The sequence below is a fragment of the Janthinobacterium sp. 35 genome (assembly GCF_002754575.1).
GTDB lineage: Bacteria > Pseudomonadota > Gammaproteobacteria > Burkholderiales > Burkholderiaceae_D > Janthinobacterium > Janthinobacterium tructae.
Map to the genome: position 1 here is coordinate 3,271,476 of NZ_PEFN01000001.1, position 112,932 is coordinate 3,384,407.

Sequence of the window (112,932 nt, forward strand, 5' to 3'; positions counted from 1 at the left end):
ATGGCGATCTGCTTGCCCGCCGCTGGCGTAATCAGCGCGCAATCGTCGCCGATGCCCAGGGTGGCGCGGCCGGGGCGCTGGCGCACAAAATAGTGTTTGATCAGGTCGAATTCGGAAAGCGCGTCGTGTGGGGCCATGGCGTAGTCTGTGCGTTGAGTGATGGTGTGGCCCGGCTATTATAGGCTGGCCTACAATACGGGTCTTTTCCACTGCCGAGCAACCTGCCATGCCCATTCTCGATATTCACGACCTGCTGCAATCCTGGCTCGACCATGGCTGGTTGCGCGACCCGCAAGCCGTCGGCCTGGCCTCCTTCGAGGCACAGGAACTGGTGGCGTGGGGCTTCGACGCCATCAGCGATGGCGGCCAGCTGTGCCTGTACGAGGACGAGCGCCTGTTCCGCAGGGGCAAGCGGCAGGTGCAGGCGTCGTTCAAGGCGTATCTGCAGCGCGGCCAGCTGGGCGCGAATGGCCTGGACCTCGGTTATCAGGTGCACCTGGCCGGTTTCCTGCGCGCGGCGCGGCAGCCCTTGCCGGCGTTTCGCGTGCTGCTGGAACAGGGTGGCCGCAGCGGCGCCCTGCTGTTCGACAGTGGCCTGGTGCTGCAGTTTGCCGCCAACTTGCGCGGCAAGCCCCGTCATTACTATCTGACCCTGGTCGAGGGCCACGTGGCCGACGCCCAGCTTGCGGACCGCGACAGCGATATCGACTTGCACGCGGCCAGCGTGGGCCATGTCCAGGCCCTGTACGACAGCCGCGACCCTGCCGAACTGCAGCGCCTGGCCCGGCGCGGCAATGCGGCGCTGCGCGAACTGGCGCAGCTGCTCGCTCCTTAAACTTTCTTCGCCTGCGCCATGCCCTGCAGCAGCTTGGCCAGCAACTGGTCGAGCTGGCGCTGCTCGTCCGCGCTCAGGGGCGAGAGCATGGCGCGTTCGTTCTCCACGTGCAGCAGCACCAGCTGGTCAATCAGTGCCAATCCCTTCGGCGTCAGGGCCACCAGCACGCCGCGCCGGTCCGTCGGGTGCTTCTGGCGTGCGATCAGGCCGGCCGCTTCCAGCCGGTCGATGCGGTTGGTCATGCCGCCCGAGGACAGCATGGCCGCTTCGTACAAGGCCGTCGGCGTCAGGCTGTAGGGCGCCCCCGAGCGGCGCAAGGTCGCCAGCACGTCGAATTCGCCCGGTTGCAAGCCATGTTCGGCAAACAGCGGGTTGAGCCAGTCGCGCGCCATCAGCTGCGCCACCGTGCCCAGCTGGCCCACCAGTTGCATGGCATGCGTATCCATCTGCGGTAATTCGCGCTGCCATTGTGCTGCGGCAAATTGCGCGCGCGTGTGTTCTTGCGGGGTAGTTGTCATGGGGTGTCCATTTATCTCGATATCAAGATAGATTTCTATCTTTATGTTAAGATACTTTTCATCGAGTCATAATTGATGACGCATTAAACCATGTGCCTCCCAGCGAGGCAAGGACTATCCCATGCCATCCGCACGACCTGCCGCCTCCCCTTCTTCTTCCGCTTCCTCGGCCCTGCTGGTGGCCGCCATCATCCTGCTGGGCTTGAACTTGCGGCCCATCCTGGCCGCCATCGGCCCCTTGCTCGACAGCATCCAGGCCAGCACGGGCATCAGCAATGCCGACGCGGGCTTGCTGACCACCGTGCCCGTGTTCGCCATGGGCGTGTGCGCGCTGGCGGGTGCGCAGCTGCAGCGCCGCTTGGGCGTGGCGCGTGGCATCGGTATCGGCATCGCCATCATCGCTGCCGCCTGCGCGCTGCGCTGGCCCTTGCATGACAGCGGCGGCCTGATCGCCACGGCGGCCCTGGGCGGCCTGGGCATCGCACTGGTGCAAGCCTTGCTGCCAGCCTTCATCAAGCGCCATTTCCCCGCGCGGGCGGGCCAGTTGATGGGCTTTTATACGACCGGCATCATGGGTGGCGCGGCCATTGCCGCCGCGTCCGCTTCACCGCTGGCGCAAAGCTGGGGCTGGAACGCGCTGCTGGCCTTGTGGGCGCTGCCCGCCGTGGCCGCCGCGCTGCTGTGGCGCCGCGCTGCCGCTACGCGCGTGGACGTGGCCAGCGGGGCGGGCGCCAGCCTGCCCGTGGGCAGTGGCCGCGCCTGGCTGTTGATGGTGTTTTTCGGTATCGGCACGGGCGCCTACACGCTGGTGCTGGCCTGGCTGCCGCCGTTTTACACGGAACTGGGCTGGAGCGCGGCCGACAGCGGCTTGCTGCTCGGTGCCCTGACCCTGGTGGAAGTGCTGGCGGGACTGGTCATTTCCAGCATCATCCACCGCTTTCCCGACCGCCGCATCCTGCTGCTGTCCGTCTTGTTGTCCGTGCTGGGCGGCCTGGCTTGCCTGATCGTGGCGCCGGCGCAACTGGCGCTGCCCGCCGTGATCCTGCTTGGCTGCGGCATCGGCGCGCTGTTCCCCCTGTCGCTGATCGTCAGCATGGACCACGTGACGGACCCGGCCGGCGCCGGCGCCCTGCTGGGCTTTGTGCAGGGCGGCGGCTACATCATCGCCAGCAGCATGCCCTTCATTGCCGGCCTGATCCGCCAGCATTCGTCCAGCCTGGCCCAGGCGTGGATGGTGATGGCGGGCGGCGTGGTGTTGCTGCTGCTGATCGCCGTGCGCTTCGCGCCCGGTGCGCGGCTGGCGTCGCCGGCAGGAAAAATCGCGTAGGCTATCGGTTTTTCCCCGCGAGAAAGATGTACCACCATGGCTGATGATATGGCTGCGCCACCTTCCCTGTTGCCCGCCAACCGCCGCATCGTGCTGTCCGGCGAGGATGCGCTGCGCATCCTGCGCGAGATCGAATTCCTGCTGCAGTCGCTGCATCACATCGGCCGCCATTATTATCCCGACGGCGACGATGACGGCGCCGATGCCTTGCGGCGCGCACAGTATTGCGCGGAGACGACGCGCTTCATCGACGAGGAGCAAGCGACGACGCGCCTGGCGCTGATGCGCAGCATCCTGTCCGCAGCGTTCGACACCACCCTGGGCGCGGATGAGATGGACGATCTTGAGCGCGCCGTCGAGGCCTTGCCGCTGTGGCGTGCCCCTGGTCGTCTATCATAAAAACTAATTGAAATCTAAAATTTGATAGTTTTTCCTGCTCAGCACGTTTGTGCCGCCGGACGGCCTTACAATGCTAGGTTATGCGTTTTCGTGATATCAGACTGTGGCTAGCGGAAAATACCTAGCTAATTGAAAGAATCGGTCTGATAAAATCCGGAACACCCGATCGACCAAACAGGAAGGCTGCACAGCATGGATTCGTCATCTGATAAAAAAGAAGAATTGCGTCAACAATTGCGCTTGGCCGCACTCGAATATCACGAGTGCCCGCGCCCCGGCAAAATCAGCGTGACGCCCACCAAACAACTGACCAACCAGCGCGACCTGGCGCTGGCCTACTCGCCAGGCGTAGCAGCTCCGTGCGAAGAAATCGTCATCGATCCGGCGAATGCCTATAAATATACGGCGCGCGGCAACCTGGTGGCCGTCATTACCAACGGCACGGCCGTGCTGGGACTGGGCAATATCGGCCCGCTGGCCGCCAAGCCGGTGATGGAAGGCAAGGGCGTGCTGTTCAAGAAATTCGCCGGCATCGACGTCTTCGACATCGAAATCAACGAGATGGACCCGGACAAGCTGGTCGACATCATCGCTTCGCTGGAACCGACCTTCGGCGGCGTGAACCTGGAAGACATCAAGGCGCCCGAGTGCTTCTACATCGAGCGCCAGTTGCGCAGCCGCATGAAGATTCCTGTCTTCCATGACGACCAGCACGGCACCGCCATCATCGTCGGCGCGGCCATCCTGAACGGCCTGAAAGCCGTCGGCAAGAAAATCGAAGAGTGCAAGCTGGTCGTGTCGGGCGCGGGCGCCGCGGCGCTGGCCTGCCTGGACCTGATCGTCGACCTGGGCTTCCCGCTGAAAAATATCTACGTCACCGACCTGGCCGGCGTGGTCTACAAGGGCCGCACGGAACTGATGGACCCGGACAAGGAACGCTTCGCGCAAGACACGCCGCTGCGCACCCTGGCCGAGATCATCCCGGATGCCGACATTTTCCTCGGCGTGTCCGCCGGCGGCGTGCTGAAGCAAGACATGGTGCGCAAGATGGCGCCGAACCCGCTGATCCTGGCGCTGGCCAATCCGAATCCGGAAATCCTGCCGGAAGAAGTCAAGGCCGTGCGCAGCGACGCCATCATCGCCACGGGCCGTTCGGACTATCCGAACCAGGTCAACAACGTGCTGTGCTTCCCGTACATCTTCCGCGGCGCCCTCGATTGCGGCGCGACGACGATCACGCGCGAAATGGAAATTGCCGTGGTGCACGCGATCGCCGACCTGGCGCATGCCGAGCAGTCCGACATCGTCGCCACCACCTACGGCATCAGCAACCTGTCGTTCGGTCCTGAATACCTGATCCCGATGCCGTTCGACCCGCGCCTCCTGATCAAGATCGCGCCAGCGGTGGCCAAGGCAGCCGAGGAATCGGGCGTCGCCACGCGTCCGATCAAGGACTTGCAAGCGTACGCGGACAGCCTGCAGCAATTTGTCTACCGCAGCGGCACTTTCATGAAGCCGCTGTTCCTGATGGCCAAATCGACGCCGGCCGAACTCAAACGCATCGTCTACGCCGAAGGCGAAGAAGAGCGCGTGCTGCGCGCCGTGCAAGTGGTGGTCGATGAAAAACTGGCGCGTCCTATCCTGGTGGGTCGTCCACCCGTGCTCGAAGCGCGCATCCAGAAGTTTGGCCTGCGTCTCAAGCAAGGCGTCGATTTCGACGTCATCAACCCTGACTTCGACGAGCGCTATCGCGATTACTGGAACACGTATTACGCGATGACCAGCCGCAAGGGTGTCACCGAGGAATACGCGAAGCTGGAAATGCGCCGCCGCCATACCCTGATCGGTTCGATGATGATCCACAAGGGCGACGCCGACGGCATGATCTGCGGCACCTTCGGCACCACCCAGCTGCACCTGAAATACATCGACCAGGTGCTGGGCAAGCGCGCCGGCAGCAATGTCTACGCGGCCATGAACGTCTTGATCATGCCGGAGCGCCAGCTGGTGATGGTCGATACGCACGTCAACGAAAACCCGGACGCCGGGCAATTGGCCGAGATCACCATCATGGCTGCCGAAGAGATGACCCGCTTCGGCCTGTCGCCGCGCGCGGCCCTGTTGTCGCATTCGAACTTCGGTTCCAGCGACAGCGCCTCGGCGCAAAAGATGCGCGCCGCGCTGGCCATCATCAAGGAACGTGCGCCGGACCTGGAAATCGACGGCGAAATGCACGGCGATACGGCCCTCGACAGCAAGCTGCGTGAAAAAATCATGCCAAACTCGGCACTGAAGCACGATGCCAACCTGCTGGTCATGCCGAATATCGAATCGGCCAACATCGCCTACAACCTGGTGAAAACGGCCGCCGGCAACGGCATCGCCGTCGGCCCGATCCTGCTCGGCTGCGCCAAACCCGTGCACATTTTGACGCCATCGGCCACCGTGCGCCGCATCGTCAACATGACGGCCTTGTGCGTCGTGGATGCGGTGGCGCAACGTAAAGTCTAAGCGCTAGCTGTTCTTCGGTAAAAGCCGCGCCATCCGTCAGGGTGGCGCGGCTTTTTGACGTCAGTGCGCCATCAACACGGGCAAGGTCATCTGGCGCAGCACGGTTTCCGTGACGCCTCCCAATAAAATTTCGCGGAAGCGCGCGTGGCCGTAGCCGCCCATCACCAGCAGGTTCGCATGCACTTCGGCGGCCATGGCCAGCAGCGCCGTGCCGATGTCGCCCGTGGCGATGGCGGGACGCACTTCCACGGGCACGCCATGGCGGCTCAGGTAGGCGGCGATGTCGGCGCCCGGATGGCGGGCCGGCTGTGCATGGCCAGCCGGCGGGTGCAGCAGGGCCAGCACCACCAGGCGCGCCGCGCGCAAGAGCGGCAGGGCGTGGCCGATGGCGCGCGTCGCTTCCATGCTGCCATCCCAGGCCACCACCACGGTGTTGTTGACCTCCGCAAACTGGCCGCTGCGCGGCACGATCAGCACGGGGCGGGCCGCGTTGAGCATCACATACGGCACCAGGTCGCTCATGGCGCCGGGCAGCGCTTCGCTGTCGTCGTGCTGGCTGAGCACCGTCAGGTCGCTGTAGCGGGCGCTGACGGCCATGCCGCCATCCTCATCGTCTTCGATCAGGCGCCGTTCGAGCGAGACGGCGCCGGCCTGGCGCGCCAGCGTTTCGAACTGGTCGAGTGCCTGTTCCGCCTGGCCGTGCAGTGCTGAAATCTGCGCCGCGACGGCGCCGCCGCGCATGCCGCGGTTGTTTTCCAGGGTAAAGCGCGACAGGCCCGTCATCGCCGCGCCGATCAGGTGCGCCTGGTGCGCGTGCGCCAGCCGCGCCGCAATGGCGATGCGCTGCGGCGCATGGCGCGACAGGTCGGCGTGGACGAGGATGGATTTGTAAGCCATGGTGTCACTCGGTAGTCAGGATGGCAACAAGGCTAGAACGGCAACACGGGCAAGTCCAGCATTGCCGTGCCGGACGGCGGTTTTCTTATGCTGGACTTGATGTGGGTCAAAAAAACACGGGCCATGGCCTTCCGCAAGGTCACGGCCAGGAAATTGCGAGCTGTTTGATGTGCATCAAAATGCCGATCCCCCTGCTGGCGATAATGGCATCGAACTCCTTGCCCTTCCAGTGGTCTGCATCGGCGCCGGCGCCATCTGTCCGGCACTTCTTTGTGTGACGCAACAACGCTGGCCGTGGCGGGAGTTCACTTAATTGTAGGGCTGCAAGTCCAGCCAGACGGCATACGACAGGCGCTTGCCGTTCCACAGGCCGCCGCCACGGATGACGGCGTCGCACGAGGTCAGCTGGCCGACCAGGTCCATGCGGCCCAGGTTGCGGCGCAGGCGCAGGGCGTCGTTGTGCGACAGGTAGCCGACCAGTTGGCCATCGATGAAGACGGCGATGGCCTTGTCCTGGAACGGATTGGCGTCGTCGCAGACGAGCAGGGCCAGGCATTTTTCTTCCGCGTTGCCGGGACCGTGTTCGCCGGCCAGTGTGGCGATGGCGCTCTGGTACATCGCTTCGTTTTCCACTTCCGCCGCAAAGCGCCCCTCGTCGTTCCAGTGGTGCGCGGGGGCGCCTGCGGGAATTGCCGGCACGTACTGGCGTACCGAAACGAGCGGCTTGTGCAGCGGTTTGACGGGCGTGCGGCCGCTGAAGACGTAGTACAGCAGGGCGATGACGATCACGATGGCAAGCAGGTAAAGCATGGTATCTCTCTGATTTCTAAGGGGGGAGCCGGGAACGCGGGCGCGCCGCGCGGCGTTGCCGCTACTATAGCAAGTTCGCCGCCGGCTTCCCGGTAAATCTGGCCATCAGATGGCGGCGCCGGCGCAGTGCGCGCGGATCGCCCAGCACGATGGGGGCGGCGCCCGTCAAGCCCGAGTAATACTGGCCGTGCCGACGCAGCACCGTGGCATAGTCGCGCAACGCGTGGCCGTGCGCCAGCATGCGCGTGTCGCAATCGACTTCGATGGCAAAGCGCAGCCGGTGCAGCTGCCACCACAGGGGCAGGTTCCAGGGCATGAGCACGATCAAGGCGTAGGCCAGGGCCAGCAATTGCGGGTCGCGCGCGGCCAGCCGGCATTGCGCGTGCGCCAGCAGCAGCGCCTGCTGCCGGGGTGGAATCAGTTGCAGCCAGACGGGCATTACGATGCGCGGCCGCAGCAGCCCCGCCACGCAAGGGCCTATGCCGCCACTCAAGTACACGGGCGTGCCCAGTAACGATGTTTTCTGCCAGCGGCGCTGGTGCGACAGCAGCCAGACGCTGCGCAGTACCAATAGCATCAGCATGCCGCTGGATAAGACAAACCAGCCCAGTTTCAGCTGCGATTGTGTCGCAGGCATGGCTGCCAGCACGCCGGGTAGCCATGCCAGGGGCAAGATGGCGGACGCGGCGATGGCCGCCAGCCACAGCCAGCGCGTCGTGCGCCTGCGGCGCTGCAGCAGGCGCTCGGCGCGCCAGGCGGCGGCGCTCAACAGCAGCGCCAGCGCCATGCTGGCAGCCAGCCAGGCCGGCACTAGCGTACCAGCGCCATGCCGACGGAGACGGGCGCCGTATGCTTGAAACCGAATTGCGCATACAGCTCTTGCGCCTGGCCATCGGCGATCAGGCTGACATACGCGCTTTGCGGGACGTCCGTCTCGATGAATTGCATGATCTCGCCCATGATGCGCTTGCCCAGGCCCTTGCCCTGGTGCGCGGGCAGCACGGCGATATCGGTCACCTGGAAGAAGCAGCCGCCATCGCCGATGATGCGGCCCATGCCCACCACTTCGTCGCCCAGCAGCACTTGCACGGCAAACAGGGAGTTCGGTAAACCCTTGGCCGCCGCCGCCGTGCTTTTTGCGCTCATGCCGGCGGCCACGCGCAGCAGCTGGTAGGTGGCGATGGCGGGGATGGCCCGGCGGATGGTGTAGGGCGATGCTGCGGTCAAGGCGCTCTCCTGTGCAATATGGGTGGGATGACCATTATAGGCGGCACGCTTTATTCGCCGCGCACCATGTTGTTTGCACCGCTTTTGCGCTATGGTGGCGTCATTCATTTATTTGTTGAAAGCACGCCATGTCCGCAGGATTTACCGCCACCGAGTTGTCCGTCATTCATGAAGACGACGCCCTGATCACCACCCTGGCCGCACCGGCCGGCAAAGGCGAGCCCGTCTACCTGATGCTGCAGCGTGCAGACGAGTATGACGAGCAGGACGTCGCCATGGGCATGGACGAACCCTATATTGAATACTGCGGCCAGGAATTTGCCTGGTATGGCCACATGCACGCCGTGATCTTGCATCCGAACCGCCTGTCCGTGCAGATGGATGCCGAGGCGGCCATGCAGATGGATGACGACGGCCAGATCGACGTGCGTTTCAACCTGACGCCCGAGCGCTACGCCCAGCTGCAGCAGGCGCTGCGCACCACGTTCGAGGGCTGCGACTACTATCGCGAGGAACGTTGATCTGCGCGGACGACGCCGGCCATGGCGTCGTCTATGCTCCTTAGCTGCTTTTGACTGGGAGGGAAGACGATGACGGTGCTGATACTCGGTTTGCTGCTGTTCCTGGGCTTGCACTCGGTGCGCATCGTCGCCGACGGCTGGCGCAGCGCCCAGCTGGCGCGCCTCGGCGAAAAGCGCTGGAAGGGGCTGTATTCGCTTGTGGCGTTTGCCGGGCTGGGCCTGATCATCTGGGGCTACGCCCTGGCGCGCCAGCAGCCGCAGGTGCTGTGGGCGCCACCCATGGGCTTGCGCCACGCCAGCGGCCTGCTGATGCTGTTCTCGCTGATTTTACTGGCGGCGGCCAATGTGCCGCGCAACCGCATCAAAACCTGGGTGCACCACCCCATGCTGCTGGGCACGCAACTCTGGGCCGTGGCGCATCTGCTGGCCAACGGCGGCGTGGCCGACGTGCTGCTGTTCGGCGGCTTCCTCGCCTGGTCGTCAGTGGATCTGTATGTCGCCGTGCGGCGCGACCGCGCGGCCGGCGTGGCGTACGAGGGCGGCACCATGCCAGGCACCTTGATTGCCATCGGCGCCGGGGGCGCGCTGTGGCTGCTGCTGGCGTTCTGGCTGCATGGCGTGCTGTTTGGCGTGCGGCCGTTTGGCTAGTCGGATGCGGCAGCTTCCTTGCTGCTGTGCCCGCTCCCTCGTTCCCGGCCAATCACGGCAAGCAGATAGCCAAATGATCATCTTGCATGGTTTTCAACTGGGACATTTTGTCTCGATGTATGGAAATTGTTTTGAAGTAGTATGCTTCAGAACGTACTGCAGCATCCTTGCATGGCAGACGCTGACGTTGTCTCCTCTCTCATCCGTATTCGGCCCATCACTGCGCCCGATGCCATTGTTATTTCATAGGTGGCTATAATGAAAGAGTCAAACAGGATGTCTGGGGGATGGTTTGAACAGAAGCTGCTGAAGCAGCGTTTTGAGGTAGTGCTCCTCACGATAGATAGTGTCAAGTAATAGACTGGAAATACGCAAAATGATCGATTGGACCCCCATAGTCTTAGTTACCTTCAAGGCTCTCGTGCTCGGCACGGGCATGTTCTTCGCCATCAAGTGGCATTACGATCAAGGGAAGAAGGATCAGGATAAGGCGAAGCAGAACCGCGCGGTGCTGCGCGCCAGCGGCAAGGTGGTCGCAGTCTTCATGCTATCGCTCCTGGCCTTGGGGATCGTCACCTTCTTCGTTGTCAGGGTGGCCGGACTGGAAATGAGCTACTGATGATGGCAAGGAATCGTCGGCCGCTATTCAGTGATGCGGCCGTACTTCCCCGCTGCGGCTAGGGCAGCAGCGGCAGGCGGTTCATGGCGGCCTCGCTGCAGCGCTATCGGGAATAATCGCTGGTGTTCGGAATGATCAGACAAGAAAAAAGCCACTAAATCCTTGATTACATTGGATTTAATGGCTTTATCGGTACTTCTTTGATGTGTTCTGTGGTGCCGGGAGCCGGAATCGAACCGGCACGCTGTTTCCAGCGCGGGATTTTGAGTCCCGTGCGTCTACCTATTCCGCCATCCCGGCAACGCGAGACGCATTATCACTGATTTGTCACAATCTGGCAAGTTTTATGCTTTACGTGTGTTTTACACCAGCATTGAGCATCCTTGAAGGCGCCGATTCCAGCGTGCGGACAACAACGCGGTGCCGGAAACGCCGACGGCCCGGGGATGAGCCGGGCCGTCGGTGTGGTGCAGCTTGCCTTACGCTACATCAAGCTCAGTTGTGAACCGAGTTCAGCTGGCGCGCGATGATGTCGTGGTTGAGCCAGATGACGGGGGCCTGCGGCTCCGACATGGCGTGGAACATCAGCGGGCCCGTGCCTTCCAGTACCAGCGAGCTCAGGTGGTCGGTGATCAGTTCCTTGCGGTCCTTGTGCAGCTTGGTGATGTCGTCCGAGGTGCCGATCATGACGTCGGCCAGTTCTGGCGTGTTGTCCATCGGCCAGGCGGCGAAGTTGCGGAACTGCACGCTGGTGGCGTCGCCGTTGTAGGTGGCGATACGGTCGAGCAAGTCTTGCAGCGAGACGCCGTCTTCCAGCAAGCCCTGGCAGATTTTCCATTGCTCTTCGGCCCAGGCTGCGCCGCCTTCTTTTTTCAGTGCGACGAGCAGGGGGAACAAGGACAGTTCCACGCCGACAAAAATGTCGGACGAATTCGTGCGGATTTCCGGGCAGTTGAAGACGGTCGCTTTGATGCCTTTTTCCCACGCGGCCTTGGCCACGTTTTCCAGGCGCATCTTGGCCAGGCCTTGCGTGTAGTTGCTATACGTTTGCCACTGGTATTTGCCGTCGATCAAGATCTCGGTACCGTGGTAGCCGTAGGCGCTGTAGCGCACCTGGCCGCCTGTTTGCTCGATGCGCGCGCGGATGGCGGCGCTGCCGTCGATCAGGTGTTGCAGGGTGTTGGCCGTGACTTCGTCGAAGTTCATCAGGATCAATTTACCCAGGTCGCTGTCGAGCAGGGCGCGCGAGGACATGAAGCGCTCGCCGCGGCCTTTGTAGATGCGGTTGGCAATCGCCAGGAAGACTTTGACTTTCGGAATGCCGCCCGCCATGGTGTGGGCGAAATACACATTGCTGCCGTCAGGAATCAGGCTGTCCAGTTCCGCCATGGCTTTCGCCACGGAAGCGCTGAAGCGGGCGATGCCGGCTTCGCGGCAGCGTTCGATCTGCGCCCAGTCCAGCTTGTCTTCTTGCCAGCTTTTCAGGGTCATGTCGGCCAGCAGGGCCGTCGGCGTCGGTTCGCCGGCTGGCGCATCGAGGTCGAAACCGGCCATCAGCGGCACATTGATGATGCGGCCGCCCAGGTTGGCTTCCGCTTCGGCCAGCTCTTCCGCGTTCAGCGGGCGCAGCGCCATGTTTTCATCGCGGCGGCCGACCGTCATGCCGACGATATTCATGCCCGCCTTGCGCGCTTCGTCCAGCAAGCCATTCACATAGCCGCGGCCGAACAGCTCGCCGAACAGCACAAAGGTGTCGCCCTTGCGGAAGATATTTTTTTGCGGGATGTCTCTTAAGGACGTGATCTCGGTCATGGTGTCAATTCATTCAAAAATTAGCAGGGCAGATGGCTGGTGCGACTGCCCGCTGGTTCAACATAGTGTTAAATGATGCGCCATTTCAGCTGGGAAAATCATGTTGCGAACGATTCTCGTCTGGAATGGCATCTTCTTCATGCAGCTCTTATTCTTTCGCCATGGCGTATTTTACGCTGCCCCGGCGCACAGCGCCTGCGGACTGGCCTGGCAGGCGCCGATATTACCTCAGCTTGGCCATGCCGGTCAGTAAAAATGGCCTAAAACAAATTCTGCTGCCCCGACACGAGGCGCGAAAAATCGTCGCCCAGGAAGGGCAGGATCGCGTCGGCCACCGGCTGCAGCTGGCGCGTCAGGTAGTGATGGTAGTCGATGGGCGAGCGCTGTGTTTCCAGTGGTTCCGGCCCCGCCACCGTGATGACATAACTGATCCAGCCACCGTTCTGGTATTGCAGCGGCCGGCCCTGCGCCAGGTTGTAGGCGTCGGCCGTGCGCGCCGCGCGCACATGGGGCGGCACATTGCGCTGGTAATCGCCGAGGGGGCGGCGCAATCGCTTGCGGTAGACCAATAAAGCATCGCATTCGCCGCGCACGGTGCGCGCCACGTAGTCGCGCACGTAATCCTGGTAGGCGGCGCGCTGGAAGATGCGCCGGTATAACTCTTGCTGGAATTGCTGCGCCAGCGGCGTCCAGTCGCTGCGCACCGTTTCCAGGCCCTTGTAGACCATCTGTTCGCTACCGTCCGGCTTGCCCACCAGGCCCGCATAGCGCTTCTTGCTGCCTTCTTCCGAGCCGCGGATGGTGGGCATCAGGAAACGCCGGTAATGCGTCTCGAATTCCAGCTCCAGCGCGTTGTCGAGGCCGAATTCTTCGCGCAGGTGCCGCTCCCACCAGGCGTTGACGTGCGTCACCAGGGCGCGGCCGATCTTGCCCGCTTCTTCATCCGTATGCGCTGTTTTCAGCCAGACGAAGGTGGAATCCGTGTCGCCGTAGATGACCTGGTAGCCTTGTTCGGTGATCAGCTCGCGCGTGCGGTGCATGATGTCGTGGCCACGCAGGGTGATCGACGAGGCCAGGCGCGGATCGAAAAAGCGGCAGCCACTCGACCCCAGCACGCCATAAAACGCATTCATGATGATTTTTAACGCTTGCGACAGCGGGGCGTTGCGCTCGCGCTTGGCAGTCTCGCGCCCTTGCCACACTTGTTCCACGATGGTGGGCAGGCAATGTTTTACACGCGAAAACTGCGCGCCCCGGTAGCCGGGCACGGTATCGGCTTCGTCGCCGCTGGTGCCGACCACCAGTCCCACGGGATCGATCAGGAAGGTGCGGATGATGGACGGGTACAGGCTTTTGTAGTCGAGCACCAGCACGGAGTCGTACAGGCCCGACTGGGAATCCATGACGAAGCCGCCGGGGCTGTTTTCGCCCGAGATATCGCCCAGGTTGGGCGCCACATAACCCTGGCGGTGCATCAGCGGCAAGTACAAATGTTCGAAGGCGGCCACGGAGCCGCCGCTGCGGTCGGCCGCCAGGCCCGTCACGCTGGCCCGTTCCAGCAAAAACGTCAGCAACTCGGTTTTCGCGAAGATGCGCGTGACCAGTTCGCAATCCTTGAGGTTGTAGCGCGCCAGTGCCGGTTTATCCTCACGGAAACGCCGGTCGATCTCGGCCATGCGCTGGTAGGGATTGTCGATGGACTTGCCTTCGCCCAACAGCGTTTGCGCCACGTTTTCCAGGCTGAACGAGGAAAAATTCCACGTCGCCGATTTTAATGCTTCGATGCCGTCGATGATCAGCCGTCCCGCCGCGGCGGCAAAATAGTGTTCCTGCTTGCCGCCATGTTCGCGCCACTCCATCACGGCGCCGCCGCGTCCCAGCCGCAAGGGAACTTGATAGCGCTCGGCATGTTCCTTGAGCACGCGCAAGTCGAACTGCACCAGGTTCCAGCCGATGATGGCGTCCGGATCGTGGCGCGCCATCCAGCTGTTCAGGCGTTCGAGGATTTGTGCGCGGCTGTCGCAGTATGCGAGGTCGAAATCGAGTGTCTCGTCGCCGCCGTTTGGCGGCCCCAGCATGTAGACCTGGCGCTGGCCGCAACCTTCCAGGGCCAGCGAATACAGCTCGCCATGGGCCGTCGTCTCGATATCGAGCGATGCCAGTTTCAAGCTGGGCCGGTAGCCTGGCGCCGGTTTCAGCTGTACTTCCTGTCCTGTTTCCCCGCTGAACGTCACCGGTGCCGTAATGAAACGCTCCATCAGGTAGCGCTCGGGCGGGCGGATGTCGGCTTCGTAGACGTCGACGCCGTGGGCGCGCAACTGCTTTTCCAGCTTCAGCAAATGCCGGTATTGCTTGCAATATAAGCCCAGCACGGGGCGCTGGTGAAAATCGCACAGCGACAGGGGCCGCAATTCGGCATGGCGCTCGCCGCGCAGCAGCAGTTCCGCCTGCTCACGCTGCTCCATGGGAAGGAAGGCGACGGCCGTCTGCACGGGCAGGCGCACGTGGCGTGGTCCGGTGTCTGTTGCCAGCCAGAAATCGACTTCCGTGCCGGCGGACGTGTCGCGCCAGTGGCGGGTCAAAATAAAGCCCTGTTCGGGCGGGTGCTGCGCGTTGCCTGTCATGGTGCCGTGAATGTCTGGTGTGCTGGCCTGCACATTACAGCAAGCCGGTGCAGGGCGGGGGCGGTTGCGGCTATAATTTTCAGCATCGAAGACGATAACAAGAGCGCGTCGCGCCACACACCCTGGAGACAGCATGCAAGCAATGAGTTATGTACATGGCGCCCACGAGACGCCGTTGATCGGCGAAACCATAGGCGCTTACCTGGACGGCGTCGCCGCCCGCTACGGCCAGCACGATGCCCTGATCGTGGCGCACCAGAACGTGCGCTGGACGTATGCCGAATTCCAGCGGCGCGTGCACCGCCTGGCCGCCGGCTTGCTGAAGCTGGGCTTGCAGCCGGGCGACCGGGTCGGCATCTGGTCGCAAAACTGTGCCGAATGGGTGCTGACCCAGTTCGCCACGGCGAAAGCCGGTTTGATCATGGTCAACATCAACCCCGCCTACCGGCGTTCGGAACTCGAATACGTGCTCGACAAGGTGCAATGCAGCGCGCTGATCCTGTCGCCCAGCTTCAAGTCCAGCGATTACCTGGCCATCGTGCAAGACGTGGTGCCGGAGATCGCCCGTTCGCGCGCGGGCGCCCTGCAGTCGCCGCGCCTGCCGCAATTGCGCCACGTCATCCGCCTGGGCGCGGCCGCCACGCCAGGCATGCACAACTTCGACGCGGTGATGGAGGGCATCACGGAGGCCGACCTGGCGCACCTGGAAGACGTCAGCGCCACCTTGCAGTTTGACGACGCCGTCAACATTCAGTTCACGTCCGGCACCACGGGCGCGCCGAAGGGCGCCACCTTGACGCACCACAATATCCTGAACAACGGCTTTTTCATTGGCGAAGCCATGCGCCTGACGGAACGCGACCGCTTGTGCATTCCCGTGCCCCTGTATCACTGTTTCGGCATGGTGCTGGGCAACCTGGCTTGCGTCACGCATGGCGCGGCCATGGTGTTTCCGGGCGAAGGTTTCGACCCGAAGGCCGTGCTGGAAACGGTGCAGGCCGAGCGTTGCACGGGGCTGCATGGCGTGCCCACCATGTTCATCGCCATCCTCGACCATCCAGATTTCAAACAATATGATCTGTCGAATTTGCGCACCGGCATCATGGCCGGCTCGCCCTGCCCGATGGAAGTCATGGCGAGGGTCATCGAATTGATGCACATGGCGGAAATCACGATTGCGTATGGCATGACGGAAACGTCGCCCGTCAGCTTCCAGACGGCGATCGAAGACCCGCGCGAAATGCGCGTGTCCTCGATTGGCCGTGTCCACCCGCACTTGGAAGTGAAAATCGTCGATGCGGAAGGGCGGATCGTGCCGCGCGGCGAGAAGGGCGAATTGCTCACGCGCGGCTATTCCGTGATGCAGGGCTACTGGGGCGACCCGGAAAAAACAAATGAGGCCATCGACACGGCGCGCTGGATGCACACGGGCGACCTGGCCGTCATCGATGCCAACGGCTTTTGCAGCATCGTCGGCCGCTCGAAAGACATGGTCATCCGTGGTGGCGAAAACATCTATCCGCGCGAAGTCGAGGAATTCCTGTACCGCCACCCGAGCGTGCTCGATGTGCAATGTGTGGGCGTGCCGGATGCCAAGTATGGAGAGGAGTTGTGCGCCTGCATCATTCTGCGGCCGGGCACGCAGGCCACCAGCGAGGATATCCGCGCCTTTTGCGACGGGCAGATCGCCTATTACAAGATTCCCCGCTATGTGCGCTTCGTCGAGGAATTTCCCATGACGGTGACGGGCAAGATCCAGAAATATTTGTTGCGCCAGCAGGTGGCCACGGATCTGGGGCTGAGCGCGGAATAATCCTTTCGCCAGCACATAAAAAAACACCGGGACGCTCGCGCGGCCCGGTGTTTTTTTGATGGCTGCAGCGTGAAGCTCAGGCCAGTTGCGCTTGCGGTGCGCGCGCTGGCGTGCGGCGGCGCATGAAGGCGAGCAAGCCCAGGCCGGCCAGCAGCATGGCCCAGGTGCCTGGTTCCGGCACGGCCGAGACGTTGACCGTGTTGAAGCCGGAGCCGTTCATCGAGACGTGGCCATAATTGATCGAGCTGACCGAATTGGCGACCAGCGTGCCATTCATGCTGCCCGAACCGGAAAACGCGCTGTTCGGCGCCAGGATGCTGCCGTTGATGCCGACGTTCTGCAGGCTGGTGGTGGTGGCATTGGCGAAGTTGAGCAGCGTACGGTTGGCGAAACTGGCGAAATTGTCGAAGCCGCCGCTCATGGTGATGTTGGTGGCCGTGCCGTTGATGATGATGCTGGCCGTGCTTTTCAGCGACGATACGTCCAGGATCAGGTTATGCAGGTTGTCCGCATTGATCGTGAAGACATTCACGTCGGCATTGACGTCGCCCACCAGCTTGAAGCCGCCGTATTGGGAGATCACGGTGCCGTTCGATTGCAGCTTGGCCACGTCGCCCGACAAGGTCGTCAGTTGTTGCTGGGCGGCCGCAAAGTCCAGGGTGGAGGCATTGCCCTTGCTGAAGGTGCCCGCTGGGTAGTCAGATCGTGCCGTCACGCTGCCGTTGGCATTGCTGACGCCGTACACGGCCGTACCCTTGATGCCGCCTTCGCCGATATTCAGGCTGTCACCGGCAACCAGCGTGTTGGCGGCGCTGCCGGGCTTCTTGTTCGTGCCGACACTGTAGTGATCCAGGTAGATATTGCCGCCAGCGGCCAGGCTGCCACCGACGCTGGTAAAGCCGCTGGCATTGCTGCTGCCGATGTTGCCGAAGATGAAGGCCGAGTAGCCGTTGGCGACGCCGAGGTCAATCACGGTCGCCTGGGCCGAGGCGCTGAAGGAGAAAGCGAACAGGGCGGCGCTGATGAGCGGCAAGGTGCGTGAGGCAAAAAATGTCATAAATATTCTCGAGTAATAGGGACGGAAGGGCGGGAAAGCAAGTACACCGCCATCGCGCTGGCCGACATTATAATATAAAAAGCAATTGTCGTTCATTTTAGCTAATTGACTATACTTTAAAGCAATATTTTATCTATGCTCGAAGCTGGCCTGGCGGGCAAGAAAAAACCGGGACATGCCCGGTTTTTTCGTGTGTTACCTGATGCGCTGGTACAGGCGGAAACGCTCCACATTGTCGGTGGGGCGGCGGCCCTCCCATAGCTTGATCCAGTCCGCGCCGTGATGCTCGGGCAGCTGTTCCTTGCTGTCAGGAACCTTGATGCTGTCTTGTAACAAGAACACATCGCATTGCTGCTGTTCCACGCTGGCAAACGGCAGGTGGCCGTAGTAGGCGAACGAGGCGCGCTGGGCGGCGCCAACGTTGCTGTTGATGCACTTGCTGCCTGGCGGCAGGTGGATGGAAATCTGGTGCGCCACGCTGGCGTAGCTCTTGCTGTAGTTCAGCGGCGGCAGGAACAAGGTCATGATCAGGACCCAGATCAGGATCAGGCCGCCGGACGACAGCACCACGGCACGCCACAGCACGGCAGGCTGGCGCGAGATGCGCCAGTGCACCAGGGCGATCCAGCCGGCCGTGACGCCGGCGGCCACGAAGAAGGCCACCAGTTCCAGCTCGGGCTTGAATCCTGGCACGAGTTTCAGTGCATTGTGGGCCTGTTGCGGCGGCCAGCCCGTCAGGATGGCGAACCAGAACAGCCACAGTACCAGGGCGCAGATGGTCAGCACCATCACGGAGAACCAGTCGATGGCGTTGATGGCGCCCCGTTTCATGGTCAGCAGGCCAAACGCGGCCATCACGGCCAGCGGCGGCAGCAGGGGCAACAGCTGGCTCGGTTCGGGATCGGGGTGGCACAGGCCCAGGATGGCCAGCATGGCGACAAAGGTCAGCGGCACGACGATGTGCAGCACGTGGCGCTGGCGGCGCCAGGCGTACACGGCCCAGGCGGCGAACGGCCACGCGGGCCAGAAGAACCAGATACCGACACGCAAGAAATATTGCAGGCTTTTCAGGCTCGGGGCGCTGAACTGGCGGCCATTCCACTCTATCCATGCCTGCAGCGGCGAATGGCCGTATGGTTGCAGCAGTTCGCCCGGCAACAGCCAGACCAGGGCCAGTGCGATGGCCACGAGCACGGCCAGCGCCAGGTGGCGCACGCTGCGCAGCAGCGGCAGGCGCAGGAAGACGGTGCACAGCAGCAGGGCGATGCATAGTGCCGCCGGCGTGATCCAGCCGCGCGTGAGGGTCAGGCCGCCCAGCGCCAGGCCCAGCAGGGCGGCATTGCGCATGGATGGGCCTTCCACATAACGCACGGCGCGGTATAGCAAATAGGCCATCAGCGCCACATGCAGCGCTTCGGCCGTGATGTCGTGGCTGTGCTGCAGCAAGCCCAGGCAGCCCAGGTAGATCAGCACGGCGGCATCGGCCAGGGTGCGGCCGAAATCGTCCGGCTCGGGCTGGCCGCCGAAGGCCAGGCGCAGGGGCTGGGCGTCATTGCGGCGGCCCAGGTTGAAGGCGGTGTACCAGACGGACAGGGTGCTGACGACGAAGATGCCGATGGTCGACATGCGTGCGCCGAAGACGTCGCCGTCGATCCAGCCGAACAGCTTGATGAAAATGGCGCCCAGCCAGAAGGCCAGCGGGCCTTCCTCGGGCCAGGACAGGCCGGCCACGTTGGGCCACAGCCAGTCGTTCAGGCCGCCATGCGCCATGGTCCACATGATGCCGAAACTGGCGGCATCATCGTTCTTCCACGGTTCGCGGCCGATCAGGCCAGGCAGGATGTACAGCAGGCCAAGCGCAAACAAGGCCCATCGTGGCAGCGCGAGTGTGGCAGCGGCAGGAAGGCGGACTGGCTTCATCGATAATCGGTATCAGAATAGTGGCAAGACGCGACGAATGGCGTCGGGTATGCGCGAGTATAAAGTAAAGCGGCCAAAGACAAAAAAGGCAGCCGTGGCTGCCTTTTCTCTGGGAGCCGAAGCTGCCCTTTTTTGCCGCCAAGCGGCAAAAATCAGCCTGCTGCGACTGCGGTTTTCGAACCAACGGTACCGAACTTCTGACGGAACTTCTCGACGCGACCAGCGGTATCGACGATTTTGTGCTTGCCCGTGAAGAATGGGTGCGATTCAGCCGAAACCTCGATCTTCACCAGTGGGTATTCTTTACCGTCGTGGGTGATTTTTTCGCGGGTTTGGATGGTCGAGCGGGTAACGAATTTGAAATCGCACGACAGATCGTGGAAAACAACTTCGCGGTATTCTGGATGGGTATCGACTTTCATGGGATTCTCTCTAAGTAGGTAGCCAAACAGCACTTCGTCGGTCGTCTTGCTTCTTGACCCGATTGCCGATCACTTGCCAGGGTTTAAAATAATGCAACCGTCGATTATATAGCGCTTTCGGGCCGCAGGCAATAAAAAAGCCGCTCATTGAGCGGCTTTGCATGATCGCGAATGGTCGGCGTGGCGCAACGTAGGTCGGATTAGCGCGCAAGCGCGTAATCCGACCTACGATACTGCCACGATTGGCACCGGGGAGGGAGAAACCGTAGCGAGCAGGCCACAGTTGCGATTGAGTAGCGCAACCGTACAAAAAGTACGGTGAGCAACGGAAATCGCAAATGTGGCCGCGCAGTAGGTTTATCCGCCGCGGCGCATCATGTCGAAGAATTCGGCGTTGTTTTTGGTCGCCTTCATCTTGTCCAAAATGAACTCCATCGCCTCGATCTCGTCCATCGAGTACAGCAACTTGCGCAGGATCCAGATTTTTTGCAGTTCGTTCGGCTTGATCAGCAGTTCTTCGCGGCGGGTACCCGATTTGTTCAGGTTAATTGCCGGATAGACGCGTTTTTCAGCCAGACGGCGTTCCAGATGCACTTCCATGTTGCCGGTACCCTTGAATTCTTCAAAGATCACGTCATCCATGCGCGAACCCGTTTCGATCAGCGCCGTGGCGATGATGGTCAGCGAGCCGCCTTCTTCGATATTGCGCGCGGCGCCGAAGAAGCGTTTTGGACGTTGCAGCGCGTTGGCGTCGACACCACCGGTCAGGACCTTGCCCGAGGCAGGGATGACGGTGTTGTAGGCACGGGCCAGACGGGTGATCGAGTCGAGCAGGATGACCACGTCTTTTTTCATTTCGACCAGGCGCTTGGCTTTTTCCAGCACCATCTCGGCCACTTGCACGTGGCGCGTGGCCGGCTCGTCGAAGGTCGAGGCGACGACTTCGCCGCGCACGGAGCGTTGCATTTCGGTAACTTCTTCCGGACGTTCGTCGATCAGCAGCACGATCAGCGTGATGTCCGGGTGATTGGCCGTGATCGCATGCGCGATGTGCTGCAGGATCACGGATTTACCGGATTTCGGCGATGCCACCAGCAAGCCGCGCTGGCCTTTGCCGATCGGGGCGATCAGGTCGATGATACGGCCGGTGATGTTTTCCTGGCCATTCATTTCACGTTCCAGGCGCAGCGGCTCGTTCGGGTGCAGCGGCGTCAGGTTTTCAAACAGGATGCGGTGTTTCGACATCTCTGGCGATTCGCCGTTGACCTTGTCGACTTTGACCAATGCGAAATAGCGTTCGCCATCTTTCGGGGTCCGTACCTCGCCCTCGATCGAATCGCCGGTGTGCAGATTGAAGCGGCGGATTTGCGAAGGGGAGATGTAAATGTCGTCGGTGGACGCCATGTAGCTGGCGTCAGGCGAGCGCAGGAAGCCGAAGCCGTCTGGCAGCACTTCCAGGGCGCCGTCGCCAAAAATCTGTTCGCCGGACTTGGCGCGTTTTTTCAGGATAGCGAACATCAGCTCCTGTTTGCGCAAGCGGGCTGCGTTGTCAATGTCAAGACCGATCGCCATCTCAAGCAGGGCGGATACGTGTAGGGCCTTTAGTTCGGATAAATGCATATGTGTTGAGTGTCCCGAGACGGGATGTAAAGGTAGGGGAGGGGACTGCGTGGCGTCGATTAATTATTTGGGGAGGCTGTGCACGAATGATGGCAAAGCCGCTTCCCGGTGGTTCCAGTCAGGCGGCGCTGCGGGCGCAGCGCTGCCTATCATACATTAAATGTTGCTGTCGACGAAAGCGGTCAACTGGCCCTTGGCCATGGCGCCCACTTTTTGCGCAGCAGCGACACCATCCTTGAACAGGATCAGGGTCGGGATGCCGCGGATGCCGAACTTGGCAGGCACTGCCTGGTTGGCGTCCACGTCCATCTTGGCGATCACGATGCGGCCGGCGTATTCCTTGGCCACTTCTTCCAGGATCGGGGCGATGGCCTTGCAGGGACCGCACCACTCAGCCCAGAAGTCGACCAGCACTGGCAACTCGGATTTCAGGACGTCTGCTTCAAAAGATGCATCGCTAATGTGTTTGATATTTTCGCTCATATTTTCCTCAAATGAGGGTGGGATCAATAATGCCTGGGATTAACCATACGCTGGTTCGCCATCCATGCTTCCTGGAATGCAGCTAGCAGATGGGGGCAATGGGCACAAATTCAATATTCTTGGAAGGTGCGACCAGAGGTATGCAGGCGGGGATGGCTGAAATAATAACCCATTTTTTCAAAGCGTGGCGATTATTGCAGAAAAACTTGAGGCATATCGCCACCGCGCGTGCCGGCAGGGCGGCAAAGCCGCATGCCTGCTGGCCCGCAGCGCCGTACCCGCCCTCCGGCCATCCTCCGCGCTCAGGCATGTACGCTGGCCAGACGCGCCGTGTGCTGCAGTTGCAAGTTCACCATGAGCTGCAATTCCGCGCTTTCCATCGGCTTGCGGAAGGTGCCTAATATATGCAGGCCATTGGCCACGGCCAGGCGTTCAGCCGCCAGGCGCACGGCCGAATGCAGGCCCGACAGCAACACTACGCCGCCGCGGAAGCCATTCTCCGCCGCCATGCGCAGAAATTCGATGCCGTCGATGTCGGGCATGGACAGGTCGCAGATCAGCAGGTCGGGCTGGTGCTGCTTCAGGGCCGACAGCGCCTGTTCGCTGTGCGATTCGCAGCGGATGTCGAACGGGCCCATTTGTTCGAGCATGTCGCTCAGCACGTCGAGCATGAAAACGTCGTCGTCCAGCAGCAGCACGCGCAACGGCGCCAGGCCTGCTTCGTTGTGTTCCCGGCTTGCTTGGTTTGATACAGTATTCATCGTTCTGTCTTCCTATTGATATGCTGCATCGTTGTCGATGCCGATACCTTGCCGTAAGGTGATTTGGCGGTAGCTAATCGTCATTGGCAAAGCTGGTGTTATTCATGATTTGTTCGGTAATCAGTTCCAGCAGGGGCCACAGGCGCGCCACGATGCGTTGTGCCCGCTCAGCTTCGTCGGCCGGTTCGCCCGGCGCCAGGGTTTCCAGGTTCTGGCACAGTTCGGCCAGCCCCAGGGCCCCCACGGTGCGCGCCGACGACTTGATGCGGTGCCCCAGTTCGCGTACCTGGTGCACGTCGCCGCGCGCCAGGGCCGCATCGATGTCGCCAAAGCCATCCTGCGTCGTCTGCAGGAACTTGAAGGCAAATTTGCGCACTTTTTCCGGGTTGTAACCCAGCAACTTGGCCAGGATGGACAGGTCGATCACTTGCGGGTCGCCGGCCAGGGTGGTCTTGAAGGCGGGCGCGGCGCGGCTGCGCGCGGGCGGTGGCGGCGGTGTCTCGCGCGCCGGCAGCCAGCTGGCGATGGTCTGGTACATCATGGCCGGCTGGATCGGTTTGGAAATGAAATCGTCCATGCCCGCCTCCAGGCAGCGCACGCGGTCTTCACTGGTGGCCGTGGCCGTCATGGCCAGCACGCGCAGATGCGCCAGCTGCGGGTCGGCGCGGATGTGGCGCGTCGCTTGCAAGCCATCCATCAGCGGCATCTGCACGTCCATCAGCACGCAGTCGAACTGCGTCTGGCGCAGCAGGTCAAGCGCCTCTTCGCCATTGTTGGCCAGGCAGACGGAGGCGCCCGCTTCTTCCAGCAATTCCAGCGCCACTTGCTGGTTGAAGGTGTTGTCTTCCACCAGCAGGATGCGCGCATGCTTGAGCGTGCGCATGACCAGGGCGGCGTCGGCGCTGGCGCGCATGGCCGCTGCCGTCTGCGCCATGCTGTCGAGCATGGCCGGCGCCGCCTGGTCGGAAATACCCAGGTTGGCCGTGAACCAGAAGGTGCTGCCGGCGCCGGGACGGCTGTCGACGCCCACGTCGCCACCCATCAGCTGTGCCAGCTGCTTGCAGATGGCCAGGCCCAGGCCCGTGCCGCCATATTCGCGCGTGGTGGAGGTATCGGCTTGCTGGAAGGACTGGAACAGTTTACTCATTTCATCCTGCGACAGGCCGATGCCGTGGTCGCACACTTCGAAGCGTACCAGGCAGTGCTTGGCGTCCGCCACCACCTTGCGCACTTTCACGGTAATGCTGCCCTGTTCGCTGAACTTGATGGCGTTATTGGCGTAGTTGATCAGTACTTGCCCCAGGCGCAGCGGGTCGCCCACCAGCACGGCCGGCAATTGCGGGTCGATCTCGAACAGCAGTTCCAGGTTCTTGCTGGCGGCGCGCGGCGCCACCACCGTCATCAGGGTTTGCACCACGTGGTCGAAACTGAAGTTGACGCGCTCGATTTCCAGCTTGCCTGCCTCGATTTTCGAGATGTCGAGAATATCGTCGATGATGCCCAGCAAATGCTCGCCGGCGAAGCGGATTTTTTCCAGGTAATCGCGCTGGCGCGGTTCCAGGTCTGTCTTGAGGGCCAGATACGCCATGCCGATCACGCCATTCATCGGCGTGCGGATTTCATGGCTCATGTTGGCCAGGAATTGGCCCTTCGCCTGGCTCGCCTCTTCGGCCACCTGCTTGGCCTGGTCCAGCTGCTCCGTGCGCTGCGCCACGCGCTCTTCCAGATGTTCATTGAGTTCGCGCAAGGCGCTCTCGCTGCGCTTGTGATACGTGATGTCCGTCAGGCTGGCCACCACCATGCCCACCTTGCCGTATTCATCGCGGATGGCCTCGGTATTTACGGACAGCCATGACAGGCTGCCGTCGGGCTGCTGCACGCCCATCAGCACGTCGCGCATGGCGACACCCGTCGACAGGGTGATGTGCACGGGATGGCTGCGCTGGTCGAAGGCGGAACCGTCTTCGTGGATGGCTTGCCACAGGCTATTGCCGGCTGGACTGGCCGCCAGCATGCGCTCGGCGGCGGCGTTGCTTTCCAGGATGTGGCCGTGGCTGTCCTGCACCACCAGGCCATTCGTCACGGCGCCGAACACGGAGGCCATGCGCTGGCTGGAATTGGACAGCGCGATGGATGCCTGGCGCCGTTCCGTGATGTCGGTAATCATCGCCAGCGTGCCGCCCGGCTCGCCATTGTCCGATTGGATACTGGTGCTCGACAGCAAGCCCCACAGGCTGGACAAGTCCTTGCGGAAGAAGCGGAAGTCGACCTGGTCCGGCTGGCTGGCGAAGCTGCCGTGGCTGGCCAGGCGCCGCTGCATCAGCAACTGGCTGTCGCGATCCATGAAGTCGAGCATGGGACGACCCAGCATTTCCTGCACCGTATAGCCCAGCATGTGCGCCATCTTCGGGTTGACGAAGGTGGTTTTGCCGTCCGCATCCGTCATCCAGATGCCTTCGGCCGCCGTCTGCACGATCAGGCGGTAGCGTTCCGAACTGGCGTGCAACGCTTCTTCGGCGCGCTGGCGCTGCGTCATGTCGCGCAGCGAGACGATGGAAAACACTTGCCCGGCCATGCGCAGCGGCGACAGGCTGACCTTGGCGGGGAAGTGCGTGCCGTCGCGGCGGCGCGCCATCATCACCCGGCCTGGCAGGCTGTGCCGCGCTTGCGGGTCGCCCACGGAGTGGTTGGCCGTGCTTTCTGGCACCAGTTGCTCCAGCGACATGCCCGTCAACTCGGCCAGCGGATAGCCGAAACAGCGCGCGCCGATCTGATTCGCGTAGTGCACCTTGCCCTCGACGTCGGCTACCAGCATGGCTTCGGGCGCCGCTTCCAGCATGGAACGCATGCGTGATTGCTCGTCCTGCTTGCGCTCGCTGATATCGCAGACGATGCCGCTGGCATGGGTGGCGGCCCCATCCGAGGCGCGTGCCAGCACGGCGCCGCGCGCCAGCAGCCAGCGCCAGTGGCCGTCGCTGTGGCGCAAACGGAATTCGCAATTGAAGGTGCCGTGCGCCTGGCCATCCAGATGTTGTCGAAATGTAAGACTCAGGCGCGCGCGGTCGTCGCGGTGCACTTCGGCCAGCCAGTCGGCCAGTGTATGGTCGAGCCTGGCGCTCTTGTCGCCCAGCACGTCCTGGTACTGGGGCGCAAATTGCAAGCGGTCGGACTGGCGCCGCCAGGTCCAGCCAGTCAGGGCCGCGCCGCGCAAGGCTTGCCCCGCATCCTGTTCGCTCAGGGCATGTGCAGGCAGGAGCCGGTGGCGCAGTTGTTGCCGCAACCGCCAGGCTTGCCAGCAAGCCAGTCCCGCCAGGGCGGTGGCGCTGGCGGCAGCGTACGGCCACAGCAGTGTCGGCGCCATGCCGTGTACCGCTGCCTGCACCGGCAGCGAGAATGCCATGCCTGCCGCCAGTATCATGCGAGCGAGCCGACGCAGCGCAGGGCGCCGTCGGCGCGGTGCGCTGAAACTCGTGTGGCTGCAATACGACAAATGCATCCCTTTCTGGGGCATGATTGAACTGGGCTGACAGGGCATGATGCGCGCTCAAATAAACGCCTGCGGCGCTTTCTGGCGGCAACTATAGCATCGAATATTTAGTCGCAGTAGTTAAGTTCAGAAACGGCCAAAACGGGATTTTTTTTGCCCCGGAATGGCCGTTTTTTTTACGATTTGGTGAGAATTCGTGAGAAAGTTGGCGCGAAATCGTGCTATTCAATCGCGGCGATAGCCTTACGCGAAGCTTCCCGCAAACTGATAGCGGTGTCCGGGATGCCACATGGTGGCGATCGAGGCGATCTTGCCGCCCGAGCGCGTCTGGCGGCGCAGCACCAGGCATGGCTGTTTGGTGTCGATGGCCAGCATTTCGGCGATGTCGCGCGGCGCCGACAGCGCTTCGATGCTGTAGGTGGCGCCTTGCAGGGGCGCGGCGGCCATCAGGTATTCGTTCGGCGTGATGCTGGAAAAATCCTGCGTCATGTAGTCGGGCGCGCACTCGGGATTGACCCAGCGGTCTTCCACCTGGATCGGTACGCCGTTTTCAAAATGCACGATCAGCGAATGAAACAGCGGGTGTTCCGGCGGCAAGCCGAAGTGCTTGGCCAGCAAATCGGACGCCTTGGTGCGTTCCAGCAATTGCAAGCTGCTGCGGTGGATATGCCCGCGCGCGCGCACTTCATCGGCGATACTTTTGATTTCCAACAAGGTCGCCTGGTATTTTTGCTGCGCCACATAGGTGCCGGAACCCTGGCGCCGCGTCAGTATTTGCTCGCTGGTCAGTTCGCGCACGGCGCGGTTGACCGTCATGCGCGAGACGCCGAATTGTTTTACCAGGGCTTGCTCGGAGGGAATCACGTCGCCTTCCTTCCAGCGTCCGGCGGCGATGCCGGCCAGCAGAAAATCCTTGATGCGCTGGAAAATGGGCGTATTTTCCTGGGTAGTATGATCGTCCAATGCGGTTTCTCCGGGGGGCGCGGGCAGGGCGCGCCGCCGGCTGGAGGCGCGATGGCCGATTTTAGCACCGAGCACGCTGCCTGCCGCCAGCCTTTTTTGAATTCAAAAGCAAGCGCCGGAGTGTGGCGCGCGCAGGTGCTGGCTATGCTGCGGACTTACTATGACTTGCCATTGACCTGCACGGAGTTCGCCATGGAACACGCTTACCTGACTGACGATGAACGCTGGGATGCCCTGCAACGGCGCGCGCCCGACGCCGACGGCGTCTTTTACTATTCGGTGCGCACGACGGGCGTGTATTGCCGCCCTTCCTGCGCCGCGCGCCCTGCCTTGCGCCGCAACGTGGCTTTTCACGCCACGTGCGAGCAGGCGGAGGCGGCCGGTTTTCGCCCCTGCCTGCGCTGCAAACCGAACTTGCCGCCGCTGGCCCAGCGCCAGGCGGCCATCGTGGCCGACATCTGTCGCCTGATCGACGCCAGCGACGAGCTGCCTGACCTGGACAGCCTTGCCAGTGCCGCCGGCATGAGCCGCTTTCACTTTCACCGCGTCTTCAAGGCGCACACGGGCATCACGCCAAAAGCCTATGCGGCGGCGCGGCGCGGCGAGCGCCTGAAGGCCGGCTTGCAGGGCGCGGCGAATGTCACGGAAACGTTATATGCGGCCGGCTTCAATTCCAGCGGCCGCCTGTACGCCGCCACGCCGGGCTTGCTTGGCATGACGCCGGGCGCATTTCGCGCTGGCGGCAGCGGCGCCGTGATCCGCTTCGCCATCGGCGCCTGTTCGCTGGGCGCCATCCTGGTGGCCAGCACGGAGAAGGGCATTTGCGCCATTTTGATCGATGACGACCCGGAAGTGCTGCTGCGCGACTTGCAGGACCGTTTTCCGCAAGCCGAGCTGCGCGGCGCGGAAGCGGACTATGAACGGACGGTGGCACAGGTGGTCGGCCTGGTCGAGGCGCCGGGCCTGGGGCTGGACTTGCCGCTCGACGTGCGCGGCACCGTGTTCCAGCAGCGCGTGTGGCAAGCCTTGCGCGAGATTCCCGCCGGCAGCACGGTCAGCTATGCCGAGCTGGCGCGGCGCATCGGTGCCCCGCACGGCGCGCGGGCCGTGGCGGGCGCCTGCGCCGCAAATGCCCTGGCCGTCGCCATCCCCTGCCACCGCGTGGTGCGCAACGATGGCGCCTTGTCCGGCTACCGCTGGGGCGTGGAGCGCAAGCAGGCGCTGCTGGAACGCGAGGGCGAGCGGTGAGGTCGCTGGACTGGCGCCAGATCGAGGATGCGCTGAATGCCCATGGCTATGCCATCGTGCCGGGCTTGCTCGATGCGGCCGCCTGCGCCGCGCTGGCGGCGCAGTACGACGAGGCGCCGCGCTTTCGCAGCAAGGTCGTGATGCAGCGCCACGGCTTTGGCCAGGGTGAGTACCAGTATTGGGCGTATCCGCTGCCGGATGTGGTGGCCGCCTTGCGCGACCAGTTGTACGGGCCGCTGGCGGCGATTGCCAACCGCTGGCATGCCAGCATGGGCCTGGAGGCGCGCTTTCCGCCCAGTCACGCCGATTTCCTGGCGCGCTGCCACGCGGCCGGACAGACGCGGCCCACGCCCTTGCTCTTGCGCTACCGCGAAGGCGATTACAACTGCCTGCACCAGGACCTGTATGGAGAGCACGTGTTTCCGCTGCAACTGGCCGTGCTGCTGTCGCGCCCGCAAGACGATTTCACGGGCGGCGAGTTCGTGCTGACGGAGCAGCGCCCGCGCATGCAGTCGCGCGCCGAGGTGGTACCGCTGGCGCAGGGTGACGCCGTGCTCTTTCCCGTGGCGCAGCGCCCCGTCAACGGCACGCGCGGCAGTTACCGCGTCAACATGCGCCATGGCGTATCGCGCCTGCGTGCGGGCTTGCGCCACACCCTGGGCATCATTTTCCATGATGCGAGCTGAAGAGTAGCTGCGGCGCTTGAGTTTCCAGGATTACATGGCATGATGGCTATTCTTGTCACTCTTTCATTTCTGCCATGTCCGCGTTGCTCCGCCTGCTGTGCCTGTTGACCATGTTCCTGTTTTCCGCAGCCCACGCGGACGATGGCGTGCCCGCGCTCGTTGCGCAGGCCGCATCCGTCGTGGCGCCGTCGCAGCTTGCTGCGGCCAGGACGGCGCCGCTGATGTTTGCCAACCGCAAGGTATTCGTCTTCCGCGCCGCGCTGGCCGGCTATCCGCCCGATGAACGCGCCATCGGCGCGCAGCGCCGCCTGGAAGGCGTGCTGGCGAAAAACGGTCCCTTGCAGACGAGCACGCGCATGATTCCCGAAGGCACGCAAGTGCTGCTCGATGGCGTGCAGCTGTTCGTCGTCGTGCCCGGCGACGTCAACCAGCTGGCCGGCGACACGACGGAAAGCGTGGCGAAAACGGCAGCCGAGGAATTGCGCAAGGCCGTGTTTGACTATCGCGAGCAAAGCAGCTGGCGCTACCTGGCGATCGCCGCCGCCGTGTGCGCGTTTGCTACCCTGGTGTTCTGGCTGGTGTGGCTGGGCTTGACGCGCTTTTACCGCTGGGCCAAGCGCCGCAGCGGCATCCTGCTGGCCTCGCGCCTGCGCGACGTACGCCTGAAAAACGTGCGCGTGCTCGACGCTGAACACTACATCGCCTTCGCGTATCAACTACTGAGCGCCGTGCTGTGGGGCTTGCGCCTGATGGCCACCTATCTGTGGGCCGCCTTCGTGCTGGGCCGCCTGCCCTACACGCGTTCCTGGGGCGAAAGCCTGAGCGGCTATTTGTTCGACGTGGCCGCCGACGTCTTTCATGCCATCATCGGCGCCTTGCCGGGGCTGGTGCTGGTGTGCGTGATCTTTGCCATCGCGCGCCTGATCGCCGCCACGGCCGCCTCGCTGTTCAAGCGCGTGGAAAGCGGCGAATTGCAAATCGGCTGGCTCGACAAGGACACGGCCCTGCCGACGCGCCGCATCGCCAGCGTGGTGATCTGGCTGTTCGCGCTGGCCATGGCCTATCCGTATCTGCCCGGTTCGCACACGGCGGCCTTCCAGGGCCTGTCCGTGCTGGTGGGCCTGATGGTGTCGATTGGCGCGTCGAGCATCGTCGGCCAGGGCGCCAGCGGTCTGATCCTGATGTACACGCGCGCCCTGCGCAAGGGAGAATATGTGCGCGTGGGCGACAGCGAAGGCACGGTGGTCGACGTGGGCATGTTCGAGACGCGCCTGCGCACGGGCCTGGGCGAGGAAGTCGCCTTGCCGAACGCCTGGGTCATGTCGCAAACGACGAAAAACTATTCGCGCGCCCAGCCCGGCGGCGGCTTCGTGCTCGACTCCACCGTCACCATCGGCTACGCCACGCCGTGGCGGCAAGTGCACGCCATGCTGGAACTGGCCGCCTCGCGCACGCCGGAACTGTCGACCACGCCAAAACCGTACGTGATGCAGCTGGCCCTGCAAGACTATTATGTGCAATACCGCCTGGTCGCCTACGCCAGCGCCGAAGTCCCCCGCCAACGCGCCGAAGTGCTGAACCGCTTGCACCAGAACATCATCGACGTCTTCAACGAGTTCGACGTGCAGATCACGTCGCCGCACTACATCGATGACCCGAAAGAGTCGCACGTGGTGCCGCCTGGTGAATGGTTCAGGGCGCCGGCGAAGCGGGGGGAGGAATCGATTGAGGCGGTTCCGCCCAAGCCTTGAACGCCAGGAGTGGTCTGATCGAGATGGGGGAAATCACACGTGCTATCTTGGTTTTTCCTCTGGAGCGCAGGTATTCTTGCCATTTGTCAGCTGAACCACCTGGAAACCCCCGGCGGGGGTCGTGAGCAGGCAAAAGTCTGCCGAGTAGCGCGAAGTGGGATCGGACGCGGATGGTGGCCTTCCCAGGAAAGATACGCCATACACTTTTCCCGCCACCAGCGGCGCGGCATCGCTGCTCTCGGCCCCCTTGGGAGCCTTGCCGTAGCGCACGCATCCCCTGTCTGGCAGACGATAGCTGGGATCGCCAAACGAGGCATTGGGAAACATGACCGTCCATACATTGTTCCAGCCATTTGGCCCAGGTGTGCTGATCGTCAGCATCTTCAGGCTGACTGGCCCCCTTGAGCGTTCCTCTTCGTTGGCAATCTTGAAGCAGGGAAGGCCAGCCTCAGTCATGACGGCGGCTGTGCCCATGCGCGACCATGCAGAGGCATTGACGTTCGTCAAGGCGGCAAGCAGGAATAACAGTGTGTGACGATATGGCATGGCGATCCTTGCACTATCTGATGAGAGAATGCTCCGGGCAACTATCCTGTTTCCACGCTGGCGTGTCGCTGCCAATGGCGATGATTTTTCGTTCACCAGTGGCCGTGGCTACTATGCAAAATTTTCCCATGTAGCCATAGGTGGGATCTGAAGGATCATTTGGTCTTCCATTGAGGAAAATGCTGTAGACCCGTCCTGTTTGCAGTTCAGGGGCGGGCATGCCGTTCGCTCCCTGAGGAAGATCACCATACCGAAGGCAGCTTTTTGACGAGAGCGGTACTTTTTTCCACCAGTCATATAAAAACTCCACACGCCAACGGCGGGCTTTTCTGACAGGTCTGAAATGCTGAGTGCTCCCAGGAGTGGCTGGCCGTTGCGATTTTCTTCCGTTAGCGAGATTGTGAAGCAGGGTATGCCATTCACTGAACTGATTTCAGCATCGGCGATGCGCGATGTCGCACAGGCATGCAGGCCGAGGGACATGAGCAGTATGAACAGAGCATTCTGCTGCAAGGACATCATGTTTTCCCTATTTCTGAACGGGACAGATTTCGTCTATCCAGGCTTGGCTATCGCTGTCGATACGAAGAATCTTGCGCTCCCCGGAGATGCCGCTGATTAAGCAAAACTTGCCCACGTAACCGCGAGTAGGGTCCGATGGATCGGCTGGCCCACCGTTCAGGAAGACGTCATACATCCGTCCCGTTTTCAGCGGCGGGGCTTTGGGCGGCTTGACCTCTGCTGTTGCTGGTGCAACTCCATACAGAAGACAGGACTTGGCATGCACAGGAATAGTCGCTGCGCCTGGTAAAAGAAAAGACCAGACTTTGACTGCAGGCTTGACGGATACATCTGTCAGTACGATCGCACTAATCCGAGGAAGCCCGTTGCGTGCCTCTTCTTTTTGCGAAATGGTGAAACAAGGAGTGCCATTTTTTAGCTGTACTTCTGCGTATGCCATGCGGGAGGTGGCCGAGGCACTCATGCAGGTCATCAAGGCGAGTACCAATAGGCTCTTGTGGCAGATGGGCATTATTGGCCCTTTTGTGCTTGGATGTTTACTGGACAAACTTCATCGATCCAGGCCTGCATGTCGCGCTTGATGGGAATGACCTGTTGACCACCGTTAGCTGTCGCGATGAGACAGAATTTCCCTTTATAGCCACGGGTCGAGTCAGACGGGTCATCCGGCCTGCCATTCAAAAAGACGCTGTACATCCTGCCTGTTTTTAACATCGTCGCGGCAGTCGATTCGGCTCCTGTCGGTACTTGGCGATACAAATAGCAGGTTTTTGCATGCATTGGGAGGGTCGTCGCTCCAGGGAGAATGAAGGACCAGACCTCTACAGGCGGCTTTATGGAGATATCGTAAACCATGAGTGCGCCCAGCATTGGCGTTCCATTGCGGCGTTCTTCTTTTTTTGAAATGGTAAAGCATGGTATGCCTTTGAATGAGCTAATCTCGGCTTCGGCCATGCGGGACCATGCCGAGGCATCCATGCTCGTCAAGGTCGCCAGCAGACAAAGAGTACGGTGACGATGATTCATGGCATGCCTTCTATGGGACAGGATTTTTGGCTGGGCACGTATCATTCATCCAGGCCTGTGTATCGCTTTGGATGACGACAAGACGTGGCTTGGCAGAGACCTGCTGGACTAGGCAGAATTTCGCCACGTACCCATAGGTTGGATCGGCAGGATCGGCTGGCCTGCCATTCAGAAATACCTCGTACACCCTGCCGGTCTTCAATTCAGGCGCCGGCGCAGCGTCGGCATGCGCTGGAATATTTCCATAAGGAATGCAACTTGTTGAAGACAGCGGAATTTTCTTACCGTCCGACATGAGAAACCCCCATATTTCCGTCGTTGGCTTGACCGTCACGTCTGACACGCTCAAGGCGCCGAGGAAGGGCTGGCCGTTACGCCTCTCTTCCTTTTTTGAAATGCTAAAGCAGGGCACGCCATTGATCGAGGTGACTTCGGCATCGGCCATGCGTGATCGCGCATCGCTGTTCATGCTCGAGAACGCGAGCAGTATGAACAGCGTTTGATGACGCAAGGGCATGTGGCTAAGGAGGCGTTGGGCAGACTTCATCGATCCATGCCTGCATGTCGCTGTTAATAGGAATGACTTGCTGACCGCCAGCAGCCGTAGCTCTCACGCAGAATTTTCCTTGATAGCCATAGGTTGGATCGGACGGATCTTTGGGGCTGCCATTCAGGAACACATGATAAAAATGCCCGGGTATCAGTTTTTCAGCGCGTATGCCCGTCGCGCCGGTAGGCAGGTTTCCATAGCGGATGCATGTGCTGGCACGGATGGGTAACGCCATGTCTGGCGGTAGGGAGAATCCCCATACTTCTTTTACTGGTTGCACGGACATGTCTGAAACCATGAGTGCGCCAAGAAATGGTATGCCATTGCGCGTCTCTTCCTTTTTTGTAATCGAGAAGCAGGGTATGCCCTGCGCCGACTGGATAACTGCTTCTGCCATGCGGGAATATGCCCATGTGTCAGGGAATATCGAATATAGGCTCATGGTCAATATCGTTGCCAGGCAAGTTTTTCGGGCTCTTACGGTCGTTAAAAAAATCATTGAGTACCTTTTTAAACAGTTCTCCGGAGTTTTTATAGCGCTGTTGGCGCATGGCGCGAGTGGAAGTTAAAAACCTCAGCACAAAGTAGTCCGCCAATAAATCACCTTGCGCTTCCATGTCATGGCTGGATAATTTCTGATTGGGGAGCAAGGTATATTTGTAGTCCAGCCCCAGGCGAATGGCTCCCCGCAGTTTTACTGAATATCCGAGTTGGTACTGCCAAACATGAACCATTTCGTGCATAAACCAGTGTTTCAGACTATCTTTTTCTTTGGAAAAGTCCTCTTTGTAATCCGACTCATGAAAGTAAATCTCCCCAACCGGCGTCATGGCCACGTTCTTTGGCTGCCAGTTAAACCATAGATACGGCTCCCCATGCACCTTGACCTTGCCGTAGTCGATCGCATCCTGGAACAGCATCCACGCCATGTCGATCTCGCCCTTGGTCAGCGGACGAACCTTGTCTTTCACTTTGACCTGTTTGACGGACGAACCGACGTCCTTGTCGGTCGTCTTGATGCCTTCCAGTTGGACGACCTTGATGGCTGGCGCAGCATGTTTTGGCGCGGCGGCGCAGCATGGCGATTTGTCCGCCTGCGGCAGGAATTCGGCCTGGGTGATTTGCGCTTCCTGCTTGCTGGCGATGCGCCCCGTGCGCCCCTTTGCATCCGTCGTCCCCGTCCACGTTTCGCCATTGCTCAAGGTGAGCCGGTAGTCGGCGTGCGCCAGCGGCACCTTGTTTTGCGAGATGAATTCCAGCTGCTCGTCGTAGCCGCAGCACCAGCATTCGTCGGGCTGGCCGGCCAGGCGGTGCAGTTCGCAGCCGCTTGTCGCGTTGCGCAGGGTGGCGCCCTGCACGGGCCGGCCGTCGGCGCTGAAGGTGACGATCATGCTGTCGAAGTGCGCGCCCAGGCTTTTCTTCTGGTGGGCCACGAGCTTGAAGAACACGTCGCACGCGGTGGTGCTGATGACATGGTGCCTGGCCATGGGGCCTCCCCGTTAAAACGCCAGCGTAGGACAGCGGCGGCGGGGAAGTATTGACCAGGCGCAAGGCCTGCGCGCCTGTGTCTGATTGATTGACCATTTTGCCAATTTCTATACACTCGTCTTTTCGTTCATTGACTTAACAGACCTGGAGATGGAAATGCCGACCCTGCCCTTGCGCCGTACCCTGCTCACGCTCGCCTGCCTGGGCGCCCTTGGCCACGTGCATGCCGATACCGTCATCGACAACGCCAACGGCTACACGCTCAATGCTGCCGGCAAGGTGGTCCGTTTCACGGCGCTGGCGTTTGACGACGCTGGCAAGCTGCTCGCCGTCGGCAGTGCCGCGCAGGTGAAGCGCAAGGCGGCCAAGGGCGCTACCCACGTCGACGTGCAGGGAAAAACCGTGTTGCCGGGCCTGATCGACGCGCATGGCCACGTGTTCGGCCTGGGGACGATCGCCAGCGGCGTGATGCTGTACGGTTCCACATCGCTGCCGGCCGCCGTACAGGCCGTGGGCGACTTCGCGCGCGCGCATCCGGAACGCAGCTGGATCATCGGCAATGGCTGGAACCAGGAAATCTGGAAGCTGGGGCGCTTTCCCACGGCGTTGGAGCTCGATGCGGCGGAGAGCGCGCGGCCCGTGTGGCTGCGCCGGGTCGATGGTCACGCGGGCTGGGCCAACAGCCGCGCGCTGGCGCTGGCCGGCATCACGCGTGCCACGCCGGATCCGGCGGGCGGCAAGATAGTCCGCGATGCGGACGGCAATGCCACCGGTGTGCTGGTCGATAACGCCATGGACTTGATGGATGCCGTGCTGCCCAAGCCCGGCGACGTGGAAAACCGGGCCGCCCTCGATGGCGCGCTGGCGCAGCTGTCGCAAGTGGGACTGACCAGCGTGCACGATGCGGGCATCGGCCAGATGCAGGACCGATTGTTCCGCGATTATGCGGACCACGGCAAGCTGACGGTGCGCGTGTACGGCATGATTGCCGACACGATGGAAGACTTCGACGCGCTGTCAAAAAATGGCCCATTGAATAGCTATGCGCGTGACATGTACGCCTTGCGCGCCGTGAAACTGCTGTCCGACGGCGCCCTGGGCAGCCGCGGCGCGGCCCTGCTGGCGCCGTACAGCGACGATCCTTCTACCCGCGGCCTGCTGTTCTTCAAAGATGACGCCATGCGCGCGAAGATGGAAAAAGCCATGCGCGCCGGCTATCAGGTGAACGTGCACGCCATCGGCGACGCGGGAAATCATCAGATCCTCGACGGCTATGCAGCCTTGAGCGCGCAATACCGCAGCGCGGGCCTGCGCCACCGCATGGAGCACGCGCAGGTGGTGCAATTGAGCGACATCCCCCGTTTCAAGGTGCTGGGCATCGTGCCATCGATGCAGCCGACGCACGCGACGTCCGACCAGAACATGGCGGAGCAGCGCGTGGGCCATGAGCGCATCAAGGGCGCATATGCGTGGCGCACCTTCCTTGCGCAAGGTTCGCGCATCGCCTGCGGCTCGGACTTCCCCATCGAGTCGCCGAACCCGTTCGAGGGCATTCACGCAGCCGTCACGCGTCAAAACAGCGACGGTTTCCCGGCCGGCGGCTGGTATCCGCAGCAGGCCATGACGGTGACGCAGGCGCTGCGCTGCTTCACCCTCGACGCGGCCTGGGCGGCGCACCAGGAAAAGGTCATCGGCACGCTGGAAGCGGGAAAATGGGCGGACTTCATCGTCGTCGACCAGGACCTGTTCACCGTGGCGCCGACGGCGATTGGCAAGACGCAGGTGCTGCAGACGTGGGTGGCGGGCAAGCGCGTGTTCGAGAAAAAATAAAGGCTGGGGTCAGACCCGCCGGGTCTGACCCCAAAGAAAACCTGTTGACTTGGTTGTATAGACAACCTATGCTGGGAGCACCAGAGCGGACCACGCATGTCCGCTCGCACCCTACGAGGAGACAGCATGAACAGCACAATGGACACCGATCCACGCTTTGATGCCAGCCGTACCATCCGCGCCCCGCGCGGCACGGTCATGGCTTGCAAGAGTTGGCAGGCCGAGGCAGCCTACCGCATGTTGCAAAATAATCTGGACCCGGAAGTGGCGGAAAATCCGCAGCATCTGGTCGTCTACGGCGGCATCGGCCGCGCCGCCCGCAACTGGGCCTGTTTCGACCAGATCCTCGCCTCGCTGCGCGAACTGGAAGACGACCAGACCTTGCTGATCCAGTCCGGCAAACCGGTGGGCGTATTCCAGACGCACGCCGACGCGCCGCGCGTGCTGATCGCCAACTCCAACCTGGTGCCGAAATGGGCCAACTGGGAACACTTCAACGAACTCGATCGGCAAGGCCTGTTCATGTACGGCCAGATGACGGCCGGCAGCTGGATCTACATCGGCACGCAGGGCATCGTGCAGGGCACGTATGAAACCTTCGCCGAAGCGGGCCGCCAGCATTTTGGCGGCGACTGGGGCGGGCGCTGGATTCTGACGGCGGGCCTGGGCGGCATGGGCGGCGCGCAGCCGCTGGCCGCCACCATGGCCGGCGCCGTGTCGCTCAATATCGAATGCCAGCAAAGCAGCATCGACTTCCGCTTGCGCACGCGCTACCTGGACAAGCAGGCGGCCAGTCTGGACGAAGCCCTGGAACTGGTCAAATACCACACTGAACGCAAGGAAGCCATTTCCATTGGCCTCCTGGGCAACGCGGCCGAAGTGCTGCCAGAACTGGTGCGCCGCGCGAAAGCGGGCGGCATGCTGCCTGACCTGGTGACGGACCAGACGTCCGCGCATGACCTGGTCAACGGCTATCTGCCACGCGGCTGGAGCGTGTCGGACTGGAAGGCGGCGCAGCAAGACCCGCAGCGCCACGCGCGCCTGACGGTGGCTGCCGCCGATTCCTGCGCCGCCCACGTGCAAGCCATGCTCGATTTCCACGCCATGGGCGTGCACACTGTCGATTACGGCAACAACATCCGCCAGGTGGCGTTCGACCAGGGCGTGCAGAATGCCTTCGATTTCCCCGGCTTCGTACCCGCCTACATCCGCCCGCAATTTTGCGAAGGACGCGGGCCATTCCGCTGGGTGGCCCTGTCGGGCGACCCGGAAGACATCTATAAAACAGATGCGAAGATCAAGGAATTGTTCCCGCACCACACGCAGGTGCACCACTGGCTGGACATGGCGCGCGAGCGCATCGCCTTCCAGGGCCTGCCGGCGCGCATCTGCTGGCTGGGACTGGGCGAGCGCCACATCGCCGGCCTGGCCTTCAACGAGATGGTGCGCACGGGCGAGCTGAAGGCGCCCATCGTCATCGGCCGCGACCACCTCGATACGGGTTCCGTCGCCAGCCCGAACCGCGAGACGGAAAGCATGAAGGACGGCACCGACGCCGTCTCCGACTGGCCGCTGCTGAACGCCATGCTGAACACGGCCGGCGGCGCCACCTGGGTCTCGCTGCACCATGGCGGCGGCGTGGGAATGGGGTATTCTCAGCATGCGGGCATGGTCATCGTGGCCGATGGCAGCGAAGCGGCGGCGAAACGCCTGGCGCGCGTGCTGGTCAACGACAGCGGTTCCGGCGTGATGCGCCATGCCGATGCCGGCTACGAAACCGCGGCCGCCTGCGCCAAGCGCAACGGCCTGATTCTTCCCATGCTACCTTGAGACCTTGATGCGAATGACTATGACACAGCATGCCAAAAGTTGGACCCTGAAACCGGGCGCGATGACCCTGGGCGACCTGCGCGCCGTCTGGGCCGCACCCGCCAAACTGATTCTCGCCGCCGAGGCGTATCCCGTCATCGAGGCGTCGGCCGCGGCCGTGCAAGCCATCGTCGCCAAGGGCGATGCCGCCTACGGCATCAACACGGGCTTCGGCCTGCTCGCCAAGACGCGCATCCCCGATGAAAAGCTGGAGCAATTGCAGCGCAACCTGATCCTGTCGCATTCCGTCGGCACGGGTGAACTGCTGTCGGACGCCGTCGTGCGCCTGATCATGCTGATGAAGATTGGCAGCCTGGCGCGCGGCTATTCCGGCGTGCGCCCGCTGATCGTCGACACCCTGATCGCGCTGTACAACGCGGGCATCATGCCGGCCATTCCTGCCAAAGGTTCCGTCGGCGCCTCGGGCGACCTGGCGCCCCTGTCGCACATGACCCTGGCCATGCTGGGCGTGGGCGACGTGCGCGTCAACGGCGAATTGATGCCGGCCCCCGAGGCACTGGCGCAGGCGGGCATCGCGCCCGTCGTGCTGGCGGCAAAAGAGGGCCTGGCGCTGATCAACGGCACGCAAGTGTCGAACGCGCTGACGCTGCATGGCCTGTTCATGGCCGAACGCCTGCTGGAAGCGGCCATGGTCACGGGCGCGCTGTCGCTCGATGCGGCCAAGGGCAGTGATGCGCCATTCGACGCGCGCGTGCACGCCGTGCGCGGCCAGCCGGGGCAAATCCTGGCCGCGCAGATGTACCGCCAACTGGTGGCCAACAGCGCGATCCGCGCCTCGCACCTGGAAGGCGACGAGCGCGTGCAAGACCCGTACAGCCTGCGCTGCCAGCCGCAAGTCATGGGCGCCTGCCTGGACCTGATTGGTAATGTCGGCCGCACCCTGCTGATCGAAGCCAACGCCGTCACGGACAATCCGCTGATCTTCCAGGACGGTCCCGGCGGGCAGGCGGAAATCGTCTCGGGCGGCAATTTTCATGCCGAGCCGGTGGCGTTTGCCGCCGACACGCTGGCGCTGGCGATCGCCGAAATCGGCGCGCTGGCCGAACGCCGCATCGCGCTGCTGATCGACGCCACGCTTTCCGGCTTGCCACCGTTCCTGGTGCGCGATCCGGGCGTCAATTCCGGCTTCATGATCGCCCACGTGACGGCCGCCGCGCTGGCGTCGGAAAACAAGTCGCTCGCGCATCCGGCCAGCGTCGACAGCCTGCCGACGTCCGCCAACCAGGAAGACCATGTGAGCATGGCCACGTTCGCCGGGCGCCGCCTGGACGACATGGCGCACAACACGGCCGTCATCGTTGGCATCGAGCTGCTGGCCGCCGCGCAGGGCATCGATTTCCACCGCCCCCTGAAAACCTCGCCGCACCTGGAACACGTGCATCACCAGTTGCGCCAGAAGGTGCCGTTCTTCGACGCCGACCGCTTCTTCGCGCCCGATATCGAAGCGGCCAAGCAGATGGTGCTGCAGGGTGAATTGAGCAGCACCTGCAAGAATTTGTTCGCCCCGTTGTACGCCTGAGCGGGCGCAAGGAGACTAGCATGGATTTCCGCTTCAACGAAGGCAGCATTCCGCTGCTGGTATCGATGCCCCACGTGGGCACCGACATACCCGACGATATCGCCGCGCGCATGACGCCGCAGGCCTTGATCAAGGCCGACACGGACTGGCATTTGCGCGAGCTGTATGGCTTTTTGCAGGAGATGGACGCGTCCGTGCTGTCGGCGCGCTGGTCGCGCTACACGATCGACTTGAACCGCCCGCAGGAAGACACGAATCTGTATCCGGGCCAGGATACGACGGGCTTGCTGCCCAACGATACCTTTCATCGCGAGCCGCTGTACCTGGCCGGCAAAGAGCCCGATGCGGCTGATGTGCAGCGCCGTCTGCAGCGCTACTGGGCGCCGTATCATGCGCAGCTGCGCGGGGAACTGGACCGCCTGCTGCGCGTGCATGGCGCGGTGGTGCTGTGGGATGCCCATTCCATCGCCTCGCACGTGCCGCGATTTTTTGAGGGCAAGCTGCCCGACCTGAACTTCGGCACGGCCGATGGCGCCAGTTGCGATAGCGGCCTGACCTCCGCCGTGGTCGATATCGCACGCGCGCAGGAGCAATTTACGGTTGCCCTGAATGGCCGCTTCAAGGGCGGTCATATCACGCGCCATTACGGCCAGCCGGCAGGCCGCGTGCATGCGATCCAGCTGGAGATGTGCCAGTGCCTGTACATGAATGAACCTGGCATGGACGACGCGGCGCCGTTCGGCTACCGGCCCGATCTGGCGGCGCGGGTGCAGCCGCTGCTGCGCCAGATGATGGACGCGGCCGTGGCGTGGGTGGCGCGTTGAGCGGCTGCTTGTTTGCGCGCCATGCGCTGCTGCCGCAGGGCTGGTGCCGCGACGTGCTGCTGGAATGGGATGCGGCCGGCGATTTGACGGCGGTGACGGACAATGCCGTAGCGCTGAACGGCGTGGAAGTGGCCGAATATGTCTTGCCCGGCATGGTCAACCTGCATTCGCATGCGTTCCAGCGCGCGCTGGGCGGCATGACGGAAGTGGCCGGTGATGAGGTTAATCATGTAGCGGATAGTTTCTGGACCTGGCGCGACCTGATGTACCGTTTCGCGCGTCACATCACGCCAGAGCAGATGCAAAGCATCGCCGCGCAGCTGTTTGCGGAATGCCTGCGCCATGGCTACACGGCCGTGTGCGAATTCCATTATCTGCAGCGCGATGCGGCCGGCGCGCTGTATGCGCGTCCCGCAGAAATGGCCGAACGGGTGCTAGCCGCTGCGCGCAGCAGCGGCATCGGCCTGACCATGCTGCCTGTGCTGTACAGCCATGCGGGCTTCGGCGCACAACTCCTCAAACCCGAGCAGGCGCGCTTCCGCACCGATGCGGATGATGTCTTGCGCATCATCGAGGCGCTGGCGCCGCAGCGCGGCGGGCAGGTGGAGGTGGGCTTCGCGCCGCACTCGCTGCGCGCGGCCGACGTGGCGCAGATCCGCGCAGTGGCGCAAGCGTTGCCGCCACTGCGCCCCATTCACATTCACATCGCCGAGCAGCAGGGCGAGGTGCGCCAATGTGTTGACTACAGCGGCCGGCGCCCGGTGCAGTATCTGTATGATCAGGTCGATGTCGACGCGCGCTGGTGCCTCGTGCATGCCACGCATGTGCAGCCAGACGAGGTGGCGCTGATGACCGCCAGCGGCGCCGTGGCGGGCCTGTGTCCGACGACGGAAGCGAACCTGGGCGACGGCCTGTTCCCGCTGGCCGAATTCATCGCCGCCGGCGGGCGCTTCGGCGTCGGCAGCGACAGCCATGTATCGCAGTCGCCGGTGGAAGAATTGCGCTGGCTTGAATATGGCCAGCGGTTGCAGCGCCAGCAGCGCAATGTCGCCGCCACACCCGATGAACGGCATGTGGGCGACTACCTGTGGCAGGCCGCCTTGCGCGGCGGCGCGCAGGCGTCCGGACGCAAGCTCGGTGCCCTGGCGCCGGGCTGCCGCGCCGACTTGCTGGTGCTCGACGAGGCGCATGTGAACCTGTGCGGCGTGGCCATCGCAGATGTGCTGGGCAGCGTACTCTTTTGCGGTAACGACAATCTGGTGCGCGACGTGCTGTGCGGTGGCCAGTGGCAGGTGCGCGATGGGCGCCACGTGGCGCAGGATGCCATCGCCACCGCCTACAAGCGCACCCTGGCGCAACTGAGAGCGCTCTGATGGCGACCTTCATCCCGCAGGAATGCCTGCGCGCCGCGCCGTGGAAAAACGGCGGCGGCAGCACGATGGAAATCGCCATTTCGCCAGCGGGCGCCAGCCTGATGGAATTCGACTGGCGTATCAGCCTGGCGACGATCACGGCCAGCGGGCCGTTTTCCAGCTTTCCCGGCATCGACCGCAGCCTGATGCTGGTCGATGGCGACAGCGTGCAATTGACGCTCGATGGCACGCGCAAGGTGACCTTGAGCGCGGCGCAACCGATGCTGTGGTTTCCCGGCGAGGCGGTCGTGTCCGCGCAAGTCAAAGGGACGACGACGGATTTCAATGTGATGACGCGGCGCGACCGCTGCCGCCACCAGCTGGAAAAAATCACGGCGCCGGGCAAGTTGGCGCGGCGCAGCGCAGCCACCTTGCTGTTCGTCGCCGGCGAGGGGCCCGTGCTGGCGCGCGCAAGTGACCAGCAGTTCGCGCTGGCCCGCCATGACGCGCTGCTGCTCGATGCCGACGATGCGCAGGAATGGCGGCTGGAAGCTCTGCAGCGCACGGCCGTGTTCCGCGTCGACCTGTTCATCTAACGAGGAAAACACCATGCAAGACTGGGATCTGGTCATCCACAACGTCCATCTGGCCACCATGGAACACGGTTATGGCGAGCTGCTGGACGCGGCCATCGCCGTCAAGGATGGCCGCATCGCCTGGTTCGGCCCCGGCGACGAGCTGCCGGCCAGCAGCGCGGTGCTGCAGGATGGCCAGGGCTGCTGGCTGACGCCCGGGCTGATCGACTGCCATACGCACATCGTCCACGCGGGCAACCGCAGCGACGAATTCGAGGCGCGCCTGAATGGCGCCAGCTATGAAGACATCAGCCGCGCCGGCGGCGGCATCATGTCCACCGTGCGCGCCACGCGCGCGGCCAGCGACGACGAGTTGCTGCGGCAAAGCTTGCCCCGCGTGCTGGCGCTGCTGGCCGAGGGCGTGACCACGCTGGAGATCAAGTCCGGCTATGGCCTGACTGCGGACAGCGAGGCGAAGATGCTGCGCGTGGCGCGCAGGATAGGCGAACAGCTGCCCGTATCCGTGCGCACCACCTTCCTCGGCGCGCACGCGCTGCCGCCCGAGTATGCGGGCCAGGCCGATGCGTATATCGAGCTGCTGTGCGCGCAGATGCTGCCTCGGCTCGCGGGCGATGGCCTGGTCGACGCCGTCGACGCGTTTTGCGAACGCATCGGCTTTACGCCGGCGCAAACCGAAAGGGTGTTCGCGGCGGCGCGCGCCTTGAACCTGCCCGTGAAACTGCATGCGGAGCAGCTCTCGGACCTGGGCGGCGCGGCCCTGGTGGCCAAGTACGGCGGCCTGTCGGCTGACCACCTGGAATTTTTGTCGGACGAGGGCATCGCCGCCATGGCGCAGCATGGCACGGTGGCCGTGCTGCTGCCGGGCGCGTATTACTTTTTGCGCGAGACGCAGCAGCCACCCGTCGCGGCCTTGCGCGCGGCCGGCGTGCCGATGGCCGTGTCCACCGATTGCAATCCGGGCACCTCGCCCATGACGTCCTTGCTGCTGGCGATGAACATGGCGTGCACCTTGTGGCGGCTGACGCCGCAGGAAGCGCTGGCCGGTGCTACCTGTCATGCGGCGCGCGCGCTGGGCCTGCAGCATGAAACGGGCAGCCTGGTGGTGGGCAAGCGCGCCGATTTCGCCCTGTGGCGCATCGCGCGCCCGGCCGACCTGGCGTATGCGCTGGGCCTGAACCCGTGCGCGGGCGTGGTGCACGGCGGTGTCTGGCGCACGCCGGTGGTAAGCTTGCCGGATTGATCACTCATCCCGGAGCGCCGCGTGCGTGCTGCTTATTTGCCGTTTTATTTGCTGTTCTTGCTTGTCTTCGCCGCCGCGCCCATGTCCTCCCTTGCCATGGACGGCGGCACCCTGAAGGTGGGCTCGAAGCGCTTCACGGAATCGTATATTCTCGGCGAAATCGTCCAGCAGAGCGCCGCGCCGCACGTCAAGGCGGAGCACCGCCAGGGACTGGGCAATACGGCCATCGTGCTCGCTGCGCTGCAGGCGGGCAGCATCGACGTGTATGCCGAATACATGGGTACCATCGCCAGCGAAATCCTCAAGCACGAGAAAGCCATCGATCTGGAACAGATGCGGCGCGAACTGGCGGCACTGGGGCTGGGCGTGGCCGTGCCGCTGGGCTTTAACAATACCTATGCGCTGGCCATGCGCGGTGATGAACAATCCATCGCCAGCCTGGCGCAACTGGCGCAGCACCCGGCCCTGAAGTTTGGCCTGTCGCATGAATTCATCGGCCGTGTCGATGGCTGGCCGGGCCTGGCCGCGCGCCATGGCTTGCCGCAGCGCCCGCGCGGGCTCGATCATGGCATCGCCTATGAAGCGCTGGCGCAGCGCCAGGTGGACGTGATCGACATCTATTCGACGGATGCGAAGATACGCCAGTACGGCTTGCGCGTGCTGGCCGACACGCGGCAGTACTTTCCCCGCTACGACGCCATGCTCCTGTACCGCCTCGACCTGCCGCCGCGCTTTCCCGCTGCCTGGCAAGCCTTGCAAGGGCTGCAGGGGCGCATCAGCGAGAGCGACATGATCGCCATGAATGCGGCCGTGGAAATCGATGGCAAGCGTTTTTCTGACGTGGCGCACCAGTGGCTGGCCTCCGGCACGCAGGCGAACAAACCGGCCGCCGCGCGCAGCAAGCTGCTCGATAAAATCATCGGTGACGATCTGTGGACACTGACGCGCCAGCATGTGACCCTGGTGCTGCTGTCGGTGGCGCTGGCCTGCCTGATCGGCATTCCGCTGGGCGTGCTGGCGGCGTTTTCGGCGCCGCTGCGGCAAACGGTGCTGGCCTTTGTCGGCGTGCTGCAGACGGTGCCGTCGCTGGCCCTGCTGGCGATCTTGATCCCCGTGCTGGGCATGATCGGCACCGTGCCGGCGCTGGTGGCGCTATTCGTGTATGCCTTGCTGCCCATCGTGCGCAACACGTGCACGGGCATCTTGCAGGTGCCGCAAGGCTTGCGCATGGCGGCGCTGGCGCTGGGCTTGAGCCGGCGCGACCGCCTGCTGCACGTGGACTTGCCGCTGGCCTTGCCGGTGCTGCTGGCGGGCGTGAAAACGGCGGCCGTGATGAGCGTGGGCACGGCCACCATCGCCGCCTTCATCGGCGCGGGCGGCTATGGGGAACGCATCACCATCGGCCTGGCGCTGAACGACAACGACATGCTGCTGGCCGGCGCGATCCCTGCAGCCGTGCTGGCCCTGCTGACGCAAGGCTTGTTCGAGCTGGTGGAGCGCTGGGCCGTGGCCGGCCGGCAGCGCTGACGGCATCACGCTTACAGCGAGTGCAGTTTCGAGCGCACCGAGACGACGGCCTGGTGCAGGATGCGTTCGGCCTGGAAGTCGTTCTCGCGTTGTTCGGCGATGGCTTGCAAGTCGCGCGTGTAGCGTTCCAGGCGGGAACGCAGGTAGGCGCGGTAGATTTTCATGACGAGCGGTTTGGCAGAGACATTCATGATGTGGCTCCCGTATGCGATTCGTTCATTGATTCGTTCATTGTGTGTGAGCGCATTGCCGCCATTTTGCGTCGCATCAAACGCCAGCGCGCCGTCACGTTGACGCGTTTGATATTGCGCAATGCCCCACCAGCAGAAGATGCCACACTGAATCTTCCCTGTTTGGCCATCATCGGCCGCAGGCTCTGTTTTCCCTGATACCTATAAAAAACTCAAGGAGCGTCGCATGGTCATTTTTGCCGTGGTAGCTGGCTGCATCGCCTGCCTGACAGTGTACCAAATCTATCAAAATGCGCAGGGTGGCAGTGGGGTTGCGCAACAACATATCGGCTTGCATGGCACGTTGATTGAACCACGGAAATAATCAGTGTCCTCCGAGCGACACTTGGTTAGCGGACTTAAGTCAAATGTAAGGCCCGGTAAGCAAATGTAAAGGTCGACGCGTTGGCAAGTCGTAGCGTTTATATTGATAACCGTTGATTGCATTCTCCCCCTCCCACTTGACAATGGGTTCACCCCGCGGTGCCGCTAGCCCGCGGGGATTTTTTTGGGAACTTACTGCGCGGCGCGCCTTGCGGCCTGCGATGCTCACTGTACCTAGCGTACAGTTCCGCTTCTCGGCCACAAATCGCATCCGCTCGCTACAGTTCCCCCTTCTTACCGTTTCCCCTCTAATCAGGCCGCTTTCGGCGTGCACGCCGACAATTGCGTCAAGGCATCACCAGCCACGCGGCAGATGCGCCAGTCCGGCATCACGTCCGCGCCCATGCCCTTGTAGAAGTTGATCGCGTTTTCATTCCAGTCCAGCACCGACCATTCGAAGCGGCCGCAATCGCGTTCGACGGCCAGTTGCGCCAGCGCCACCAGCATCTGCTTGCCATAGCCCTTGCCGCGCACCGATTGCTTCACATACAGGTCTTCCAGGTATAGCCCCTTGCGGCACAGGAAGGTGGAAAAATTATGGAAGAACAGGGCGAATGTCACCACCTCGCCATCTTCCTCGCCGACCAGCGCTTCGCACGCGGGGTGCTTGCCGAACAGGCTGTCGTGCAGCATGGATTCTTTGGCGATCATCATGTGTTCCAGTTTTTCAAACACGGCCAGTTCATGGATCATGCCGAAGATGGCGGCCACGTCGGTTTCCTGGGCGGGACGGATGGCGAGGGAGGAATAGGTGCTCATGTTGCCTTTGCTGATGGAGTGGTGGAAAGGGATGCAATGGTATTCGTCTTGCGCGCGCCCGAGGTCAGGGCCCAGGCCACGCTGGACAGGCATAGCAGCATGCCCACCCATTCGATGGGGGCGGGCCGGTAATGTTCGAATTGCACCGACAGCAGCACGGAAATGACGGGCGTGACGACGCCGATGTACACGGTCTTTTGCGTGCCGATGCGGGCGATTAACGTGAAATACGCACTGAAGGCGATCACCGAGCCGAAGATGGCCAGGTACACCAATCCCATCCAGTAACTGGGGCGCGTGGGCAACTGCCAGGACTGGCCCGTGGCGATGGCCCAGGCGGCCACCATCAAGGTGCCCCACAGCATGGCCCAGGCCATGGTCAGCATCACGTTGCCCGAATGTTCGCGCACTTTCATGACCAGGGCATTGCCGGCCGTGCTGGAAATGGTGGCCACCAGCGCCAGCATGAAACCGAGCAGAAAGTGGCCATTGCCGCCGCCTAGAATATCGTGCAGCGCCGCGCCGATGGACTGGTAAAACAGCAGCACGATGCCGCAGATGGCGACAAACGCCGCGCAGCAGGTGCTCCAGGTAATCGGCGTGCCGAAGGCGATGCGGTTGAGCAAGGGCGTCCAGAACACCATCAGCGCGAACAGCACGCTGACGAGGGCCGAGACCAGGTATTGCTCCGAGCTGTAGGTGCACACATAGCTGAGGGCAAACGAGGCCAGGCCTTGCAGCAGCATCCATTTTTGCGCGCGCCAGGGCAGGCGCAGGGTGTCGCCGCGCAGGGCGCACCAGGCAAACAGGGTGGCGGAAGCCAGGCCGAAGCGGTAGACCACGGAAACGGCGGGGGCGACATCGCCCAGCTGCAATGTGATGGCCCAGAAGGTGGAGCCCCAGATCAGGCAGGCAATGATGAACAGGATAGGAGAGGACATCGCGCAAGTATACGGGCATCGCGCGGGGATGGCGAGTCTTGGTCGAGCTTGCTCACAGAACGGTCAGGAGACACCCGGGCATTGAGCCAGCGCAGTGCTTCTGAAAAATGTTGAATTTATGAAAATATTTACTTTATTATCAAGTAAATATTTTCTGAATTGCCTCTTTGAAAGGGAGCCGCCATGCCAGCCTCACTGCAGATCAAAGTCTGGAGCCTGCTTGTGTATGTCGTTGTGACCGCTGTGATTGCCATCTGGCTGCACCCGTCTGCCTTGCTCGCTGCCGGCGCATTCGGCTGAGCGCATGCGCCGACAAGCAGATCAATGCGTGACGCGGGTCTTGCGGCCATCGGACAGCAAGCGCACGCGCTCGCCCGGGCGGAACAGTTCGTCCGCGTCCTGCACGATGGCGCGCATGTCGCCATTGTCCAGGCGCACGGTGATTTCCAGGCCGGCTTTGTTCGAGGCATTCGCTTCGATGCTCTTGCCGGCCATGCCGCCGGCAACCGCGCCGAGGATGGTGGCCGCGATGGCGCCCTTGCCGCCGCCCACTGCGGAACCGGCCACGCCGCCCAGTGCCGCACCAGCCAGCACGCCCGTGCCCGTTTCTCCCTTGTCGATGCTTACCTGGCGCACGGATTCAACCGTACCCATGCGAACCGATTGTTCATTCTGCGCCTGGCGTGCGTTGTACACGTTCGCCGAGTTCGGTTGTACGGCGCAGCCGGCCAGGGTGGCGAGCAATGCCACTGCAATAATTGGTGCTTTCATGTAGGACTCCCTTGGACAAAAGTTAGTTGCCGATTGCGTCGACCGGCAGTAAAGATGCTGACTTATCATAAGGACACTTGCCTCAGATAACTAGTTGCGAATAGTAAAAATCTGTTACCGGTTCCGCGTGACCAAGGGGCCACCTGCTGCTCAATACGCCAGCCGCAGGCGCCGGTATAAAAATCCCAGCACGAACAGCGGACCCACGAGTAAAAAGCGCACATCGTCGAGAAACGACGGTTTCTTGCCTTCGATCTGGTGGCCGATGAACTGGCCTATCCAGGCCAGCACGAACAGCGCCAGCGACACGGGCAGGATGGTCAGCGCCGGCATCAGCAGCAGCAGGCCCAGCATGATGGCCAGGATCGCCAGCATGCCCGCCGCAAACGGACGCGACAGCTTGTAATAATAGTATAAGGCGAGAATACTGGCGAGCAGCGCCACGCTGGGATGCGCGCTCCACAGCAGCCCCAGCAGACTGAAAACGATCAAGGGCACGCACACGATGTGCACCCATTCATTGACGTGGTTGCGGTGGCTTTCGCCATACTGGGCCAGCAGGGTGTCGATGGTGCGCATGGGCGGTCTCTTGTGTGGGGTTGTCCGGGAATTCTACACCGTCGCGTGGCCGGGTAAAATGGCCCTTCATTTCCCCTTCCGGACATCTCATTTGAATAGCCCAGTCTTCTTGCCAGACGATGCCGCCGCCCCGCGCAAGCGCTGTTTCGATCCCGTCGTCGACGCCAATACGCGCTTGCTGATACTGGGCAGCCTGCCCGGCGAAAAATCGCTGGCGCACAGTCAGTACTATGCGCACCCGCAAAACAAGTTCTGGATGCTGCTGGGTGAAGTGCTGGGCGTGGAGTTGAAGGGCCTGCCCTATGTAGAGCGCCTGGCAACCTTGCTGGCGCACGGCGTGGGCCTGTGGGACGTGGTGGCGCAGGCGCAGCGCACGGGCAGCCTGGACAGCAATATCCGCGCCCGCGACGATAACGACCTGGTGGCCCTGGCCGCCAGCCTGCCGCAGCTGCAGACGATCGCTTTCAACGGCGGCACGGCCGCGAAGCTGGGCATCAAGGTGCTGGGCGAGCACGCGCAGCGTTACCGCATCGTCAGCTTGCCGTCGAGTAGCCCCGCCTACACCTTGGCGTATGTGCAGAAATTGCAGGCTTGGCGGGCCTTGCGTAACTGATATGGGATGTCAGACAGCGGCCCTGTGCATGAGGCGGCGTGCCTGTTCCTGCCGGTACTGGCGGCGCCAGAACCAGGCGATGCAGATCAAGCCCAGCAGGGATGGCGCCAGCTGCGTCCAGGGCTGGCCCATGCGCAGCAGGTTGCCCGCGGCGGCCGAGAGCATGGCGAACAGCGAGGCGAGCAGCTTGTAGATGTGTTCATAGCGCCACAACACGCCATGCCAGCGGCGGGGAAAGGCCCAGCGCGCGCCGTCGTAGACGAGGATGGCGGCCAGGCCGCCCAGCGATGACAGCACGACGATGGCTTGCTGACCGGAAGCATCGTGCTGCAGGCGCAGCAGGATCAGCCCGCCCGCCACCAGCGCCGCTGCCGTCATGGCGCCATCGACGGCTTGCGGACCGGCCTCGCGCGTGTAGACGGTGCGCCAGCCGCTCAGCAACTGGTACAGCACCAGCACGGTCAGCACGGCAAAGACGGGGCGATAGTCAAACAGCAGATTGCCGATGGCAGCCGTGGCGCAGACCAGCAAGGTCAGCCAGGCGAACAGCCTGCCGCGGCGGCGATGCTGCGGCGTGCCCTTGGCAGTCGCCACCAGGAATAGCCCCAAGCCGATGGCGGCGCTGCCGGCCAGCACATGGGTGGTGATATTGATCAGTTGCGGCTGGGGCATGCGCATCTCCGGACGGTGCGCCTGGCTGGTCGCACGTTAACGGGATATGGTATCTTGATAACTGCCGCCTGTCGAGATGGCGGGCGGCAGGGCGAATTCAGGCAGGCGCGTACGGCTGCGCTTCCAGCGGCTGTCCCTTGGCATCGAACTTCAGCGCCACGGACAATTGCGTCACGCCGATGGTGGCCAGCGCATCGCAGATGTCGTCGACTTCGTCCTGCAGGTCGGCAGCCAGGTCGAGCGGCTTGTCGGCGCTGTGCAGCAGCTCGCCGCCCGCCGTGCTGACATTGACGCGCAGCAGCATTTCGCCGTGCTCATCGGCCGGGCCGACGACGACTGATACATCGCCGGCGTCTACCTTGTTTTCCGCCAGCGCGTGGTTGATGCCGGACATCATCTGCAGCATCGCATACTCGCTCATGCCTTGTTCCTTGCCACCGTGGAACAGATCCTGGTAGAGGAAGCTCACTTCCAGCGCGCTGCCGGCCGGCGCCAGGCAGCGTTTCACCAGGTCGCCCACTTCCGTCGTCCACTGCTGGTAGCGGGCCATGCGCGCGTCGAACCAGGCGTCGAGCGCCGCTTCGTCTTTTGGTTCCGCATAGAACGGGTCGTCCACGCGCTTGAGGGCAAAGCCCAGCAGGAAGCGCAGTTCGATGGCCGTGTCTTGCGGGCCGAAGGCCGTCTCGCTCCAGCCGACGATGCTGCTTTCCAGGCCCGGCGTGGCGACGATTTTCTTGTCCGTCATCGATGAGTACGCATCGCGCACCATCTCGTGCAAATGGCTATACGTGATGCGGTCGATTTCATCGAGGTCGTAGGCATGGCTCATCAAGACCACCTTGGCCTTGGCGCTTTCCAGTTGTGCCTGTTGAACACTCTTGACCAGCGCTTCGAATGCGTCCTGGTCCTGGAAGCTGTCCGCTTCCTTCAAGCCACCCGTGCTTTGCACCAGCAGCGGTACGACGAAGGCGTTGATTTCCATGGTGGGGGCATTCTCGCGGCGGATCGTCACGACGGACGCGGCTTCCTCGATATGGCTGCGCAGGTATTGATAGGCGCCCACGTCTTCGTACTTGGCGCGCTCGATGGCGTCGTACAGGATTTCATCCTTCTTTTGATTCAAGGCCTTGCGGATCAGGCGGCCGAACTCGACGGCTTGCTCGGCCAGCACCGTGCCCTGCGATTCGCTGTCTTCCTGCTCCGCCAGGTTAAGGGCCATCGTGCACAGCATGCGCGTGACGGACTCATCCTTGTCTTCAGGCGTGTTGGCGGATTTACGGGGGACAGGGCGCTTATTTTTGGGCATGGCGATCAACAGGTTAAGAAATACGGGTCGGGCAAACGGAAACGGGCGCCAAGGCTTCGCCAGGGCGCCGGCACAGATCATACAGGCGGACGCGGCCGCCTGATACCTCAATGGTCGGTATCGAACATCTCGTGCAGCTCGTCGAGCAGGTCGGCGGCTTCTTCCTGCGACAGGCCGAGATGTTGGCAGGCAAGTTCGCCGCCCTTGTCCCACTCCAGCGAGGTACTGTTGCCATGGTAGCGCTGAATGCCCTTTTCGGCCAGCAGCGACAGGGCGACGAGCGAGCGGATGGCGTCGTCCGTGGACGGGTCGGCCAGCACCGTGTAGTCGTGGTGGTGCAAAATGGCCCAGGAGACATCGGAAGACAGGCCCCAGTTGCGCGCCAGCAAGCAGCCGATGGCCGCGTGGTTGGTCTGGTGGCGCGCGTCTTCCAGGCGGGTAAAGCAATTGTGCGCATCGTTGGCCGCCGCCGCGTAGGTCTTGACGTAGTCGGGGAATCGGTTCATCAGCAGGGGCACGCCGATATCGCAGAACAGGCCGAAGGTGTGGGCGATGTCGGGCGGGGCGATACGCAGCTTGCGCGAGGTAAATACCAGGGCGCGCGCGCGCTTGGCCGACACATCCCAGAAGTTGGTCAGTTCCACGCCTTCCGCTTCCAGCGCCTGGCGCGCCAGCAAGCCCGTCATCAGGGCGCTGCACTGGTTGATGCCGAGAAAGTTGATGCCTTGCTCGACCGATTTGGCCTTGCGCGCGGCGCCATAGAACGGTGAATTCGCCAGTTTCAGCAGGGCGCCGGACATACCGACATCGTCGGCGATGATGCGCGCGATGCGCCGCGGCGACGGGTCGCCTTCGGCCAGTTCGCGCTGCAAGTCGACCAGCAGGCTGGGACGCGGCGGGATACGGATGGAACGCATCAAGGCGTCAACCGGATCTTCCTGCACTACCTGCTTTTGCGCTGCCGCTCTCATCATCACGCTTTCATCATCATTTTGTGCCCGGTGCTTATTCTGTCGCACGCTGCCGCTGCCCGCTTCATGAGCGTCTGGCGCAGTGCCCAACGATTATCGCTGTTTATGCGCGGCAATAGTTCATCTCGACAATATATTCTGGAAAAAATCCCCATTTTGCTCTGGTCCCTACGCTATTTTCGTCATTTTACGACGCTGTCCTTCCCGGATTAGGTGACCAAACAATCAAGTTTTACTTGTTTTTAAGATGGGGCAAGACGCGCGGCGGGAAGCGCGGCAGTACAATTGCCGCATGAAAAAACTCCTGGCCGGTATCGATTTTGCGGACGATTCCAGCAGCGTGGCGCGCCAGCTGATCGGCGTGATCGTGCTGGTCGACGGCGTGGGCGGACGCATCGTGGAAACGGAAGCGTATGACCGGCTGGACCCAGCTTCGCACACGTATGCCGGCATGACGCCACGCAACGCCGCCATGTTCGGCCCGCCCGCGCACGCCTATGTCTACCGTTCCTACGGCATCCACTGGTGTTTGAATTTTGTGTGCCGCGAAGCGGGCCATGGGGCGGGCGTGCTGATCCGCGCCATCGAGCCGCTGGCGGGCATCGATGCCATGCGCGAGCGGCGTGGCGTCGAGGAACTGCGGCGGCTGTGTTCGGGGCCTGGCAAGGTATGCCAGGCGCTCGGTATCACGCAGAGGCATAACCGGCTGGCGCTCGATGCGCCGCCGTTCATGCTGCTGGCCCGCGAGGATGACGTGACGGTGCAAGCGGGGCCGCGCATCGGCATTTCCAGGGCGATGGACACGCCGTGGCGTTTCGTCCTGGCCGGCTCGCCGTATTTAAGCAAACCGATGCGCGCGCCAGCCGCTTAGCTGTGGCGGCGCTGCGGCGTCGTGTCTGCGCCGCGCACGGCGGACTTGCCGCGCAGCGGGCTGTGCAGTGCGCGCCGCTCCTGTTGCGCACTGGCCGGATGCCAGAACGCCTCTGCTTCGGTAGGGCCGCTCGGCGCTGCCGGGCGCTCGTCCAGGGTGAACACGCTGACTGCCGCCGACAACTTGACGGCCTGGTCCTGCAAACTGGCCGCCGCTGCCGCCGCTTGCTCCACCAGGGCCGCATTTTGCTGGGTGACGTCATCCATTTGCGTGACGGCCTGGTTCACTTCCGTGATACCCGAGGCCTGCTCGGCGCTGGCCTCTTTGACGCGCTGGATGATGGCATTGACTTGCTGCACCGAGGCCACGATGGCGCCCATGCTGTCGCCCGCTTGCTGCACGGCCACGCTGCCGCCATCGATGGTAGTGACCGAGGTGGCGATCAGGGTCTTGATTTCCCTGGCCGCCTGTGCCGAGCGTTGCGCCAGGGTGCGCACTTCGGACGCCACCACGGCAAAGCCGCGGCCTTGCTCGCCCGCGCGCGCCGCTTCCACCGCGGCATTCAGCGCGAGGATATTGGTCTGGAAGGAAATACCATCGATCACGCCGATAATATCCACGATCTGGCGCGAATTGGCACGTATCGTCGCCATCGTCGCCACCGCCTGCTGCATCGACGCCCCCCCTTGCACGGCCAGGGTGGACGCTTGCCCCGCCAGCTCGCAGGCCAGTTGGGCGTTGTCGGCGTTGTCATTGACGGCTTGCGTCAGCGCTTCCATGGCGCTCGACGTTTCTTCCAGCGAACTGGCTTGCATTTCCGTGCGCGCCGACAGATCCAGATTGCCGGTGGCAATTTCACGCGACGCCGTATCGATCGATTGCACGGCGCCCATGATGGTGCGCAAGGTCTGGTTCAGGTGGGCGATGGTCTGGTCCAGCACGCGCGAGGTGGAGGCGATCTCGTCATTGCCTTGCTTGGGCGCACCGGCGATCAGCTTGCCCGCCGCCAGGTCTTGCACGGCGTCGGCGATGCCGCGGATTTCCAGCAGCATGGCGCGCCGCACCAGCATGGTCACCACGATGGAGGCCAGGATGGAGAGCATGACGGTCAGCAACAGGCTCCAGCCCAGGTTGCGAAACTCGGCGCTGGCCGTCGCATGGGCCTGGCTGCTGAGCGTCGTTTCCAGGGCCGACAGCTGCGCCAGCTGCGTATTGAACTGGCCGAATTGCGTTTCCGCCTTGAGCATGGAATTGGTGGCGATCGACTGGTCCATCTGCGCCATTTCCATGGTTTCCAGCACGGCCTTGCGGTAGCCGGCCAGGGCCGTGATGGCGGCATCGACCAGGTTGCGTTCGGCGCCCGTGGCCGTGGCGCGCAGCGTGGCCAGCTGGGTGCCGATGGCCGCGTGACGCGCCTTGATCTGTTGCTCCAGTGTATCGAGGCGAGCCTTGGCGAAGCTGCCATTCGTCCACGACAGCAACTGGTACATATTGCCGTGGACGTGCTTGGCCTCGCCGAGTATGTCGGCGGCCGCTTTCAGATGCGTGATGCGCACGCGTACCATGTTTTCCAGCGAGGTATTTTGCCGCACCATGCCATACCAGGCGCCGCTCGAGCTGAGGATCAGCAGCAGCAAGACCAGGGCGGGCGCCAGCAATAATTTTGGTCCGATGCGTAATTGATTGAGCATGCTTGACTCCTGGCTATGGCTGTTCCAGGCACTGGCGGCGCACAGCGTGCGTGTACGCCGCCGCTGCCTTATTTTTTGTAGATGCCCGCTTCCAGCACCACGTCGTTGACGCGCAGGATGTACGTGGTCTTCGGCTCGATCTTGCCGCTGGTGGGGTTCTTGTACTGGTAGTCGACCCAGCCCTTGCCCTGCTTTTGCGCCAGCTCAATGATTTCACGGCGATATTTCTTGCCATTCGCATCAGGCACATCCGTCAAATCCTTGCCCACGATGGAAGGATTGATGGGGTGGGCCAGCACGATGCCCGTCTTGATGTCACGCATGTCCACATACAGCGAGCCCTGCACGAAGTCGGAGTCTTTCGCCGTGATTTTCTTCATCATTTCTTCCTTGCCATGCGCCTTCATGAAGGCGGCGCCCCGTTCGGCCATGGCGATGGCGTCTTTTTCCGTTGGTTCGACGGCGGCATTGGCGCTGCCGCCGGCAAATGCCAGGCACAGCAGGCTACCCGTGAATATGCGTTTCATGACAGCTCCTTGTGAGAATCGAGGGATGTATTGCCAAGCCGTAATTTACGTCGTCGAGGGTTCCATCAAATTGCGATGGAACAAACTAAGGTGTTGCTTGTAGGCAGCGAACAACGTATCGGAATGCTTGTTGATGTGTAGCAATTTGGTTCCAGATGGCAAGAATTATGATGACTTTCACAGCATGCCGAGCTGGCATGGCCTGTGGGAGAAAGAGGCTGTAATTGGCCGACATAGGGTCAATTTCATGAAAGTTATCGCTATTTATTGGCAAGGAGACTATCGTGTCCGTACTCATTACCGAGCCGTTTTCACCCAAGTTCAAGCCGTATACGCGGCAAACCATTCATCAGGCGCGGCAGTGGGAATGGCTGCCGGAAGAGCAACGCGAAGCCGTGCAAGTGGTGTCGCACGTCTTGCCGTTTCGCACCAATGCCTATGTGCTAGACCAGCTGATCGACTGGAACAACATCCCTGACGACCCCATCTACCGCCTCGTCTTTCCCCACCGCGACATGCTGCCGCCCGAGCAGTACGCGCACTTGCGCGACCTGGTGCTGGTGCAGCGTGACAAGGCTGCCACCGATGCCTATGTGCATGGTATCCGCCTGGGCATGAATCCCCATCCGGCCGGGCAGATGACGCATAACGTGCCGAAAGTCAACGATGCACCCGTGCGCGGCTTGCAGCACAAATATGTGCAGACGGTGCTGTTTTTCCCCAGCGCGGGCCAGACGTGCCACGCGTATTGCACCTTCTGCTTCCGCTGGCCCCAGTTCGTCGGCATGGACGACATGAAGTTCGATGCGCGCGAGTCGCATGAGCTGGCCGCCTACCTGACACTGCATCCGGAAGTGACGGATGTGCTGATCACGGGCGGCGACCCGATGATCATGAACACGCGGCAACTGGCCGCTTACCTGGAGCCGCTGCTGGCGCCGGGACTGGAACACATCCAGAACATTCGCATCGGCACCAAGGCGGTGGCGTATTGGCCGCAGCGTTTTGTTTCCGACCGCGATGCGGATGATTTGCTGCGCCTGTTCGAACGCATCGTCAAGGCGGGCAAGAACCTGGCCGTGATGGGCCATTACAGCCACGCCGTCGAGTTGCGCCAGGATATTGCGCAGCAAGCGGTGAAACGCATCATCTCCACGGGCGCCACCTTGCGCATGCAGGGGCCGCTGATCCGCCATATCAATGAAGATCCGGCTAGCTGGGCCGAGCTGTGGCAGACGGGCACGCGCCTGGGAGCGATTCCGTACTACATGTTTGTCGAACGGGACACGGGGCCGCGCGGCTATTTCGAATTGCCGCTGGCGAAGGCACATGAAATCTTCCAGGCCGCCTACCAGATGGTGTCCGGCCTGTCGCGCACGGTGCGCGGGCCCTCCATGAGTGCGTTCCCCGGCAAGATCGTCATCGATGGCATCGTCACCATCCATGGCGAAAAACTGTTTGCTCTGCAATTTTTGCAGGCGCGCAATCCGGATTGGGTGCGCCGGCCGTTTTATGCGAAGTTCGATGCGGAAGCGACGTGGATGGACGATTTAAAGCCCGCATTCGGCCACGACAAGTTTTTCTTTGAAACGGATGAGCCTATGCCGCAGGTGCCGCATAAAATCATCCGCCTGGCACAGGCCGCCTGAGCATGCACGCCGCCGGCGCCTCTTCGCGTTGCGGGGTGGCCGTGTTTTGCCTGGTGTTCCTGCCGTTCGCTCTCGGGCATTACCTGTCGTGCCTGCTGCGCGGCGTGAATGCCGTGCTGACGGCGGAATTGCTGGGCGCCATCGCCCTGACGCCAGCGCAGCTGGGCTTGCTGACCAGCGCCTTTTTTCTCGCCTTTGCGCTGGTGCAACTGCCGATCGGCATGGCGCTCGATCGTTACGGCCCCCGCACGGTGCAACTGTGGCTGCTGGGGCTGGCGGCCCTGGGTGTGTGGCTGTTCAGCCGGGGCCACAGCTTTGCCGAGCTGATGTGGGCGCGCGCCCTGATGGGGGCAGGCCTGGGCGGCTGTTTCATGGCCGCCGTGAAAGCGATCTCGTGCGCCATTGCACCAGCGCGTCTGCCTTCCGTGCATGGTTACCTGATCGCCGTGGGTGGCCTGGGCGCGGCCACGGCCACCATGCCCGTCAAGCTGGCCCTGCACTACACGGACTGGCGCGGCGTGTTTCTGGGCCTGGCGCTGGCGGCGCTGGCCATCGGCCTGCTGATCCGCCTGCTGTCGCCGGCCATGCCCAGGCCCGCCACCGCGCACCCGGTGAGCAAGGTCAGCGTCTGGAGCGTGTACCGCGATCCCGGCTTTCGCCGCACCATCGCGCTGATCCTGCTACCGCACACGGTGTTCTTTGGCGTGCAGGGCTTGTGGGTGGGGCGCTGGCTGGCCGACGTGGGCGGCTTGTCCGATGACAATGTCGCGTATCTGCTGTACCTGGGCATGGCGGCCGTCATCTTTGGCGCCATCGGCATGGGCATGCTAACGGAGTGGGCGGGGCGGCGCGGCATTGCGCCCATGCAAGTGGCGGCCGCCGGCATCGTCCTGTTTGTCGCCGTGCAAGTGGCGATGGCGTGTAACGTCGTGCCCAGCCTGCCCATGCTGTCCGTGCTGTTTACCATGCTGGGCACGGTGACGGGCCTCGAGTATGCGATCGTCGCGCAAAGCATGCCGGCCAGCCTGACGGGCAGGGCGGCCACCTGCCTCAATCTGCTCATTTTCACGGGCGCCTTTCTGGTGCAGGCGGGCTTTGGCCTGATCCTCGGCTGCTGGCCCCTGGACAGCTTGCAGCAGTATCCGCCGCAAGCGTATCAGGTGGCGTTTGGCGTGCTGGCGGCTTTGCAACTGCCGGGACTTGCGATGTTTTTCATTCGCCGCTACAGGCGTGCCGGGCCATCCGGTAAAATGGCAGCCTGCACAGCGGCAATGATCAACTCCAAGGAAGACTATGAAACTCGTTCGTTATGGACGTCCAGGCAAGGAAAAACCGGGCCTGATCGATGAAGAAGGCAAACTGCGCGACCTGTCCGGCGTGATTGCCGATATTGACGGCGCACAACTGTCCGACAAGGCCTTGCGCAAGCTGGCCAAGCTCGACGAAAAGACGCTGCCCCTGGTGCGCGGCAATCCCCGCTTCGGCGTGCCGCTGGCGAAAGTCGGCAAATTCATCGGCATCGGCCTCAATTACGCGGACCACGCAGCCGAATCGGGCATGCCGATTCCCGCCGAACCCATCGTCTTCATGAAGGCGATCACTTGCCTGAATGGCCCGGACGACAATGTCGTGTTGCCGAAAGGCTCGAAAAAGACGGATTGGGAAGTGGAACTGGGCGTCGTCATCGGCACACGCGCACAGTACGTGAGCGAAGAGGATGCGCTGAAATACGTGGCCGGCTACTGCGTCGTCAACGATATTTCCGAGCGCTCGTTCCAGCTGGAGCGGGGCGGCCAATGGGATAAGGGCAAGGGCTGCGACACCTTCGGCCCCATCGGCCCGTGGCTGGTGACGCGCGATGAAGTCATCGACGAGCAAGACCTGGACCTGTACCTGGAAGTCAATGGCAAGCGCATGCAGACCGGCAATACGCAAACCATGATTTTCACGGTGGCGCAGATCGTCAGCTACCTGTCGCAATTCATGACCCTGGAACCGGGCGACGTCATCGCCACAGGCACGCCGCCGGGCGTGGGCCAGGGCCGCAAGCCGCAGCGTTTCCTCAAAAAAGGCGACAGCATGCGCCTGGGCATCCCCGGCCTTGGTGAACAGCAGCAGGACGTGGTCGCCTGGACTGCCTGATGGCAGGGGGCGATATCGACCGTTTGCCCGCGCTGCCGCTGGACCGGCTCGACGCCCAGCAGCGCGCGGCCGCGCAAGCCATCATCGATGGTCCGCGCGGGGCCCTGTACGGCCCCTTCGTGCCGCTGATCCGCAGCCCCGAGCTGATGGAAACGGCGCAGCGCATGGGCGAGTATCTGCGCTACCGCAGCGCCATCGGCACGCGCCTGTCCGAACTGGCGATCCTGGTGACGGCGCGCCAGTGGAACCAGCAAGTCGAGTGGGCCATCCACGCGCCGCTGGCCGTGCAGAACGGTATCGCGCAGGCGGCCGTGGACGCCATCGCCGCGCGGCGCGCGCCGCTTGCCCTGAAGGAAGACGAGCAAGCCGTGCATGACTTTTGCATCGAATTGCAGCAGAACAAGCGCGTCAGCGATGCCACGTATGCGCGCGCGCTGGCGCTGTTCGGCGAGCATGGCGTGGTCGACTTGATGGGGATCAATGGCTACTACACTTTCCTGGCCATGGTCATGAACGGGGCGCAGACGGCCGTGCCAGCCTTGGGCGTCACGCCTTTGGCCGATTAGAATAGTTCTTCGGGCAAAGATGGACAAAGTGTAATGAAGTTGAAATTATTCAATATATAATTTTGCTTCCCTTCCATTGCTAAAAAGCTCAATGAAAACTCGTCCGTGCTTCACCCTGATGGGCCGCGCCTTCCTGGCGTTGGCCCTTTCTTTTTCCCCCTTGATGACGGTACGGGCGCTGGCCGCCGAGACCGCCGCTAGCGCTAGCCCCAGCGCTTCCGCCCTGGAAAATTCCGTCGTCAAGGTGTTTTCCACCCTGCGCGGACCGGACCCCTATAAACCCTGGAGCAAGGCCGCTCCGCAAGAGGTGACGGGCTCCGGCGTCGTCATCGAAGGCCGCCGCATTCTCACCAATGCGCACGTGGTCGGCTATGCCAGCCAGGTGCGGATCCAGGCCAATGGCGCCGGCGACAAGATACCGGCGACCGTGCTGGCCATCTCGCGCGGCATGGACCTGGCTTTGCTGAAGATCGACGATGACAGTTTTTTCGCCAGCCATAAAGCGGTGCCGCGCGCCAATGTCTTGCCCGACGTGCGCGATGCCGTGCTGGCGTATGGCTATCCGACGGGCGGCACGTCGCTGTCGATCACCAAGGGCATCGTTTCGCGCATCGAATTCGTGCGCTATAACTTCCCCGTGTCCGGCTTGCGCATCCAGATCGATGCAGCCATCAACCCGGGAAATAGCGGCGGCCCCGTGATTGCCGGCGAGAAGATGATCGGCCTGGCCTTTGCCGGCATGCTCAATGCGCAAAGCATCGGCTACATCATCCCCAACGAGGAAATCGAGCTGTTCCTGCGCGACCAGGAAAGTGGCGCGCCCCAGGGCAAGCCGGCCATGCGCGACGTGACGCAAACGCTGGAAAATCCCGCACTGCGCACCTACCTGAAGCTGGCCAAGGGCGTCGAGGGCGCCGTCGTGATGACGCCGGCCAGCAAGGACGCCGCCTATCCGCTCAAGGAATGGGATGTCATCACGCATATCGGCGATTTTCCCATCGACAACCAGAGCATGGTCAAGCTGAATGCCAACAGCCGCGTGCGCTTCCAGTACCGGGTGCAGCAGCTGGCGAAAGACGGCGAATTGCCGTTGACGGTGGTGCGCCAGGGCGCGCCCCTGAAAATCAAGATACCCGTCTCGGCGGCGCACCCGATGCTCATCAGCGGCCTGCAAGGCAATTACCCATCCTATTTCATTTTCGGCCCGATGGTGTTTTCGCGCGCCAGCACGGAATTCATGGCCGCGCCCAATGGCAACCCGGCTATGTTGGGCGGCATGAGTTTTGCCGGCAATCCGCTGGCCACGCGGCGCGGCGATGCACCCGACAGCGAGCGCGAAGAGCTGGTGGTGATCGCCGCGCCGTTCTTCCCGCACAAGCTGATGAATGGCTACAGCACGCGTTTCTTTTCGGTCGTCGATTCCGTCAATGGCGTGCGCGTGCGCAGCCTGGCGCACCTGGTGGCCTTGCTGCGCGACCAGACGGATGAATTGCTGACGTTCCGCTTCCAGCAGCGCGATGCGGAAATGGTCGTCGTGCCGCGCAAGGAGATGCTGGCAGCGACGGAATCGGTGCTGACGGACAACGGCATCCGCTCGGAAGCGTCGCCAGACATGTTGAAGGTCTGGAATGAAAAAACGCCGGCGAACTGATCGTTCCCGGCGTTCCATACGACAGCAGGCGCGGCATACACCGCGCCTGTTTTACTTTAAGCCAATACTTTTTTCAGCCACGCGCCGATGGCGTCGATCTCTTCCTGGCACAGCGAGTGCTGCATCATGTAGTCATGCCATTCCACCTTGTAGCCCATGCCGGTGAGCAAGTCGCGCGACTGCTGGGCGCGAGTGATCGGCACCACGGGGTCGGCCGTGCCGTGCGCCATGAAGATCGGTGTGTCCAGGCTGGCCGGCGTGCGCTCAAGCGCCGTCTTGTCGGCCAGCGGCAGGTAGCCGGACAGGCACATCAGGCCGGCCAGCGGTTCCGCATGGCGCAAGCCCGTTTGCAGGGTCATGGCGCAGCCTTGCGAGAAGCCGGCCAGGATGATGCGGCTGGCGGGAATGCCGCGCGCCTTTTCGCGCGCGATCAGCGCCTCAATTTGGGCTTGCGAGGCGCGCAGTCCACCCTCATCTTCGCGGCGCACCAGGTCATTTTCGCGGATGTCGTACCAGGCGCGCATCACGTAGCCGTTGTTGATGGTGACGGGCATGGTGCCGGCGCTGGGGAAAATGAAGCGGATGGCGGGGCAGCCGCGCAGGTCGAGTTCCTTCACCAGGGGCACGAAGTCATTGCCGTCGGCGCCCAGGCCGTGCATCCAGATGATGGAGACGGTGGGGTTCGGTGCGCTGTCGAGTTCGATGGTTTCCAGCAAGGTGCTCATGTATTTTCCTCTGGTATTGGTTGCGCCGGACGCAGCGCCGATTTGGGACGGAAGGCCTTGCAGATGGCCGGGTCGGTTTCCATGTAGGGACCTTTGATCAGATCGATGCAATATGGCACGGCGGCAAAGATGCCGTTGACCAGTTGCATGCCCTCGGCATCTTTCAAGCCTTCCAGGGTTTCCTTGATGGCTTTCGGCTGGCCCGGCAAGTTCATGATCAGGCAAGCGCGCTCGGGCGTCTCGCGGATCACGGCCACCTGGCGCGACAGAATCGCCGTCGGCACGAATTGCAGGCTGATCTGGCGCATCTGTTCGCCGAAACCGGGCATTTCCTTGGTCCCGACGGACAAGGTCGCGTCCGGCGTCACATCGCGCCGCGCCGGGCCCGTGCCGCCCGTCGTCAGGATCAAATGGCAGTGGCTCAGGTCGACCATGTCGATCAGGGTGTTTTCAATCTGCGAGCGTTCGTCCGGGATCAGGCGTTTTTCCAGGCGAAACGGCGTGCGGATGGCGGCGGACAGCCAGCTTTCCAGCGCCGGGATGCCCAGGTCTTCATACACCCCGCCGCTGGCGCGGTCCGAGATCGACACGAGGCCGATAATCAATTCGTCTTCTATCGTGGTCATGCGGCACCTGTTATGTCGTAAAAACCAAAAAACCGGGTTGGCTCCCGGTTTTTTCCCAACCCTAAGCAAAGACTGGGGTCGGACCCTGAGGGTCCGACCCCGGCTTTTGCATGTGGGGTTTATTCGTCTTCGTCGCCTTCAACGTCATCTTCGTCGGCATCTTTCTTGCCTCCGTTTTTCTTCTTGGCGATCTCTTTCAAGATCTGGAAGATTTCACGGTAGGCTTTTGGCGGCTTGTTCTCGGCCTGCTCCTTGCGGGCATTGCGGATCAGGGTGCGCAGGTGCTGCACGTCCAGTTCCGGGTTTTCCGACAGCAAGACGGTCAGCGCCTTGTCGTCCGTCAAGAGTTTGTCGCGGCGGCGTTCCATCGCATGCATATTGGCCGTGTCGGCTTTCGACAAGCCTTTCCAGCTATCGATGGTGCGTTGGATGGCGGCAACTTCTTCTTCATCCAGGGTGCGCATTTTCTTGCCCACGTATTGCAGCTGGCGGCGGCGGCCTTCGTGATCCCTGATTTGCTGGCATTCGAGAATGGCGTCGCGCACGTCTTCCGGCATCGGGACGCGCTTGACGCGGTCGCGTGCTTCATTGACGAGTTCTTCGCCCAGCTTTTGCAGGACGGTCATCTGGCGCTTGAGTTCCGACTTCGACGGACGTTCATATTCCTGTTCGAATTCGGTGGATTGGAAGCCGCAAGCTCCCCGGTTTGGATTTGGCATGATAAGGCGGGATTGGCCGCGTAGGCCGCACCTGTAAACTGTAAACGACTGCTATGATACCCTTTTTAGCGGCTTTCCGAAGAAAACAGCGCATGAACGACTCCGTATTTACCCATAGTCAAGAGCAATTGCAGCAACTGGCCCGTGATGTGTTGTCTTTTGCGCGGGAAGCGGGCGGCACCGACGCTGCCGTTGAAGTCAGCGAGGGCGGCGGCCTGTCCGTTTCTGTACGAAAAGGCAAGATCGAGACGATCGAGCAAAACAAGGACAAGGGCATGGGCGTGACCGTGTTTGTCGGCAAGAAGCGCGGCAATGCCAGCACCTCCGATTTCTCGCCAGCGGCCCTGCGCGCCACGGTGGACGCCGCCTACAACATCGCCCGTTTCACGGCCGAGGACGATTGCGCGGGCCTGGCCGACGCGGACATGCTGGAAATGTCCCCCCGCGACTTGCAACTGTTCTATCCCTGGCTGATTTCCGCCGAGGAAGCCGTCGTGCTGGCCCAGCGGGCCGAAGCGGCCGCGTTTGCCGTCGACCCGCGCATCACGAATAGCGAAGGCGCGGGCGTGCACGTGCAGCAATCGCACTTTGTGTCCGCCAATTCGCGCGGCTTCATCGGCGGCTACCCATTCTCTCGCCACAGCCTGTCCGTGGCGCCCATCGCCGGCAAGGGCGCCAGGATGCAGCGCGACGACTGGTATTCGTCCGTGCGCGACGCCGCCAAAATGTCGAGTCCGGAAGCCATCGGCCGCTACGCCGCCGAACGCGCCCTGTCGCGCCTGAATGCGCGCAAGCTGGGCACGCGCACCTGTCCCGTGCTGTTCGAGGCGCCATTGGCGGCCGGTTTGCTGGGTACTTATGTGCAAGCGACCTCGGGTGGCGCTCTGTATCGCAAGTCCACTTTCCTGAACGATTCCCTGGGCACGCAAGTGCTGCCGTCGCACGTGCAGATCTTTGAAGACCCGCACGTGATCGGCGGCGTCGGTTCCGCGCCGTTCGACGAAGAAGGCGTGAAAACCGTCTGCCGCGACGTCGTCAAGGATGGCGTGGTGCAAGGCTATTTTCTGTCGACTTACACGGCCCGCAAGCTGGGCATGCAGACGACGGGCAACGCGGGCGGCTCGCACAATCTGTACCTGACGTCCAGCCAGACGGCCGCCACCGATGATTTCGTTGCCATGCTGAAAAAGCTGGGCACGGGCTTGCTGGTGACGGAACTGATGGGGCAAGGAACCAATTACGTGACGGGCGACTATTCGCGCGGCGCGTCCGGTTTTTGGGTGGAAAATGGCGTGATTCAGTATCCGGTGGAAGAAATCACCATCGCCGGCAACATGAAAGACATGCTGCGCAACATCGTCGCCGTGGGCGCCGACGTGCTGCGCCGCGGCACCAAAGAGACCGGTTCCATCCTCATCGAGAGCATGGTGGTGGCGGGCGGCTGAGGCGCAGGCCTATGGCGGTGTCTCAGTACTCTTCCCACTCGGTCTCGGCGACCGCGGCCTGTGCGACCACCTTGTCTGCTTTCCTGGCCGGTGCGGCAGCGGCCTTGGTCGTGACGCGTGGTGCGGCCGCAGGTTTCGCTGGCGCGCGGATGGCTGGAACCGTAACCGGTGGCAGCGCTTGCGTGCCGTCGAGCTTGAACACGCTGACGGCTTCGGCCAGAATGCCGGCCTGATCCTGCAACGCTTCGGACGCGGCTGCCGCCTCTTCCACGAGGGCGGCATTTTGCTGTGTCACGGCATCCATTTCCGTGATGGCCTGGTTGATCTGTTCAATCCCCGTTTCCTGCTCGTTGCTGGCGGACGTGATCTCGGCCATGATGTCCGTAACGCGGCGCACGCTGCTGACGATCTCTTGCATGGTGCTGCCGGCCTGGTTCACCAGGTTGCTGCCGAGATTGACTTGCTGCACGGAGTCGTCGATGAGGATCTTGATTTCCTTGGCGGCGGCGGCGGAGCGGTGCGCCAGGTTGCGCACCTCCGTGGCCACCACGGCAAAGCCGCGGCCCTGTTCGCCCGCCCTGGCCGCTTCCACTGCCGCATTCAGGGCGAGGATATTGGTCTGGAAGGCAATACCGTCGATAACGCCGATGATGTCGACGATTTTCTTCGACGAGGCATTGATCGAATCCATGGTCGTGATGACTTCCGCCACCACCTGCCCGCCCTTGCTGGCCACGCTGGAGGCTGATTGCGCCATCTGGTTGGCCTGGCGTGCGTTTTCGCCATTCTGCTTGACGGTCGACGTCAGTTCTTCCATCGACGATGCCGTTTCTTCCAGCGAGCTGGCTTGTTGTTCCGTGCGCGAGGACAAGTCCATATTGCCGGAGGCGATTTCACGCGAGCCATGGGCGATGGCATCCGTGCCATGGCGCACGCGGGCCACGATGCCTTGCAGATTGTCGTTCATTTCTTTCAGGGCGCGCAGCAGCAAGCCCGTTTCATCGGTGCCGCGCGCGTCGATGCTGCCCGACAGGTCGCCGGATGCCACGCGTTGCGCCACCTTGACGGCTTCGGCTATGGGCCGGCTGATGGAGCGGCTGATCAGAATGGCCAGCACGATGGCGATGGCCGTCGCGGCGAGCGACAGCGACAGGGTCAGGATGATGGCCAGACGCCCGTCGGCGGCGGCTTGCTTGCCTTCGCTTTCCATCAGCGATTCCTGGAAACCCGCCATGGCCGCCAATGCCGTCAGGAATTTTTCTTGCGGATAGCGCAGCTGTGTCAGCAGGAAAATGCCGGCCGTTTCCGATTTGCCTTCTTGTAACAGCTTGATATTCGCGTCGCGCGTCTTGCCATACGTTTCGCGGCTGCTCATCACGGCCTGGAGCAGTTCCTGGCCCTTGGGCGTATTGACCAGGGTTTTCAGGCGCGCCAGCAGTTCCACGTTCTTTTTGATCGACGCCTGAATCTTGGTTATGGCACTGCTGACTTCGTCGGCATCGTTGGCGCCGATGATGGCAAGGCTCAAGAGGCGGGCCTGGATATTGACCTCGGACTGGATGGTGTTTGACAGCATGACCTTGACATAGCGGTCATTGACAATTTTTTCCGTCGAGGCATTGATGTTGCGGATGCGGCTCACGGAAACAAATGCCACCATGGCAAGCAGGACAATGATCAGGCCGAAACTGAAGGCCAGGCGGGTACTGATGTTAAGCTTGGACATAGGGTATTCATCCTCGACGTAAAGCGGAAAGCGTGCGCTTGGCATGGTCCTGCGGACAAGCGGCGCCTGTGCATGACGATGTTGATGCGGTCAGTTTGCGTTACAGAAAGCTGATTCGGCGGGGATAGGGCCGTGGATGCGTATTTCGGTGGCGGGAAGTCGTGGCGACTTGCCCGGCCGTATATTCTTGCGGGGCCGCGCAGCGTGGCACGGCCTGATTCTGTTGAATAGTGTAGGACGATAATTTCTGACAGGCAAGATGTTTGCGAAAAAAACCATTCGTCCAGCAACGCTTGCCGTGCGGTCAAAAAAAATGCCCCGGCGTACGGGGCATGGGGCTTACGCGGGCCGGTCCGGCCCTGATACTCAGGCGCGCAAGGTGGACAGGATCGGCTGCAGTACGGCCGCGCCCAGGGCAGCGCTGCGGGCGCCGCTCCAGCCCGTTTGTGGGTCGGGATCGTTGGCATTGTCCTTGAACGGCAGTTCCAGAGTCAGTGCCAGGCAGCCGAAGGCGTGCGTGATGTGAGGCGAACCCATGGTCAGTACTTCCGGCGTGAACGGGCCGTCTTCATAGCCGTGCTCATCCTGGAAGTCGGGGCTGGCCACCTTGAAGTCGGCGATGAAGCGGTCTTGCTCGGCTTTTTGTGCTGGCGTGAAATTTTCCAGCGCATCGCTGCCGGCCACGAATACATACGGCAGACCTTCGTCGCCATGCACGTCGAGGAACAGATCGCAGCCGATTTCATGCATCTTCTGTTTCACCAGGAATACTTCCGGGCTGCGTTCCATCGTCGGCGTCATCCATTCACGGTTCAGGTTGGCGCCGGCCGCGTTGGTGCGCAGGTTGCCATGCACGGAACCGTCCGGGTTCATGTTCGGCACCACGTAGAAGACAGCGTCTTGCAGGCACTGGCGGGCAAACGGGTTGGCCTGGTCCAGCAAGGCGTCGAGCATGCCCTCGACAAACCATTCCGCCATCGTTTCACCGGGATGCTGGCGCGCGATGACCCAGACTTTTTTCTCGGCATCGGCGTCACCGACCACCAGCAGATTCATGTCGCGTCCTTCCACGGTGCTGCCCAGGTCGATCAGGCGCACCAGCGGCGACGCTTGCGCGCTGTCGATCAGGGCCAGATGGCGATCCCATGGGTACGGCTCGAAGTAGGCGTAGTACACGCTTTCTTCTTCCGGCGTGTGTTCGATGGTCATCACCGTGCCGTCGAAGCTGGTGGGCACGCGGAACCAGGTTTCGCGGTCATAGCTGGCCACGGCCTGGTAATCTTTCCAGCCGTCCGGGTAGGCCGACTTGCCTGCATTCATGAAGCGGATCGTGCACGCCTCGCCTTGCGCGCCTTGCAGGCGGAAATAAAACCACTGCGTGATGTCGGCGTGGGAATCCTTGCGGATGTTCAGCTCGATGGATTGGGCATCGTCGGCGCGCAGCACCTCGATCGCGCCGGCGTCGAATTGCTGGCTGATTTTAATGGTCATGAGTGTTCCTGATAAAAACATATGGGTTTTGCATCGTGTGCAATGGCGCGATGATACCCGTTTTAGCCGCGCCTTTGTGCTGGCGCAAACGACGCGGGAGATGCTTTGCTAACGTGGAAGCTCCGACAACGGGGAGAGCATCATGGACGACAACGGCAAGCACATACGCGAACTGGAAAAGAAAGTCAGCGCCCTCAGCGACGCCCTGGCGCACCTGGGCAAGGGCACGACTTTGCAGGAATTGCTGCGCATTCTGCGTTTTCCCGGCTATACGACGCCGGCCGAATTTACCTTCAATGCCGCCATCCTCGACACCATGCTGGTGCAGGCCAATGCGCTGGAAAAGCTGGGGCAGGATTTGTTGGCGGGGGCCAAGCAGGTAGTTGTCAAACAATGAACGTTGGATAAGAGGCGCTTGCTGAACGCCTGAAAAATGTTCAGGGCAAGGCGCGGGGCCGCAGGCAGTACGAACGTACGCCCAGGCCCTGCAACGCCGCCATGGACGTTTTGTCAGGTGTTCAGGCCGCCAAAACGTTCAAAAAACCATGGCTCGACGTCCGGCGCATGCTCATCCTCGCGCCGCAGGGTGGCCAGGATATGCTCCTCGGCCGCCGCATGGGTGATGCGGTACAGGTCGCGCGCCAGTGCATACGCCTGCGTGCCGGGCCACGGCTCGGGCAGCAGTTCGACGGGCAACTGCGGGTCGTGCAACTGCACGCGGCGGTAGGCGTGTGTCAGTAGTGAGCGGATGACGAAGGCTTGCTCGGCATCGAACACGGGCGCTTCTTGCAGCAAGGTCAGCAGCGGCTGGAAGCTGGCGATGAATTTTTCGTAGCCGGCCATCACTTCCGACAAGTCCCAGCATTCGCCCACCATGTCGCGCAGCGGGCGTGTGCTGACATCCGGCAACTCCGTAGTGTGGCAGACATACAACTTGCCCTGTACCTCGTTGCGCACCAGGATGTCTTCCAGCGCCTCCGCATTGCTGGCCGGATGGCCAAAGATGCCAGGAGAGATCAAGCCATAGCCAGCCCACAATAATTCCTTGCGCAGCGCCCCCCGTTCGGCGGCGCCGATGCTGCCGGCCGGCCCGATCACCAGAGTCCAGCTGCCATCCCAGTGCACGACCAGTGGCGCATAGATGCGGCGATACGCGCGCTCGAAGCGGGCCAGCGCCTCCGGGCGTATCGTATAGGCGCTGCGGCGGCCGTCGCGTTGCGAGCTGAGCCAGCCCTCCTGCGCCAGGCGGAACACGCTGGTGCGCAGCAAGCGGTCATTCACGCCAAACGGTGCCAGCAGTTCGATCAGGCTGCCCAGCCAGATGGCACCGCCGCGCGGCACGATGGCGTCGCCGAAAATCGTCATCACCAGGGACTTTGAGCGCGGTGGGTCGCTTTCCAGGAAATCGGCTATCCATGTCGTGCAGCGGGTGTTCTTCATGTGGTTCCGGTCTGGCCGTGGTGCGGTCGATTCAATAAAAGCAGCAGTTTACTTGGCTGCGCGGGTAGCGCGTCAATAATTTGCAGGAAGCGCTGGTGGCACTTCGCAGTGTTTTCTCATCAGCAATATCATACGCACAAAAAAGCCGCACAAGATACGAATTTTTAAAATGACTCACATCAAGTGTATGCAAATCGTTTTTTGTATCGTATTATCTGTTGATCGCACCGCGTTGCTGCGCAAAATCAAAGACATGGGAGACAGATCATGTACGCACAAATGGTTGAAACCGGCCTCAAGAACGTCCGTTCCATCGACGACATGGGCCAGGAAGAGCGCGCTTTTCAGGCGCGCATCGACGAAGGCATCAAGATCGAGGCCAAGGACTGGATGCCGGACGCTTACCGCAAGACCCTGATCCGCCAGATTTCGCAGCATGCGCATTCGGAAATCGTCGGTCAATTGCCCGAAGGTAACTGGGTCACGCGCGCACCGACCTTGAAACGCAAGTCCATCCTGCTGGCGAAGATCCAGGACGAAGCCGGTCACGGCCTGTACCTGTACAGCGCCGCCGAAACCCTGGGCGTGTCGCGCGACGATCTGCTCGCTGCCTTGCACTCGGGCAAAGCCAAGTATTCCAGCATCTTTAACTATCCCACCCTGTCGTGGGCCGACATGGGCGCCATCGGCTGGCTGGTTGACGGCTCGGCCATCATCAACCAGATTCCCCTGTGCCGCTGCTCGTATGGCCCGTATGCACGCGCCATGATCCGCGTCTGCAAGGAAGAATCATTCCATGCACGCCAGGGCTACGACATCATGATGTCGCTGTGCAAGGGTACGCCGGAGCAGAAAGCCATGGCGCAGGATGCGCTGAACCGCTGGTGGTGGCCTTCCTTGATGATGTTCGGCCCGTCCGACGCCGCCTCCGTCAACAGCGCCCAGTCGGCACAATGGCGCATCAAGCTGTTTTCGAATGACGAATTGCGCCAGCGCATGGTTGACCAGACCGTGCCGCAAATCGAGTACCTGGGCTTGACCGTGCCCGATCCCGACCTGAAGTTCAATGCGGAAACGGGCCATTATGCATTCGGCGAGATCGACTGGTCCGAGTTCAACAATGTCCTGAAGGGCAATGGCCCGTGCAACCGCGAGCGCCTGCAAACGCGGGTGAAAGCGTATGCAGACGGCGAGTGGTTCCGCGATGCCTTGCTCGCGTATGCAGACAAGCAAGCCGCTAATAAAGCAGCAGCGTAAATACATAAGACAGATAGGGGAGAGCAACATGAGCAAAGAATGGCCATTGTGGGAAGTTTTCATCCGCAGCCAGCACGGCCTGGCGCACAAGCATGTGGGCAGCCTGCACGCCTCCGACGCCACCATGGCGGTCAACCATGCGCGCGACGTCTACACGCGCCGCAATGAAGGCGTGAGCATCTGGGTGGTGCGCGCGGCCGATATCGTCGCCAGCAGCCCTGGTGACAAGGGCGCCCTGTTCGAACCGTCGAACAGCAAGGTGTACCGCCATCCCACCTTCTTCCCGATGCCGGAAGAAGTCAAGAACCTGTGATGGGAGCGCCTGCAATGGATGACAAAGTCAATTACCTCCTGCGCCTGGGCGACAACGCCCTGATCCTCAGCCAGCAGCTGTCGCAGCTGTGCGGCAAGGGTCCCGCGCTGGAAGAAGACATGGCGCTGACCAACGTGGCGCTCGACCTGCTGGGCCAGACGCGTTTGTGGTTCAGCTATGCGGCCGAACTGGAAAACGCGGGCCGCGACGAGGATGACATCGCCTTTTTGCGCGACGCCCACGACTTCAAGAATTGCCTGCTGCTGGAGCAGCCGAACGGTAATTACGCCGACACCATGATGCGCCAGTTCTTCTTCGACACCTGGCACTACTTCCAGCTGCTGGAACTGGCGAAATGCAGCGATCCACGCATCGTCGAAGTGGCGCAGAAGTCGGTCAAGGAAGTGACGTATCACTTGCGCCGCAGCGGCGACCTGATCGTGCGTCTCGGCGACGGTACGGCGGACAGCCACGCGAAGACGCAGGCGGCCGCCGACAAGCTGTGGATGTACACGGGCGAGATGTTCACGTACGACGCCGTCGACCAGGCCATGCTTGCCGCCGGCATCGCGCCGCCATCGGACGTGCTGCGCCGGGCCTTCCTCGAACACGTGGCCGAGATCTTCGCCGAAGCGACGCTGGTCATGCCGGCGCCCGACGCCTGGATGCAAAAGGGCGGCAAGCAGGGCACGCACACGGAACACCTGGGATTTATCCTGGCCGAGATGCAGTTCCTGCAGCGCGCCTATCCCGGGGCGGAGTGGTAATGAACACGCCCTTGGCAGCGCTGGACGCGGCCCAGGTCTGGGCCTGGCTGGGCGACGTGCCGGACCCGGAAATTCCCGTCATTTCGGTGGTGGACCTGGGCATCGTGCGCGCCGTCGATGTGGTCAGCAGCGAAGAGTGCATCGTGACGATCACGCCCACCTATTCGGGCTGCCCGGCCATGCAGGTGATCGCCGATGCCGTCACGGATGCCTTGCGCAGCCATGGCGTGGCCAAGGTGACGCTGGTAAACCAGCTGGCACCCGCCTGGACCACGGACTGGATGAGCGAAGCGGGCAAAGCCAAGCTGAAAGGCTATGGCATCGCCCCGCCGCAGCAGCAGGTGATCGACATCAGCGGCCTTCGTGGCGGCACAGCGGGTGGCGTCAAGCGCCAGCCCATGCCGACGCTGGAGGTGATCTGCCCGAACTGCGGTTCCACGCATACGCAGCTGACCAGCCAGTTCGGCTCCACGCCGTGCAAGGCCCTGTACAAATGCCTGGCTTGCCGCGAACCGTTTGACTACTTCAAGTGCCACTAAAAAAATCAGGCACACGTTCCGAAGAAACTGGAGATGAAGCATGAGTAAATTTTATCCGCTGTGCGTATCGAACGTGCGCAATGAAACGCGCGACACCATCGCCGTCACGTTCGACGTGCCAGCGGAACTGCAGCAGCAGTTCCGCTTCCAGCAGGGCCAGCACCTGACCCTGCGCGCCAATATCAATGCGGAAGACGTGCGCCGCTCGTATTCCATCTGTTCGGCGGTGCAGGACGGCACGCTGCGCGTGGCCATCAAGCGCACGCCGGGCGGCGCCTTTTCCACCTGGGCGAACGACACCCTGAAAGCCGGCGCCACCATCGAGGTGATGCCGCCCATGGGCCACTTCAACGTGCCGCTCGACTGCGTCAACCGCAAGCACTACCTGGCGTTCGCGGCCGGCAGCGGCATCACGCCCATCCTCTCCATCATCAAGACGACACTGCTGACGGAACCATTGAGCCGTTTCACTCTGTTCTACGGCAACCGCGCTTCGTCGTCCGTCATCTTCAAGGAAGAATTGACGGACTTGAAGGATGTGTACCTGGAGCGTTTGAACCTGGTGTACGTGATGAGCCGCGAGCAGCAGGATATCGAATTGTTCAACGGCCGCATCACGCAGGAAAAATGCGAGCAGTTCCTGCAGCACTGGATCCGCGTGGAAGACTACGACAACGCCTTCATCTGCGGCCCGGAAGACATGATGCTGGGCGTCTCCGCCGCCCTGCAGGCGGCCGGCATGCCCAAGCAGAACATCAAGATCGAACTGTTCGCCGCCAGCATCCCGAAAAATGCCCACAAGCCGCGCGCCCAGTTCGACGCGGGTGCCGTGCAGGAAACGGAAGTGACCGTCATCATGGATGGCAACCACACCACCTTCACGATGGACAAGGACAAGGAATCGATTCTCGACGCGGGCCTGCGCGCCGGGCTGGACATGCGCTACTCGTGCAAGGGCGGCGTGTGCTCGACCTGCCGCTGCAAGATCCTCGACGGCAAGGTCGAAATGGACGTCAACTACGCGCTGGAAGACTACGAAGTGGCGCGCGGCTTCGTCCTCAGTTGCCAGAGTTTTCCGCTGACCGACAAGGTGGTGGTGGACTTCGATCAGGCTGAATAACATCAGACCCCAAGCGAAGACTGGGGTCGGACCCTCAGGGTCCGACCCCGGCACTTGCATCTGGGTTTAAAAAATTGAAGCGAGACGCCATGACCTACCAAAACATCCTCTTCACCATCGAGCAGGGCATCGCCACCCTGACCCTGAACCGTCCCGACAAGCTCAATAGTTTTACGCAAGCCATGCACGAGGAAGTGCGCGATGCGCTTGCGAAAGTGAACGCCGACAGCGCCGTGCGCGTGTTCGTGCTGACGGGCGCGGGGCGCGGTTTTTGCGCGGGCCAGGATTTGTCCGACCGCGCCGTCGAACCAGGCTCGAAGGGCGTGGACCTGGGCGAGTCGGTGGAAAAGAACTATGCGCCGCTGGTGCTGGCCTTGAAAGCCTTGCCGATGCCCGTGATTTGCGCCGTCAATGGCGTGGCTGCCGGCGCGGGCGCCAATCTGGCGCTGGCCTGCGACATCGTCATCGCCGGCAAATCGGCCAGCTTCGTCGAAGTGTTCTGCAAGCTGGGTCTGATCCCGGACACGGGCGGCACCTTCTTCCTGCCGCGCCTGATCGGTTCGGCGCGCGCCATGGGCCTGGCCATGCTCGGCGAAAAACTGACGGCGGAAAAGGCCGAGGACTGGGGCCTGATCTGGAAATGCGTCGAGGATGCTGAACTGGCGCAGGAAACGCGCAAGCTGGCCGTGCACTTTTCCACGGCGCCGACCAAGGGCCTGGCGTACACCAAGCAGGCGCTGGCTCTCAGTGGCGCCAATACCCTGCCGCAGCAACTGGCGCTGGAAGCGCGCATGATGAGCGAACTCGGTCACAGCGACGATTACCGCGAAGGCGTGGCCGCCTTCATGGAAAAGCGCGCACCGCAATTCAAGGGACACTGATATGACCGAATTGGCAAACAAACTGGCAAACAACAGTATCGTCGCCGTCATCGGCAGCGGCGCCATGGGCGCCGGCATCGCGCAGGTGGCCGCGGCTGCCGGTTACACAGTCAAACTGTACGACACGCGCGCGGAAGCGGTGAGCAAGGCCTTGCTCGATATTGGCAAGATGTACGCGAAGCTGGCCGAGAAGGGCTGCATGACGGCTGACGAAGCCACGGCCGCCACGGCGCGCCTGCAGGCGGCCGGCAGCCTGGCCGACGTGAGCGATTGCGCCCTGGTGGTGGAAGCCATCGTGGAAAACCTCGACGTCAAGCGCGGCCTGTTCGCCGAACTCGAAGCGTTAGTCAGCGACGACTGCATCCTGGCGACGAATACGTCGTCGATTTCCGTGACGGCCATCGCCGCCAAGCTGCGCCGCCCGGAACGCCTGGTCGGCATGCATTTCTTTAATCCCGTGCCCCTGATGGCGCTGGTCGAAGTGATCAGTGGCCTGGCCACCAGCGAGCAGGTCGCCGCCACCGTCTACGACACCTCGATCGCCTGGGGCAAGAACCCCGTGCATGCGAAATCGACGCCCGGCTTCATCGTCAACCGTGTCGCCCGTCCGTTTTACGCGGAAGGCTGGCGCCTGTTGAACGAACAGGCGGGTGATGCCGCCACCATCGATTGCGTACTGCGCGAAGCGGGCGGTTTCCGCATGGGCCCATTCGAGTTGATGGACCTGATCGGCCACGACGTCAATTTCTCCGTCACCCAATCCGTGTTCGGCGCCTATTTCAACGACCCGCGCTTCACGCCATCCGTGCTGCAGCAGGAAATGGTCAACGCCGGTTTCCTCGGCCGCAAATCGGGCCGTGGTTTTTACCTGTACGGCGAAGGCGCGCCGGCCCCCGTGGCGCAGGCGGAAAGCGCGCAAGCGACCCCGGAATTCGTTGCCCTGTCGGCCGCCATCGGCGGCGATGGCCGTGGCCACAGCGGCGTCATTCGCAGCCTGGTGCAACGCCTGGAGCAGGCCGGCATCACCGTCAGCCGCCGCGTCACGCAGGAAGGCCAGGCGATGGACGAAGCGCCGGCCCTGCATTGCAACGGTGCCGCGATCTATCTCACGGACGGACGCAGCGCCACCCAGCGCGCGCATGACAACCAGCATCCGGACACGGTGCTGTTCGACCTGGCGCTTGATTACGCCGGAGCCAAACGCATTGCCGTGGCGCGTGCCGACCAGTGCAGCGATGCCGCCTACGCCGCTGTCGTGGGCCTGTTCCAGGCAGCCGGCTTTACCGTCACGCGCCTGGACGACGTGCCTGGCCTGGCCGTCATGCGCACGGTCGCCATGCTGGCCAACGAGGCGGCCGACGCCGTCAACCAGGGTGTGTGCACGGTGGCTGCCGTCGATATCGCCATGCAGAAGGGCGTCAACTATCCGCGCGGACCGCTGGCCTGGGCCGATGCGGTGGGCGTCCAGCAGATCGTGACCGTGCTGCACCACCTGGCGCAAGGCTATGGCGAAGACCGCTACCGTGTCTCGCCGCTGCTGCGCCGCAAACTTGCCACTGGAGCGACGTTTCATGCCGAATGATATGTCAAATAAGGATCACAACATGACCGCACAAGCCCTGGCCGAAGCGGCCGCCGCCTCGATGCTGTCGCGCGATAACGCCACCGCTGCCATGGGCATCGCCCTGGCTGACGTGGGCCCCGGCCATGCGCGTATGACGATGACGGTGCGCGCCGACATGCTCAACGGCCACCAGACCTGCCACGGCGGCTTTATCTTTGCCCTGGCCGACAGCGCCTTCGCGTTTGCCTGCAACAGCTACAACATGAATACCGTGGGCGCCGGCTGCACCATCGATTACCTGGCGCCGGGACGCGAAGGCGACGTGCTTACGGCGCATGCCGTCGAACAGGCGCTGGCTGGCAAGAGCGGCGTCTACGACGTCAAGGTCAGCAACCAGGATGGCCGCGCCGTCGCGCTGTTTCGTGGCAAGTCGATCCGCGTGGCGGGCGAAGTCATCAGCAATTGAAGTGATAAGAGCAGGCTTGAACTGCCGCTGCAGCTTTAAATAGTTAAAGAACCAATTAGGAGACAATGATGGTCCAACGAATTCCCGCCCCCAATGACCTCGAACCGATCGAGCGCGCCAGCAAGGATGAATTGCAGGCGCTGCAGCTCGAACGCATGAAATGGACGCTCAAGCACGCGTATGACAACGTGCCCCATTACCGCGCCGCTTTTGACGCAGCGGGCGTGCATCCGGACGACCTGAAGTCGCTGTCCGACTTGTCGAAATTTCCGTTCACGGACAAGAAGGTCTTGCGCGACAATTATCCGTTCGGCCTGTTTGCCGTGCCGCGCGAGCAAGTGGTGCGCATCCACGCGTCGAGTGGCACCACGGGCAAGGCCACGGTAGTTGGCTACACGCAGAACGACATCGATACCTGGGCCAACGTGGTGGCGCGCTCGATCCGTGCCGGCGGCGGCCGTGCGGGCGACATGGTGCATATCTCCTACGGCTACGGCCTGTTCACGGGCGGCCTGGGCGCGCATTACGGCGCCGAACGCCTGGGCTGCACCGTCATCCCGATGTCGGGCGGTCAGACGGAAAAGCAGGTGCAACTGATCCAGGACTTCAAGCCATCGATCATCATGGTCACGCCGTCGTATATGCTCAACATCATCGAGGAATTCACGCGCCAGGGTCTCGATCCGGCTGAATCGTCGCTGAAGGTGGGCATCTTCGGCGCCGAGCCGTGGACGGACGCCATGCGTGCGGAAATCGAAGCGCGCGCCGGCATCGACGCCGTCGACATCTATGGCCTGTCCGAAGTAATGGGGCCTGGCGTGGCGTCGGAATGCATTGAAAGCAAGGACGGTCCCGTCATATGGGAAGATCATTTCTACCCCGAGATCATCGATCCGGAAACGGGCGAAGTGCTGCCGGATGGCGAGGAGGGCGAACTGGTCTTCACCTCGTTGTCGAAGGAGGCGCTGCCCGTCATCCGCTACCGCACGCGCGACCTGACCCGCTTGCTGCCGCCCACCTCGCGCTCGATGCGCCGCATCGGCAAGATCACGGGCCGCTCGGACGACATGCTGATCATCCGCGGCGTGAACGTCTTCCCCACCCAGATCGAAGAGCTGATTTTGAAGATGCCGAAGCTGGCGCCGCAATACCAGTTGGTGGTCACGCGCGACGGCCACCTCGACAAGCTCGAAGTGATCGCCGAGCTGCGTATCGATCTCACCGCCACCATCTCGGCCAGCGAGACCGATGGCCTGGCGCGCGAACTGGAACACCGCATCAAGACGCATGTGGGCGTGAGCACGCGTGTGCGTCTGGTGGCCGCCGCCGGCATCGAACGCACCTTGACGGGCAAGGCCCGCCGCGTGGTCGACCAGCGCCCGAAGCTTTTCCCCTGATAGCCCGAACAAGGAAGCAAACATGAACGAAGCCTTTATCTGTGATGCCGTGCGCACTCCCTTTGGCCGCTATGGCGGGGCACTCTCCAGCGTGCGCGCCGACGACCTGGGCGCGCTGCCGATTGCCGCGCTGATCGCCCGCAATCCTTCCGTCGACTGGTCCGCCATCGACGACGTGTTCTACGGCTGCGCCAACCAGGCGGGCGAAGACAACCGTAACGTGGGCCGCATGGCTGCGCTGCTGGCCGGTTTGCCGGCTGCAGTACCGGCCAATACCATCAACCGCCTGTGCGGCTCCAGCCTGGACGCCGTCGGCATGGCGGCCCGCTCCATCAAGGCGGGCGAGGCGGAGCTGATCATTGCCGGTGGCGTGGAAAGCATGACGCGCGCGCCTTTCGTGATGGGCAAGGCTGACGGCGCATTCTCGCGCGCTGCGAAAATCGAAGACACGACCCTGGGCTGGCGCTTCGTCAATGGCAAGATGAAAACGCAGTACGGCATCGACACCATGCCGGAAACGGCGGAAAACGTGGCCGTGGAATTTGGCATCAGCCGTGCCGACCAGGATGGTCTGGCCTTTCGCAGCCAGCAGCGCTGGGCTGCCGCCAACGCGGCTGGCGTCTTCGATCGCGAAATCGTTCCCGTCGCCGTGCCGCAGAAAAAAGGCGAGCCGAAGATGGTCACCAGCGACGAACATCCGCGTCCCGATACCTCGATCGAGATGCTGGCAAAGCTCAAGGGCGTGGTCAAGCCGGATGGCACGGTCACGGCCGGCAATGCCTCTGGCTTGAACGACGGCGCCTGCGCGATTTTGCTGGCGTCCGCCGCCGCCGTGGATAAATACCAATTGACGCCGCGCGCCAAAGTGCTGGGCATGGCCACGGCTGGTCTGGCGCCGCGCATCATGGGTTTTGGCCCGTCGCCCGCCTCGCGCAAGGTGCTGGCGCAGACAGGACTCACCATCGAGCAGATGGATGTCATCGAGCTCAATGAAGCGTTTGCGGCGCAGGCGCTGGCCGTCACGCGCGACCTGGGCCTGGCGGACGACGCGGCCCACGTGAACCCGAATGGCGGCGCGATTGCCATCGGCCATCCGCTGGGCGCATCGGGTGCGCGCCTGGTGATGGCGGCCCTGAACCAGCTGGAACGCACGGGCGGGCGTTATGCGCTGTGCACCATGTGCATCGGCGTGGGGCAGGGTATTGCTGTAGTAATTGAACGCGTATAAAAAAGTAAAAAAAGGCGCAGGCTGGTAAAAAAAGCGCCAACCATACATTGACCGTAGTGCCAACCTGGTGGAGACCACAATGATTGCCAATATTTTCAAGAAAACCCTGATCGCCGGCGTGCTGGCCATGTCCGCCGCAGGCGCGTATGCGGCCGAGAACATCAAGATCGGATCCGTGCTGTCCGTCACGGGACCTGCCGCCTTCCTGGGCGACCCTGAACTGAAAACCCTGCAGCTGTATATCGAGAAAATCAATGCGGCCGGCGGCGTGCTGGGGCGCAAGCTGGAACTGGTGCACTACGACGACGGCAGCGATGCGGCCAAGGCCAACGGTTTCACCAAACGCCTGATCGAGTCCGACAAGGTCGATGTGCTGATCGGTGGCACCACCACCGGTGCGACGATGGCGATGGCGCCGCTGGTGGAGCGTGCCAGCATGCCGTTCATTTCGCTGGCAGGCGCCGTGGTGATCATCGATCCCGTGAAAAAATGGGTGTTCAAGACGCCGCATACGGATCGCATGGCGGCCGAGAAGGTGTTCGAGGACATGAAGAAGCGTGGCATCAGCAAAGTGGGCCTGCTGTCGGAAACGAGCGGCTTCGGCGCCTCGGGCCGCAAGGAATCGCAGATCGTCGCCTCCAAATATGGCATCACCCTGGTGGCCGATGAAACCTACGGCCCGAAAGACACGGACATCACGGCGCAGCTCACGCGCATCAAGAACACAAATGGCGTGCAAGCCGTCTTCGTCTTTGGCCTGGGCCAGGGTCCGGCCGTGGTGACCAAGAACTACGGCCAGCTGGGCATGTCCGCGCTGCCGCTGTACCAGTCGCACGGGGTGGCGTCGGACGAGTATCTGAAGCTGTCGGGCAAGGCCGCCGAAGGCGTGCGCCTGCCAACGCCAGCGCTCTTGATCGGCGCCATGCTGCCGGACAGCGACGCGCAGAAGGCCATCGTGGTCGGTTACGACAAGACGTATAAAGAGCGCTACAAGATCGATCCGTCGACCTTTGGCGGCTATGCACTCGATGCCCTGAACCTGTCGGTCGACGCCATCAAGCGCGCCGGCGGCACGGACCGCGAAAAAGTGCGGGCGGCGCTGGAAACGACCAAGGGTTTTGTCGGCACCACCGGCGTCTTCAACATGTCGGCGAAAGACCACATGGGCCTGGACCTGTCGGCGTTCCGCATGGTGGAAGTGAAGAACGGCGAATGGCAATTGTCGAAGTAATGTAAGCCAGAAGTACCTGCGCGGGCTGCCCTCGAAGGCGGTCCGCGCGCAGCCGAACATAATGGAGACACCATGGAAGTCGCTCAATTTCTACAATTTCTGTATTCCGGGATGACGGTCGGTTCCGCCTACGCACTGGCGGCGCTGGGCTTTACCATCATCTATAACACCAGCGGCGTGATCAACTTCGCCCAGGGCGAATTCATCATGCTGGGCGGGATGCTGGCCGCCGTGATGTCGGCCGCCGGCGTGCCGCTGCCGTTGGCCATCATTCTGGCCGTTATCGCCACGGGCCTGGTTGGCCTGCTGATGGAAAAAACCGTGATCGAACCGGCGCAAAATGCGCAGGTCATTACCCTCTTGATCATCACCATCGGCGCCTCGCTGGTGCTGCGCGGCCTGGTGCAAATCTGGCTGGGCAAGGATACGCATACACTGCCGGCTTTTTCCGGCGACGCGCCGATCGAGTTTTTGGGCGCCAGCCTGCTGCCGCAAAGCCTGTGGGTGCTGGGCGTGACGGTCGTCATCGTGCTGGTGCTGGGCTGGTTCTTCGGCCGCACCCTGATGGGCAAGGCCATGCTGGCCACCTCGCACAACAAGCTGGCGGCGCAACTGGTGGGCATCAACACGCGCAAGGTGCTGCTGTTTTCGTTCGGCCTGTCGGCACTCTTGGGAGCTGCGGGCGGCATTCTCGTCGCGCCGATTACGTATACCTCGTATGACGCGGGCATCATGCTGGGGCTGAAAGGCTTTGTCGCCGCCGTACTCGGTGGCCTCGGTGGCGGCGCCGGTGCGATTGCCGGTGGCCTGATCCTCGGCATCGCCGAAGCCATGACGGCCGGCTACATCTCCTCGGCCTACAAGGACGCCGTGCCGTTCGTGCTGATCTTGTTGATCCTGTTCTTCCTGCCGCAAGGCTTGTTTGGCGCTAAAAATTCGGAGCGTGTATGACCAACTTCTTTACACGTTTCTTTACACGTTCACGCCATGGTGGCCTCTTGGTGCTGGCACTCGTGCTGGCCATCCTGCCGCTGTTCCTCACCAATGCGTTCTACTATGACGTGGCGATCCGCATTGCCCTGAACGCCATCGTCGTCATCGGCCTGAACCTGTTGATGGGTTACACGGGCCAGATCAGCCTGGGTCACGCGGGTTTCTATGGCCTGGGCGCCTATGCGTCGGCCGTGCTGACCACGCACTACGGTTGGCCGCCGCTCGCTGCCCTGGCCGCCGGCGCCGTCGCCACGGGCTTGCTGGCATTGCTGCTGGCCCGCCCCGTGTTGAAACTCAAGGGCCATACCCTGGCCATGGCCACCCTGGGCCTGGGCATCATCATTTCCATCGTCATCAACAACGAAACGCAATGGACGGGCGGCCCCGATGGCATCGGCGTGTCCGCCTTCAGTGTCGCCGGACTGGAAATCGCCGGTGAAAAATCGTGGTACCTGGTGTGCGCCGTGCTGCTGTTGCTCGTCACCTGGCTGGCGCTGAACCTGATCGATTCGCCCGTCGGCCGCGCGCTGCAGGCGATCCACGGTTCGGAAGTGGCGGCCCGCGTGGTCGGCGTCGATACGACCCGCTTCAAGGTGCGCGTGTTCGTGCTGTCGGCCGTCATTGCCAGTATCGCGGGCAGCATCAGCGCCCATTACATCGGTTTCATCACCCCCAACCTGGCCGGCTTCTTCCACTCGATCGAGCTGGTGACGATGGTGGTGGTGGGCGGCATGGCATCGATCTTCGGCTCCATCATCGGTGCGGCCCTGCTGACGATCCTGCCGCAGTTGCTGTCCAGTTTTGAAGGCTGGGAAACGGTGGTGTTCGGCGTGATTTTGATGGCCACCATGATTTTCATGCCCAAAGGTCTCGTACCGAGCCTGGCCAGCCGTTCGCGCAAGCGGGCAGCGGTGCCCAAGGCGCCCGCCGCATCAAATAAACCACCGGCACAGGAGGTGTGAGATGCTGACGATTAACAATCTGAGCAAGAGCTTCGGCGGCGTGCACGCGGTGCAGGACGTGAGCTTCACCGTCAAGGAAGGCAATATCCACTCCGTGATCGGGCCGAACGGCGCTGGCAAGACGACGCTGTTCAACCTGATTACGGGTGTGTACACGCCGACCCGGGGCGAAATTTTGCTGAATGGCGAAAACGTGGCCGCCATGCCGCCCGATGCGCTGGCGCGGCGCGGCATGAGCCGCACCTTCCAGAATCTGCAAGTGTGCATGAACATGACGGCCATCGATAACGTGATGGTGGGTGCGCACCTGCGCCTGAACCAGAACCTGTTCGCCTCCATGCTGCGTTTGCCGTCCGTGCGCCGTGCCGACGCGGCTTGCCGCGACGAGGCGGCGGGCCTGATGGAGTTTGTCGGCGTGGGTCGGCATATCGACGACGAGGCGGGGCAGATGTCGTATGGCGCATTAAAACGCCTGGAAATCGCGCGCGCGCTGGCGGCCAAGCCGAAGGTGCTGCTGCTCGATGAGCCGGCGGCGGGTCTGAATCATACCGAGACGGGCGAGATCGAAGCCTTGATACGCAAGGTGGCGCAATCTGGCGTGACGGTGGTGCTGGTCGAGCATGACATGAAACTGGTGATGAATCTGTCGGATCATATTCTGGTGCTCGACTATGGCAAGAAGCTGGCCGAGGGAACCGCCGCCGAAGTGCGCGCGAACCCCGACGTGGTGGCCGCGTATCTGGGAGTGGCGGCATGATGAAGATGGAAAAACCTCAAACTCCGCTGGTGCTCGATATCGCCGGCCTGACCAGCCATTACGGCCGCATCCAGGCCCTGCACGGCATCGACCTGCAGGTACGCCAGGGGCAACTGGTGGCGCTGGTGGGCGCGAATGGCGCCGGCAAGACGACCCTGCTGCGGGCGATTTCCGGCGTGCAGCCGATCAGCGCCGGCAGCATCGTTTTCGCCGGCCAGGACGTCAGCCGCATGAGTGCCGACAAGCGCGTGCGCGCCGGCATTTGCCAGGTGCCGGAAGGGCGCCAAGTGTTCGGCCCCATGACGGTGGAAGACAATCTGCGCCTGGGCGCCTTTACGCGCCCCGCGCAGGACGTGGCGGGCGACATGGAGCGCATGTATGGGCTGTTCCCCATCCTGAAGGAAAAGCGCTTGCTGCTGGCCGGGACCTTGTCCGGTGGACAGCAGCAGATGCTGGCCATGGCGCGCGCGCTGATGGGCCGTCCGCAGCTGCTGCTGCTCGACGAACCGAGCATGGGCCTGGCGCCGCTCCTGATCGCGGAAATCTTCCGCATCGTCGCCGAGTTGCGCGACCAGGGCATCACCATCTTCCTCGTCGAGCAAAACGCGCACGCGGCCCTGTCGATTGCCGACGTGGGTTACGTGATCGAGACGGGCGCCATCACCTTGTCCGGCCCCGGTCCCGAATTGCTGCATAACGAGCAAGTACAGAGCGCGTACCTGGGCATGTAACCCAAGAGCAGAGACTGGGGTCGGACCCTGAGGGTCCGACCCCGGCAGTTGAGGTCTTGGGCTGAAAGCACGCTTTATCTCAAGGCATATAGGAGTTTTTTATGGTCAAAGTCTACGAAATCAACGGCGTCACCCCCGTCGTCCACCCCAGCGCCTATGTGCATCCGAGCGCGGTATTGATCGGCGACGTGATCGTCGGCCCGCGCTGCTATATCGGTCCGCTGGCCTCGATCCGCGGCGACTTCGGCCGATTGATCCTGGAAGAGGGCGCCAATCTGCAGGATACCTGCGTCATGCACGGTTTCCCCGGTTGCGACACGGTGGTCGAAGTCGACGGCCATATCGGCCATGGCGCCGTGCTGCATGGCTGCCGCATCGGTCGCAATGCGCTGGTCGGCATGAATGCGGTGGTGATGGACAACGCCATCATCGGCGCGGAATCCATCGTCGCGGCCATGAGTTTCGTCAAGGCTGGCATGATCGTCGCGCCGCGCAGCATGGTGGTGGGCACGCCCGCCAAGGTGATACGGTCGTTGACCGACGATGAAATCAAATGGAAAAGCTCGGGCACGGGCCAGTACCACGAACTGGCCGTGCGCTCGATGCAGACGATGCGCGAGGTGGACGCTCTGACGCAAGTCGAGGCGAATCGCCAGCGCCTCAATTTCGAATCCGCCTTGCCGCTGCATTTGCACAAGAACGCAGCAGCGCAGTAAGCACGCAGTAAACCAACATAGGAGTAAACCACATGGCTCACATATCCACCCTGCAAAGCCTGATCGCTGGCCGCTGGCTGGGCGAAAGCGCCGCCGTGCCCCTGCATAGCGCCTTGAACAACCGCGTCATCTATCACACGCATGCCGAGAAGATCGACTTCGACGAAGCCGTCACGTATGCGCGCAAGACGGGCGTGCCGGGCCTGATGGCGCTGGACTTCCAGCAGCGCGCCGCGCGCCTCAAGGCGTTGGCCCTGTACCTGGTCGAGCGCAAGGAAGAACTGTATGCGATCTCGCACCTGTCGGGCGCCACGCGCACCGATAGCTGGGTCGATATCGAAGGCGGCACGGGTACCCTGTTCGCCTACGCCAGCATGGGCAGCAACGAGCTGCCGTCGTCGAACGTGCTGCACGAAGGCCCGGCCATCGCGCTCGGTAAAAAAGGCGGCTTCGCCGGCACGCACATCCTGGTGCCGCGCGGCGGCCTGGCCGTGCACATCAACGCCTTCAATTTCCCCATCTGGGGTCTGCTGGAAAAATTCGCGCCAAGTTTTCTCGCCGCCATGCCCTGCATCGCCAAGCCGGCCACGGCGACGAGCTACCTGACGCAGGCCGTCGTGCGCATGATGCATGAATCGGGCTTGCTGCCGGCCGGCAGTTTGCAACTGGTGATCGGCTCCACGGGCGACTTGCTGGACCGTTTGAATGGCCAGGATTTCGTCACGTTTACAGGGTCGGCTGCCACGGCCGCCAAGCTGCGCACCAACCCGAACCTGATCGCCAATTCGGTACCGTTCAACGGCGAAGCCGATTCGCTCAATTGCGCCATCCTGGCGCCGGACGTCACGCCCGACGATGTGGAATTCGATCTGTTCGTCAAGGAAGTGGTGCGCGAAATGACGGGCAAGTCGGGCCAGAAGTGCACGGCGATTCGCCGCATCATCGTGCCCGAGCACCTGATGGATGCCGTTGGCACGCGCCTGCGCGAACGCCTGGCCAAGGTGGTGGTGGGCGATCCGTCCATCGAAGGCGTGCGCATGGGCGCTCTGGCATCGAAGGAACAGCAAAGCGATGTGGCGGAGCGGGTTGCCACCCTGTCGCAGGGGAACGAGGTGGTATTTGGCGCGGCCGACGGTTTCAGTCCCCTGGGTGATGGGGCACAGGATGGCAGCTTCTTCTCGCCGACCCTGCTGCTGTGCCGCGACGCCTTCGGCAACGACGCCGTGCATGACGTGGAAGCATTCGGCCCCGTCAGCACCATGATGGGCTACAAGGATATCGATGAAGCGCTGGCCCTGGCCGCGCGCGGCAAGGGCAGTCTGGTGAGTACCCTGGTGACGCGCGATCCGAAGATCGCCGCGCGCGTGGTGCCGCAAGTGGCGGCCACGCATGGCCGGGTACACGTGCTTGAGCGCGTGGCTTCCGTCGATTCGACCGGTCATGGCTCGCCCCTGCCGCAACTGAAGCACGGCGGCCCTGGCCGCGCGGGCGGCGGCGAGGAACTGGGTGGCGTGCGCGCCGTGCGCCACTACTTGCAACGGGCGGCCGTGCAAGGCTCGCCGACCATGCTGGCGGCGATCACCGGCGAATACGTGCGCGGCGCGGACGTCAACGAAAGCCCGATCCACCCGTTCCGCAAGCACTTCGAAGACTTGAAGACGGGCGACTCGCTGCTCACGCACCGCCGCACCGTCAGCGAAGCGGACATCGTCGCCTTTGGCGGCATTTCGGGCGATTTCTTCTACATGCACTTCGATGAAATCGCGGCGAAAGAGTCGCAATTTGGCAAGCGCATCGCCCATGGCTACTTCGTGCTGTCGGCCGCCGCCGGTCTGTTCGTCTCGCCTGGCGTCGGTCCCGTGCTGGCCAACTATGGCCTGGACAACCTGCGCTTCGTCGCGCCCGTCGCCATTGGCGACACCATCCGCGCGCGCCTGACGTGCAAGCGCAAGGTCGACCGCAACCGCAAAGACGTCTTTGGCGTGGGCCAGGGCGTGGTGGCGTGGGACGTGCAGGTGACCAACCAGAACGAGGAGCTGGTAGCCAGCTACGACATCCTGACCCTGGTGTCGAAGCGCGAGTAAGCGTTTTCGCAGCACGGCATCGACCGGCGCCATCCGCGATCTTTGCGCGGGTGGCGCTTTTTTTATCCGAGTTATTTTTGTCTTGAATTATCCATAAGTGTATGAAAAGTATACCGAAAGTGTGGTTTTTCCCATCTGCTCATTAGATAAAATCCTCTAGAAACCATGTTTTTTCCATGAAAAATGGCAAAATCGGTAATTGCCTTAGGAAAACTTTTCAAAGCAGACTTTTTCTCTGTAGCATGGTTCTACTCACTGGTCACACCGTCATTCACGCCATGCAAGGCGACGGCGGCGCAAAAAAGGACCCGGCCTGTTATGGCCGGTGAACCATCGACCTCGAGCCCAACTCCACGATTAACGTTCACCGCTACGGGTATTTAATTACTATGAATAAACACGTCCTGATTTTTCTGCTGGCCATGCCCCTGGCCATCAGCCACGCCTACGCCGACGATGTCGCCAGTGGCCCGACCGTCAAGATCAGCGGTTTCGGCACGGCCGCGCTGACTGTGGCCGATACCGACAAGGCGCAGTTCGCGCGTCCGAACCAGGCTGCCGGCGCCGGCAAGACAGCCCGTACGGGCGTCGATTCGAACCTGGGCCTGCAGGCCAATGTCACCGTTAATCCCTGGTTGTCGGCCACCGTGCAAGGCCTGGCGCGCAAGGATGGCGAAGATGATTTCGGCGCCGAGCTGGCATGGGCCTTCGCCAAGGCCAAGGTGTCGGACAGCTTCAGTGTGCGGGTTGGCCGCATGGGTCTGCCCGTCTTCATGATTTCCGATTACCGTAACGTGGGCTATGCCAACACCATGCTGCGCCCACCGGGCGAAATGTATTCGCAGGTGCCCCTGAACAGCATCGATGGCATCGATGGCACTTACCAGTTCAGCTTGGGCGACACCAGCATCACCACGCAGCTGGCGCTGGGCCGCACCAAGGCCACCCTGGCAACGGGACCCGATTCGACCGTGCATGTGGAAGGCAAGTCCATCGTTGCGCTGAACATGGTGGCCGAACATGGTCCCCTGACCCTGCGTTTCGGCCGTGCCGAGACCAAGCTGACGATCAATGATTCGCCCAGCCTGAATACCTTGATGGGCAGCTTGCGCGCGGCCGGCAGCGGCTACCGGATCGCCCAGCTGGGCGCCCTGGCTGATGCGCTGGAAGTCAAGGACAAGAAGGCGTCCTTCACGTCCGTGGGCCTGGGCCTGGACTGGAACAATGTCCTGGTGCAGTCCGAGTATGCCAAGCGCAAGACGGACAGCTATATCAGCGACAGCACCTCGTGGTACGTGATGGGCGGCTACCGCATCGGCGCTTTTTTGCCGTATTACAGCCATGCCAGCCTGAAGGCCGATGATCGCGTGAATAACACCGTGCCGGCTGCCTGCCCGCCAGGTTATCCAGCCGCCTGCACGCCGACCTTGCGCGCGCTGTCGGCCGGCGTCAATACCATGGCCAACACGCGCAACCAGCTGGAGCAATCGACGGACAGCATCGGCGTGCGTTGGGACTTCCACCGTTCGGCCGCCTTGAAGGTGCAGATCGACCGCATCAAGCCGAAGAATGGCCAGGGCCTGTTCGTGCAAGCCAAGCCGGGTTTCAGCGGCCCCGTCACGGTGGTGGCTGCCGCCATCGATTTCGTTTTCTAAGGAGCGCCACATGAAACCATTTATTTTGCATATGGCTGCCTTGCTGGCCTTGTCGATGAGCGTTCCCGCCATGGCCGAAGTGGTCGTGGTGGTCAATCCAAAAAGCGCCGCCGGCGCGATGACGAATGAACAGGTGGCGCAATTTTTCCTCGGGAAATCGACGGCCATGACGCCGATCGACCAGCCGGAAAGCGCCCCCGTGCGCGCCGAGTTCTACAAGAAGGTGACGGACAAGGAACCGTCGCAGGCGAAGGCCCTGTGGTCCAAGCTGGTCTTCACGGGCAAGGCGACCTTGCCGAAAGAGGTGGCCAATAGCGCCGACGTGAAAAAGGCCGTGGCGGCCGATCCGAAAGCCATCGGCTATATCGAAAAGAGTGCCGTCGACGCCAGCGTCAAAGTAGTGCTGACGGCGCCATAAGGCCGGCTCGGGCCGCGCGCCATGCGGCGGCCCGATAATTCATCAGAATCAGGAGACAGCAATGAGCATCAAACGCAAGATATGGGCGCTGCCCGTCGTCTCGGCCGTGATCTTCGGCCTGGGACTGGCCGTCAGTGCCTACCTGTCTACGGCCGCGCTCAATTCCATTCACGCCACCGAAAGCGCCGACTATCCCGTGCTCGACCTGGCCAAGTCGCTGACGCTGGACGTGGCCGCCGTCGGCGACGCCCTGCGCGATGCCGTCAGCGAAGGCGACAAGGAGCGTATCGGGCAAGTCGATGGCCAGGCCGTCAAGCTGCGCGCCAAGCTGGCCGCCTTTGCCGCCATTCCCGGCCAGCGCGAGCACGGCATGCAACTGGCGAAGGAGTTTGACGCCTACTATGCGCCGGCCATGAGTGCGGCGCGCATCATGCTGGAAATGGAAGAGGGCGACCCGCAAGCGACCGTGGCGCGCATGCAGGGCGCGCTGGCGGTGCTCAATACGGACCTGGCCAAGACCAACGAACAAGCGCAAGCGCAATTCAAGCAGGGCATCGAGCGCAGCGCGGCGAATGTGCGTCATGCGCTCAATACCAGCATAGCCGTGGCGCTGGCCGTCATTGTTTGCCTGGCGGCCGTGTCGCACTTTGTCGTGCGCGCCATCTGGCAGCAACTGGGCGGCGAACCGGAATATGCGCGCCAGATCGCGCGCGCCGTGGCCGATGGCGACCTCTCGATGGAGATCGCCACCGAAGCGGGCGACCAGGCCAGTTTGCTGGCGGCGCTGAAGGAGATGCGCGGCCGGCTGGCCGGCATGGTGTCCGGTATCAAGGCATCGGCCGAAACCATCCAGGTGGCCAGCGCGGAAATCGCGCAAGGCAATGCGGACCTGGCCGCGCGCACGGAGTCGCAGGCGGGCAGCCTGGATCAGACGGCGCGCAGCATGGATAGCCTTACAAGCACCGTGCGCGACAACGCAGCCAATGCGGGCCAGGCGCATGCACTGGTGGTGTCGGCGTCTTCCGTCGCCGTGAAAGGCGGGCAAGTGGTCAGCCAGGTGGTCACCACCATGGGCGAGATCAACGACTCATCGAAACGCATTGTCGACATCATCGGCGTCATCGACGGCATCGCCTTCCAGACGAATATCCTGGCCTTGAATGCGGCCGTGGAAGCGGCGCGCGCGGGCGAGCAGGGACGCGGCTTTGCCGTGGTGGCATCCGAAGTGCGCAACCTGGCGCAGCGCAGCGCGGCTGCGGCGCGCGAGATCAAGCAATTGATCGGCGATTCGGTGGACAGGGTGAATGTCGGCTCGAAGCTGGTCGACGAGGCGGGGCTGACCATGGGCCAGATCGTCGAGTCGGTGAAAAAGGTGGCCGACATCATGGCCGAGATCAGCGCCGCCAGCCAGGCGCAGAGCGCCGGCATCGGCGATATCGGCGTGGCCATCGGCAGCATGGACCAGATGACGCAGCAAAACTCCGCGCTGGTGGAAGAGGCCTCGGCGGCGGCCGAATCGCTGCAGGAGCAGGCCGTGCAACTGGGCACGGCGCTGGCCGTGTTCAAGCTGGCGCAGGGGGGCGCGTCGGATTACGCGCTGCGCGCTAATCCGACCTACTTGGCGTTGCGGTGATGTCGGATTACGCGCAAGGCGCCTCGGCGGCCCCGCTAATCCGACCTACCTGGCAGTGCGGTAGGTTGGATTAGCGCAGCGTAATCCAACACCCGGCTTAAGCCCGCAGCCCGAACGGATCGTCGATGCTGTGCGCCGGTTGCGTGAACCAGCGCGGACCGTCTTGCGTCATGTAGAAATGGTCTTCGTGGCGGATGCCGAATTCGCCGGGGATGCAGATCATCGGCTCGTTCGAGAAGCACATGCCCACGTCGAGCGGCGTCGTGTCGTTGCCCACCAGGTAAGGCCACTCGTGGATATCGAGGCCGATGCCGTGGCCGGTGCGGTGCGGCAGGCCCGGCAGCTTGTAGCCGGGGCCAAAGCCGTCTGCCTCCAGGGAGACGCGCGCGGCGCGGTCCACGTCGCCGCAGGGTACACCCAACTGGGCGGCCGCGAAAGCCGCAGCCTGCGCCGCCTTTTCGCTGTTCCACACGCTGCGCTGGCGCGCGCTGATCGTACCAAACACATAGGTGCGCGTGATGTCGGAGATGTAGTTCATCACCTGGCAACCCGTGTCGATCAGCACCGTGTCGCCCGCCTTCAGGGTCTGCACGTAATTCACGCCATGCGGATAGGCGGTTGCTTCGCCGAACAGCACGATGCAAAAATATGAGCGGGGCGCCCCCACCTTGCGGTGCGCGCGCTGGATAAATTCTTCCACTTCCACCGTCGTGATGCCTTCGACCAGCATGCTGGCCGTGGCCACGTGCACGGCCAGGGTCATGTCCATCACGCGCTGCATCAGGGCGATTTCCGCCGCTGACTTGCGGCTGCGGCAGTACGCCGTGACGGCGCGTGCGTTTTCCAGCGCGTAGCCGGGAGCGGCCGGCCGGATGCCGTCATAGATGAAGAAGGCGGCGCTTTCGCAGATGCCCACGCGTGGCGGGGCAGCCGCATCCTGGGCTATCCCCATGCGCGCCAGCACGTCGACGAACAGCTGGTACGGGCTTGCATGCTCTTCCCAGCAATTGACCTTGCCCTCGATGAGCATGAAGCCCGTCAAGGTGCTTTCCTCGAAGGCGGGGGCGATGTATTCGATCTCGCCGCTGGCAGGCAGGATGGCGCCCACCATGCGTTCGCTGGCATACCATTTGGTACCCGTAAAATAGGTGAGGTTGGCGCCTGCGTTCAGGTAGATCGCGGCGATGCCCTGTTCGCGCATGAAGTCCTGCGCCCTGGCGATGCGTTGCGCATGTTCGTCCTTGCCGATGGCGACCATGCCGTCCGTCATGTCCGACAGCGATGCCAATGCCTGTTCGATGGAAGTGCCACCTATGCTCATGCCTGCTCCTTTGCTCGATGCTGAATATGGAATGCGGGCATGATATCAGTTTGCGCCTTTCGGCTTGAGTCCCGGCGCTGCCTTTTCTGGATTGTCGACAATCGTCGCGCAATGAAAAACGCCCCGCTGCAGCGATGCAGCGGGGCGCTTGAGCGCGCAAGCGCGGTTTATTTTTCCAGTTGCGTGCGCACGCGGGCGATGGCGGCGCGCACCTGGCGCGGCGCGGTGCCGCCCACGTGGTCGCGCGCGGCGACGGAGCCTTCCAGGGTCAGCACTTCAAACACGTCTTCACCGGTCAGCGGGGAAAACGCGCGCAGCTGCTCCAGCGACAGGTCGGCCAGGTCGCAACCGGCATCGACGCAGGCGCGCACGGCCAGGGCCACCGCTTCATGGGCGTCGCGGAACGGCAAGCCCTTCTTGACCAGGTAGTCGGCCAGGTCGGTCGCCGTGGCATAACCCTGCAGGGCAGCCGCGCGCATCGCTTCCGGTTTCACCGTGATGCCGCAGGCCATGTCGGCGAAGATGCGCAAGGTGTCGATGACGGTGTCGACGGTATCAAACAGCGGTTCCTTGTCTTCCTGGTTATCCTTGTTGTAGGCCAGCGGCTGGCCTTTCATCAGGGTCAAGAGGCCAATCAGGTGGCCATACACGCGGCCCGTCTTGCCACGGGCGAGCTCGGGCACATCCGGGTTCTTCTTTTGCGGCATGATCGACGAGCCGGTGCAGAAGCGGTCGGCGATGTCGATGAAGCCGATGCGTGGGCTCATCCAGATCACCAGTTCCTCGGCCATGCGCGATACGTGCATCATCAGCACGGCGGCTGCGGCGCAAAATTCGATGGCGAAATCACGGTCCGACACGGCGTCGAGCGAGTTGTGGCAGACGTCGTCGAAGCCCAGCGTCTTGGCCACGCGCAGGCGATCGATGGGGAAGGTGGTGCCGGCCAGGGCAGCGGCGCCCAGCGGCAGGCGGTTGACGCGCTTGCGGCAATCGGCCATGCGCTCGGCATCGCGGCCGAACATCTCGACATACGCCAGCATGTGATGGCCGAAGGTGATCGGCTGGGCCACCTGCATGTGGGTAAAGCCCGGCATGATGGTGTCGGCATGCTGTTCGGCCAAGTCCGTCAGCGCGCTGCGGAACGTCGCCAGCAGGGCGGTGATGTCGTCGATGGCGGAGCGCACGTACAGGCGGATGTCGGTCGCCACCTGGTCGTTGCGTGAACGACCGGTGTGCAATCGCTTGCCCGCATCGCCTACCAGTTCGGTCAGACGTTTTTCAATATTCAGGTGGACGTCTTCCAGGTCCAGCAGCCATTCGAACTGGCCAGCGGCGATTTCCTGCGAAATTTGCGCCATGCCGCGCACGATTTCCGCGTAGTCGGCCGGGCTGATGATGGCTTGCGCATGCAGCATTTCCGCATGGGCCAGCGAACCTTCGATGTCGAACAGCGCCAGGCGCTTGTCAAAAAATACAGAAGCTGTGTAGCGCTTGACGAGGTCCGAGACCGGTTCGGAAAACCGGGCCGACCAGGCTTCGCCCTTTTTGGAGAATTGATCAGTCATGAAAGAAGTCCTTTAGTGTAGGGCGATTATAAACAAGGTTGGCCTGCGTTAGGGCTTTTAGGGCCTTGCCGGGCGCTGAAATGGCCGGGAATGGGGCTGGCACGCGTCAAATGCCACGCGGCGGACGCTGTTCTGCGTTCCATCCGGGCTTTTTGTATTCTGTCCCGCGAATCGTGCGTTTGGTCGCAATCCGATGGCAGTTCAGGGGCGATCGGCCTACAGTTCAATCATCGCAACACACAACCAGCCACTCAAAGGACACCATCATGAACATCGCTAAAAACATGGAAGCCATCTTCGTTGCCATCATCGCCGTCGCCGCCGCCACCAGCCTGGCCACCGCCGCCGTGCCGAAATTGCGCGCCGCGCCCGCCCCCATCGCCGCCAGCGCCGATCAAGCCACCATGCACACCGTGTATGTCAGCGCCAAGCGTCTGAGCGCGGAAGAAAAAGCCGCCCTGTAAGCGCGGCGATGGCATTGCCTGCAGTACCAGCAGCATCCGCAGCAAACAGCAACACCGCATCACGGACAGGCAGAACGGGCGGCGCCCCCGGTTCTATCCAGGCTTGGTGACAGCCGCAGCAAAAAGGCAGATGATCGTGTTTTTCAACGCTAGCAGGGCCTGCGCGATGTCACATTTGATGATCAGCACCGACAAGGCGGAACTCGACGTTCCAGCCATCCACCATTTTCTCAGCACGCAATCGACATGGGCCACCACCAGCGTTGATTGATTACCATGCGAGTCGGGCGCAAAAAGGCCATGGGGACAGGATGTCGCCATGGCGGGGTTTTTACTGCCAGTGCATCAGGCACGGCGGAATCAATAGCAGCAGCGCGAGCACCAGGTAAATCAGCTGCAGCGGAATCATCCACTTGGCCCACGTAATCCAGGGCACGCGCGCCAGTGCCAGCACGCCGACGGTGATGCCGGATGTGGGGATCATCGGCGTGGTGAATTCGCCGAACTGGAAAGCCAGGATGGCGGTCTGGCGCGTCACGCCCACCAGGTCGGCCAGCGGCGCCATGATCGGCATGGTCAGCGCCGCTTGGCCGCTGCCGGAATGGATGAAGAAGTTGATCACCGACTGCATGAAGAACATCTTTTGCGCGGCGAAGACGGGGCTCGACGACGCCACCAGGGGCGTCAATGCATGCAGCATGGTGTCGATGATCTGCGCATCGCGCGCCAGGATCATGGTGCCGCGCGCCAGCGCGATGACGAGCGCCACGGTGACCATGTCGCGCGCGCCCTGCACGAAGGACGCCACCAGGCTGTCCATGTCGAGCCGGCCGACCAGGCCGACGACGATGGCCATCACCAGGAACAGGGCGGCGATTTCATCGATGAACCAGTCGTACTTGACGACGCCGACGACCATCGTCAGCAAGGTCGCCATGAAAATCCACAGCACCGCGCGATGCGTGCGCGTCATGCCGGCAAAGCTGCTCAGGTCCAGTGTGTGCTCGCTGCGCTTTTCGATGTCGAGCAGGTAGGTCGGGCTTTTTTCCGGATGGCGCTTGATGCGTGCCGCATACCACATCAAAAATACGATGCTGACGGCCGTGGCGATGGCCCACACGATCAGGCGGTAGCCGATGCCGGAAAAAATCGGCACGCCGGCAATGCCCTGCGCTATGCCGACGTTGAACGGATTTAAAAAGGCGGCGGAAAAGCCCACCTGCGAGCCGATGAAGGGAATCGACACGCCCGTGATGGTGTCATAGCCCAGCGCCAGCGCCAGCGGCACGAAGATCAGGATGAAGGGAATGGCTTCCTCGTTCATGCCGAAAGTGGCGCCGCCCAGCGAGAACATGGTGAAAAACACGGGGATGATGGCGGCGCGCACGAAGCGCGAACTGGTGTGCGCTTTGGCGATGGCCTTGATCAGCGAATCGAAGGCTTCGGTTTTTTGCAGCACGGCGAAGGCGCCGCCGACGATCAGGATAAAGCCGATGATCAGGCTGGCGTCGACGAAGCCCTTGATGGGCGCCATCATCAGCGCGGCCAGTCCCTGCGGCTTGTTGTCCACGTAGTGAAACGTGCCGGGAATGATCAGCTGCTTGCCGTTCACCAGTTGCGTATCGAATTTCCCGCCCGGCACCAGCCAGGTCGCCAGCGCGATCATGGCCAGGATGCCGCACAGCAGGACGAAGGTATTGGGCAGTTTGAATTTTTTCATGGCGTCATTGGCTCAGCAGGCTGCCGCCGCGGAAGGCGATGGCGCCGGCGACCTTGCCGACGTTCATGCCGCGCAAGACGTGGCGGTGGGCGCTGCGCGCAAAGAAGACACCGGCGACGCTGCAGCGCAAGGTCGTCGTCTCGCCGCTGACCGGATCGATCAGGTCGGCCAGCGCATCGCCGGCGGCCAGCATGTCACCCATTTCGCGCAGATACACCAGTACGCCGTGATGCGGCGCGAGGATCGGTTCCACGCCGGCCAGCGGCGTGGGCTGGCATTGCGGCGCGGGCAGGTCGTCGCCGGCGCCGGCGATCTCCAGTACGCCCTCGATGGCAAGAAAGCGCAGCAGGGCGGTGGCGTCGCGCTCTGCCAGGGCGTAGCTCACTTCCACTTCGCCGCGCAGTTCGACGGTGGTCGACAGGCAGGCGGCGGGAATCGGATAGCGGCCGCCGAAGTGCGCGTCGAGGTCCCACCACAGGCGGCTGCAGGCTTCGTCGAACGGCTCTTCGCCAGCCGCCAGTTCCAGCAGCACGGCGCGCGCACCCAGCAGTGCGGACAGGGGCGCGATCTGCGCCGCCAGCGGCGTGCCCGTATAGATGTGCAGGGCCGCCTCGTTATCGCAATGCAGGTCGAGCACGATGTCGGCATCGATGGCCATGCCCAGCAAGGTTTTCTTCAAGGTCTCCGCATCCGTGGACGGCCGCCAGGCGGCGACGGCGGCGCGCGCATGCTCGCGTATCAGCGCCACGTTGGCTTGCGCATCCTGTCCCAGCAGGCCAGCCAGCGTGGTTTTCAGTTCATCGGCCACGTGGCGGTATGCACGGTTGAAGTTGATGCCGGTGGTCAGGTCGAAGCGGCCGAACGGCGCGCCATGGATGGCTTGCGCCAGGCCGATGGGATTGGCGGCCGGCACCAGGATCACTTCGCCGTGGATCTTGCCCGCCGCCTCCAGCGCCAGCAGTTCGCGGCGCAAAAATTGCGACACCAGCATGCCCGGCACTTCGTCCGCGTGCAGCGCCGCCTGGATATACACCTTCTTGCCGCTGCGGCTGCCTGCCGCCGCCGTGCCAAAGTGAAAGCTGCTCAACTGGCACGCTACGCTGGCGTGCGCACTGGAGATGGGATGCTGTTGTACTTGCATGGTAATTCGCCCCAAAACGGGGCGCGGTTGATGGTTTTCGGTCGATTATGTAGCATTATTTTCACGAAGTAAATCAATGAAAATCCTTTTACAAATATTTGTTGAGTTTTCTTTTTGATATGAGTAAAGTGGGTTCCAGCGACCCGTTTTCGTCTTTTTATCCGTCATCCGCCATGCACAAGAACACAGGCCGCCAGTGATATGAAATCATCCGCCAGTCCTGCCCGTAACAGCTTCCGCTCGCCAGTGGCCGCCGCCCTGTCGTCGCCCGATGCCGCCTTCGCGCAATCGCCGTTGGGGCAAACGCTGATGCACGTGCTGGCCAGCGGCTCGGCCTCGCAGCGGCAGATCGCCGATTACCTGCTGCGCAACCAGATGCGCGTGACGGCGCTGGGCATCGAGGAACTGGCCGACAGTTGCCAGGTCTCGACGGCGACCATCAGCCGCTTCGCGCGCGACATCGGGCAAAAGAATTATTCGGCCATGCGCAGCGCCATGGCCGAAACCCTGCAATCGCTGCTGCAGCCAGTCGACAAATTGCGCCGTACGATACAGCGGCGTGCGCGCGCCACATCACCGATCACGGAAAGTCTGGAGTATGCGGCCGCGAATATCGCCGCCACGTCCGATGCCCTGTCGCCGCCCGCCATGCAGACCGTGGTGCGGCGCCTGACGCGCGCCAAGGTCGTGTATGTGATGGGTTTTGGCCTGTCGGCCAATCTGGCGGGCATGCTGGTGCAGCATCTGCAGCCGTTTTGCCCGCATGTGGTGGAAGTGGTGGGCATCGGCGGCTCGGAAGTGGCGGCCGGGCACCTGGTCAACCTGACGGCGCACGACGTGCTGGTGGTGATCTCGTTCCCCCGCTATACGCTCGACTGCATCGGCCTGGCCAGCTTTGCGCGCGACCGCGGCGCCTGCATCGTGGCGCTCACCGACTCTCCCGCGTCCCCCCTGGCCGAACTGGCCGATCACGCGCTGTATGCGCAAAGCACGCATCCCGTCCTGCCCAGCAGCGCCAGCACGGCGCTGGCCATGATCGAGGCGCTGGCCGTGGCGCTGATGGTGTCGAACAAGAAGAACGTTGAAAAAGCGGCCCGTCTGAGCGAAGTCATCGCCGCCTATCTGTACGGCGGCGAGCATGGCGTGCCAGGGCCCCGGAAAGCAGTATCCAGGCAGCGCAAGGCAGTACAAAAATCATGATAAAAATCAGACATACACCATTGGGGAGAGATGCAATGCACATGAAAAGACAGAACGGTGGTTCCGTATTGCCACGCGAGTCGGTGCCGTCGCAAGGCGTGCGCCTCGCGCTGGGTGCCTTGAGCGTGTCGGCGGTGCTGGGCATGCTGGCCAGCGGCGCACAGGCGCAAGAGCAAGATGGCGAGCCGGCGCCGAAAAAAATGCAGCGCGTGGAGATCACGGGGTCGGCCATCAAGCGCCTGGAATCGGAGACGGCGCTGCCGGTGCAGATCATCACGCGCGCCGAGATCGAGAAGGCGGGTGTGACGACGGCGGCCGAGCTGATGGCGCGCGTGTCGGCCAACGTGGGCGGCCTGACCGATGGCGTCAGCATCAATGTGGGCGGCGACCAGCGCGGCTTCAACAGCGCCAACCTGCGCGGCGTGGGCACCTCATCGACCCTGGTGCTGCTCAATGGCCGGCGCATGGCGAACTTTGCCTCGCCCGGCGACGATGCGGGCGTGGACCTGAATAACATTCCCGCCGCCGCCCTGCAGCGCGTGGAAGTATTGCTCGACGGTGCTTCGGCCCTGTACGGCACGGACGCCATCGGCGGCGTCATCAATTTTATTACGCGCAAGGATTACCAGGGCGTGGAGCTGAACGTCTACGGCAGCCGCACCGATGAAGGGGGCGCCGGCAAGCGCACGGCCAGCATCACGGCCGGCACCGGCGACCTGGCGGCGGATGGCTACAATATCTTTGCCGTGGTCGACCTGCAAAAAACCGACCGCCTGAGCACTTCGCAGCGCAAGTTCATTCCGAACCTGCACGTGGCGGAACGCCTCGGCCATTTGTTGTCCAGCTATACCAGTCCGGCGAATATCCGCTTGAGCAGCGACCAGCGCGACTACCTGCAGGAACAGGGCTTCCTGCTCAATGGGAAGCCGATCACGAATCGCCTGATCAACCTGTCGATTCCCGGCTGCAGCGGCCCTGCCAATGTGTACCTGCCGGGGGGCACGGGCGGCGTCGATGCGTGTACCTATAACTACATGGGCGACACCGAGCTGTATCCGAAGACGGACAAGCAGAACCTGCTGACGCGCGGCGTCCTCAAATTGAACAATGATCACCAGCTGTATGCCGAGGTGGCGTTGAGCCGTTCGCGCAGCTATTACGTGGGATCGACAGCGCGGCCGGATGGCGAAATCGACGCCAGCATGGTGCCGCAGCTGAGCGCGGCCGGGCTGACTGACACGCTGGCCCTGCGCATCCGCCTGAACGAAGCGGGCATGCGCACCAGCGAATTGACCAGCGAAAGCCAGCGTTACGTGGTGGGTGCCACGGGCACCGTCGGCGGCTGGGATTACGACGTGGGCTTGAATCACAGCGTCAATGTGGTCAGGGACAAGGACACGCACGGCTACCTCTTGGCCGATCAGCTACAAAAGGGCATCACGGATGGCACCATCAATCCCTTCGGCCCGTCCAGCGCGGCGGGCAAGGCACTGCTCGATAGCATCCAGGTCAACGACGAAGTGCGGCATGCGCGCGGCGTCATGGACTCGCTCGATTTCAAGGTGTCGCGCGCGCTGATGGCACTGGGCGGCGGCGACCTGGCGCTGGCCGTGGGCGGCGAAGTGCGGCGCGAGCGCACGGACTTCCGGCCATCCGCATTGTTGATGAGTGGCAACATCACCAACGACGAAGCGCCCGAAGGGGGCATGGCCACCAGCGACAGCCGCAATGTGCAGGCCATCTACAGCGAACTGCTGCTGCCATTTACCAAGCAGTGGCAGGCGCAGCTCTCGGGCCGCTATGACCATTACCAGCAGGTGGGCGGCGCCTTGAGTCCTAAAATCGGCCTGACCTACATGCCCAGCAAGCAGGTGCTGCTGCGCGCCTCGGCCGGCAAGGGCTTCCGCGCGCCATCGATGTCGGACCTGCACCGGCCCACCGTCTACAGCCAGACGGCGACCCTGCCCGATCCCGTGTACTGCGAAGCCGAGGACAACGACTACTCTGTCTGCGCCGACAACTGGCGTACGCGCCGCTACAGCAACGACAAGCTGAAACCGGAACGCAGCCGCCAGTTCACGGCCGGCCTGGTGCTCGAACCGAGCCAGCACTGGACCTTCAGTGCCGACTACTGGAACATCAAGCGCACGGACCTGATCAGCGAAATCGGCGACGACATCATCCTCGGTAACCTGGCCAAGTATGGCGATCTGGTGCACCGCGACGAAGACAATGAAATCGACTACATCGAGCTGCGCAAGGAAAACCGCGGCGCGCAAAAGGCTGCGGGCATCGATATCACGGCCGACCTGCATGGCGTGAAAACGGCGTGGGGGCGTTTTGGCGGACACCTGAGTGGCACATATGTGCTCGACTCGAAAATCCAGACCAGCCCTGGCGACGATTTCATCAGCAACCTGAACAAGTTCGTCACTGACGGCGTGGTGCAGCGCTGGCGCCATACGATCACGCTGGACTGGGATAACGGCCCGTATTCGGCCAGCCTGTCGAACACGTATTCGAGCGGCTATGCTGACCAGAATTCGGCCATCAACACGGACGACGGCAGCGTCGTCAAGCCGAACCGGGTCAAGGCCTACACGCTGTGGGACATGTCGGCTGCGTATGCGGTCAGCAAGCAGTTCAAGCTGCGCGCGGGCATACAGAATCTGTTCAATACCAGCCCGCCGTACTCGAACCAGGCGTATTACTTCCTGTCCGGCTATGACCCTACTTATTCGGACCCGCGTGGCCGGCGCTTCTATGCCAGCGCCAATTACAGCTTCAAATAAGGCGGCAAAGCAGGAGATACCGCAATACGGCTGTCACACGCAGCGGGTAGTATCGTAGTCCGATGGTGTTGGGTTGCAAGCAGCAGTTTTGGCAGCAAGGGCGCGCGCCTGTATCAACAAGCGCGTGCCCCTTTCCATGTATTCGAGAGGCACCATGAAATCATCTTCAAGCCTGTATCACTCCTTCCGCGCCGCGCTGCTGTTCGCGCTGGCATTGTGCAGCTTCCATGCCGTGGCGGCGCCTGGCGGCAGTGCCATCGGCAGCGCTCCGCAGGGCACCCTCGTCATCATCGGCGGCGGCCTGCGCGCCGACAATGCCGAAGTCTGGCAGCGCATCGTCAAGTTGTCGGGCGGGCCGGGCGCGCGGATCGCCGTGCTGGCCTCGGCTGCGATGAATCCGGAAAAGTCGGGTGAAAGCATCATCCAAAAACTCAATCAATATGGTGCCGATGCCTTTTTCGTGCCGCTGGCCGTCAAGCTGCCCAATCGCGATTACCGCAAGGCGGCCGAAGATCCGGCCATCGTCACGCAGATCAAGTCGGCCAGCGGCATCTATTTTGCCGGCGGCGACCAGGGCCGCATCACGCAAGCCTTGCTGCGCCCGGACGGCAGCCGCACGGCCGCGCTGGAAGCCATCTGGTCGGTCTACCGCAACGGCGGCGTGATCGCCGGTTCCAGCGCCGGCGCGGCCATCATGAGCACCACCATGTTCTACGATGCCAAGCCCGTGCTCGACATGCTCAAGATGGGCGTCACGGACGGGCGCGAGATCGCGCCGGGGCTGGGCTTCATCGGCAGCGATGTCTTCGTCGACCAGCATCTGCTGGTACGCGGGCGTTTTGCGCGCATGATTCCCGTGATGCTGAAAAAAGGCTATCACCTGGGACTGGGGATCGATGAAAACAGCGCCATGGTGGTCGACGCCATGCGCGATGTGGAAGTCATCGGCTACAGCGGCGCCTTGCTGATCGACCTGTCGGGCGCCATCAGCGACCGTGGCGTGAAAAATTTCAATATCAGCAACGCTGCCATCAGCTATCTGGACCGGGGCGACAAGTTCAACCTCGTCACGCGCGTGTTTACGCCGTCGCCGGACAAGGCCGACAACAAGCTCGATCCGAACCAGCCAGACATGCGCGAACCCGTGTTTACCAACGATATCCTCGGCAATAACGCCGTGCTCGACCTGATGGGCAACCTGATCGACAACGCCCAGCAGGAAGCCATCGGCATCGCCTTCGGCAACCCGCGCGACCCGTACCCGGACCTGGGTTTTGAATTCAGGTTCAGCAAGACCGTCAACAGCGTCGGCTACAGTTCGACCGAGGCGGAAGCGTATTCGGTGCTGAAACTGCGCCTCGATATCCGCCCGATCCAGCTGCGCCAGCCCCTGTACCGCTACAAATAGGCGGCGCGCGATCGCCGCCAGCGCGGCCATGCGGCGATCGTCAATGCCCTGAGCAGCCACTCGACGGGGCCATATGCGTGGCCGCGCAGCCACCAGCGGCTCAGTGGCAGCTGCAGGCAGAAGATGATGGCGGCCAGCGCCAGCGCACCGAGCGGCGAGACGCTGCCCATCAGCCGCGCGCCATACGCGAGGAACAGCCAGGCACAGATGGCTGACTGCAGCAGGTAGTTCGACAGCGCCATGCGGCCCGTATCGGCCAGCAGCGCAAACAGCGTGCCGTCGCGCAGGCGCTCGAACAGGGCCAGCGCCAGTGCCAGGTAGGCGCCCGCCAGCAGCGGCGCGGTGGCCAGGCCCACGGCCAGTCCCGCCACCTGCCATGCCTGGCTTTGCGCATACACGGACGTCCACGCGTAGAAGGCAGCGCCGGGCAGGCCCACCAGCGCCCCGGCCCACAGCAGGCGGCGGCGCAGCGGCAGGTATGCGCTGGCGTGCAGCAGCATCTCGCGCTTGCCGGCGGCCAGGCCGCACAGGAACATGGCCAGCGCGCACGGTGCCTGTACCAGCAGCAGGACGAGCCAGATGTCACTCAGTTCGCGCAGGTGCTGATGGACGACGGCCGCTGGCGTGGCGCGGTAGGCGGCCAGGGCGCTTGCCGCTTTCTGCGCCATCGCCACGGCGTTGTCCGCCGCGTCGCCCGCCGGCTGCAGGCTTTGCAGCCAGGCCATCGATGCCCAGAACGCCACGCAGACGGTGACGAGCATCAAGGCCAGGGACAGTGCCTGGCGTTCGCCGCAGCGGTGCAGCGCCAGCAGCACGATGCCCAGCACGGCGTAGGTGGTGAGTATGTCGCCATGAAACAGCAACACGGCATGCAGGGCGCCGATCAGCCACAGGCCCGCTTGCCGGCGCAGCATGCGCGGCACGAACGGCGCGTCGGCGCGCGCGGCCGCCTGCATCTGCAAGGTGAAGCTGTAGCCGAACAGGAAGGAAAACAGCAGATAGAACTTGGTTTCGAACAGCAGGGCGACGAGAAAATGCGTGGCGCGGTCCACGCCGCCGTGAAAGGCCGGATCGGTCAATCCCAGGCCGAACCACGGCGTGGCGAAGGCGCCGATATTGACGACCAAAATGCCGAACAGGGCGCAGCCGCGCAGGGCGTCGACGTCGGCGATGCGCGCCGGCGGGGTTTGCATGGCGGCGCTCATGCCAGGGCAGGGCGCAGGAAGCGCGCCAATAACAGGTGCAGGCTGGCGCGCTGCGCCGGCGGTGCGTAAGCGGGATCGACGGCGACCCGGTTGAAGATGCCGTCGATCAGCGCAGCGATCCAGCCTGCCGTTTGCGCAGGGTCGAGCGCGGCGTCGACCTGGCCTCGCGCCGCAGCGCTTTCCAGCAGCGCCTGCACGCCGGCGCGCAGCACGGCATCGTTGCGCGCCACCCTGGCCGCGATATCCGGATCGCGCATCGCTTCGGCGGAAATGTCCAGCGCCAGCCCCGCAAAATCCCCGTCGGCCGCCAGCGCCAGCACCAGGTCCATGAAATCGAGCAGGGCGCCGTAGGCATCGGCTCCGCCTTGTACGCTGGCGAAATAGGCGGCCGTCTCGCTGCCTTCCTGGTCGACGATGGCGGCGATGATGGCTTGCTTTGTGGGGAAGTAATGAAACAGGTTGCCGGGACTCATGCCCGCTTGCGCGCAGATGGCGGCGGTGCTGGTCTGGTGAAAGCCCTTGCGTGCGAAGCAGCTGCGCGCGGCGGCGAGAATGGCGTCGCGACGGGCCGCGTGTTTGCCGGGATCGATGGTGCGCATGGCGGTTGGCTCTCCTTTTAATTGATCGACTAGTCAGTCTAATATAAAGCGATTGCGTGGCGCGGTCAAGCGGGTGCGTGAAATAGGTGCTTTGCAGTGCGTATTCCTGTCGCTACAATGTGCCGCACCGGATTTTTCCATGCCCGCCGCTGGCGCCGCTGTTTGTTTGGAAAACCGCTTCTTTTACCCGTTTTTCTACCGTGTCAGGAATGAGATGCAGCAGACCCCGATTCGATCCTTCCTCTGCGCGCTGGCGCTGGCCGCCGGCATCGTCCCAGCCGCGCAGGCTGCCAGTGCCGCCCAGCCGGCCACCATGCGCCTCGATTACCAGCACAGCGGCAATGCGCTGGGCGAGCATTATGCGGTCGAGCGCGTGCTGGTCGAACCCTTGCCATGGCCGGGCAATCTGGCGCGTCCCATCGACGACAGCAACCGTGGCAACAACCTGCTGGAAGTGGTCGATATCAAGTCGGGCAAGGTGCTGTATTCGCGCGGCTTCTCCACCATTTTCGGTGAATGGGCCAGTACCGACGAAGCGAAAACCACCACGCGCGCGTTTCAGGAGTCCGTGCGTTTCCCGCAGCCCGAGCACCCCGTGCGCGTGCGCATCCTCAAGCGCGACGAGCGCGGCCTGTTTTCCGTTGTGTGGAGCACCGACGTCGACCCGGCCGCGCAGGACGTGATCCGCAAGCAGCCACCGGCACCCGTCAAGCCGATACCTATCCGCATCAGTGGCCCCTCGTCCGGGAAGGTCGACCTGCTGATCATGGGCGACGGCTATACGGCCGCCGAAATGGGCAAATTCGAAGCGACGGCGCGCAAACTGGCCGAGCACCTGTTTACGGTGTCGCCGTTCCGCGAGCGGGCCAATGACTTCAACGTGTGGGCCATGGCCGCGCCGACGCAGGAATCGGGCGTGTCGCGTCCATCGACGGGCGTGCACCATGCGTCGCCGCTGGGTACGCGCTACGATATTTTCGGCAGCGAGCGTTATGTGCTGACCACCGACAACCGCGCCCTGCGCGACCTGGCGCAGTATGCGCCGTATGAATTCATCGAAATCCTCGTCAACAACGATACCTACGGCGGTGGCGGCATCTTCGGCCAGTTCAGCACGGCCGCAGCCAACAACGACTGGGCCAATTACCTGTTCGTGCATGAATTCGGCCACCATTTCGCCGGCCTGGCCGACGAGTACTACACTTCGCCCGTGGCCTACCAATCGAATGGCGAGCGGCAGGAACCGTGGGAGCCGAACGCCACGGCCCTGCGCGATCCGGCCAGGCTGAAATGGCAGAACCACGTCAAGGCCGGCACGCCGCTGCCGACGCCATGGCCGAAGGAAGCGTACGACAGCCATGCGCGCGAGTACCAGAAGCAGCGCGCCGCCCTGCGCGCGGCCAACCGCCCGGAAAGCGAGATGAGCGACTTGTTCAAGGCCGACCTGGCGTACACGCAGCAGCTGTTCTCGAAGGCGCCGCAGCGCCATGCGGTGGGCGCCTTCGAAGGCGCGAACTATGAGTCGTCCGGCTACTACCGGCCCGAGATGCAGTGCATCATGTTCGACCGCAGCGAGACGTTCTGCTCCGTATGCCAGGATGGCATCAGCACCATCATCGACCTGTATTCGCGTCCCGCAGCGGCGCCGCGCCAATAAGGCCGTTCAGCGCTGTTCCGCAAGGCATGGGGGCCATGTTGCAATGCAATAGCATGGCCCCCCCCTTCCATCTCTCCCCCAGCACCTGCCATCCGCCGCCACCCGGCGCTGCTTGTTTTTACAGCAATGCCCATCTGCGCCGGCAACGTCCCTTTTCTTCCTGCCAGCCCGGCAGTGTTATTAAATATGCATTCCCGCACGCTTGCCTGAAAAATATTTCATTTAGTTAATATTGAGGTAAAATTTGATTTACATCAATGCTGCATTGCCGCAATCGCACTTATAGTTGACCTAGCTCAAAGCGTCATGGAATGCGGATCGAACTCATCACGAATCACGCTTCTAAATGCTGTAGAGTAATTTCGCCCCGTACCAGTTCCCCGAGAATGCACTGGTGCTGGCCTCGAATTTCAGTGACGGAAGCCCGATTCATGAAGATGCCGATCCCCGCGCCTGACGCGTGCAGTACCTTACACCCCCACACTCCCATTGCTTTGCCGTATGCGCGCGCCGGCGGCGTGACGCTGGCCATGTGCGCCGCTGCCATGCGTGCCGGCGCAGTGCGCTGCGTGAACGCGGCCACGCCCTGGCCCGCCCTGCGTCCAGTTCAGGCATGACGGCCGCCTTGCAGCAGTACTTGCCTTTGCAGGGCAAGCGTGGGCTGGTGGTGGGTATCGCCAATACGCAAAGCATCGCCTGGGGCTGCGCCAGCGCCTTGCGCGCGGCTGGCGCCGAACTGGCCGTGACCTGGCTCAATGACAAGGCGCGTCCACATGTGGAACCGCTGGCGCAGCAAGTGCAGGCGGCCATCATGGCACCGCTCGACGTGGCCGTGCCAGGCCAGCTCGAAGCGCTGTTTGCGCAGATCGAGCGGCAGTGGGGGCGGCTCGATTTCGTCGTCCATTCCATCGCTTACGCGCCCAAACAAGACTTGCATGGCCGCGTGACGGACAGTTCGGCTGACGGCTTCGCACAGGCGATGGATATCTCGTGCCACTCCTTCATGCGCATGGCGAAGCTGGCCGAACCGCTGATGCCGGACGGCGGCAGCCTGATGACCATGAGTTACCTGGGCGCCGAGGAAGTCATCGCCGACTATGGCCTGATGGGTCCTGTAAAAGCGGCGCTGGAAGCGTCGGTGCGCTACCTGGCGGCGGAACTGGGGCCGCAAGGCATCCGCGTCAATGCCATCTCGCCGGGGCCCCTGGAAACGCGGGCCGCTTCCGGCATTGCCCATTTCGACCGCCTGATGGCCGACGCCATCGAACGCTCGCCCATGCGCTGCCTGGCCACCATCGAGGACGTGGGCGCGCTGTGCGCCTTCCTCGCCGGCGACGGCGCGCGCGCCATCACCGGCGGCACCTTGTATGTCGACGGCGGCTACAACATTCTGAATTGACTGGAAGAAGATGATCATGCCTGTTCCCGCTTTATCTGCGTGCGCCAGGACGGCCGCGCTGGCCGCCACGCTGGCCCTGGCCGGCTGCGCCTCGATGGCACCGCCGTATGCGCCACCGCCGCTGCCCGTGGCGGCGCAGTATCCGGAAACCGATCCCGCCGGCGCGCACGCGGCGGACATCGCCTGGCAAGCCTATTTTGCGGACGCGCGCCTGCAGGCGACCATTGCGCAGGCGCTGGCCAGCAACCGCGATATGCGCATCGCCGCCCTGCGCGTGGAAGAGGCGCGCGCCGCGTATGGCATCGTGCGCGCGGAACAATTCCCCACCATTGCGCTGGGCGCTTCCGGCAGCCGTGCGCGCGTGCCCGGTGACCTGAGCGTGACGGGCCGTCCCATGACGAGCGCGCAGTATCAAACGGGTTTGAACGTGAGCGCCTGGGAGCTCGATTTCTGGGGCCGCGTGCGCAGCCTGAAGGACAGCGCGCTGCAAACCCTGCTGGCCAGCGACGAGGCGCGCCGCGCCGTCGGCGTGGCCCTGGTGGCACAGGTGGCCAATGGCTATCTGAGCTTGCGCGAACTCGATGAACGGGTGGCGCTGGCGCGCGCCACGGTCGACAGCCGCGCCGAGTCGCTGCGCATCTTTACGCGCCGCTTCGAGGTAGGGTCGATTTCCAAGCTGGACCTGACGCAGGTGGAAACCCTGCTCAGCCAGGCCCTCTCGCTGTCGGCGCAGCTGGAGCAGGCGCGCGCCGTGCAGGCGCATGCGCTGGCCCAGCTGGTGGGCGGCCCGGTCGACCTGACGCCGGTGGCGGGTGAGGTGCGCCGCTTCGACGACGCCAGCGTGCTGCAGCCGCTGCATGCGGGCCTGCCCTCGGCTTTACTCACGCAGCGTCCCGACCTGATGGCGGCCGAGCATCAGCTGCGCGCCGCGCAAGCCAATATCGGCGCCGCGCGCGCCGCCTTCTTCCCGACCATTTCGCTGACGGCCGCCTACGGCACGGCCAGCGCGGAATTGAGCGGCCTGTTCGATTCTGGCAGCGGCGCCTGGAATTTTGCACCGCGCCTGGTGCTGCCGATCTTTGACGCGGGCCGCATCCGCGCCAACATGGACCTGGCCGAGGTACGCCGCGACGTGGCCGTGGCCAATTATGAAAAGAGCGTGCAGGGCGCGTTTCGCGAAGTGGCCGACGCATTGTCGAACCGGCGCTGGCTGGCGCTGCAGGTCGACATCGGCAAGACCACCCTGGCCGCGCAGAGCGAACGCGCGCGCCTGGCCAAGCTGCGCTATGACAATGGCGCCGCGCCCTACCTGGAAGTGCTCGATGCGCAGCGCGACCTGCTGACGGTCGAGCAGCAACTGGTGCAGACGCGCCGCGCGCTGCTATCCAGCCAGGTCAGCCTGTATGCGGCCCTGGGCGGCGGCGCGCCTGTCGCCGCCGCCGCTTCCACCCACTAATTTGATCGCCCCGATACCATGAATGCTCAACTGAAGAAAAAAATCATCCCCGCCGCACTGGTCGTGGCCGTTCTCGTGCTGGGCTATGTGGCCTGGCAAAAAATGCGTCCCACCGGCCCTGGCGAAGGTTTTGTCAGCGGCAATGGCCGCATCGAAGCGACCGAAATCGACGTCGCCACCAAGCTGGCGGGGCGGGTCAAGGAGATCCTCGTGCGCGAGGGCGACTTCGTCAAGGCGGGCCAGCCGCTGGCCACCATGCAGGTGGACTCGCTGACTGCCCAGCGCGATGAAGCGCGCGCGCGCCAGCAGCAGGCCTCCGACGCGGTGGTCGGTGCGCAGGCGCAGGTGGCCGTGCGCGAGAGCGACAAGGCGGCCGCGCTGGCCCTGGTGGCGCAGCGTGAAAGCGAACTCGATGCGGCCCGCCGCCGCCTGGCCCGCTCGGAAACCCTGTCGAAGGAGGGCGCTTCCTCGGTGCAGGAACTCGACGATGACCGCGCCCGCGTGCGCAGCGTGGCCGCCGCCCTGAATGCATCCAAGGCGCAGGTCACGGCGGCGCAGGCGGCCATCGACGCGGCAAAAGCGCAAGTGGTCGGTTCGCGTTCCGCCGTGACGGCCGCCGAAGCGACCACCGCGCGCATCGATGCCGACCTGGCCGATGGCCAGCTGGCGGCGCCGCGCGACGGCCGCGTGCAATACCTGGTGGCGCAGCAGGGCGAAGTGCTGGCCGGTGGCGGCAAGGTGCTCAACCTGGTCGACCTGTCGGACGTCTACATGACCTTCTTCCTGCCCGAGACGGCGGCCGGCAAGGTGGCGATGGGCGGCGAAGTGCGCATCATCCTCGATGCGGCGCCCAATTACGTGATTCCGGCGACGATCTCGTTTGTCGCTGCCAGCGCGCAGTTCACGCCGAAGACGGTGGAAACGGCCAGCGAGCGCCAGAAGCTGATGTTCCGCGTGAAAGCGCAGATCAGCCGCGAGCTGCTGCAAAAACATCTGGCTTTGGTAAAAGTGGGCTTGCCCGGCGTGGCGTGGGTGCGTCTCGATGCAAAGCAGGCATGGCCCGCTGAACTGACGAGCAAGGTTCCGCAGTGAGCATGGACGTGACCCCATTTGTCGTCAGCATCAAGGGCGTCAGCCAGCATTACGGCAAGACGGTGGCGCTCGATGCCATCGACCTCGATGTGCCGGCCGGCCGCATGGTCGGCTTGATCGGGCCCGATGGCGTGGGCAAATCGAGTCTGCTGTCGCTGGTGGCCGGCGCGCGCGCCGTGCAGCAGGGCAGCGTCATGGCGCTGGGCGGCGACATGCGCGATGCGCGCCATCGCGACGATGTCTGTCCGCGCATCGCCTACATGCCGCAAGGCCTGGGCAAGAATCTGTATCCGACCCTGTCTGTCGAGGAAAACCTGCAGTTTTTCGCGCGCCTGTTCGGCCACGATGCCGCTGAACGCCGGCGCCGCATCGACCAGCTGACCCGCAGCACGGGCTTGCATCCCTTCCTGGCGCGCCCGGCGGGCAAGCTGTCGGGCGGCATGAAGCAGAAACTGGGCCTGTGCTGCGCGCTGATCCACGATCCCGACCTGCTCATTCTCGATGAACCGACGACCGGCGTCGATCCGCTGGCGCGGGCCCAGTTCTGGGACCTGATCGCCGGCATTCGCGTGCAGCGCCCGCAAATGAGCGTGATGGTCGCCACCGCCTACATGGACGAGGCGCAGCGCTTCGACTGGCTGGTGGCCATGGATGACGGCAAGGTACTCGATACGGGCACGCCGGCCGAACTGCTGGCGCGCACGCAAAGCGACAACCTGGAAGCGGCCTTCATCAAGCTGCTGCCCGAAGCCAAGCGCGCGGGCCACCAGCCTGTGGTGATCACGCCGCTGGACGCTGCCAGTGCGCAGGACGTCGCCATCGAGGCGCAAGACCTGACCATGCGCTTCGGCGATTTCACGGCCGTCGACCATGTGAATTTCCGCATCGGCCGCGGCGAAATTTTTGGTTTTCTCGGCTCGAACGGCTGCGGCAAATCGACCACCATGAAGATGCTCACGGGCCTGCTGCCGGCAACGGAAGGCAAGGCCTGGCTGTTCGGCAAGGAAGTCGATTCCAACGATATCGACACGCGCCGCAGGGTCGGCTACATGTCGCAGGCGTTCTCGCTGTACAGCGAACTGACGGTGCGCCAGAATCTGCTGCTGCATGCGCGCCTGTTCCACGTGCCGGAAGCGCAAATCGCTGCCCGCATCGACGAAATGGCGCAGCGCTTCGACTTGCTCGAGGTGATGGACGACCTGCCCGACAGCCTGCCGCTGGGCATACGCCAGCGTTTGTCGCTGGCCGTGGCCATGGTGCACAAGCCGGAGATGCTGATCCTCGACGAGCCCACGTCCGGCGTCGACCCGATCGCGCGCGACAATTTCTGGCGCCTGATGATCGAGCTGGCGCGGCGCGACCGCGTCACCATTTTCATTTCCACCCACTTCATGAACGAGGCCGAGCGCTGCGATCGCATCTCGCTGATGCATGCCGGTAAAGTGCTGGTCAGCGATGCGCCGGCCGAACTGGTACGCAAGAAGGGCGCGCCATCGCTGGAAGCGGCCTTCATCGCCTACCTGGAAGAGGCGGGCGGCGGCACGGCAGCGGCCGAAGCGCAGGAAAGCGAGGCGCCGGGGCAAAAGGCGGCAGTGCAGGCGCCGCAGCAGAAGCAGCAGCGCAGCCGCTTCAGTCTGGGGCGCATGCTCAGCTACATGTGGCGCGAAACGCTGGAATTGCGCCGCGACCCCGTGCGCCTGACTCTGGCGCTGGGCGGCTCGGTGCTGCTGTTGTTCGTCATCGGCTTCGGTATCAGCCTCGATGTGGAGGACCTCAGTTATGCGGTGCTCGACCACGACCAGACCACCCTGAGCCAGAATTACACGAACAACCTGGCCGGTTCGCGCTACTTCGTCGAGCGAGCGCCGCTGCGCGACTATGCCGATATCGACAAGCGCATGCGCAGCGGCGAACTGTCGCTGGCCATCGAGATTCCGCCCGGCTTTGCGCGCGACGTGCAGCGCGGCGCGCCAGCCCAGGTGGGCGCCTGGATCGACGGCGCCATGCCGATGCGCGCCGAAACCGTGCAGGGCTACGTGCAGGGCATGCATCAGCTGTGGCTGGCCGACCAGGCCCTGCACCGCTATGGCATCACGATGAGCAATCCCGTCGCCATCCAGACGCGCTACCGCTACAACCCCGACGTGAAAAGCCTGCCGGCCATGGTGCCGGCCGTGATTCCCCTGCTGCTGTTGATGCTGCCGGCCATGCTGGCGGCGCTGTCCGTGGTGCGTGAAAAGGAACTCGGCTCCATCATCAACCTGTACGTGACGCCCGTCACGCGCCTGGAATTCTTGCTCGGCAAGCAGGTGCCGTACGTCGTGCTGGCCATGTTCAACTTCGCCCTCATGGCGCTGCTGGCGGTCACCGCCTTCGGTGTGCCGATCAAGGGCAGTCTGCTGACCCTGATCGGCGCCACGTTCATCTTCAACATCTGCGCCACCGGCATCGGCCTGTTCGCTTCGACGTTTACGCGCAGCCAGATCGCGGCCCTGTTCGTGACCATGATCGGCACCATGATCCCGGCCATCCAGTTTTCCGGCCTGCTCAATCCCGTCTCGTCGATGGAAGGCGTGGGCAAGGCGATCGGCCTGATGTATCCGGCCACGCACATGCTTAATATCAGCCGCGGCGTGTTCAACAAGGCGCTGGGCTTTGGCGACCTGCACGCCTCGTTCTGGCCCCTGATCGTGGCGATCCCCGTGATCCTCGGCGTGACGGTGGCGCTGCTGAAGAAACAGGAGAGCTGATATGCGGCATCTTGAAAATATCTACCGCCTGGGCGTGAAGGAAATCTGGAGCCTGATCCGCGATCCGATGATGCTGATCCTGATCCT

General features: G+C 62.8%; 105 protein-coding genes and 1 tRNA gene (2 of these 106 running past the window's edge). 60 read left to right on the forward strand and 46 right to left on the reverse strand.

The annotated features are described in order from the left end of the window. Positions 1-137: the beginning of a thiamine-phosphate kinase gene (thiL, locus tag CLU93_RS14555; protein ID WP_099762019.1), read on the reverse strand. 844 nt of this gene lie to the left of the window's left edge; only the first 137 of its 981 coding nucleotides appear in the window; it begins with the start codon at positions 135-137; its stop codon lies off the left edge, out of view. Between the two features lie 89 nt (positions 138-226). On the opposite strand from thiL, the gene CLU93_RS14560 reads away from it, so the two are divergent. After that, positions 227-835 carry a hypothetical protein gene (locus CLU93_RS14560; RefSeq protein WP_099762020.1) on the forward strand — a complete coding sequence of 203 codons (609 nt, stop codon included), beginning with the start codon at positions 227-229 and terminating at the stop codon, positions 833-835. Here the strand turns inward: CLU93_RS14560 and CLU93_RS14565 are convergent. Beyond that, on the reverse strand, positions 832-1,353 hold the full coding sequence (locus tag CLU93_RS14565; RefSeq protein WP_099762021.1) for a MarR family winged helix-turn-helix transcriptional regulator: 522 nt from the start codon (positions 1,351-1,353) through the stop codon (positions 832-834). The genes CLU93_RS14560 and CLU93_RS14565 overlap by 4 nt on opposite strands. Before the next feature lie 121 nt (positions 1,354-1,474). Here CLU93_RS14565 and CLU93_RS14570 point away from each other — a divergent pair, with 121 nt between their 5' ends. The 3 genes from CLU93_RS14570 to CLU93_RS14580 all read left to right on the forward strand — a co-directional run bounded on the left by CLU93_RS14570 (position 1,475) and on the right by CLU93_RS14580 (position 5,590). Then, positions 1,475-2,680 (forward strand): MFS transporter, encoded by a 1,206-nt coding sequence (locus tag CLU93_RS14570; RefSeq protein WP_099762022.1) that lies wholly within the window; start codon positions 1,475-1,477, stop codon positions 2,678-2,680. Positions 2,681-2,716: 36 nt separating this feature from the next. Continuing rightward, a complete protein-coding gene (locus tag CLU93_RS14575; protein ID WP_218968339.1) occupies positions 2,717-3,079 on the forward strand; it encodes a hypothetical protein in 363 nt (120 codons plus the stop codon). 192 nt (positions 3,080-3,271) lie between these two features. After that, a complete protein-coding gene (locus tag CLU93_RS14580; RefSeq protein WP_099762023.1) occupies positions 3,272-5,590 on the forward strand; it encodes an NADP-dependent malic enzyme in 2,319 nt (772 codons plus the stop codon). Between the two features lie 60 nt (positions 5,591-5,650). Here CLU93_RS14580 and CLU93_RS14585 read toward each other — a convergent pair whose 3' ends face one another. The 4 genes from CLU93_RS14585 to CLU93_RS28445 all read right to left on the reverse strand — a co-directional run bounded on the left by CLU93_RS14585 (position 5,651) and on the right by CLU93_RS28445 (position 8,524). Then, complete coding sequence (locus CLU93_RS14585) at positions 5,651-6,487, reverse strand: universal stress protein (RefSeq protein ID WP_099762024.1); 837 nt, start codon at positions 6,485-6,487, stop codon at positions 5,651-5,653. A gap of 309 nt (positions 6,488-6,796) precedes the next feature. Then, entirely contained in the window at positions 6,797-7,297 is a 501-nt protein-coding gene (locus CLU93_RS14590; protein WP_099762025.1) for a hypothetical protein, read from the reverse strand. Positions 7,298-7,361: 64 nt separating this feature from the next. Then, entirely contained in the window at positions 7,362-8,108 is a 747-nt protein-coding gene (locus CLU93_RS14595) for a M56 family metallopeptidase (RefSeq protein ID WP_099762026.1), read from the reverse strand. After that, positions 8,108-8,524, reverse strand: coding sequence for a GNAT family N-acetyltransferase (locus CLU93_RS28445; RefSeq protein ID WP_257224971.1), 417 nt, complete (start codon positions 8,522-8,524; stop codon positions 8,108-8,110). Before CLU93_RS28445 ends, CLU93_RS14595 begins: the two co-directional genes overlap by 1 nt. Before the next feature lie 128 nt (positions 8,525-8,652). Here CLU93_RS28445 and CLU93_RS14605 point away from each other — a divergent pair, with 128 nt between their 5' ends. From CLU93_RS14605 to CLU93_RS14615, 3 genes are all read left to right on the forward strand, one after another. Beyond that, on the forward strand, positions 8,653-9,045 hold the full coding sequence (locus tag CLU93_RS14605) for an Imm10 family immunity protein (protein ID WP_099762027.1): 393 nt from the start codon (positions 8,653-8,655) through the stop codon (positions 9,043-9,045). A gap of 69 nt (positions 9,046-9,114) precedes the next feature. Further along, a complete protein-coding gene (locus CLU93_RS14610; protein ID WP_099762028.1) occupies positions 9,115-9,693 on the forward strand; it encodes an NnrU family protein in 579 nt (192 codons plus the stop codon). 376 nt (positions 9,694-10,069) lie between these two features. Continuing rightward, entirely contained in the window at positions 10,070-10,312 is a 243-nt protein-coding gene (locus CLU93_RS14615; RefSeq protein ID WP_099762029.1) for a hypothetical protein, read from the forward strand. Between the two features lie 213 nt (positions 10,313-10,525). On the opposite strand, the gene CLU93_RS14620 is transcribed toward CLU93_RS14615, so the two are convergent. Together CLU93_RS14620 and CLU93_RS14625 are read right to left on the reverse strand one after the other, a co-directional pair. Continuing rightward, positions 10,526-10,612: transfer RNA gene (locus tag CLU93_RS14620), tRNA-Leu, on the reverse strand. A 195-nt stretch (positions 10,613-10,807) separates the two neighbouring features. Beyond that, on the reverse strand, positions 10,808-12,124 hold the full coding sequence (locus tag CLU93_RS14625; protein ID WP_099762030.1) for an enoyl ACP reductase FabMG family protein: 1,317 nt from the start codon (positions 12,122-12,124) through the stop codon (positions 10,808-10,810). Between the two features lie 100 nt (positions 12,125-12,224). Here CLU93_RS14625 and CLU93_RS28215 point away from each other — a divergent pair, with 100 nt between their 5' ends. Beyond that, positions 12,225-12,377: a hypothetical protein gene (locus tag CLU93_RS28215; RefSeq protein ID WP_165829550.1), complete on the forward strand. Its 153-nt coding sequence runs from the start codon at positions 12,225-12,227 to the stop codon at positions 12,375-12,377. A gap of 7 nt (positions 12,378-12,384) precedes the next feature. Here CLU93_RS28215 and CLU93_RS14630 read toward each other — a convergent pair whose 3' ends face one another. Then, positions 12,385-14,748, reverse strand: coding sequence for a DNA polymerase II (locus tag CLU93_RS14630; RefSeq protein WP_099762031.1), 2,364 nt, complete (start codon positions 14,746-14,748; stop codon positions 12,385-12,387). Positions 14,749-14,881: 133 nt separating this feature from the next. Here CLU93_RS14630 and CLU93_RS14635 point away from each other — a divergent pair, with 133 nt between their 5' ends. After that, a complete protein-coding gene (locus CLU93_RS14635) occupies positions 14,882-16,561 on the forward strand; it encodes an AMP-binding protein (RefSeq protein ID WP_099762032.1) in 1,680 nt (559 codons plus the stop codon). Between the two features lie 76 nt (positions 16,562-16,637). On the opposite strand, the gene CLU93_RS14640 is transcribed toward CLU93_RS14635, so the two are convergent. From CLU93_RS14640 to hutC, 8 genes are all read right to left on the reverse strand, one after another. Then, entirely contained in the window at positions 16,638-17,618 is a 981-nt protein-coding gene (locus tag CLU93_RS14640) for a choice-of-anchor A family protein (RefSeq protein ID WP_099762033.1), read from the reverse strand. A gap of 195 nt (positions 17,619-17,813) precedes the next feature. Beyond that, complete coding sequence (locus tag CLU93_RS14645; RefSeq protein WP_099762034.1) at positions 17,814-19,538, reverse strand: ArnT family glycosyltransferase; 1,725 nt, start codon at positions 19,536-19,538, stop codon at positions 17,814-17,816. Positions 19,539-19,690: 152 nt separating this feature from the next. Next, positions 19,691-19,960, reverse strand: a complete 270-nt coding sequence (locus CLU93_RS14650) for a type B 50S ribosomal protein L31 (RefSeq protein ID WP_010401544.1) — start codon at positions 19,958-19,960, stop codon at positions 19,691-19,693. 357 nt (positions 19,961-20,317) lie between these two features. Further along, on the reverse strand, positions 20,318-21,580 hold the full coding sequence (gene rho / locus CLU93_RS14655) for a transcription termination factor Rho (RefSeq protein WP_034746249.1): 1,263 nt from the start codon (positions 21,578-21,580) through the stop codon (positions 20,318-20,320). 156 nt (positions 21,581-21,736) lie between these two features. Continuing rightward, positions 21,737-22,063, reverse strand: a complete 327-nt coding sequence (gene trxA, locus CLU93_RS14660) for a thioredoxin TrxA (protein ID WP_086137203.1) — start codon at positions 22,061-22,063, stop codon at positions 21,737-21,739. Between the two features lie 302 nt (positions 22,064-22,365). Then, a complete protein-coding gene (locus tag CLU93_RS14665) occupies positions 22,366-22,824 on the reverse strand; it encodes a response regulator (RefSeq protein WP_099762035.1) in 459 nt (152 codons plus the stop codon). 73 nt (positions 22,825-22,897) lie between these two features. Next, the gene (locus CLU93_RS14670; RefSeq protein ID WP_099764400.1) at positions 22,898-26,224 is read right to left on the reverse strand and encodes a PAS domain-containing hybrid sensor histidine kinase/response regulator; all 3,327 of its coding nucleotides are present in this window, start codon (positions 26,222-26,224) and stop codon (positions 22,898-22,900) included. A gap of 330 nt (positions 26,225-26,554) precedes the next feature. Next, positions 26,555-27,274 (reverse strand): histidine utilization repressor, encoded by a 720-nt coding sequence (gene hutC, locus CLU93_RS14675; RefSeq protein WP_071075393.1) that lies wholly within the window; start codon positions 27,272-27,274, stop codon positions 26,555-26,557. Positions 27,275-27,466: 192 nt separating this feature from the next. Between hutC and ada the strand changes: the two genes are divergently transcribed. The 3 genes from ada to CLU93_RS14690 all read left to right on the forward strand — a co-directional run bounded on the left by ada (position 27,467) and on the right by CLU93_RS14690 (position 30,959). Beyond that, complete coding sequence (gene ada / locus CLU93_RS14680; protein WP_099764401.1) at positions 27,467-28,522, forward strand: bifunctional DNA-binding transcriptional regulator/O6-methylguanine-DNA methyltransferase Ada; 1,056 nt, start codon at positions 27,467-27,469, stop codon at positions 28,520-28,522. Next, positions 28,471-29,208, forward strand: coding sequence for a 2OG-Fe(II) oxygenase (locus CLU93_RS14685; protein WP_373629877.1), 738 nt, complete (start codon positions 28,471-28,473; stop codon positions 29,206-29,208). The genes ada and CLU93_RS14685 overlap by 52 nt, the downstream gene beginning before the upstream one ends. A 74-nt stretch (positions 29,209-29,282) precedes the next feature. Beyond that, positions 29,283-30,959, forward strand: coding sequence for a mechanosensitive ion channel family protein (locus tag CLU93_RS14690; RefSeq protein ID WP_099762037.1), 1,677 nt, complete (start codon positions 29,283-29,285; stop codon positions 30,957-30,959). Positions 30,960-31,001: 42 nt separating this feature from the next. Here the strand turns inward: CLU93_RS14690 and CLU93_RS27870 are convergent, their stop codons facing one another. The 7 genes from CLU93_RS27870 to CLU93_RS14720 all read right to left on the reverse strand — a co-directional run bounded on the left by CLU93_RS27870 (position 31,002) and on the right by CLU93_RS14720 (position 35,051). After that, a complete protein-coding gene (locus tag CLU93_RS27870; RefSeq protein WP_143451741.1) occupies positions 31,002-31,505 on the reverse strand; it encodes a hypothetical protein in 504 nt (167 codons plus the stop codon). Between the two features lie 111 nt (positions 31,506-31,616). Beyond that, positions 31,617-32,027 (reverse strand): hypothetical protein, encoded by a 411-nt coding sequence (locus CLU93_RS14700; protein ID WP_143451742.1) that lies wholly within the window; start codon positions 32,025-32,027, stop codon positions 31,617-31,619. A 7-nt stretch (positions 32,028-32,034) separates the two neighbouring features. Beyond that, a complete protein-coding gene (locus CLU93_RS27875; RefSeq protein WP_143451743.1) occupies positions 32,035-32,490 on the reverse strand; it encodes a hypothetical protein in 456 nt (151 codons plus the stop codon). A 47-nt stretch (positions 32,491-32,537) separates the two neighbouring features. Next, positions 32,538-33,053, reverse strand: a complete 516-nt coding sequence (locus tag CLU93_RS14705; protein WP_143451744.1) for a hypothetical protein — start codon at positions 33,051-33,053, stop codon at positions 32,538-32,540. Between the two features lie 10 nt (positions 33,054-33,063). Next, entirely contained in the window at positions 33,064-33,600 is a 537-nt protein-coding gene (locus tag CLU93_RS27880) for a hypothetical protein (RefSeq protein ID WP_143451745.1), read from the reverse strand. After that, on the reverse strand, positions 33,575-34,045 hold the full coding sequence (locus tag CLU93_RS27885) for a hypothetical protein (protein WP_143451746.1): 471 nt from the start codon (positions 34,043-34,045) through the stop codon (positions 33,575-33,577). The genes CLU93_RS27880 and CLU93_RS27885 overlap by 26 nt, the downstream gene beginning before the upstream one ends. Beyond that, positions 34,020-35,051 carry a hypothetical protein gene (locus tag CLU93_RS14720; RefSeq protein ID WP_143451747.1) on the reverse strand — a complete coding sequence of 344 codons (1,032 nt, stop codon included), beginning with the start codon at positions 35,049-35,051 and terminating at the stop codon, positions 34,020-34,022. Before CLU93_RS14720 ends, CLU93_RS27885 begins: the two co-directional genes overlap by 26 nt. Before the next feature lie 196 nt (positions 35,052-35,247). Here CLU93_RS14720 and CLU93_RS14725 point away from each other — a divergent pair, with 196 nt between their 5' ends. The 8 genes from CLU93_RS14725 to CLU93_RS14760 all read left to right on the forward strand — a co-directional run bounded on the left by CLU93_RS14725 (position 35,248) and on the right by CLU93_RS14760 (position 45,869). After that, the gene (locus tag CLU93_RS14725; RefSeq protein ID WP_099762044.1) at positions 35,248-36,921 is read left to right on the forward strand and encodes an amidohydrolase; all 1,674 of its coding nucleotides are present in this window, start codon (positions 35,248-35,250) and stop codon (positions 36,919-36,921) included. Between the two features lie 126 nt (positions 36,922-37,047). Then, entirely contained in the window at positions 37,048-38,751 is a 1,704-nt protein-coding gene (gene hutU, locus CLU93_RS14730) for a urocanate hydratase (RefSeq protein WP_099762045.1), read from the forward strand. A gap of 19 nt (positions 38,752-38,770) precedes the next feature. Further along, on the forward strand, positions 38,771-40,330 hold the full coding sequence (hutH, locus tag CLU93_RS14735) for a histidine ammonia-lyase (RefSeq protein WP_099762046.1): 1,560 nt from the start codon (positions 38,771-38,773) through the stop codon (positions 40,328-40,330). 20 nt (positions 40,331-40,350) lie between these two features. Continuing rightward, complete coding sequence (gene hutG, locus CLU93_RS14740; protein ID WP_099762047.1) at positions 40,351-41,154, forward strand: N-formylglutamate deformylase; 804 nt, start codon at positions 40,351-40,353, stop codon at positions 41,152-41,154. An 8-nt stretch (positions 41,155-41,162) separates the two neighbouring features. Further along, positions 41,163-42,527 (forward strand): formimidoylglutamate deiminase, encoded by a 1,365-nt coding sequence (locus tag CLU93_RS14745; protein ID WP_257224972.1) that lies wholly within the window; start codon positions 41,163-41,165, stop codon positions 42,525-42,527. Further along, the gene (locus tag CLU93_RS14750) at positions 42,527-43,102 is read left to right on the forward strand and encodes a HutD/Ves family protein (protein ID WP_099762049.1); all 576 of its coding nucleotides are present in this window, start codon (positions 42,527-42,529) and stop codon (positions 43,100-43,102) included. Before CLU93_RS14745 ends, CLU93_RS14750 begins: the two co-directional genes overlap by 1 nt. A 13-nt stretch (positions 43,103-43,115) precedes the next feature. Continuing rightward, positions 43,116-44,342, forward strand: a complete 1,227-nt coding sequence (gene hutI / locus CLU93_RS14755; RefSeq protein ID WP_099762050.1) for an imidazolonepropionase — start codon at positions 43,116-43,118, stop codon at positions 44,340-44,342. Between the two features lie 81 nt (positions 44,343-44,423). Then, on the forward strand, positions 44,424-45,869 hold the full coding sequence (locus CLU93_RS14760) for a glycine betaine ABC transporter substrate-binding protein (RefSeq protein ID WP_180288001.1): 1,446 nt from the start codon (positions 44,424-44,426) through the stop codon (positions 45,867-45,869). 11 nt (positions 45,870-45,880) lie between these two features. Here CLU93_RS14760 and CLU93_RS14765 read toward each other — a convergent pair whose 3' ends face one another. Continuing rightward, positions 45,881-46,060, reverse strand: a complete 180-nt coding sequence (locus CLU93_RS14765) for a hypothetical protein (RefSeq protein WP_034746290.1) — start codon at positions 46,058-46,060, stop codon at positions 45,881-45,883. Between the two features lie 226 nt (positions 46,061-46,286). On the opposite strand from CLU93_RS14765, the gene CLU93_RS28220 reads away from it, so the two are divergent. After that, complete coding sequence (locus CLU93_RS28220) at positions 46,287-46,424, forward strand: hypothetical protein (protein WP_165829549.1); 138 nt, start codon at positions 46,287-46,289, stop codon at positions 46,422-46,424. 311 nt (positions 46,425-46,735) lie between these two features. On the opposite strand, the gene CLU93_RS14770 is transcribed toward CLU93_RS28220, so the two are convergent. From CLU93_RS14770 to CLU93_RS14785, 4 genes are all read right to left on the reverse strand, one after another. Continuing rightward, positions 46,736-47,242 (reverse strand): GNAT family N-acetyltransferase, encoded by a 507-nt coding sequence (locus tag CLU93_RS14770; protein WP_099762051.1) that lies wholly within the window; start codon positions 47,240-47,242, stop codon positions 46,736-46,738. Further along, positions 47,239-48,183, reverse strand: a complete 945-nt coding sequence (locus CLU93_RS14775; protein WP_099762052.1) for a DMT family transporter — start codon at positions 48,181-48,183, stop codon at positions 47,239-47,241. The genes CLU93_RS14770 and CLU93_RS14775 overlap by 4 nt, the downstream gene beginning before the upstream one ends. 321 nt (positions 48,184-48,504) lie before the next feature. Further along, a complete protein-coding gene (locus CLU93_RS14780; RefSeq protein WP_096237940.1) occupies positions 48,505-48,954 on the reverse strand; it encodes a glycine zipper 2TM domain-containing protein in 450 nt (149 codons plus the stop codon). Between the two features lie 150 nt (positions 48,955-49,104). Further along, positions 49,105-49,533 carry an Mpo1 family 2-hydroxy fatty acid dioxygenase gene (locus CLU93_RS14785; RefSeq protein WP_099762053.1) on the reverse strand — a complete coding sequence of 143 codons (429 nt, stop codon included), beginning with the start codon at positions 49,531-49,533 and terminating at the stop codon, positions 49,105-49,107. A gap of 91 nt (positions 49,534-49,624) precedes the next feature. Between CLU93_RS14785 and CLU93_RS14790 the strand changes: the two genes are divergently transcribed. Continuing rightward, positions 49,625-50,146: a DNA-deoxyinosine glycosylase gene (locus CLU93_RS14790; RefSeq protein WP_257224973.1), complete on the forward strand. Its 522-nt coding sequence runs from the start codon at positions 49,625-49,627 to the stop codon at positions 50,144-50,146. Positions 50,147-50,155: 9 nt separating this feature from the next. Here the strand turns inward: CLU93_RS14790 and CLU93_RS14795 are convergent, their stop codons facing one another. The 3 genes from CLU93_RS14795 to CLU93_RS14805 all read right to left on the reverse strand — a co-directional run bounded on the left by CLU93_RS14795 (position 50,156) and on the right by CLU93_RS14805 (position 53,098). Continuing rightward, on the reverse strand, positions 50,156-50,818 hold the full coding sequence (locus CLU93_RS14795; protein WP_099762055.1) for a hypothetical protein: 663 nt from the start codon (positions 50,816-50,818) through the stop codon (positions 50,156-50,158). Positions 50,819-50,915: 97 nt separating this feature from the next. Further along, entirely contained in the window at positions 50,916-52,124 is a 1,209-nt protein-coding gene (locus CLU93_RS14800; protein WP_099764403.1) for a hypothetical protein, read from the reverse strand. Between the two features lie 107 nt (positions 52,125-52,231). Next, positions 52,232-53,098: an HDOD domain-containing protein gene (locus CLU93_RS14805; protein ID WP_099762056.1), complete on the reverse strand. Its 867-nt coding sequence runs from the start codon at positions 53,096-53,098 to the stop codon at positions 52,232-52,234. 289 nt (positions 53,099-53,387) lie between these two features. Here CLU93_RS14805 and CLU93_RS14810 point away from each other — a divergent pair, with 289 nt between their 5' ends. Continuing rightward, on the forward strand, positions 53,388-53,966 hold the full coding sequence (locus tag CLU93_RS14810) for a DNA-3-methyladenine glycosylase (protein ID WP_099762057.1): 579 nt from the start codon (positions 53,388-53,390) through the stop codon (positions 53,964-53,966). On the opposite strand, the gene CLU93_RS14815 is transcribed toward CLU93_RS14810, so the two are convergent. Both CLU93_RS14815 and CLU93_RS14820 read right to left on the reverse strand, forming a co-directional pair. After that, positions 53,963-55,657: a methyl-accepting chemotaxis protein gene (locus CLU93_RS14815; RefSeq protein ID WP_099762058.1), complete on the reverse strand. Its 1,695-nt coding sequence runs from the start codon at positions 55,655-55,657 to the stop codon at positions 53,963-53,965. The two genes, CLU93_RS14810 and CLU93_RS14815, sit on opposite strands and share 4 nt — an antisense overlap. Before the next feature lie 68 nt (positions 55,658-55,725). After that, positions 55,726-56,184, reverse strand: a complete 459-nt coding sequence (locus CLU93_RS14820; protein WP_099762059.1) for a cache domain-containing protein — start codon at positions 56,182-56,184, stop codon at positions 55,726-55,728. Positions 56,185-56,468: 284 nt separating this feature from the next. Between CLU93_RS14820 and CLU93_RS14825 the strand changes: the two genes are divergently transcribed. The 5 genes from CLU93_RS14825 to CLU93_RS14845 all read left to right on the forward strand — a co-directional run bounded on the left by CLU93_RS14825 (position 56,469) and on the right by CLU93_RS14845 (position 62,192). After that, a complete protein-coding gene (locus CLU93_RS14825) occupies positions 56,469-57,833 on the forward strand; it encodes a KamA family radical SAM protein (RefSeq protein ID WP_180287857.1) in 1,365 nt (454 codons plus the stop codon). Between the two features lie 2 nt (positions 57,834-57,835). Further along, positions 57,836-59,182 carry an MFS transporter gene (locus CLU93_RS14830; RefSeq protein WP_180287858.1) on the forward strand — a complete coding sequence of 449 codons (1,347 nt, stop codon included), beginning with the start codon at positions 57,836-57,838 and terminating at the stop codon, positions 59,180-59,182. After that, positions 59,127-59,975, forward strand: a complete 849-nt coding sequence (locus CLU93_RS14835; RefSeq protein ID WP_096237933.1) for a fumarylacetoacetate hydrolase family protein — start codon at positions 59,127-59,129, stop codon at positions 59,973-59,975. The genes CLU93_RS14830 and CLU93_RS14835 overlap by 56 nt, the downstream gene beginning before the upstream one ends. Beyond that, complete coding sequence (locus CLU93_RS14840; RefSeq protein WP_099762061.1) at positions 59,975-60,541, forward strand: carboxymuconolactone decarboxylase family protein; 567 nt, start codon at positions 59,975-59,977, stop codon at positions 60,539-60,541. Before CLU93_RS14835 ends, CLU93_RS14840 begins: the two co-directional genes overlap by 1 nt. Before the next feature lie 91 nt (positions 60,542-60,632). Then, entirely contained in the window at positions 60,633-62,192 is a 1,560-nt protein-coding gene (locus CLU93_RS14845) for a S1C family serine protease (RefSeq protein ID WP_243420356.1), read from the forward strand. Positions 62,193-62,248: 56 nt separating this feature from the next. Here the strand turns inward: CLU93_RS14845 and CLU93_RS14850 are convergent, their stop codons facing one another. The 3 genes from CLU93_RS14850 to yjgA form a co-directional block, all read right to left on the reverse strand. Beyond that, positions 62,249-62,917 carry an alpha/beta hydrolase gene (locus CLU93_RS14850; RefSeq protein ID WP_099762063.1) on the reverse strand — a complete coding sequence of 223 codons (669 nt, stop codon included), beginning with the start codon at positions 62,915-62,917 and terminating at the stop codon, positions 62,249-62,251. Continuing rightward, a complete protein-coding gene (gene mog / locus CLU93_RS14855) occupies positions 62,914-63,543 on the reverse strand; it encodes a molybdopterin adenylyltransferase (protein ID WP_099762064.1) in 630 nt (209 codons plus the stop codon). Before mog ends, CLU93_RS14850 begins: the two co-directional genes overlap by 4 nt. A 119-nt stretch (positions 63,544-63,662) precedes the next feature. Continuing rightward, positions 63,663-64,262 carry a ribosome biogenesis factor YjgA gene (gene yjgA / locus CLU93_RS14860; RefSeq protein ID WP_099762065.1) on the reverse strand — a complete coding sequence of 200 codons (600 nt, stop codon included), beginning with the start codon at positions 64,260-64,262 and terminating at the stop codon, positions 63,663-63,665. 92 nt (positions 64,263-64,354) lie between these two features. On the opposite strand from yjgA, the gene pmbA reads away from it, so the two are divergent. Continuing rightward, positions 64,355-65,707 (forward strand): metalloprotease PmbA, encoded by a 1,353-nt coding sequence (gene pmbA, locus CLU93_RS14865; protein WP_099762066.1) that lies wholly within the window; start codon positions 64,355-64,357, stop codon positions 65,705-65,707. Positions 65,708-65,729: 22 nt separating this feature from the next. Here pmbA and CLU93_RS28765 read toward each other — a convergent pair whose 3' ends face one another. Together CLU93_RS28765 and CLU93_RS14875 are read right to left on the reverse strand one after the other, a co-directional pair. Next, complete coding sequence (locus tag CLU93_RS28765) at positions 65,730-67,433, reverse strand: methyl-accepting chemotaxis protein (RefSeq protein ID WP_099762067.1); 1,704 nt, start codon at positions 67,431-67,433, stop codon at positions 65,730-65,732. A 366-nt stretch (positions 67,434-67,799) separates the two neighbouring features. Beyond that, positions 67,800-68,924, reverse strand: coding sequence for a M14 family metallopeptidase (locus CLU93_RS14875; protein WP_099762068.1), 1,125 nt, complete (start codon positions 68,922-68,924; stop codon positions 67,800-67,802). Between the two features lie 142 nt (positions 68,925-69,066). Here CLU93_RS14875 and CLU93_RS14880 point away from each other — a divergent pair, with 142 nt between their 5' ends. Next, positions 69,067-69,321, forward strand: a complete 255-nt coding sequence (locus tag CLU93_RS14880) for a hypothetical protein (protein WP_099762069.1) — start codon at positions 69,067-69,069, stop codon at positions 69,319-69,321. Between the two features lie 113 nt (positions 69,322-69,434). Here the strand turns inward: CLU93_RS14880 and paaX are convergent, their stop codons facing one another. After that, positions 69,435-70,364: a phenylacetic acid degradation operon negative regulatory protein PaaX gene (gene paaX / locus CLU93_RS14885; RefSeq protein ID WP_099762070.1), complete on the reverse strand. Its 930-nt coding sequence runs from the start codon at positions 70,362-70,364 to the stop codon at positions 69,435-69,437. Positions 70,365-70,631: 267 nt separating this feature from the next. Between paaX and paaA the strand changes: the two genes are divergently transcribed. The 20 genes from paaA to CLU93_RS14985 all read left to right on the forward strand — a co-directional run bounded on the left by paaA (position 70,632) and on the right by CLU93_RS14985 (position 91,076). Further along, positions 70,632-71,621, forward strand: coding sequence for a 1,2-phenylacetyl-CoA epoxidase subunit PaaA (gene paaA / locus CLU93_RS14890; RefSeq protein ID WP_099762071.1), 990 nt, complete (start codon positions 70,632-70,634; stop codon positions 71,619-71,621). 28 nt (positions 71,622-71,649) lie between these two features. Continuing rightward, entirely contained in the window at positions 71,650-71,934 is a 285-nt protein-coding gene (gene paaB / locus CLU93_RS14895) for a 1,2-phenylacetyl-CoA epoxidase subunit PaaB (protein ID WP_034746356.1), read from the forward strand. Between the two features lie 14 nt (positions 71,935-71,948). Next, positions 71,949-72,701 carry a 1,2-phenylacetyl-CoA epoxidase subunit PaaC gene (gene paaC / locus CLU93_RS14900; protein ID WP_099762072.1) on the forward strand — a complete coding sequence of 251 codons (753 nt, stop codon included), beginning with the start codon at positions 71,949-71,951 and terminating at the stop codon, positions 72,699-72,701. Beyond that, the gene (paaD, locus tag CLU93_RS14905; RefSeq protein WP_099762073.1) at positions 72,701-73,240 is read left to right on the forward strand and encodes a 1,2-phenylacetyl-CoA epoxidase subunit PaaD; all 540 of its coding nucleotides are present in this window, start codon (positions 72,701-72,703) and stop codon (positions 73,238-73,240) included. The genes paaC and paaD overlap by 1 nt, the downstream gene beginning before the upstream one ends. A 40-nt stretch (positions 73,241-73,280) precedes the next feature. Then, entirely contained in the window at positions 73,281-74,360 is a 1,080-nt protein-coding gene (gene paaE, locus CLU93_RS14910) for a 1,2-phenylacetyl-CoA epoxidase subunit PaaE (protein ID WP_099762074.1), read from the forward strand. Between the two features lie 89 nt (positions 74,361-74,449). Beyond that, positions 74,450-75,241: a 2-(1,2-epoxy-1,2-dihydrophenyl)acetyl-CoA isomerase PaaG gene (paaG, locus tag CLU93_RS14915; RefSeq protein WP_099762075.1), complete on the forward strand. Its 792-nt coding sequence runs from the start codon at positions 74,450-74,452 to the stop codon at positions 75,239-75,241. A 1-nt stretch (position 75,242) separates the two neighbouring features. Continuing rightward, entirely contained in the window at positions 75,243-76,823 is a 1,581-nt protein-coding gene (paaH, locus tag CLU93_RS14920; RefSeq protein ID WP_099762076.1) for a 3-hydroxyacyl-CoA dehydrogenase PaaH, read from the forward strand. Positions 76,824-76,845: 22 nt separating this feature from the next. Next, positions 76,846-77,271: a hydroxyphenylacetyl-CoA thioesterase PaaI gene (gene paaI / locus CLU93_RS14925; protein WP_373629849.1), complete on the forward strand. Its 426-nt coding sequence runs from the start codon at positions 76,846-76,848 to the stop codon at positions 77,269-77,271. A 68-nt stretch (positions 77,272-77,339) separates the two neighbouring features. Beyond that, positions 77,340-78,668, forward strand: coding sequence for a phenylacetate--CoA ligase PaaK (gene paaK, locus CLU93_RS14930; RefSeq protein ID WP_035822308.1), 1,329 nt, complete (start codon positions 77,340-77,342; stop codon positions 78,666-78,668). A gap of 22 nt (positions 78,669-78,690) precedes the next feature. Then, complete coding sequence (gene pcaF, locus CLU93_RS14935) at positions 78,691-79,896, forward strand: 3-oxoadipyl-CoA thiolase (RefSeq protein ID WP_099762077.1); 1,206 nt, start codon at positions 78,691-78,693, stop codon at positions 79,894-79,896. Positions 79,897-79,975: 79 nt separating this feature from the next. Further along, positions 79,976-81,127 carry an ABC transporter substrate-binding protein gene (locus CLU93_RS14940; RefSeq protein ID WP_099762078.1) on the forward strand — a complete coding sequence of 384 codons (1,152 nt, stop codon included), beginning with the start codon at positions 79,976-79,978 and terminating at the stop codon, positions 81,125-81,127. A gap of 72 nt (positions 81,128-81,199) precedes the next feature. Then, on the forward strand, positions 81,200-82,078 hold the full coding sequence (locus CLU93_RS14945; RefSeq protein ID WP_010401459.1) for a branched-chain amino acid ABC transporter permease: 879 nt from the start codon (positions 81,200-81,202) through the stop codon (positions 82,076-82,078). Then, the gene (locus CLU93_RS14950; protein WP_099762080.1) at positions 82,075-83,082 is read left to right on the forward strand and encodes a branched-chain amino acid ABC transporter permease; all 1,008 of its coding nucleotides are present in this window, start codon (positions 82,075-82,077) and stop codon (positions 83,080-83,082) included. The genes CLU93_RS14945 and CLU93_RS14950 overlap by 4 nt, the downstream gene beginning before the upstream one ends. A 1-nt stretch (position 83,083) precedes the next feature. Beyond that, on the forward strand, positions 83,084-83,839 hold the full coding sequence (locus tag CLU93_RS14955; protein ID WP_086137156.1) for an ABC transporter ATP-binding protein: 756 nt from the start codon (positions 83,084-83,086) through the stop codon (positions 83,837-83,839). Further along, positions 83,839-84,570, forward strand: a complete 732-nt coding sequence (locus CLU93_RS14960; protein WP_099762081.1) for an ABC transporter ATP-binding protein — start codon at positions 83,839-83,841, stop codon at positions 84,568-84,570. Before CLU93_RS14955 ends, CLU93_RS14960 begins: the two co-directional genes overlap by 1 nt. A gap of 101 nt (positions 84,571-84,671) precedes the next feature. After that, on the forward strand, positions 84,672-85,286 hold the full coding sequence (paaY, locus tag CLU93_RS14965; protein WP_099762082.1) for a phenylacetic acid degradation protein PaaY: 615 nt from the start codon (positions 84,672-84,674) through the stop codon (positions 85,284-85,286). Between the two features lie 32 nt (positions 85,287-85,318). Then, a complete protein-coding gene (paaZ, locus tag CLU93_RS14970; RefSeq protein ID WP_099762083.1) occupies positions 85,319-87,370 on the forward strand; it encodes a phenylacetic acid degradation bifunctional protein PaaZ in 2,052 nt (683 codons plus the stop codon). A gap of 389 nt (positions 87,371-87,759) precedes the next feature. Further along, complete coding sequence (locus CLU93_RS14975; protein WP_099762084.1) at positions 87,760-89,025, forward strand: hypothetical protein; 1,266 nt, start codon at positions 87,760-87,762, stop codon at positions 89,023-89,025. A gap of 10 nt (positions 89,026-89,035) precedes the next feature. Continuing rightward, entirely contained in the window at positions 89,036-89,443 is a 408-nt protein-coding gene (locus CLU93_RS14980) for a hypothetical protein (RefSeq protein ID WP_096237910.1), read from the forward strand. A gap of 61 nt (positions 89,444-89,504) precedes the next feature. After that, positions 89,505-91,076: a methyl-accepting chemotaxis protein gene (locus tag CLU93_RS14985; protein WP_099762085.1), complete on the forward strand. Its 1,572-nt coding sequence runs from the start codon at positions 89,505-89,507 to the stop codon at positions 91,074-91,076. 97 nt (positions 91,077-91,173) lie between these two features. Here CLU93_RS14985 and CLU93_RS14990 read toward each other — a convergent pair whose 3' ends face one another. Both CLU93_RS14990 and argH read right to left on the reverse strand, forming a co-directional pair. Further along, positions 91,174-92,397, reverse strand: coding sequence for a M24 family metallopeptidase (locus CLU93_RS14990; RefSeq protein WP_099762086.1), 1,224 nt, complete (start codon positions 92,395-92,397; stop codon positions 91,174-91,176). A 167-nt stretch (positions 92,398-92,564) separates the two neighbouring features. Continuing rightward, on the reverse strand, positions 92,565-93,962 hold the full coding sequence (gene argH / locus CLU93_RS14995; RefSeq protein WP_099762087.1) for an argininosuccinate lyase: 1,398 nt from the start codon (positions 93,960-93,962) through the stop codon (positions 92,565-92,567). Between the two features lie 266 nt (positions 93,963-94,228). On the opposite strand from argH, the gene CLU93_RS15000 reads away from it, so the two are divergent. Continuing rightward, a complete protein-coding gene (locus CLU93_RS15000; protein WP_099762088.1) occupies positions 94,229-94,426 on the forward strand; it encodes a hypothetical protein in 198 nt (65 codons plus the stop codon). A 331-nt stretch (positions 94,427-94,757) separates the two neighbouring features. Here CLU93_RS15000 and CLU93_RS15005 read toward each other — a convergent pair whose 3' ends face one another. After that, positions 94,758-96,146 (reverse strand): YfcC family protein, encoded by a 1,389-nt coding sequence (locus tag CLU93_RS15005; RefSeq protein ID WP_099762089.1) that lies wholly within the window; start codon positions 96,144-96,146, stop codon positions 94,758-94,760. A gap of 4 nt (positions 96,147-96,150) precedes the next feature. After that, positions 96,151-97,287, reverse strand: coding sequence for a succinylglutamate desuccinylase/aspartoacylase family protein (locus CLU93_RS15010; protein WP_099762090.1), 1,137 nt, complete (start codon positions 97,285-97,287; stop codon positions 96,151-96,153). A 201-nt stretch (positions 97,288-97,488) separates the two neighbouring features. On the opposite strand from CLU93_RS15010, the gene CLU93_RS15015 reads away from it, so the two are divergent. The 3 genes from CLU93_RS15015 (at position 97,489) to CLU93_RS15025 (ending at position 102,687) form a co-directional block, all read left to right on the forward strand. Further along, positions 97,489-98,487, forward strand: coding sequence for a MurR/RpiR family transcriptional regulator (locus CLU93_RS15015; RefSeq protein WP_099762091.1), 999 nt, complete (start codon positions 97,489-97,491; stop codon positions 98,485-98,487). Positions 98,488-98,522: 35 nt separating this feature from the next. Beyond that, positions 98,523-101,279: a TonB-dependent receptor gene (locus CLU93_RS15020; RefSeq protein WP_099762092.1), complete on the forward strand. Its 2,757-nt coding sequence runs from the start codon at positions 98,523-98,525 to the stop codon at positions 101,277-101,279. 154 nt (positions 101,280-101,433) lie between these two features. Then, the gene (locus tag CLU93_RS15025) at positions 101,434-102,687 is read left to right on the forward strand and encodes a cyanophycinase (protein WP_099762093.1); all 1,254 of its coding nucleotides are present in this window, start codon (positions 101,434-101,436) and stop codon (positions 102,685-102,687) included. On the opposite strand, the gene CLU93_RS15030 is transcribed toward CLU93_RS15025, so the two are convergent. Continuing rightward, positions 102,678-103,880: a DUF418 domain-containing protein gene (locus tag CLU93_RS15030; protein WP_257224975.1), complete on the reverse strand. Its 1,203-nt coding sequence runs from the start codon at positions 103,878-103,880 to the stop codon at positions 102,678-102,680. The two genes, CLU93_RS15025 and CLU93_RS15030, sit on opposite strands and share 10 nt — an antisense overlap. Positions 103,881-103,888: 8 nt before the next feature. Continuing rightward, positions 103,889-104,491: a TetR/AcrR family transcriptional regulator gene (locus CLU93_RS15035; RefSeq protein ID WP_099762095.1), complete on the reverse strand. Its 603-nt coding sequence runs from the start codon at positions 104,489-104,491 to the stop codon at positions 103,889-103,891. 214 nt (positions 104,492-104,705) lie between these two features. Between CLU93_RS15035 and CLU93_RS15040 the strand changes: the two genes are divergently transcribed. The 6 genes from CLU93_RS15040 to CLU93_RS15065 all read left to right on the forward strand — a co-directional run. Further along, a complete protein-coding gene (locus CLU93_RS15040; protein WP_099762096.1) occupies positions 104,706-106,148 on the forward strand; it encodes an IgA Peptidase M64 in 1,443 nt (480 codons plus the stop codon). Between the two features lie 613 nt (positions 106,149-106,761). Next, on the forward strand, positions 106,762-107,547 hold the full coding sequence (fabI, locus tag CLU93_RS15045) for an enoyl-ACP reductase FabI (protein ID WP_099762097.1): 786 nt from the start codon (positions 106,762-106,764) through the stop codon (positions 107,545-107,547). Positions 107,548-107,557: 10 nt separating this feature from the next. Further along, positions 107,558-109,003, forward strand: a complete 1,446-nt coding sequence (locus CLU93_RS15050) for an efflux transporter outer membrane subunit (protein WP_099762098.1) — start codon at positions 107,558-107,560, stop codon at positions 109,001-109,003. A gap of 18 nt (positions 109,004-109,021) precedes the next feature. Further along, the gene (locus CLU93_RS15055; RefSeq protein ID WP_099762099.1) at positions 109,022-110,095 is read left to right on the forward strand and encodes an HlyD family secretion protein; all 1,074 of its coding nucleotides are present in this window, start codon (positions 109,022-109,024) and stop codon (positions 110,093-110,095) included. A 2-nt stretch (positions 110,096-110,097) separates the two neighbouring features. Next, entirely contained in the window at positions 110,098-112,845 is a 2,748-nt protein-coding gene (gene rbbA, locus CLU93_RS15060; RefSeq protein WP_099762100.1) for a ribosome-associated ATPase/putative transporter RbbA, read from the forward strand. A gap of 1 nt (position 112,846) precedes the next feature. After that, a protein-coding gene (locus CLU93_RS15065; RefSeq protein ID WP_099762101.1) for an ABC transporter permease crosses the window boundary here: on the forward strand, positions 112,847-112,932 show its 5' portion. 1,039 nt of this gene lie beyond the right edge of the window; 86 of the gene's 1,125 nt are visible here — the first part of the coding sequence; the start codon lies at positions 112,847-112,849; the stop codon falls past the right edge of the window.

Excerpts from the sequence above, each read along its gene's own strand:
- paaZ (WP_099762083.1), top strand. The coding sequence starts at position 85,319 with ATGGCTCACATATCCACCCTGCAAAGCCTGATCGCTGGCCGCTGGCTG.
- CLU93_RS14985 (WP_099762085.1), top strand. The coding sequence starts at position 89,505 with ATGAGCATCAAACGCAAGATATGGGCGCTGCCCGTCGTCTCGGCCGTG.
- CLU93_RS14705 (WP_143451744.1), bottom strand. The coding sequence starts at position 33,053 with ATGAATCATCGTCACCGTACTCTTTGTCTGCTGGCGACCTTGACGAGC.
- CLU93_RS15005 (WP_099762089.1), bottom strand. The coding sequence starts at position 96,146 with ATGAAAAAATTCAAACTGCCCAATACCTTCGTCCTGCTGTGCGGCATC.
- CLU93_RS28220 (WP_165829549.1), top strand. The coding sequence starts at position 46,287 with ATGGTCATTTTTGCCGTGGTAGCTGGCTGCATCGCCTGCCTGACAGTG.
- CLU93_RS14815 (WP_099762058.1), bottom strand. The coding sequence starts at position 55,657 with ATGCTCAATCAATTACGCATCGGACCAAAATTATTGCTGGCGCCCGCC.
- fabI (WP_099762097.1), top strand. The coding sequence starts at position 106,762 with ATGACGGCCGCCTTGCAGCAGTACTTGCCTTTGCAGGGCAAGCGTGGG.
- CLU93_RS14795 (WP_099762055.1), bottom strand. The coding sequence starts at position 50,818 with ATGCCCCAGCCGCAACTGATCAATATCACCACCCATGTGCTGGCCGGC.
- CLU93_RS14750 (WP_099762049.1), top strand. The coding sequence starts at position 42,527 with ATGGCGACCTTCATCCCGCAGGAATGCCTGCGCGCCGCGCCGTGGAAA.
- paaB (WP_034746356.1), top strand. The coding sequence starts at position 71,650 with ATGAGCAAAGAATGGCCATTGTGGGAAGTTTTCATCCGCAGCCAGCAC.
- CLU93_RS15015 (WP_099762091.1), top strand. The coding sequence starts at position 97,489 with ATGAAATCATCCGCCAGTCCTGCCCGTAACAGCTTCCGCTCGCCAGTG.
- paaH (WP_099762076.1), top strand. The coding sequence starts at position 75,243 with ATGACCGAATTGGCAAACAAACTGGCAAACAACAGTATCGTCGCCGTC.
- CLU93_RS14975 (WP_099762084.1), top strand. The coding sequence starts at position 87,760 with ATGAATAAACACGTCCTGATTTTTCTGCTGGCCATGCCCCTGGCCATC.
- CLU93_RS14630 (WP_099762031.1), bottom strand. The coding sequence starts at position 14,748 with ATGACAGGCAACGCGCAGCACCCGCCCGAACAGGGCTTTATTTTGACC.
- CLU93_RS14760 (WP_180288001.1), top strand. The coding sequence starts at position 44,424 with ATGTCCTCCCTTGCCATGGACGGCGGCACCCTGAAGGTGGGCTCGAAG.
- ada (WP_099764401.1), top strand. The coding sequence starts at position 27,467 with ATGGAACACGCTTACCTGACTGACGATGAACGCTGGGATGCCCTGCAA.
- paaC (WP_099762072.1), top strand. The coding sequence starts at position 71,949 with ATGGATGACAAAGTCAATTACCTCCTGCGCCTGGGCGACAACGCCCTG.
- CLU93_RS14570 (WP_099762022.1), top strand. The coding sequence starts at position 1,475 with ATGCCATCCGCACGACCTGCCGCCTCCCCTTCTTCTTCCGCTTCCTCG.
- CLU93_RS15035 (WP_099762095.1), bottom strand. The coding sequence starts at position 104,491 with ATGCGCACCATCGATCCCGGCAAACACGCGGCCCGTCGCGACGCCATT.
- CLU93_RS14940 (WP_099762078.1), top strand. The coding sequence starts at position 79,976 with ATGATTGCCAATATTTTCAAGAAAACCCTGATCGCCGGCGTGCTGGCC.
- CLU93_RS14830 (WP_180287858.1), top strand. The coding sequence starts at position 57,836 with ATGCACGCCGCCGGCGCCTCTTCGCGTTGCGGGGTGGCCGTGTTTTGC.
- paaG (WP_099762075.1), top strand. The coding sequence starts at position 74,450 with ATGACCTACCAAAACATCCTCTTCACCATCGAGCAGGGCATCGCCACC.
- CLU93_RS15025 (WP_099762093.1), top strand. The coding sequence starts at position 101,434 with ATGAAATCATCTTCAAGCCTGTATCACTCCTTCCGCGCCGCGCTGCTG.
- CLU93_RS14945 (WP_010401459.1), top strand. The coding sequence starts at position 81,200 with ATGGAAGTCGCTCAATTTCTACAATTTCTGTATTCCGGGATGACGGTC.
- CLU93_RS14565 (WP_099762021.1), bottom strand. The coding sequence starts at position 1,353 with ATGACAACTACCCCGCAAGAACACACGCGCGCGCAATTTGCCGCAGCA.
- CLU93_RS14650 (WP_010401544.1), bottom strand. The coding sequence starts at position 19,960 with ATGAAAGTCGATACCCATCCAGAATACCGCGAAGTTGTTTTCCACGAT.
- paaX (WP_099762070.1), bottom strand. The coding sequence starts at position 70,364 with ATGAAGAACACCCGCTGCACGACATGGATAGCCGATTTCCTGGAAAGC.
- paaK (WP_035822308.1), top strand. The coding sequence starts at position 77,340 with ATGGTCCAACGAATTCCCGCCCCCAATGACCTCGAACCGATCGAGCGC.
- CLU93_RS14590 (WP_099762025.1), bottom strand. The coding sequence starts at position 7,297 with ATGCTTTACCTGCTTGCCATCGTGATCGTCATCGCCCTGCTGTACTAC.
- CLU93_RS14635 (WP_099762032.1), top strand. The coding sequence starts at position 14,882 with ATGCAAGCAATGAGTTATGTACATGGCGCCCACGAGACGCCGTTGATC.
- CLU93_RS15040 (WP_099762096.1), top strand. The coding sequence starts at position 104,706 with ATGCAGCAGACCCCGATTCGATCCTTCCTCTGCGCGCTGGCGCTGGCC.
- CLU93_RS14775 (WP_099762052.1), bottom strand. The coding sequence starts at position 48,183 with ATGTCCTCTCCTATCCTGTTCATCATTGCCTGCCTGATCTGGGGCTCC.
- pcaF (WP_099762077.1), top strand. The coding sequence starts at position 78,691 with ATGAACGAAGCCTTTATCTGTGATGCCGTGCGCACTCCCTTTGGCCGC.
- hutH (WP_099762046.1), top strand. The coding sequence starts at position 38,771 with ATGACACAGCATGCCAAAAGTTGGACCCTGAAACCGGGCGCGATGACC.
- argH (WP_099762087.1), bottom strand. The coding sequence starts at position 93,962 with ATGACTGATCAATTCTCCAAAAAGGGCGAAGCCTGGTCGGCCCGGTTT.
- CLU93_RS14805 (WP_099762056.1), bottom strand. The coding sequence starts at position 53,098 with ATGATGAGAGCGGCAGCGCAAAAGCAGGTAGTGCAGGAAGATCCGGTT.
- paaE (WP_099762074.1), top strand. The coding sequence starts at position 73,281 with ATGAGTAAATTTTATCCGCTGTGCGTATCGAACGTGCGCAATGAAACG.
- CLU93_RS14625 (WP_099762030.1), bottom strand. The coding sequence starts at position 12,124 with ATGACCGAGATCACGTCCTTAAGAGACATCCCGCAAAAAAATATCTTC.
- CLU93_RS27875 (WP_143451743.1), bottom strand. The coding sequence starts at position 32,490 with ATGAGTGCCTCGGCCACCTCCCGCATGGCATACGCAGAAGTACAGCTA.
- CLU93_RS15010 (WP_099762090.1), bottom strand. The coding sequence starts at position 97,287 with ATGCAAGTACAACAGCATCCCATCTCCAGTGCGCACGCCAGCGTAGCG.
- hutI (WP_099762050.1), top strand. The coding sequence starts at position 43,116 with ATGCAAGACTGGGATCTGGTCATCCACAACGTCCATCTGGCCACCATG.
- CLU93_RS14840 (WP_099762061.1), top strand. The coding sequence starts at position 59,975 with ATGGCAGGGGGCGATATCGACCGTTTGCCCGCGCTGCCGCTGGACCGG.
- hutG (WP_099762047.1), top strand. The coding sequence starts at position 40,351 with ATGGATTTCCGCTTCAACGAAGGCAGCATTCCGCTGCTGGTATCGATG.
- paaD (WP_099762073.1), top strand. The coding sequence starts at position 72,701 with ATGAACACGCCCTTGGCAGCGCTGGACGCGGCCCAGGTCTGGGCCTGG.
- CLU93_RS14820 (WP_099762059.1), bottom strand. The coding sequence starts at position 56,184 with ATGAAACGCATATTCACGGGTAGCCTGCTGTGCCTGGCATTTGCCGGC.
- CLU93_RS14605 (WP_099762027.1), top strand. The coding sequence starts at position 8,653 with ATGTCCGCAGGATTTACCGCCACCGAGTTGTCCGTCATTCATGAAGAC.
- CLU93_RS14880 (WP_099762069.1), top strand. The coding sequence starts at position 69,067 with ATGGACGACAACGGCAAGCACATACGCGAACTGGAAAAGAAAGTCAGC.
- yjgA (WP_099762065.1), bottom strand. The coding sequence starts at position 64,262 with ATGCCAAATCCAAACCGGGGAGCTTGCGGCTTCCAATCCACCGAATTC.
- CLU93_RS14670 (WP_099764400.1), bottom strand. The coding sequence starts at position 26,224 with ATGGCATTCTCGCTGCCGGTGCAGGCAGCGGTACACGGCATGGCGCCG.
- CLU93_RS14640 (WP_099762033.1), bottom strand. The coding sequence starts at position 17,618 with ATGACATTTTTTGCCTCACGCACCTTGCCGCTCATCAGCGCCGCCCTG.
- CLU93_RS14875 (WP_099762068.1), bottom strand. The coding sequence starts at position 68,924 with ATGACCATTAAAATCAGCCAGCAATTCGACGCCGGCGCGATCGAGGTG.
- CLU93_RS14800 (WP_099764403.1), bottom strand. The coding sequence starts at position 52,124 with ATGCCCAAAAATAAGCGCCCTGTCCCCCGTAAATCCGCCAACACGCCT.
- CLU93_RS14575 (WP_218968339.1), top strand. The coding sequence starts at position 2,717 with ATGGCTGATGATATGGCTGCGCCACCTTCCCTGTTGCCCGCCAACCGC.
- CLU93_RS14610 (WP_099762028.1), top strand. The coding sequence starts at position 9,115 with ATGACGGTGCTGATACTCGGTTTGCTGCTGTTCCTGGGCTTGCACTCG.
- CLU93_RS14990 (WP_099762086.1), bottom strand. The coding sequence starts at position 92,397 with ATGAGCATAGGTGGCACTTCCATCGAACAGGCATTGGCATCGCTGTCG.
- CLU93_RS14770 (WP_099762051.1), bottom strand. The coding sequence starts at position 47,242 with ATGAGCACCTATTCCTCCCTCGCCATCCGTCCCGCCCAGGAAACCGAC.
- CLU93_RS14765 (WP_034746290.1), bottom strand. The coding sequence starts at position 46,060 with ATGAATGTCTCTGCCAAACCGCTCGTCATGAAAATCTACCGCGCCTAC.
- CLU93_RS14725 (WP_099762044.1), top strand. The coding sequence starts at position 35,248 with ATGCCGACCCTGCCCTTGCGCCGTACCCTGCTCACGCTCGCCTGCCTG.
- pmbA (WP_099762066.1), top strand. The coding sequence starts at position 64,355 with ATGAACGACTCCGTATTTACCCATAGTCAAGAGCAATTGCAGCAACTG.
- CLU93_RS14560 (WP_099762020.1), top strand. The coding sequence starts at position 227 with ATGCCCATTCTCGATATTCACGACCTGCTGCAATCCTGGCTCGACCAT.
- hutU (WP_099762045.1), top strand. The coding sequence starts at position 37,048 with ATGAACAGCACAATGGACACCGATCCACGCTTTGATGCCAGCCGTACC.
- mog (WP_099762064.1), bottom strand. The coding sequence starts at position 63,543 with ATGACCACGATAGAAGACGAATTGATTATCGGCCTCGTGTCGATCTCG.
- CLU93_RS14785 (WP_099762053.1), bottom strand. The coding sequence starts at position 49,533 with ATGCGCACCATCGACACCCTGCTGGCCCAGTATGGCGAAAGCCACCGC.
- CLU93_RS14645 (WP_099762034.1), bottom strand. The coding sequence starts at position 19,538 with ATGAAGCCAGTCCGCCTTCCTGCCGCTGCCACACTCGCGCTGCCACGA.
- CLU93_RS14950 (WP_099762080.1), top strand. The coding sequence starts at position 82,075 with ATGACCAACTTCTTTACACGTTTCTTTACACGTTCACGCCATGGTGGC.
- CLU93_RS27880 (WP_143451745.1), bottom strand. The coding sequence starts at position 33,600 with ATGAAGTCTGCCCAACGCCTCCTTAGCCACATGCCCTTGCGTCATCAA.
- CLU93_RS14810 (WP_099762057.1), top strand. The coding sequence starts at position 53,388 with ATGAAAAAACTCCTGGCCGGTATCGATTTTGCGGACGATTCCAGCAGC.
- paaI (WP_373629849.1), top strand. The coding sequence starts at position 76,846 with ATGACCGCACAAGCCCTGGCCGAAGCGGCCGCCGCCTCGATGCTGTCG.
- trxA (WP_086137203.1), bottom strand. The coding sequence starts at position 22,063 with ATGAGCGAAAATATCAAACACATTAGCGATGCATCTTTTGAAGCAGAC.
- CLU93_RS28765 (WP_099762067.1), bottom strand. The coding sequence starts at position 67,433 with ATGTCCAAGCTTAACATCAGTACCCGCCTGGCCTTCAGTTTCGGCCTG.
- CLU93_RS14845 (WP_243420356.1), top strand. The coding sequence starts at position 60,633 with ATGAAAACTCGTCCGTGCTTCACCCTGATGGGCCGCGCCTTCCTGGCG.
- rho (WP_034746249.1), bottom strand. The coding sequence starts at position 21,580 with ATGCATTTATCCGAACTAAAGGCCCTACACGTATCCGCCCTGCTTGAG.
- CLU93_RS14835 (WP_096237933.1), top strand. The coding sequence starts at position 59,127 with ATGAAACTCGTTCGTTATGGACGTCCAGGCAAGGAAAAACCGGGCCTG.
- CLU93_RS14580 (WP_099762023.1), top strand. The coding sequence starts at position 3,272 with ATGGATTCGTCATCTGATAAAAAAGAAGAATTGCGTCAACAATTGCGC.
- CLU93_RS15055 (WP_099762099.1), top strand. The coding sequence starts at position 109,022 with ATGAATGCTCAACTGAAGAAAAAAATCATCCCCGCCGCACTGGTCGTG.
- CLU93_RS14980 (WP_096237910.1), top strand. The coding sequence starts at position 89,036 with ATGAAACCATTTATTTTGCATATGGCTGCCTTGCTGGCCTTGTCGATG.
- CLU93_RS14955 (WP_086137156.1), top strand. The coding sequence starts at position 83,084 with ATGCTGACGATTAACAATCTGAGCAAGAGCTTCGGCGGCGTGCACGCG.
- CLU93_RS27885 (WP_143451746.1), bottom strand. The coding sequence starts at position 34,045 with ATGAGCCTATATTCGATATTCCCTGACACATGGGCATATTCCCGCATG.
- CLU93_RS14700 (WP_143451742.1), bottom strand. The coding sequence starts at position 32,027 with ATGATGTCCTTGCAGCAGAATGCTCTGTTCATACTGCTCATGTCCCTC.
- CLU93_RS14615 (WP_099762029.1), top strand. The coding sequence starts at position 10,070 with ATGATCGATTGGACCCCCATAGTCTTAGTTACCTTCAAGGCTCTCGTG.
- CLU93_RS28215 (WP_165829550.1), top strand. The coding sequence starts at position 12,225 with ATGTTGCGAACGATTCTCGTCTGGAATGGCATCTTCTTCATGCAGCTC.
- rbbA (WP_099762100.1), top strand. The coding sequence starts at position 110,098 with ATGGACGTGACCCCATTTGTCGTCAGCATCAAGGGCGTCAGCCAGCAT.
- CLU93_RS14690 (WP_099762037.1), top strand. The coding sequence starts at position 29,283 with ATGTCCGCGTTGCTCCGCCTGCTGTGCCTGTTGACCATGTTCCTGTTT.
- CLU93_RS15030 (WP_257224975.1), bottom strand. The coding sequence starts at position 103,880 with ATGCAAACCCCGCCGGCGCGCATCGCCGACGTCGACGCCCTGCGCGGC.
- CLU93_RS15020 (WP_099762092.1), top strand. The coding sequence starts at position 98,523 with ATGCACATGAAAAGACAGAACGGTGGTTCCGTATTGCCACGCGAGTCG.
- CLU93_RS14960 (WP_099762081.1), top strand. The coding sequence starts at position 83,839 with ATGAAGATGGAAAAACCTCAAACTCCGCTGGTGCTCGATATCGCCGGC.
- CLU93_RS14850 (WP_099762063.1), bottom strand. The coding sequence starts at position 62,917 with ATGAGCACCTTGCTGGAAACCATCGAACTCGACAGCGCACCGAACCCC.
- CLU93_RS15050 (WP_099762098.1), top strand. The coding sequence starts at position 107,558 with ATGATCATGCCTGTTCCCGCTTTATCTGCGTGCGCCAGGACGGCCGCG.
- CLU93_RS14665 (WP_099762035.1), bottom strand. The coding sequence starts at position 22,824 with ATGAATACTGTATCAAACCAAGCAAGCCGGGAACACAACGAAGCAGGC.
- CLU93_RS15000 (WP_099762088.1), top strand. The coding sequence starts at position 94,229 with ATGAACATCGCTAAAAACATGGAAGCCATCTTCGTTGCCATCATCGCC.
- CLU93_RS14585 (WP_099762024.1), bottom strand. The coding sequence starts at position 6,487 with ATGGCTTACAAATCCATCCTCGTCCACGCCGACCTGTCGCGCCATGCG.
- paaY (WP_099762082.1), top strand. The coding sequence starts at position 84,672 with ATGGTCAAAGTCTACGAAATCAACGGCGTCACCCCCGTCGTCCACCCC.
- paaA (WP_099762071.1), top strand. The coding sequence starts at position 70,632 with ATGTACGCACAAATGGTTGAAACCGGCCTCAAGAACGTCCGTTCCATC.
- CLU93_RS27870 (WP_143451741.1), bottom strand. The coding sequence starts at position 31,505 with ATGCCATATCGTCACACACTGTTATTCCTGCTTGCCGCCTTGACGAAC.
- CLU93_RS14780 (WP_096237940.1), bottom strand. The coding sequence starts at position 48,954 with ATGAAAGCACCAATTATTGCAGTGGCATTGCTCGCCACCCTGGCCGGC.